The organism is Lentimicrobium saccharophilum, assembly GCF_001192835.1.
Taxonomy (GTDB): Bacteria; Bacteroidota; Bacteroidia; order Bacteroidales; family Lentimicrobiaceae; genus Lentimicrobium; species Lentimicrobium saccharophilum.
Map to the genome: position 1 here is coordinate 252,020 of NZ_DF968182.1, position 115,343 is coordinate 367,362.

Here is a 115,343-nt window from a genome sequence, read left to right on the forward strand (position 1 = left end):
TTTATTTCGGGATGGCCACCGAGGAGCATGCTCATGCTGAAGAACATCATTGATTTAATCGAAAATTAATCTTTAATTCACCCTTAAAATCACCAATTATGACAGTTTTATCCGTTCTTATGCAGGTAGCAACCGACCTGGCCCCGCTGGCCAAGATGGCTGCTGCTTTCGGTGCGGGAATCGCCGCCATTGCTGCTGCTTTCGGCATCGGCAACATCGGCCGTGCAGCTTTGGAATCCATTGCGCGCCAGCCCGAAGCTTCAGGTGACATCAGGTCAAACATGATCGTGTCGGCCGCCCTTATCGAAGGGGTTGCCTTCTTCGCCATCGTGGTTTGTCTGCTTATCCTGTTTATCTGATTAAAACAACAGAGACTACCGGTACAACGGTTGGTTGTGCCGGTAGTTTTGATTACTGTTCATCATTGTAAAGAAGGAACAATATGGAATTAGTCAACCCCGGAATCGGTTTGATCTTCTGGATGGCCCTTGCCTTCGGGTTATTGTTGTTTATCCTGGGCAAGTTTGTCTGGCCACCCGTTATGAGGGCTTTGCGCGAAAGGGAGCAATCCATCGAACTGGCGCTGCATGAAGCAGTTAAAGCGCGTGAAGAGATGAAAAAGCTGGTTTTCAGCAATGAACAACTGATGCGTCAGGCTGAAGAAGAACGTGATGCGCTGATCAAGGATGCCCGCAGGGTGCGCGAATCACTCATCGAGGAAGCCCGGCAGCGTGCCAACGATGAGGCCAACCGCATCATCGACAATGCCCGCGAACGGATACATTTTGAAAAAATGGAGGCCATTACCGAGCTGAAGAACCAGATTGCCCATTTATCCATTGAGATCGCCGAGAAAGTGTTGCAGAAGGAACTTTCGCAACCCGATAAGCAGAAAGAGTTTGTGCAGAAGTCGATCGATGAAATGAACCTGAATTAGCCTTATGAATAATCCGAGATTAAGCATCCGTTATGCACAGGCCCTGCTCGACCTTTCTGTTGAAAGAGGGGAAGTGGAAGCGGCCCGGAAAGATATGGAACTGTTGCTTCGGGTTTGTAACGAGAACGCCGGATTGAAACAGATGCTGAGCAGTCCGGTGATCAACGCGGATAAAAAGATTTCTGTAATGCGTGCGCTTTTCAGCGAAAAAATCAGCAAATTGTCGATGGCGTTTATCAATCTCATCATACGCAAACGCCGTGAATCACTGCTGTATCAGATTGCCGGAAAATTCGGGGAACTTTACCTTGAATACAAAAATATTAAAACAGCCCGCATTACTTCAGCCGTTCCCCTTCAGGAAGAAGTGCGCAGTGAGCTTGTGTCACTGCTTGAGGAGCAAACAGGATCACAAATCAGGCTAACGGAAGTAGTTGATGCAGAAATCATCGGCGGGCTGATCGTTAAAATTGAAAACAGTCTGTTTGACGACAGCATCAGGAAAAAACTTCAGAACCTTCGCAAAGAGTTCAGTGTAAATGTTTACACAAGAGAAATTTAATAAAAAGTAAACCAGATGGCAGAAATTAAACCCGCAGAAGTATCTGCAATACTCAGGCAGCAACTTGCCGGATTCAGGTCGGAAGCGGAACTTGATGAAACAGGGACGGTATTACAGGTTGGCGACGGCATCGCCAGGGTATATGGTCTCAACAATGTGCAGGCCGGAGAGTTGATCGAGTTTGAATCGACCGGCATCAAAGGGATTGTGCTTAACCTTGAAGAAGACAATGTAGGGGTGGTAATGCTGGGCGAAGGCAGTGGTATCAATGAGGGCGACCAGGTAAAGCGCACCCGCACCATCGCCTCCATTCCTGTAAGTGAGGGCATGCTCGGCCGTGTGATCAACACGGTGGGTGAGCCTGTCGACGGCAAGGGCCCCATCCTTGGAGAAGTTTATGAGATGCCGCTTGAACGGAAAGCGCCGGGGGTTATTTACCGGCAGCCGGTAAATGAACCGCTTCAAACGGGCATCAAGGCCATTGACGCCATGATTCCCATCGGCCGCGGGCAGCGTGAACTGATCATCGGCGACCGCCAGACAGGAAAGACCGCCATTGCCCTCGATACCATCATCAATCAGAAGGAGTTTTTTGATAAAGGGGAGCCTGTATATTGCATTTATGTGGCCATCGGGCAAAAAGGAAGTTCAGTGGCCGGCATCGTGCAAACCCTTGAGCAAAAAGGAGCCATGCAGTACACGGTGGTGGTGGTAGCCACCGCCAGCGATCCTGCGGCCATGCAGTTTTACGCGCCTTTTGCCGGTGCTGCCATCGGAGAGTATTTCCGCGATACGGGAAGGCCGGCGCTGATTATCTTTGATGACCTTTCGAAACAGGCCGTAGCTTACCGTGAAGTGTCGCTGCTGCTCCGCCGTCCGCCCGGACGCGAAGCCTATCCCGGTGATGTATTCTATCTGCATTCCAGGTTGCTTGAAAGGGCTGCCAAAATCATCTCTTCCGATGAAATCGCCTCAGGCATGAACGATCTGCCTGCCTGCCTGCAGGGAAAAGTAAAAGGGGGAGGTTCCCTGACCGCCCTGCCCATTATTGAGACCCAGGCCGGTGACGTATCAGCCTATATCCCGACCAATGTAATTTCCATCACCGACGGCCAGATCTTTTTGGAAACCAATCTTTTCAATTCCGGGATCAGGCCTGCAATCAACGTGGGGATTTCAGTATCCAGGGTTGGGGGCAGCGCCCAGATTAAACCGATGAAGAAGGTTGCCGGAACCCTGAAACTTGATCAGGCCCAGTATCGTGAACTGGAAGCCTTTGCCAAGTTTGGTTCTGACCTTGATGCAGTAACCAAATCCATACTTGATAAGGGCGCCCGCAATGTGGAAATCCTGAAACAACCTCAGTATTCGCCCATGCCGGTAGAACAGCAGATAGCCATTATTTTCTGCGGCTCCAGAGGGTTGCTTCAGAAGATACCCATGCAGAATGTGCATAATTTTGAAGTTGAATTTCTGCATAAACTGGAAGATCTGCATGCCGGTTTGCTCGAAAAACTGCGAAAAGGCCAGTATACCCCTGAAATTGAACAGGAGCTTGAAACGGTGGCCCTTGAGCTTATCCGCAAGTATGAAGCCAAATAAAACCGACTGAGATGCCCAGCCTGAAAGAAGTCAGAACAAGGATCGCCTCCGTTAAGTCAACGCAGCAGATTACCAGTGCCATGAAGATGGTTGCTGCTTCAAAACTGCGCAAGGCCCAGACCGGTATTCTTCAGCTGAGGCCTTATGCCGGGCAGCAGCAGAAGTTGCTCATGCAATTATCCGCCGGTCAGGGTGATGCACTGTCAGCGTTTAATGTGCAGCATAGTGCAAACAGGGTTTTGTATGTTGTTTTTACCTCAAACCGGGGCCTTTGCGGGGCATACAATACAAATGTGATCAAACAGGTAAGCAGCCTGCTGCTTACTGCGGCTGACGCACAGGAAGAAGCGGACCTCATTACCATCGGGCGGAAGGCAACCGAGTTTTTTACCAAAATGCCGGTTAATATTGTAGCGTCTTACGACGAACTCTATGATCAGCTGAGTTATCCGAAAAGCGCGGAGGTGGCCGAATCGTTGATTGAGTTATATCTGTCGGGGACTTATGACCGGATAGTATTTGTCTATCACCAGTTTAAAAATGCGGTAGTTCAAAAGCTATTGGTTGAGCAATTCCTGCCGGTTCAAAGCGGAAGCGCTGAATCCGGACATCATGATCAGGAGACGGAGTATATTTTTGACCCATCTCAGAAAGAGATACTGTCCGAACTGATCCCCAGAATTCTGAAGACACAGTTCTTCAAAGCCCTGCTCGACTCTTGGGCATCGGAACTTGGCGCGAGGATGACCGCCATGTCGCAGGCTACCGACAATGCTTCGGAGCTGCTGAAGGAGTTGCGGCTGACATATAACAAAGCGCGTCAGGCTGCCATCACCAAAGAAATACTTGAAATTGTCGGTGGTGCCGAAGCTTTAAAAAATGCTTAAATTCGCTGCTGTTTTAACGCATGAACGTTAACCCTAAAAAAATACGAGTATGATTTCGAAGAAAGTTGAAGATGCCATCAATGTTCAGATCATGAACGAAGAGCATTCATCCCGGATTTACATGGCCATGGCTTCATGGTGCGAAACAAGCGGATTTCGTGGCGCTGCCGACTGGCTCTACAAACAAAGCGATGAAGAGCGTATGCATATGCTGAAATTTATCAAATACCTGAACGACCGCGGTGGAAATGCCATTCTTTCACCCCTCGGAGCACCGGCTCCGAAGTACAAAAATCTGCTTGATGTATTTGAGCAGGTGCTGAAACATGAGGAGTTTATCACCGCTGAGATCAACAAATTGTATGAAATTTCCCTGAAGGAAAAGGATTACACCACCGGTAACTTCCTGCAGTGGTACATCAACGAGCAGATTGAAGAGGAAAGCACCGCTCACGGTATCCTCGACAAGATGAAACTGGTTGGCAGTGACAAGGCCGGTATGTTCCACATCGACAAGGACCTTGAGATGCAGGCTGCTGCGAAGGTGATCGACCCGATGGAGTAAGCTTGATTTGCTGAAAATATGATTTAAAGGCTGTCCGGAAGGGCGGCCTTTTTGATGCTGCTACTTTTTGCTGTTTTGCTTTTCAATGGTCTCGCAGAGACTTGCATACCACTGTTCCCCGTACTTTCGTATGAGAGAATCACGGAGGAATTTATAAACCGGTACGTTCAGCCGTTTTCCCAGTTCCAGGGCGGGTTGGCAAACGTGCCACTGGTGGTAGTTCACGGCGTCAAAATCATTGTATTTACTGATCCTTACCGGATATAGATGACAGGAAACCGGTTTCCGGAATGATGATTTTCCGGCTTCCCAGGCTTTTTCGATGGCACAGGCGGCAATGCCGTCATCCGAAAAAACCACAAAAGCGCATTCCGCTCCGTGGATCAGGGGGGTAACGTAATGCCCGTGGGCGTCGTAATCAAAAACACCGAGTTCCTCCACAATTTCGATCCCCTCCGGCCGCATAAATGGCCTGATGTAATCAATATTGTCTTCCAGTTCCGCTATTTCCGGCTCCTCGAGCGGGGCGCCGGCATCGCCTTCCACACAGCAGGCGCCTTTGCAGCGCTGCAGGTCGCATACAAAACAGACGTTCGCGAGGTCGTCGGAGTTCAGGGTCTTATCAATCGCTATCATGGGGCAAAGTTAAGGGATATTGGTATTGCATAATCACAAAACTACCGGGACGTTGATTGAGCTTTCCCGGATTGCTTACCTGATTTTGAAGCTGATTCCCTTGAGGGTTTGCCACCCGGCTTTATCAGTAAGCCGGACCATCAAATGATAATCACCGGGATCGACATCTGCAGGAATGTTTATTTCAACTTCTGCAAGATGGCTGGTCATTCCTGACGGAATCTGATATTCCTTTATCAGCCTGAACGGATTCACCGGATCCTTAATTGGTTCCGGTTCACAGGGAACCGGATCGGTGCTGTGTGTATGGTGGTCAAAGTTATTATGAATATCGAGGCTGAAAGCGCCGAGTTCTTCATTGTCGGAAAACTGAGCTACAAAGGTGAAAGAACTTCCGCGATCCACTTCATCACAATTAAGCGGGAATCCGCCGCAACAATCCATTTTAATTTCGGGATACACATCATCCTTAGCCTCTTTATCACACGAAATAAATAAAGTAAGTAACAGAAGAATGACAAAAAATGGTAATACAGGTTTCATGGTTTTTAAATTGAAAGAGCAGCGTGCTAACTGAAAGCACGCTGCTCCGGGGTGATTAAATATCTGTTTGAACGGGATATCTTTGTGAAAAGCCCCAGTTACCGCCAAACGCATCTTTCGCTTTTACAAGAATGTAGTATTCTCCTAAGGTCCAGGCTATGTCTCCGGTAATTTCCTTGGGAGGGGTATTGTTGTCGGATGAAGCACCAACTTTAATTGAAGCCGAAAAATTATGGTGCTTGTCTGTATCAAAAATATGGGTGTGCAGTAAAGTGATGGTATTGGTAGCATTCACTTCCGAATCCTGTAACCCCTGCGCAACCCTTACCAGGCCGATATACATACCGCCAAGGGCGGTCTCATCGGTTACAGTTCCTGAAATTGTAATGTCCTGCCCGTATGTAAAAACCTGTGCTTCGGCCGGAGCGGAAGATATGCTTACCACAGGAGCGGTATTGTCGGCAGGTAAAACAAGAAGCAGTTCAGCCTCTTTTTCGGTGCGGTTCCCTTCCATATCGGTAACAATCAGGTGAAAATGATAGTCACCGGCTTCTGCTGTTCCCGGAATATCGATGTGTTCGTGAAAATCAATGTTTTTGGCCCCGGCATAGCTGGTGGTGTAAGTGCTGTCAACTTCCCACTCTTCATCCAGCAGAGATGTTTTCCCATGACCGCCTTCATGATGAATGGTAATCCGGATATTTGCGACTTTTCCTTCGGCAAGAATTTCCGCATCGATATGCAAATCATCGCCAATCACCGCGGAGCCGCTGTTGTTGTAACCCAGTTCAAAACTTACAAATTCCGGTGCTTTGATTTCATCTTCTTTCTTGCAGGATGTGATTGCAAGGATTAATCCCAAAGCCATCGCAGGTATTAATAATCTGTTGTTTTTCATTTCGTTAAGTTTTTTTTGTGTTAATATTAAAAGGCATTCTCAGGCTAAGTTGAAATCCGCGGCCCGGGTCGGGAACTTCTATAAGCCTGTAAAACCCGGTATGGTCGAGATACCGGCGATTCAATAAATTGGTAATCCGTAAAGTAATTTCAAGCGATTGTTTCCCTGCTTTCAGGGTTGACCCGGCTCCAATATTCAGTACATTATATCCGGGTGTTTTCTTCTCGGGAGGTACAATGTTGTTTTGGGCTGCAACCATTTTAAAATCAAGAGAAATCCAGGTGTCAGACATCACTCCTCCCAAAACCGGCTCACAACTAAGATTCAGCAAGACAGATGCCGGCGGTGAAAATGGAAGCCCGAAGCCTTTTTTAATGCCCGACATCTGCTGAGACCAGACGTACTCACCTATGGCCCCTGATTTCAGTTTCCTGAGTATTGTATAATGCAGATGAAATTCACCGCCGGCCCTCAGAACATCTGCCTGGGTGTAATTAAAAACCTGTAACCCTTCATAATAATCCGGGGTGGGGTTCAGGTAAATGTAGGATGGAAACCAGGAGATAAATGGAGAGATTTCTGCAGCCCATTTCATCCGGCTGACTTCAAGGCCTGCATCAAGTTGCCAGGCGGTTTCGGGTTTGAGCAGCGGGTTCCCCTTTTCGAACCGGTACATATGGTAATTCACCCCGTCCGAAGCCAGCTCTTTGGCTAATGGAAGCCTGAAACTGTTTCCCAGGTTGGTTTTTACCACCACACTTCCCGACTTGTAAACAAATCCTGCGGAACCGCTCAGGTGGCTGAATCGGGGAGAAGTTGCAAAAGCACGCTGTTTGTAGATCATTTGCGTATTGTTTTCCTCTGCCGGACTAAGAAACCAGTCGAAATACTCTTCTATGAGTACCGAACCGGCATCCATACGTAACCCGGACAGAATCAGCCATTTTGCGGAAGGTTTTGTTTCTCCCAGCAGATATGCTCCGGCTGTATTTCTTTTGAATGAAGGCAGGATAAAACCCCATCCATCTGAAGTATTGTGCTGATGTTCGGCATTGATACCGGCAGAAAGCCTGATTGCGGCCGATTCACGGTTTTTTACGGCATAAGCCAGCGACCATGTTTGCTTTACGAATCTGCGTTCGAGGCTGTCGGGAGGTTTTGGCATGTAACCGTGTTCCACCGCTTCAGAAAACTCTTTGCGGTTGTTGTGTTGCAAGGCAATGTCCATTCGGTGAGTGAATCCGGCATGTTCCCATGAAGTTTGCCAGTGCATTTTCAGGTGATTTACCTGTTGCTTCGGCAGATCAATGTCGCGGTCGCTGCGGTCGTAGTCAATCTGAGAGTTGCGGATTTCAAGCCCGTGGGCATTGGCAAAAAAGCCGCTTTTTGAAGAGGTATTGTTAATATAAAAGGTTGAATTAAGCTTCCCCGAAATATATCCCAGGGCTATGTTCCCGTTTTTCTCCTCTCCGGCTGTATTCCGCAATTTTCGGTCTTTAAGCCTGAAATAGTACGAATAGTACTCAACACTATCGGCGGGAATCCGGTAATCGGCGTAATCGATGACGGTGAACCGGGCTTTGGCCCACCATTTTTCCTTTCGGGAATAAAGCCCGATGGAGGCTGCTGCCTGCATGTTATTACTCTGTCCGCTCAGGGTGATATCACCGCCAGCTTCACCCGGTGCCGGCACAAAAGACTGTTTGAGATCAATCACACCTGCTATCGCATCTGATCCGTACATAAGAGAAGCCGGCCCTTTAATTACTTCCACCCGCTCCACCGCAAACTGATCTACTTCCACTCCGTGGTCGGCACCCCATTGCTGGCTTTCGTGTTTAACTCCGTTTTCGGCAACTATCACCTGATTAAAACTCATCCCCCTGATCACAGGCTTGGATTGACCGGAACCTATGGACATAGCGCTCACACCCGGTAGCCGGTCCAAAGTTTTCATCAGGCTGCCTGACAAGTTTTTACGTAAAAACTCATCAGTGACAACTTCCACCGCTCTTGAATCTCCGGAACGCCGGAAGTTGTGGTAGTCGCCATCAATAGTCACTTCGGACAATGTAACCACCGCAGGAAATAGTATAATTTTCAGACTGCTGTCACTTTTCAGGCTGAGGTTCACTCTTTGAGTTTCAAAACCCACGGAAGAAATTATTATATAGTAATTTCCTTCCGGAAAACGACCCAGCGTGAAACGGCCTGTTTTGTCAGTAACGCCGCCTGTTGTATGGCTTTCCAACCTGACATTAACACCGGCCAGAGGCTTGTTTCCGGATGATAAGACCTTTCCGCTAAGTTCATACTTTTGCTGGCTGTAAGCTGCAGAATACGACAGCATCAGCATTACAACTGCCGTTGCAAAAAATTTCATTATTAATATACTTGAGGTAAAGTTTAAAAGAAACGCTGCTGGCCATGTAACAAAAAGCCAGTTCTCTGAAACATGATGTTATGCTGCAGGAGGAGCTCTCAGGCGGGCATATACCGGAATGAATATGGCATCTGAACTCTTGTATAAAAACTCAGTATCTGTTTCAGTAGAAAATGATGAGGGTAAGTTTACGGATTCGGCAGAAACCCCCGGTAAAATTTCGAAACTGCATATTCTGCAGGAATGATGATCGTGGTGGTGATAATACCTGTTCAGGCCCTCGGGTACATTGATGTGGCAACAATGCGAGTGGCTGTGCCTGTGCAAGCCCTGAATAATAATGGGGGCAAGCAGAATAGCTGTCAGCATAACCGACAACATCATCCTTATTTTATTGGCACGACTTTTCACAATGCTGACAATCAATTTATGAATGAGTACATTTGTCGCACAAGCCTTTGATAATTATTTCCGATTCCTCCGGGGAAAAACCTTTCGGGAGTTTATAGGGTCCCGGGTGAATTTCATTCAGGCAAATAAGTCTTTTGCAGTGATGGCAATAAAAATGAGCATGATCTGCCGGATTATTTATTTTGTCGGGTTCATTCAAGGCATATTTGACCTGAAGTTTGTCGATCACAATTTTGTGGATGATGCCTGATTCTTCCAGTGTCAGTATACTGCGGTAAAAGGTAGTCCTGTCGTAATGGCTGCCCATGCTTTTGCTGATTTCTGTTTCTGACAATGGAAGGTCTGCCGATTGCAGCGCTTCAATAATGGCCAGACGCGGAGAAGTCTTTTTTAGCTGAAAATGTTTTAGTATTTCAGAAGCTTGCATAGGGTAAGAATCTTCAGGTGAAATAACGTTACAAATGCAACATTGTTGCAAAAATATAAAATTTTTCTGAATCCGGGGAAATAAAAAAGTAGCAAATGATGAATGAAATGCCGTCAGAAAATCATCAATGGTAAACTGACCAATGATTATTTCCCGGTAAAATGGTTTTACTGAAGCGGGTAAAAGACTTTAATAACTGAAAGCAAGCTTCCGCTTCTGACCCCCGGATAAACTGGCATCAACAGGAGGGCGGTGCTCCGGAATTACCTTATTTCACTTCCATTCTTCATCAATGAAGTCGGAGCAATAAAACATAGTTTTCCGTCGTGATCCTCCGCCATCAGGATCATTCCCTGCGATTCAATGCCTTTCAGGTTCCGGGGGGCAAGGTTCACCAGTATGGCTACCTGCTGTCCGATGATGTTTTCCGGTTCATAATACTCGGCAATGCCCGAAACCACGGTACGTTTGTCGATACCGGTGTCGACAGTAAGCTTCAGCAGTTTTTTTGTTTTGGCAACTTTTTCTGCCGCGATGATGGTGCCCGTTCGCAGGTCCACTTTTCCGAAGTCGTCAAATTCAATCACATCCTTTGCGGGACGGGCAATTGCATTGGCGGCTTCATTGCTTTTTCTGGTGTCCAGAAGTTTCTGAATCTGGGTTTCGATGGCAGCATCTTCAATTTTTTCGAACAGCAGTCCGGGCTGATTCAGTGTATGCCCGCCGGGAAGCAGGCTGGCTGAGCCGGCATCTGCCCACTTCAGCGGAGTGATGTTCAGCATCTGCGTGAGCTTTTCAGCGCTGAAGGGGAGGAAGGGTTCGCACAAAACCGACAGGTTGGCGCAGATCTGCAGGGAGATATTGAGGGTTGTCCTGACCTTTTCGGGATTCGTTTTGAATACTTTCCAGGGTTCGGTGTCCGTAAGGTATTTATTGCCAAGCCGGGCCAGGTTCATCAGCTCGTTCAGGGCTTCGCGGAAGCGGTAGAGGTCAATGCTGCGGGCAATCCTTTCCGGGAAACCGGCCATTTCAGCCAGCACTTCACGGTCGTAATCCTCCAAAGGTCCCATATCGGGTACCTTTCCTTCAAAATATTTCTGTGTAAGCACCAGGGTACGGTTAACAAAGTTGCCGAATATGGCCAGCAGCTCGCTGTTGTTACGGGCTTGAAAATCGCGCCAGGTAAAGTCGTTGTCTTTGGTTTCCGGGGCGTTGGCGGTGAGCACATAACGCAGCACATCCTGCTTGCCGGGGAACTCCTCAAGGTACTCGTGCAGCCAGACGGCCCAGTTGCGGGAGGTGGAAATCTTATCGTTTTCGAGATTCAGAAATTCATTGGCCGGCACGTTATCGGGCAAAATGTAGGATCCTTCGGCCTTCAGCATGCCCGGGAATACGATGCAGTGGAAAACGATGTTGTCCTTGCCGATAAAATGAACAAGTTTTGAATCTTCCGATTTCCAGTATGGAACCCAGTCTTTCCCGGTTTGTTCGGCCCATTCGCGGCTCGCCGAGATATAGCCGATGGGCGCGTCGAACCACACGTACAGCACCTTGCCCTCCGCATCCGGAAGCGGAACCTTTACACCCCAGTCGAGGTCACGGGTAACGGCCCGGGGCTGCAGACCGTGGTCGAGCCACGACTTACACTGCCCGTAAACATTGGTTTTCCAGTCATCCCGGTGACCCTCCAGTATCCATTCGCGCATCCACGGCTCGTATTTGTCGAGGGGTAAAAACCAGTGTTTTGTATCCCTCATCACCGGCACGCTGCCGCTGAGGGCTGACTTTGGATTGATAAGGTCGGTGGCGTTCAGCGAAGTGCCGCAGTTCTCGCACTGGTCGCCGTAAGCCCGTTCGAATCCGCAGTGCGGACAGGTGCCGGTTATGTAGCGGTCGGCCAGGAAAGTCTGGTGCTCTTCATCGTAGTATTGTTGAGAAATCTTTTCGATGAATTCGCCTTTATCATAAAGCTTCTTAAAGAATTCCGAGGCTGTTTCGTGATGGATTTGGTTGGAAGTCCGGCTGTATATATCGAAGGAAACGCCAAAATCTTCGAACGACTTTTTGATGATGCCATGGTAGGTATCAACCACCTGCTGGGGCGTCACCCCTTCCTTGCGTGCTTTGATGGTAATGGGCACCCCGTGTTCGTCCGAACCCCCGATAAATAAGACATCCTCCCCCTTCGAACGCAGGTAGCGGGCATAGATATCGGCCGGGACATACACCCCGGCAAGATGTCCGATATGGATGGGCCCGTTGGCATAAGGGAGGGCGGAAGTAATGGTATATCGTTTGAATTTTTTTTCGGATTGCTCGTTCATGGTCAGCCTCTTTTTGATTGCAGGGTGCAAAGATAAACAAATGAACCGGGTTGGTAATTGCTTGTTGATAAGGCTTTGGATCCGTGGAAGAGAAAATGTACGGCGCAATGAACAAGCGGTTAATATTTTTAACCGTAACCCTGACCTGGCGGACTTTTATTAAAATTCAAACATGATACCTTTAAAATCTTGCAGGAATCCATCCTGTCCATCCTGTCCATCTCGTCAATCCTGTCTTAATGATCATAAAAGAAAAAAGGCATGCGGTTTAGGCATGCCTTGTATAGGAAAATCAATGTTAATCAGTAGTTTTCCTGTTTCATTTCAAAAAATGCCTGCGGATGTTCGCATGCCGGGCAGTTTTTGAGGGCTTTCCTGCCTTTATAGTGATATCCGCAGTGGCGGCACACCCAGATAATCTCTTCCTCTTTTTCAAAAACCTTGTTTTTATTAAGGTTTTCGAGCAGTTTCAGGTAGCGTTTCTCATGTTCCACCTCAACGCTTGCCACCAGTTTAAAGGTGTTGGCAATTCTTTTGAAGCCTTCCTCCTCGGCTATTTTCGCAAATTCAGGATAGAGCAGGGTCCATTCTTCATTTTCGCCTTCGGCAGCAGCCTCGAGGTTTTCGGAAGTTGAGCCAACCGCGCCCGCCGGGTAGGCGGCTGTGATCTCGAGCATTCCGCCTTCGAGATACTTAAAGAACATGCGTGAATGCGAGTCTTCCTGATTGGCGGTTTCTTCGAAGAAAGCGGCGATTTGCTCGTAGCCGTCTTCCCGGGCTTTATTGGCAAACAGCCTGTAGCGCCTTGCGGCCTGAGATTCTCCTGCAAATGCCTTCAGCAGGTTTTTTTCTGTCTGTGTTCCTTTGATTGATTTGTCCATGCTATCAATTGTTTAAAATATTCTCTGTGTATTGATTTATCTGATATTCTTAAATCCAGCCCCTTTCGAGATACAGGTCATATCCACTCCGAAGGGCATCCGATATCTGCTCACTCAGCTGATCATCCATTTTTTTTACGTGGAAGCAGGATTTTCCTTTCAGCAGTTTCAGCAGTTCAGGTTTAAAAACTGCTTTCAAATCCTCATCCACATACACCGGCATATAGTAAAAGCCCAAATAGTTGCGCTGGATTACGAGTCCGGCAAAATAAACGTCGTTTCGTTTCCTGCCTTCAATCACCACCTTCTTTTCTGACCAGAGGTCGTAGCGTTTCTCTTCGTCTACCCTGGCTTTAACGGAGCCGGTTTCATATGGCTTCATCAGGGATCTCAGATGATTAAAAATCAACGTCAGGTCGGTTGTTGCTTCCATGAACTTTTCCTGCTTTTTCCCGGTTATCCGATTCTTAATCCGTTGTCAACCCTGCGTTCGGTCTGCAGCAGCACGACCTCTCCTGTTTTTGTGTAAACCCCAAGCACCAGGCATTCGCTCCGGAAAGGACCAATCTGTTTGGGTGGGAAGTTTACCACTGCCACTATCTGTTTACCCGGCAGGTCCTCCTGCCTGTAAATGGAAGTGATTTGCGCCGAAGATTTCAGCACGCCAAGCTTCCCGAAATCAATGGTGAGTTTCCAGGCCGGCTTGCGGGCTTCGGGAAATTCCTCAGCCGTAAGTATCGTCCCGGTTCTGATTTCTACCTTTTCAAAATCGTTCCAGCTTATCATAGATTTGTTTGAACAAAAATAGAAAACCATGCTCAATCCCTTGCGCTAAAAGCATTTAGAATGATTCTAAATTTTGAGGATGCGGCCCTTGGGGATTTCCTTTATCTTTGATCTGTTAAACTAAAAAATATGATCACCCCTGCATTTCTGAAGCCCGGAGATAAGATAGGTATTGTGGCCACGGCCCGCAAGGTGTTGCCGGCCGAAATTGAGCCTGCTGTCCGTTGGTTTGAATCACAGGGATTTGTGGTGATTACGGGAAGAAACCTGTATGCTTCTGACCGGCAGTTTGCCGGAGCGGATGAACTGCGCAGGGCCGACTTACAGGAGATGCTTGATAATTCTGACGTCCGGGCTGTGGTTTGTGCGAGGGGAGGTTACGGGACTGTAAGGATCATTGATAAGCTTGACTTTTCCGGTTTCCTCAGGGATCCCAAATGGATTGTGGGTTACAGCGACATTACCGTATTGCATTCGCACATTCAGCGGCACTACGGGATAGAAACCCTGCATGCCACCATGCCGTTGAATATTCCGGCGGATGGACCTGTGGGTGAGCCGGCCGAAGCCATGCTGCGCTGTCTTTGCGGCGAAAATCCGGCCTACCGGGTGGAACCGGGAGCTTTTTCCGTGCCGGGTCATGCCCGGGGCATTGTGGTCGGCGGCAATCTTTCCATCCTCTATAGCCTTTCCGGAACCCCTTCCGATATTGACACCCGGGATAATATACTCTTTATCGAGGATCTGGATGAGTACCTTTATCACATCGACCGGATGATGATGAACCTGAAACGAAGCGGCAAACTCGACGGGCTGGCGGGTCTCATTGTTGGTGGTATGACAGAGATGCGCGACAATACCATCCCTTTTGGCAAAAATGCTGAACAGATCATTCATGAAACTGTGGCAGAGTATAAATATCCTGTGCTGTTTGGTTTCCCTGCAGGTCATATAAAGGAAAATATGCCGCTCTTACTGGGGCGTGAAGCATTACTGGATGTGTCGGCGGGTATCGGAAGTCTCTCTTTTCAACCGCCCGATCAGCGATCCGCCTCGGGTAAACTGAAGTCACTGTTTAAACCGGCAGTTTTCATACTGGGATTTTTTGCGCTGCTCTATTTGCTATATGCCCTGTTATTAGGCAATCTTTGATAGTTTTTCAGGAAAAGAAAACGTAACTTTAGCATTGTCTTTCTTGCTATCTTTAAGAGTCCAAGATTGAAATATTAAAGCAGTATCAATTTAATAAACAGGATATTTCCGGAAGCAATCAGCAGCTTGCCGCAGAGCCTGACTTTATAATGTTTTATTCTTATACATACAGGAAAACATATGGCAGAGCATAATGACCTTGGCAGGGCAGGGGAGGAGATTGCCGCAAAACACCTGCGGGATCATGGGTATACCATCCGCGATACCAACTGGAGATTCGGGAAAGATGAAATAGACATCATCGCCGAAACAGATAATTGCCTGGTGGTGGTGGAAGTAAAAACGCGGACATCCAACTATTTCGGTGAGCCTGAAGTGTTTGTTAATTCAGCCAAGCAGCGCTTTCTTGTGCGCGCCACCCAGGCATATATTGAGAAGAACAATATAGAAAAAGAAGCCCGCTTCGATATCATTTCAGTAATCCTGAACAATACCACGAAGCGGGTTCATCACATCGAAGATGCCTTCTATCCTGTGCTGTAATTTTTAAGATGATTTGAATACAAAAAGCGGTTTGTTGATCCTGCCCAGAACCATTTTCGTAATACTCGGTGTAAAGAGTTTTGCCAGCAATCCGCGGTTATGGTTGGTAAGGGCGATTACATCAATAGACTGGTTGCGCATATAGGTTTCCAGCCCGTTGATGATATCATCGCTGACAACAATCTCGTATTTTACCGGATATTTAGGATATTCCTTTTCCATGAAATATTCCAGGCTGTCCATTTTTACTTTTTGCCATGATTTCCGGAGGCCGATGCTGACGTGCACACAGAAAAGGGCTGTATCAAAAGGGTGCAGCAGGTTGATCAGCCGGCTCATGTTCAGGTGGTCCGACTCGTCAAAATCAGTAGCATAAAGCACATTTTTCAGATTCTCGACACTGGTGTAACGGCAGTTTTCGGGAATCGCCAGCACCGGTGCAGCGGTTTTTTCTATCACCTTTGCTGTTACACTGCCCAGAAATCCGCCGGTTTGATGACCGATACCCCTGGTGCCTATCACGATAAGGCCGGGTTTATAATTGCGGCTTTTTGCAATAATTTCATCTGCAGCAATCCCGTTGGTGAGTGAGTAGGTTATCCGTGTATCCGACTTCTTCTTCTTCGCTTTTGCTTTCAGTTCTTTCGCCAGGTTTACCAGCTGATGCCGGGCATTTTGTTCGGCTTCGTGCAGGTAATTGACCAGATTTACCTGGTAGGCATGGCTGGTATCAAAGGGGGCGATATCAATCACCGGATTGTAATAAACATGTAAAAGCTTGATCTCGGCTTTGAGTTTGGTGGCCAGACCAAGGGCAAAACTGCATGCCTTCAGCGAAGCATCGGAGAAGTCAACGGGAACAAGTATCTTCCGGACACTGCGCAGCGATTTAACTGCTGCTTCTTTTTGAATTCCGTGTTCTGCCTTCGATTGTTCAATAAGACGTAATGCTTTCTCAACATCCGATTTTTTTACCCTGATTTCCACGCCTGATGAAAATGCGCCCTGAAGCAGGTTCTGATGCGACAGGAAACACTCAATTCCTTCTGCAGCAAGCCTGGATTGCAAGAGTAATGCCCTGGAGTTTGAATGACGGGCAATGACTACGATTTTTTCTTCCTGCGGTTCCATAATGCCAAATTTTTGTCGGTTTGCGGAGAATATTTATGCAGAAATATTCTCTGTAAATGTCGTTTTACGAATATACGAAAAAAAACGATCAGCTGCGTATTTTCTCATTAAAAGATTTGGAGTTCTTATTCGTTAAAGAGCGACCCACAGGTGTAAATTATTTGAAAATCAGTATTTTTATATTTCATGCGCATGTGATAATCTTCGCTAACTTTGCAGGCTAAATTTTAATCAATGAGTGCAATGAAAAGGATTCCCGGTGATAATGATTCTGGGAAACGCAAAAAACCCGACGGGGCCCGTCCCGGTAAGGGAAGCAGCAGCCGGAAGCCGGCTTTCGGTGGTAAGCGCGGAAATAAGGATGCTGGGCATTCAGGAGATACGGCAAGCGCAGATGCCAAAACCTTCAGGAGCCGTAAGCCTTACGAGAAAAAACACGAAGAACCGGACGCTCCCCGGTTTTCAAAAGACAGAAAAGATAACAGGCCTTCCCGCCCCTGGAAACGGGATGAGGAATCCGGAGCGCCCCGTGAAAAGAGATCGTTTGATCGTCCATCCGGTGAACATCCTGATAAAAGCCGCAGACCTTTTGAAAAAAGGCCGTATAGTGCTAATGCTCCGCGATTTTCAAAAGACAATAATGAAGGAAAACCTTTCCGTCCCCGAAAGCGCGACGAGGAGTCCGGAGCTCCGCGTGAAAAGAGATATTCTGATCATCCATCCGGTGATGTTCCTGATAAAGACAGGAAGCCTTGCAAAATAAAGCGTGAAGACACTGACGCACCGCGGCCTTACAAAAAGCGGTTGGAAAAGGGGAGCGGGGAACCATTCAGCCCCCGCGAACGGAATTCTGAAAGCAGTGAAACATCTGCAGGGGATAGCACCTGGAAAAGAGGCGACCATGAGTATAAGCCGGAAAGAAGGACTGGTAGCAGGGATACCGGAACAAAGCGGCCTTCGTTCAAAAAACGTGAAAGCGACTATGCTTCACCTAAACCAGGAGGATTCCGCCGGGATAAATTCTCTTCACAGGATAAGCCAGCCAGAGGAAAGCGCGGTTATGGTGAGGATGGCACCATCAGGCTTAATAAGTATCTTGCCAATGCCGGCATCTGCTCCCGCAGGGAAGCCGATACCCTGATTGAATCCGGCGCTGTTTCGGTGAATGGCAAGGTGGTAACCCTGCTGGGCACCCGCATTTCGAGAGAAGATCAGGTGCAGTTTGGCGGAGAAACCCTGAGTATGGAAAAGAAGGTCTACCTGTTGCTCAATAAGCCCAAAGGTTATATTACTACCGTGGATGATCCGCAGGACAGGAATACCGTGATGATGCTGGTGAAGGACGCCTGCCGCGAAAGAATTTATCCGGTTGGCCGTCTCGATCGCAATACGACGGGCCTGCTGCTGTTTACCAACGACGGGGATGTTGCCAAGAAGCTTACCCATCCCGGACATAAAGTCCGTAAAGTTTATCATGTTGAGCTGAATAAGGGCCTGAGCAAAGCGGACATGCTTCAGTTATCCGAAGGCATAGAACTGGAAGACGGGTTGATGGCTGTGGATGAAATTGCCTATACCGGAAACGCCGATGACAAAAAGAACATCGGCGTAGTGATTCACTCCGGGAAAAACAGGGTGGTCAGGCGTTTGTTCGAAGCGCTTGATTATGAAGTGGTAAAACTCGACCGGGTGGCATTTGCCAACCTTACCAAAAAAGACCTTCCGCGTGGTCGGTGGCGTTTTCTTGAACAACAGGAGATCAATATGCTGATGATGATCTGAAATTCTTAGTAAGTGAAATTTAAAAGCTGCCCCATACGGGCAGTTTTTTTTTGAACTACACTGAATAATTAACCATTTCCGGTGATCCTTCTACCTGCAAAATCATGGATTTGGACCGGCCCGATACAGACAGCCGCTGCCAGATGTACGCATAATCCAGATAGGTGATTTCTCCATCCTACGTATAAATACCCATGCGCTGCAGGCCGCGTCAGACCTAAAAAGTAGTATTAAACCGTATTGCGCAGTCATGTTCCACGGAATAATTTTGTACCGTTAAGTTCTGTGTATCTGAATGCAAAAGTTAATTGTTTCGGAGATCAATCAAGGTGTTCTTTTAAAGCACTGATAATCAAAGGACAATCGAATGAAAAGCTGCAAGCACGCATCTGGGGGGATGGGTCGGGAGCAGAAGGATACAGGAAACATCGAACCTGCCACCCGGGCAGTATAAATGGGGAAAACAAAGAAATATCAAAATACCTAGTTATGAAAACATCTACCAACGGCCACAGGGCTGGTGTATTAATGACAGCAGCATTCGCCCTGTTTACAGTTTTATCTGTAACCGCTCAGTTTGGAACGCAGGAATCCATTGTTCCTAACCGGATTCCGCCTGCTGATATCCCGGGGATATCAGTTGACGGAGGAAATTCTTCGCAAAGGGCTCCTTCAGGCTCCATTTCAGTGGCTGAAAACGCTACCTATAATGCGATGACTCCTCAGCAGTTGGTTCAGAATGTGCTGGTGACAGGATGTTTGCAGGCTGAAAATATCAGATTTGGTTATTATAACCGCAATAATGGAAACTGGACAAATCACACCTGGAGCAGTACCCCCGGAAACCGGATGCTTGGTTATTTTGAAAGGGCTACATCCGGCTTCGCGTTGGAAGAGGGACTTGTTTTATCAACCGGGCGGATAAGTTCTGCCATGGGGCCTAACAACAATGCCGGCCGCAGCGATCAGATGGTCTCCAATGCCTCTGACCCTGACCTTGCCACCATTTCGGGCAGAACCATGTTTGATGCGGCTGTCCTTGAATTTGACTTTATTCCTGCCGGGAATACAGTGGAGTTTAAGTATGTTTTTGCTTCCGAAGAATATCTTGAGTATGTTCATACCAATTTTAACGATGCTTTCGGATTTTTCCTCAGCGGCCCCGGCATCTCCGGACCTTATTCAAATAACGCTATCAATCTTGCCACCCTTCCGAACGGAGAAGATGTAACCATTAATACCATCCACCCTGCAGGGGTAAATACCAACGGTCAGTCTTATCCTGCCCATAATACTGAATACTACATTGACAATCCTTCGGGATCCCTGACCATGCAGTTTGATGGTTATACGGTTGAGTTAACCGCAACTTATCCTGTTACCCCCTGTGCTACATACCGCATTAAAATGGCCATTGCCGATGCCTCTGACCAGCAGTGGGATGCCGCAGTATTTCTTGGCGCCAGAAGCTTCAACGCCGAAACGCTTTCATTGGCCCACTTCGGTAACGGAATTCAGGATAACAACAATGTATTTGAAGGTTGTACCAACAACAGGCTCGTTGTTACCCGTTTGACTACTGATCTGACGGAAGATTATCATGTAGATCTTATTCTTGCCGGCTCTGCCATTAATGGTACCGATATCCTTACTTCCGACGGCCAGCCTTTCCCGACACAAATTGTAATTCCTGCCGGACAGGCTTCCTATGAAATTCCTTATTATGCTGTGAATGATGGTACGGGTGATAATGCAGAAACCTTTATTGTCAGGGTCAGAAATTCCTGCCCCTGTGATGAAAATATCTCTTATGTTGAAGAAATCATCAATATTTACGAACAGGTAACCATCGCTTCTGTTTCTGCTACCAATGCACAGTGTGCCGGCCAGAGCAACGGTGTAATTACTGTCAATGCTACCGGAGGTTCCGGAAATTATCAGTATTCCATTAATAACGGTACAACCTGGCAGGCATCAAATACTTTCACCGGATTGTCAGCAGGTTCTTATACGGTTCTTGTAAGAGATCCGGGAAGCTGTTACGAACCGGTTTCAGCTGCCGCCACCATTGGAGAGCCTCAGCCGATAGTTGCCAATGCCGGAAGTGACGTTTCCATCTGTTCTGGCACCAGCACCCAGCTGAACGGAACAGGCGGCGTTTTATACTCATGGAGTCCAGCCACCGGACTGAGCAATCCTTCTATTGCAAATCCTGTTGCATCTCCGGCTGCCACCACCACCTACACCCTGACCGTTACCAATGCATCCGGACAGTGTGCATCTACTGATCAGGTAATAGTAACAGTTAATCCTTCACCGGTTGTAACAGTTAATCCAGCAGAAATCGAAGTTTGCCGCGGAACTGAAGTGACCATTACAGCTTCGGGAGCAGCCTCTTATGTTTGGAATCCGGGTGGCGCAACCAGCGCATCCATTACAGTGAATCCGGTTTCGAATACTTCTTATACAGTTACAGGTACTGCAGCCAATGGTTGTACAGGAACTGCTTCTTCATTGGTGATTGTAAAGGCTACGCCCGGCAACGTCAATGCTGGAGCCGATGCAAGCATAGGCCTTTGCGAAACACATCAGCTGCAGGGTTCCGCAACCGGATCAGGGACACTGCTCTACACATGGACTCCCTCAACAGGACTGAGCAATGCTAGTATTGCCAATCCCGTTTTCACTCCTCCGACATCCGGAACCTATACATTTACACTTACAGTTACCAATCAGGCAAGCGGTTGTTCAGTATCGGATGAAATGAGCATTGAAGTTGCCGAGCCCCTGGCTGTAACTTCTGTTGTGAATAACAACTCATGCACTACCGTTGCAGACGGGTCCATCGATATTACCGTTACCGGGGGATCAGCTCCTTATGCTTACGGCTGGACCGGTCCCAATGGTTATACTGCCGGAACCGAAGATCTGTCAAATATTGTTGCCGGAACCTATACAGTTGTGGTTACAGATTCGGATGGATGTACATTCACCGGCAACTATACCGTAGGAACCGTTCCCGATACCACTCCGCCAACGGCAAGTAACCCTGCCGATATCGTCCTTTCCGGATGTAATGGCACATTCCCCGATCCTGACATTCTGGTTGTTACCGATGAAAATGACAATTGTGAAACTCCGGTTGTGTCTTGGGTAAGCGATGGCTCACCTGTACTTGACGGATGTACCGAAACAATTGTAAGAACATACAGTGTTACCGATGGTTCCGGTAATTCGATCAACGTATACCAGAACCTGATCAGAACCATTGACACCGACGCTCCGGTAATTTCAACCGTAGCCGAAAGCGCTGACCTGGGTTGCAACCCGACCGTTGTAGCTCCTGTTTTCACCGGACTTGACAACTGCGCAGGTGAATTTACGCCTGAAGTAACCACCACCGGCGTGATCAGCGAAGGATGTGCCTACAGCCAGACCTGGACCGCCAACTATACCGATGCTTGTGGCAATGTAGCCGAAGCAATCAGCATTACCTACACCTGGACCGTTGACACTGAAGCTCCGTTAATTTCGACCGTTGCTGAAAGCGGAGACCTTGGCTTTAATCCGACTATTACAGCTCCTGAGTTTACAGGACTTGACAATTGTACCGGAATTTTTGCTCCTGTGGTAAGCACTGATGGTCCGGTTGCTGATGGTTGTGATTACAGCCAGACATGGACCGCCAATTATACCGACGCCTGTGGCAATGCAGCAGCACCTGTAAGCATTACTTACACCTGGACAGTTGATGATGAACTACCGGTAATCACTACTGTTGCTCAGAGTGGTGAACTTGGATGTAACCCGGTTGTAACTGCTCCTGTATTTACAGGACAGGATGGATGTTCAGGTACTTTCGAACCGAATGTATCAACAGAAGGCCCCTTAGCCACTGGCTGCAGCTATACTCAGACCTGGACTGCCACTTATACGGATGCAGCCGGAAATGTAGCTGAACCTGTAAGCATTATTTATACCTGGACCGTTGACACCGAAGCACCGGTGATCTCAACCGTAGCCGAAAGCGCAGACCTGGGTTGCAACCCGACCGTTGTAGCTCCTGTTTTCACAGGTCTTGACAACTGTGCAGGTGAGTTTACTCCTGAAGTATCTACTGAAGGTACCTCAAACACTGGCTGCGCTTACAGCCAGAACTGGACCGCCAACTATACCGACGCCTGTGGCAATGTAGCCGAAGCAATCAGCATTACCTACACCTGGACCGTTGACACCGAAGCTCCGGTAATTTCTACCATAGCTGTAAGCGGAGACCTTGGTTTTAATCCGACTATTACAGCTCCTGAGTTTACAGGACTTGACAATTGTGCCGGGGTTTTTGCTCCTGTTGTAAGCACTGATGGTCCGGTTGCTGATGGTTGTGACTACACCCAGACCTGGACTGCCAATTACACGGATGCCTGTGGCAATGCAGCAGCACCTGTAAGCATTACTTACACATGGACAGTTGACTCCGAAGCTCCGGTAATCAGCACTGTTGCCCAGAGTGGCGAACTTGGATGTAACCCGGTTGTAACTGCTCCTGTATTTACAGGACTGGATGGATGTTCAGGTACTTTCGAACCGAATGTATCAACAGAAGGCCCCTTAGCCACTGGCTGCAGCTATACTCAGACCTGGACTGCCACTTATACGGATGCAGCCGGAAATGTAGCTGCTCCTGTAAGCATTACCTATACCTGGACTGTTGACACCGAAGCACCGGTAATTTCGACCGTAGCCGAAAGCGCTGACCTGGGTTGCAACCCTGAAGTTGTAGCTCCTGTTTTCACCGGTCTTGATAACTGCGCAGGTGAGTTTACTCCTGAAGTATCTACTGAAGGTGCCTCAAACACTGGCTGCGCTTACACCCAGACCTGGACCTCTAACTATACCGACGCCTGTGGCAATATTGCCGAAGAGGTCAGCATTACCTACACCTGGACCGTTGACACCGAAGCTCCGGTAATTTCGACCGTAGCCGAAAGCGCTGACCTTGGTTGCAACCCTGAAGTTGTAGCTCCTGTTTTCACAGGTATTGACAACTGCGCAGGTGAATTTACGCCTGAAGTAACCACCACCGGCGTGATCAGCGAAGGATGTGCCTACAGCCAGACCTGGACCGCCAATTATACCGACGCCTGTGGCAATGTAGCCGAAGAGGTCAGCATTACTTACAACTGGACCGTTGACACCGAAGTACCGGTGATTTCAACCGTAGCCGAAAGCGCTGACCTGGGTTGTAACCCGACCGTTGTAGCTCCTGTTTTCACCGGTCTTGACAACTGCGCAGGTGAGTTTACTCCTGAAGTATCTACTGAAGGTGCCTCAAACACTGGCTGCGCTTACATCCAGACCTGGACCGCCAACTATACCGACACTTGTGGCAATGTAGCCGAAGAGGTAAGCATTACCTACACCTGGACCGTTGACACCGAAGCACCGGTGATCTCTACCTTAGCTGTAAGCGGAGACCTTGGCTTTAATCCGACTATTACAGCTCCTGAGTTTACAGGACTTGACAATTGTGCCGGGGTTTTTGCTCCTGTTGTAAGCACTGATGGTCCGGTTGCTGATGGTTGTGACTACAACCAGACCTGGACTGCCAATTACACGGATGCCTGTGGCAATGCAGCAGCACCTGTAAGCATTACTTACACATGGACAGTTGACTCCGAAGCTCCGGTAATCAGCACTGTTGCCCAGAGTGGCGAACTTGGATGTAACCCGGTTGTAACTGCTCCTGTATTTACAGGACTGGATGGATGTTCAGGTACTTTCGAACCGAATGTATCAACAGAAGGCCCCTTAGCCACTGGCTGCAGCTATACTCAGACCTGGACTGCCACTTATACGGATGCAGCCGGGAATGTTGCTGAGCCTGTCAGCATTACCTACACCTGGACTGTTGACACCGAAGCTCCGGTGATCTCAACCTTAGCCGAAAGCGCAGACCTGGGTTGCAACCCGACCGTTGTAGCTCCTGTTTTCACCGGTCTTGACAACTGCGCAGGTGAGTTTACTCCTGAAGTATCTACTGAAGGTGCCTCAAACACTGGCTGCGCTTACAGCCAGACCTGGACCGCCAACTATACCGACGCCTGTGGCAATGTAGCCGAAGAGGTCAGCATTACTTATACCTGGACCGTTGACACCGAAGCACCGGTGATCTCTACCTTAGCTGTAAGCGGAGACCTTGGCTTTAATCCGACTATTACAGCTCCTGAGTTTACAGGACTTGACAATTGTGCCGGGGTTTTTGCTCCTGTTGTAAGCACTGATGGTCCGGTTGCTGATGGTTGTGACTACAACCAGACCTGGACTGCCAATTACACGGATGCCTGTGGCAATGCAGCAGCACCTGTAAGCATTACTTACACATGGACAGTTGACTCCGAAGCTCCGGTAATCAGCACTGTTGCCCAGAGTGGCGAACTTGGATGTAACCCGGTTGTAACTGCTCCTGTATTTACAGGACTGGATGGATGTTCAGGTACTTTCGAACCGAATGTATCAACAGAAGGCCCCTTAGCCACTGGCTGCAGCTATACTCAGACCTGGACTGCCACTTATACGGATGCAGCCGGGAATGTTGCTGAGCCTGTCAGCATTACCTACACCTGGACTGTTGACACCGAAGCTCCGGTGATCTCAACCTTAGCCGAAAGCGCTGACCTGGGTTGCAACCCTGAAGTTGTAGCTCCTGTTTTCACCGGCCTTGACAACTGTGCAGGTGAGTTTAATCCTGAAGTATCTACTGAAGGTGCCTCAAACACTGGCTGCGCTTACAGCCAGACCTGGACCGCCAACTATACCGACGCCTGTGGCAATGTAGCCGAAGAGGTAAGCATTACCTACACCTGGACTGTTGATACCGAAGCTCCGGTGATCTCAACCGTAGCCGAAAGCGCTGACCTTGGTTGCAACCCGACCGTTGTAGCTCCTGTTTTCACCGGCCTTGACAACTGCGCCGGAGAATTTACGCCTGAAGTTACCACCACCGGCGTGGTCAGCGAAGGATGTGCCTACACCCAGACCTGGACCGCCAACTATACCGACGCCTGTGGCAATGTAGCCGAAGCAATCAGCATTACCTACACCTGGACCGTTGACACCGAAGCACCGGTAATTTCTACCTTAGCCGAAAGCGGTGACCTCGGTTGCAACCCGACCGTTGTAGCTCCTGTTTTCACCGGCTTTGACAACTGTGCAGGTGAGTTTACTCCTGAAGTATCTACTGAAGGTGCCTCAAACACTGGCTGCGCTTACAGCCAGACCTGGACCGCCAACTATACCGACGCCTGTGGCAATGTAGCCGAAGAGGTAAGCATTACCTACACCTGGACCGTTGACACCGAAGCACCGGTAATTTCTACCTTAGCCGAAAGCGGTGACCTCGGTTGCAACCCGACCGTTGTAGCTCCTGTTTTCACCGGTCTTGACAACTGTGCAGGTGAGTTTACTCCTGAAGTATCTACTGAAGGTGCCTCAAACACTGGCTGCGCTTACAGCCAGACCTGGACCGCCAATTATACCGACGCCTGTGGCAATGTAGCCGAAGAGGTCAGCATTACTTACACCTGGACTGTTGACACTGAAGCTCCGGTAATTTCTACCATAGCTGTAAGCGGAGACCTTGGTTTTAATCCGACTATTACAGCTCCTGAGTTTACAGGACTTGACAATTGTGCCGGGGTTTTTGCTCCTGTTGTAAGCACTGATGGTCCGGTTGCTGATGGTTGTGACTACACCCAGACCTGGACTGCCAATTACACGGATGCCTGTGGCAATGTAGCAGCACCTGTAAGCATTACTTACACATGGACAGTTGACTCCGAAGCTCCGGTAATCAGCACTGTTGCCCAGAGTGGCGAACTTGGATGTAACCCGGATGTAACTGCTCCTGTATTTACAGGACTGGATGGATGTTCAGGTACTTTCGAACCAAATGTATCATCAGCAGGCCCTGTTGCCAATGGTTGCAGCTATGCTCAGACCTGGATTGCCACCTATACGGATGCAGCCGGAAATGTAGCTGCTCCTGTAAGCATTACTTATAGCTGGACAGTTGACACCGAAGCTCCGGTAATCAGCACCACTGCATCAAACGGTGACCTCGGTTGCAACCCGACCGTAGTTGCTCCCGTCTTCACCGGTCTTGACAACTGCGCCGGCGAATTTGCTCCCGAAGTATCCACCGAAGGTCCGTCAAACGAAGGCTGCGCTTACACCCAGACCTGGACCGCCAACTATACCGACGCCTGCAATAATGCAGCCACCCCGGTAAGCATTACCTATACCTGGACTGTTGACACCGAAGCTCCGGTAATCTCTACCGTAGCAGCAAGCGGTGACCTTGGCTGCAACCCGACCGTAGTAGCTCCCGTCTTCACCGGCCTTGACAACTGTGCTGGTGAGTTTACTCCTGAAGTATCTACCGAAGGTCCGTCAAACGAAGGCTGTACTTACACCCAGACCTGGACTGCCAACTATACCGACGCCTGTGGCAATGTTGCTGAAGAAGCAAGCATTACCTACACCTGGACCGTTGACACCGAAGCTCCGGTAATCTCTACCGTAGCAGTAAGCGGTGACCTTGGCTGCAACCCGACTGTAGAAGCTCCTGTCTTCACTGGTCTTGACAACTGTGCTGGTGAGTTTACTCCTGAAGTATCTACCGAAGGTCCGTCAAACGAAGGCTGCGCTTATACCCAGACCTGGACTGCCAACTATACCGACGCCTGTGGCAATGTTGCTGAAGAAGTAAGCATTACCTATACATGGACCGTTGACATCGAAGTTCCGGTAATCTCTACCGTTGCAGTAAGCGGTGACCTTGGCTGCAACCCGACTGTAGAAGCTCCTGTCTTCACCGGTCTTGACAACTGCGCCGGCGAATTTGCTCCCGAAGTATCCACCGAAGGTCCGTCAAACGAAGGTTGTGCTTATACCCAGACCTGGACCGCCAACTATACCGACGCTTGTGGCAATGTTGCTGAAGAAGTAAGCATTACCTATACCTGGACCGTTGACACCGAAGCTCCGGTAATCTCAACCGTAGCAACAAGCGGTGACCTTGGCTGCAACCCGACTGTAGAAGCTCCTGTCTTCACCGGTCTTGACAACTGCGCCGGCGAATTTGCTCCCGAAGTATCCACTGAAGGTCCGTCAAACGAAGGCTGCGCTTACACCCAGACCTGGACTGCCAACTATACCGACGCCTGTGGCAATGTAGCCGAAGAGTTAAGCATTACCTATACCTGGACCGTTGACACCGAAGCTCCGGTGATCTCAACCGTAGCTGTAAGCGGTGACCTTGGCTGCAATCCTGAGGTTGTTGCTCCTGTCTTCACTGGTCTTGACAACTGCGCCGGCGAGTTTACTCCCGAAGTATCCACCGAAGGTCCGTCAAACGAAGGCTGTGCTTACACCCAGACCTGGACTGCCAACTATACCGACGCCTGTGGCAATGTTGCTGAAGAAGCAAGCATTACCTACACCTGGACCGTTGACACCGAAGCTCCGGTAATCTCTACCGTAGCAGTAAGCGGTGACCTTGGCTGCAACCCTGAAGTAGTTGCTCCTGCCTTCACCGGTCTTGACAACTGCGCCGGCGAGTTTACTCCTGAAGTATCCACTGAAGGTCCGTCAAACGAAGGCTGCGCCTATACCCAGACCTGGACTGCTAACTATACCGACGCCTGTGGCAATGTTGCTGCTCCTGTCAGCATTACCTATACCTGGACTGTTGACACCGAAGCTCCGGTTATCTCAACCCTGGCAATCAGCGGTGACCTTGGCTGCAACCCTGAAGTAGTTGCTCCTGCCTTTACCGGTCTTGACAACTGCGCTGGCGAGTTTATTCCCGAAGTATCTACCGAAGGTCCGTCAAACGAAGGCTGCGCTTACACCCAGACCTGGACTGCCAACTATACCGATGCCTGCAATAATGCAGCCACTCCGGTAAGCATTACCTACACCTGGACCGTTGACACCGAAGCTCCGGTAATCTCTACCCTGGCAGTAAGCGGTGACCTTGGCTGCAACCCTGAAGTAGTTGCTCCTGCCTTCACCGGTCTTGACAACTGCGCCGGCGAGTTTACTCCTGAAGTATCCACTGAAGGTCCGTCAAACGAAGGCTGCGCCTATACCCAGACCTGGACTGCTAACTATACCGACGCCTGTGGCAATGTTGCTGCTCCTGTCAGCATTACCTATACCTGGACTGTTGACACCGAAGCTCCGGTTATCTCAACCCTGGCAATCAGCGGTGACCTTGGCTGCAACCCTGAAGTAGTTGCTCCTGCCTTTACCGGTCTTGACAACTGCGCTGGCGAGTTTATTCCCGAAGTATCTACCGAAGGTCCGTCAAACGAAGGCTGCGCTTACACCCAGACCTGGACTGCCAACTATACCGATGCCTGCAATAATGCAGCCACTCCGGTAAGCATTACCTACACCTGGACCGTTGACACCGAAGCTCCGGTGTTTACTAACGCTCCGGTTGATTTAACGGTAAACTGCAATGGTTCCGGAAATACCGGGGATCTCAACAACTGGCTGAACAGCGCAGTTGCTGAGGATATTTGCGGTGAGGTTACCATTACCAATGATTTTGAAGGGCTTAGTGATCTTTGCGGTGCTACCGGATCTGCAACTGTTACATGGACTGCTACAGACAACTGCGGAAACGCTGCAACTACCACTGCAACCTTTACCATAGCTGATACCCAGGCTCCTGAAATAACCTGTCCTCAGAATATTGTAGCTGAAACAGAACCTGGAATGTGCGGTGCATGGATTGAAGTACCTGTTCCTGCAGCAATCGATGCTTGCGGAGAAGTTACCCTGGTGAATAATATTACCGGAACCAACAATGCAACCGGTTCTTATCCTTTAGGTGTAACTACCATTATCTGGACAGCTACCGACGAATGCGGCAACGTTTCAACCTGCAGCATGACCATCACCATCAATGATAATGAGGATCCTCATATTATTTGTCCTCAACATATTACGGTTAATAACGATCCCGGCGTATGTGAGGCATTTGTAAATGTTCCCCAGCCTCTCGTAAGCGACAATTGTGAAATCCGTACCCTTGTTAATACCTACACCCAGACAGATGATGCCTCCGCAGTTTATCCTGTAGGTACAACAGTAGTCTGGTGGACTGTCGTGGATATGTCAGGAAATTCAAGCACATGCTTTATGAATGTTACAGTAGTTGATGCGGAAGCGCCGGTTATTGTATGTCCTGAGGATATTGCCGTAAGCACTGATCCCGGAGTTTGTGAAGCTTATGTTACTGTGCCTCTGCCTGAAGTTTCCGATAACTGTGGCGTTGATAACGTTATTAACAGCTTCAACGGCACCAATGATGCCAGTGGTATCTATCCGGTTGGAAGTACCACCATCATCTGGACTGTTACCGATGTACATGGTCACATTGCTGAATGCTCCATGACGGTTACAGTATCCGATAATGAGCTTCCTGTTATTGAGTGTCCTGAAGATATCGCTGTTAACACTGATCCTGGTGTTTGTGAAGCATACGTTACCGTACCTCAGCCGGTTGTATCCGATAACTGCGGAATTGAATCTGTTGTAAACTCATACAATGGCACCGGTGATGCAAGTGGCATCTATCCGACGGGCACAACAACCATCAACTGGACAGTTGTTGATATCCATGGTAACCAGTCTGAATGTGTTATGACTGTCACCGTTACTGACAATGAACTTCCGGTAATTGTATGCCCCGAAGATATCTCTGTAAATACGGATCCTGGCGTTTGCGAAGCCGATATAACCGTTCCACAGCCTGTTGTATCAGATAACTGCGGAATTGAATTTGTGGTGAACAGCTTCAACGGGACAGATAATGCAAGCGGAGTTTATCCGACAGGTACAACCACCGTTGTATGGACAGTTACTGATATTCACGGATTGACTTCAACCTGTGAAATGATTGTGACTGTTTCTGACAATGAGCTGCCGGTGATCGAATGTCCTGAAGACATCACTGTTGTTGCAGGAGCCGGATGCACTGCACTTGTTGAAATTCCTGAGCCTGTTGTTTCTGACAACTGTGGAATAGAGAGTGTGGTAAGCAGCACAGGCACTGCCGGCAGTATTGAACTGCCTGCAGGTATCCATGAGATTTCCTGGACTGCCACCGATATTCATGGAAATCAGGCAAGCTGCAGCATGCTGGTAACAGTAATAGCCGGACCAATCGCCAATGATGACAATGATGTTACGGAAATGAATATTCCGGTATCGGTACCTGTTCTTGAGAACGATACAGATTGCGATAACAACATCGATCCTTCAACAGTAACCGTGATTACCAATCCTGCAAACGGATTCACCATGGTTGACCCGCAAAACGGAAACATTCTTTATACTCCGAATACCGGCTTCCACGGAACCGATACCTTTATCTACCGGGTATGCGACCTGAGCGGTCTCTGCGATGATGCCACTGTAACCATCGTGATAGAAGGAGAAGACCCCCCTGCACCCATTTATCTTATTGCGGTTGCTGACCTGGACACTACCCTGGTAAATACGCCGAGACTGATAACCAACATGTTCAATGATATAGTCCCTGAAGGCATTACTGCAGGCATTGAAATCCTGACCCAGCCTTCAAACGGATCTCTTGAACTCCATAGCGATATGACGGTGACTTACACTCCGGCTCCTGATTTCACCGGGATGGATGAGTTTACCTACATTCTCTATGATATCAATGGAGTTGCCATCTCCGACACCGCAGTTTCCGTTATTGTAGTGGTACCGGATCCGGGTCGTGCCGAGGTCATCATCTACAATGGAATAACACCGAACGGTGACGGCCGCAATGACAAATGGATCATAGACGGAATAGAAGAGTATGGTGACAATGAAGTCCTTCTTTTCAACCGCTGGAGCGACCAGGTTCGGTATTTCGAGAATTACAACAATACCTCGGTAGTATGGGACGGAACCAATAAGAATGGCAAAATGTTGCCTGATGGTACCTACTATTATATCGTCAAACTGAGGTCGGTAAATGAAATCTATACAGGCTGGGTGATTATTCACGGCAGCAATTGATATACCGGAAGAGCGCCGGCCGTCAGCAGGAGGGTTTAAGGGGTTTGAATCCGATGCCGGCCGGTAGCTACCGGTAAAATAAAGGAAAACAAAAAAAGGAAACAAGGAACAATTTTATAACAGCCAATACAATGAAAAAGTCAATACTCATCATCGGACTGTTTCTGGTAACAGTAAGTGCCATGTCGCAGAGAGATGCACTTTACAGCCAGTTTATGTTTAACCGGTTGGTTATCAACCCGGGTTACACAGGAAGCCGTGACATGCTTACCATGACGCTGCTGAACCGTTACCAGTGGGTGGGGTTTGGCGATGGCGCACCCAGAACGCTCACTTTCAGCGCACATTCACCCCTGCGTAATGAAAATGTTGCGCTTGGTATGTATGTATATGCCGACCAGACCGGCCCTTTTACCGATGTCGGATTTATGGGCAATTATGCCTATCGTGTTCGTCTGTTCAAAGGAATTCTTTCATTGGGCCTTCAGGCAGGTTTCAACCAGGTGAATGTTGACTGGGATGCCCTGGAGATGCGCGACGGCGACGATGAAGTGATCCTTAACAGGCCAAAGAACAAGCTACAGCCTGATGCGAATTTCGGGATCTACTATTATACCCGTTCATATTACCTGGGCGTATCATCCAAGCAGTTATTTGAAAGTCAGTATGGTAAAGTTGAATTCGAAAACGGACTCACATCCTATGCCACCCTGGCCAGGCATTTTTATGGTATTGCCGGTTTGGCGCTGCCGCTCTCTGATAACGTTGTTTTCCGGCCTGGCATGATGTTTAAGTACACCGCCAATGCCCCGCTCAATATGGACCTGAATGCCAGCTTTCTCTTCAATGATGTGTTATGGGTCGGCGCATCCTACAGAACCAATAAGAATGCCATAACCAGCAAGAATGCCATCGTGTTTATGGTGGAACTAAACCTGACAGACAACTGGAGACTCGGTTATTCATACGATGCTTATCTTACGGAGATGAAAACCCATACCCAGGGATCGCACGAGGTGATGATTTCTTATGACATGAACCTGTTTAAGCCCAGATTATTGACTCCGAGGTATTTCTGAGGAGGCGGATGAAGTGGACAGGAATGCTAAAATGGAATTAAAGAATAAAATTATGAAAACTAAATATCTGGTCCTGCTGATTTCGGTTGCTGTTTTGATCAACCCTCAGCTTTTTGCTCAAAAGTCGAAGGCCGACAGGCTTTTCAACCGCTTTGAATATGCGAAGGCGATCCCTTATTATGAGAGACTGGCACAAAAGCAGAACAAGCATGAAGTCTATGCCCTCACAAGGTTGGGCGATTGTCACCGGTTGATCAGCAATTTTGAAGCTGCAGCCTCTTATTATGAAAAACTTGCTGTTGCAGGAGTAAACGATGCCAGCGTTTATTTTAATTACGGACAGGTATTACGCAGCATGGGTAAGTATGATGAAGCGGCAACGCAGTTTCAGCGCTATGCGGTAATGAATCCGGAAGATCAGAGAGGTGCGCTTTTTGCAAGGTATAGCACTGAAGTCAAAACCTGGGCTGAACCTGAATACTTATATGAATTGTTCAATGCCGGTACAATAAATTCCGAATATGCTGATTTCTCGCCGGTCTATATGAATGACGGAATGGTTTTCACTACCGACCGTATGGCTCAGTCGGGCGAGAAACGCTATGGCTGGACCATGGCTTATTATCTTGACCTGTTTTTTGCCCAGCTGAAAGCGGATGAGCAGTCAGGAATTATGGTTCCGGGAAGCCCGTCGGTTTATTCCAGCCGGATTAATCAGGCATACCATGATGGACCGGCCACTTTTTCAAGCGACTTTAACACCTTGTATTTTACAAGGGTGAGTCGCAAAGCCGGTGAACTGGATTCTACAAGATATTATACCAACCGCCTGAAACTTTTTTCAAGCAATGCTGAAGATGGAAAGTGGAGTGATCCTGTTCCATTCTATCTTAACAGCGATGCCTATTCTGTAGGACATCCTGCCTTATCGGCCGACGGGCAAACCCTTTATTTTGCTTCCGACATGCCGGGCGGATTCGGAGGCACTGACCTTTACCGCGTGAGACGTCAGGGTGATGGCTGGGGCCCGGCAGAAAATCTCGGGGCAACCATCAATTCTTTTGGAAATGAAATGTTTCCTTATGTTTATAAGGATAGTGTCTTATATTTCTCTTCAGACGGACATGCCGGGCTTGGCAGTCTTGATATCTTCAGGTCGGAAACAGATGGCGAAAGCTGGGGAAAACCTGAGAATATGAAAGCTCCGGTAAACTCACCCGCCGATGATTTCGGGATCGTTTTCCACAGCAATGGGACCGAGGGCATGCTCAGCTCAAACAGGCCCGGCGGTAAGGGACAGGATGACATATATTTGTTTAAGGTCAGCGAAAGGATTCCCGATTCCGTACTGATCGCCGGATTGGTCAGGGACAAGGAAACAATGGAAGTGCTGCGGAACGCAACCGTTTTTATGCTGAACACAATGAATAATGAGGTCCTTGTATTGAAAACGGATGAAAACGGAAAATACACTGTTAAAATTAAAAGAGGCGCTTCATTGCTGTTTAAAGGGATTAAGGGCGGCTACTATCCCGATTGCATTAACCTGGAGCTCGGAGCGGAATCTAAAGAAGCTGAAATTGAAAACAGGGACCTGCTCCTTGCAAAGTATAAGGTTGATCAGATTTTTGTCCTTGAAAACATTTATTACGATTTTGACAAGTGGAACATCAGACCTGATGCCGCCGTTGAACTTAACAAAGTTGTTACTTTCCTTACCGAGAATCCTGATATTCTGGTTGAACTGGGTTCGCACACCGATGCCAGGGGAAGCTTCAAATACAATGAACGGCTTTCCGACCGCAGGGCTGAATCTGCGGTGGAATACATTATTTCCCGTGGAATTGCCAAAGGGCGTATTACAGCCAATGGTTACGGAGAATACAAACTGGTAAACAAATGTGCCGACGGCATAAACTGCAGCGAAGAAGAACATCAGCAAAACAGACGCACTGAGATTAAGATTTCAGGTGACGCTGCTACCGATGACGCCGGATCACAGGAACCACTGAATAAGTATCAGGCCGGACAACTTCTGCAGCTGAAAGATTTTGATGAGAACTTCTTTAAAAACTGCGGAGGTACAGGTACTGGGAATGAACTACCTATTTACACCCCAAAGGAATAAGCTTTTACCTGATTCGCGCCGGATTTCCGGCTGAATCAGCTTACATCGCCCCCTAAGTTTCCTTTATATTTGTTTTCCCGCAGAAGGGCCTGTTTCCGGGCCCTTCTGCATTTCAGGATATTTGGCCACATGACCGGATAATCGTGGGATCCAAGTATTTTTTCTGATGTGTGGCTGATCCTCCGCTTTACACCCGGTCTGTATCCGGAAATGCCACGGAAGGATAAACCGGCCGGTTACTGATTTATGAAGCTCAGGCTAAGCTTAAAAACCGTTTATCATGGCCGGACTAGCTTGAGAAGCGGAGATTATTAGTTTGCTTCAGGATATAAAAGCAGTTGTCAGCATTATTTTTCACCCGGAGATAAACAAGGGATTACGCCCCTGAGCGACATACGAAGTTAACCGGAAATCTGACCAGCCAATAATTCCAGGATCATGGATTGATTTAAGATGGTTTGTATCTATAGCCACGGAAGTTTCACAAGCCACTGATATACAGGCTTTGCGCACGGTACAGCATGAGCGCTGGATTTCCGATGTGTCAGGTTTAGAAGATGCGTTAATGCCGAACAATAAAAAAGCCTGCAACCGGAGTTACAGGCTTTAACACTTCTTTGAAATATTTTATCCGGCAAGCGTGAACTTGATGGGCATATTAAACTGCACACGAACAGGTTTTCCGCGCTGTTTACCGGGGTTCCATTTGGGCATGGCCTTGATCACGCGGATGGCTTCTTCGTCGCAACCACCGCCGATACCGCGGAGTACCCTGACATCGGTCACCGAACCGTCACGCTCAACAACAAAGGTAACATAAACAGTTCCCTGAATGCTGCTTTCACGCGCCATCTGAGGGTACTTGATATTCTGCTGCAGGAAACGGATCCTCGCTTCATCACCACCCGGGAAACTCGGGGCATCTTCCACAACCATGAAGATCTCAGCCTCGGCAACCTCTTCTTCTTCGGTCACTGCAGGAGGAACATAAGCAGGGATTTCTGTCAGCTGTGAAGCTTCTGCGTCTATGGAAATGTCATCTTCCACCTCAACGTCATCCTGTACAATATTGATCAGGGTGGTTGTTGGAGGCGGTGCAGGGGGTGGGGGAGGTTTGTTCTGCTGAGTGATCTCGATCATCTCATCCTCAATATTTTCGACCTGACGTGCACCAAGATCAAGCTGTTGCTTGTCGTAGGTTTTCCATTCGAAAGCTACGAGAACTGCTGCAAGCGCGACAATCAGTCCGATCTGGACAAAGAACGTGCGTTTACGTTCCAGGTCAGCTTTCGGGGTCTTTTTTGCTTCCATATATTTAACTGATAAGTAGTTACACTTAACCTTACTGCCTTTAAACAGCAGTGTGCTAAATTAGTTATTTTTTCAGTCGGCCGGTAATTTTTTTTGCTTTTTCTTGCGGTATTGAAAAAAAATCAGCCAACCCATTGAGATGCCGGCGAAATCAGCAATGGTGTCGTACACATTTCCGCTTCTGCCCAAAGGTAACATTGCCTGAAGCAATTCGGTTAATACTGCCAGTAAAATGCTGAATGCAAGCACCATTCCTGTAATATAACGTTGGTTCCGGCCCGGATATTGTTTGAAGAATCCGCTGAATAGCAGCAAAGCAAGTACAGAAAACAGAAAGATATGTATCAGTTTGTCCGGCGAAAACAGATTCCAGAAACTGCCAACCCTGGGGATATAATTACCCGGTAACAGGGTCAGCACTAAAATAACAGCCGTCCATATTATGGACGGCAGGAAATTTCTGGCTTTCGCAGGCATACCCGGAGAGCGGACGGGCGATTTGGAATCAGGCACCGATCAGGTCGCCGTAAGCAGCTGCATCGAGCAGTCCGTCAGCTTCCGACGGATTGGTCATTTTAAGTCTGATGATCCAGCCTTCCCCGTAAGGATCCTTATTGATCAGCTCGGGTGCGCTGTTTAATGCATCGTTGAATTCAAGGATTTCTCCCGAAACAGGAAGGAACAAATCACTGACAGTCTTCACTGCTTCAATGGTACCAAAGGTTTCGTGCTGGTCAAGCGTTTCCCCTACAGTCTCAACTTCGACGAAAACAATATCCCCGAGTTCACCCTGGGCATATTCAGTTACCCCGACAAGCGCAGTATCGCCTTCAATTTTAATCCATTCGTGATCCTTTGTGTACTTCAGATTGCTTGGAATGTTCATGATCTTTATGTTTTTTAATGTATGCCGTATCGGGGTCAAAATTACTAAAACACTTTTGAATTCAAATTAAAATCGGGATTATTATCTTTCACTCAGGGTTTATTCCGGAAATTGGGGAAAAAACCTGGATATCAGCAGTATAAACAGGTGATTCTACCCTCTTCAATGCCGGTATTCCGGATGCAGTCCCCATGAACACCTTTGAAATGGCCGCTCCATAAATGCTTAAAGGCTGCAACAAGGCAGCCTTTAAGCATAAAGAGTTATCACTTATTGCGCAAGGGTGAATCTCAGGCTCACACCGGCATTGGTCGTTGAATTGGGAAACTGTGAGGAAACAAACGGGTTGGTAATCGTTTTATCAAAGAACAGGCGCACATTAAACCGCTGGTTGATCACATAATCGGCTGAGGAGTTGATGGAGACCATTCTGTTTCCGGTTGAAATCTGATTGATCTCTTCATCGAGCCGGCGCAATACCGTTTTGTTGTCCCTTACCGAAAGGTCAAGTTTGACATTCAGGTCGCTCTTCAATTGCTGCCTTCTGCCTCCGCTCGAGAGGTTCAGTTTAACATCCTTGAAGCGGTATCCCACCCCGATGATCAGTTCATTGCTCCTGACTTCGGTAACCTGGTTGTTGACAAAGCTTAACTGCAGTGAACGGGCTTTCTTGATTTCAAACCTTGAAAGCAAACTATTATTCCAGGTCATGTCGAAATTGATCAGCGGGCTGAACTGTTCGGTAATGGCAATGGCATCAATCTGGTTTTTTGGTATGAAATTCTGATTGAAGTCCAGCGCGGACTGGAAGCCAAGATTTTCAAGATAATCCACATTCGATACGTAGTTGCCTATGGAGTAAGTGGACAGATAGGCATGTGAGATTGTCAGATTCTTCAGGTATTGCTTGAAATAGGGTATTTTGCTCAGTCCCGTGTATGAAAATCTCCAGTTGGGGATGGGAATTTTCGGGAAGGGCGAGAGTGAAACTTTCATCGGGTCGCGACCGGTATAGGCAGCTATAAATGCTGGTATGATGACATCCTGTGATCCGCTGCCGTAGCCGGAGGGGAAAGTGTCGGTGAGCATGGAATTCGGGTTCAGTTCACTCAGCCTTTTCGCGATGATGATGCGATAGTCCTTGAAATTCTCGAAGACTTCATTGATGTTTTCTTCCCCGTCCTTTTTGAAGGCGGTTTTAAGGGTATAGAATGAAATGCTGAATGAGCCCCTGTCCTGCGGGGAGGTTGAAGTGAATTCCCCGTTTGCGTTGGCCTTGAAATATTCCTGGTAAGCAAATGATTCCTTCTTTTCAGCGGTAAATTCCACCCTGAATTCAGGGAATGGTTCATAGGTAATCCTGGCATTCAGATTCTTCGTAGCCCGGGTGATGTAAGCGCTGTTAAGCAGGGTGTCCGTTGTCAGCCACTGATTACGCACAGCCCTTGACCGGATGTCTTCCTGGCTTCCGAAGGCGAAGCCGAAGCCCGGTGCCATATCGGAAAGTCTGCTCCCAAGGATGTCGGGCTGTGGCATAAATCCTGGCAACAGCGTCCCCTGGGATTCGGAGTAGGTAAACTGAACATCTTTAATTCCGATAATCAGTTTTACAATGCCGATACCCAGCGCTTTGGCGATCTGGGGAGATTTTTTTGCCGTGGTGTCTGCCTGGGCCGCGGTCTGCTGTGGGTCGGGTTCTTTCGGGGCCTGACGTGCAGCCTGCCCGGGCCTTTGCGGAGACTGACTCCTCCCTTGTTGCCCGATCTTCCGCAGGAATGACCATTTGTTATAAAGATTGGTCATGCGCGCACTACCATTGATGTTGATGGTATTTGAATTTTCAATGGTATTTCCCATTATCGACTGTATGGACCTTGGCGATGCTTCCCAGCGGAAAGTGCTGGCATACCTGGCATTCAGCGAAATCCAGTTCAGTAAGGGAATCTTGTTGATGGGCACGATGTAATTCAGGTTCATGTTCTGCGTGAAGCGGTTCATGCTTCCGAAGTTCATGATTTCGTCCCAGATTGAATCCCGCTTGGCCTGCCAGTCATCCGCGGTCCGGTTGATCTGTCCGGGAGGCTCACTGATGTAAGCGTTGGCATTGGCCTGATACTCCAGTTTCAGTGATTGCGCCAGGTCGAACTTCAGGTCATACAACCTGTTCCAGTCCCACGATTTGGTATACGTAGGCTCAAGTATGATCAATGCATCACTCTTGTTCCGCAGCAGCCGTTCATTGTATTGCCTGTTCATATCCGTCCTGAATCCGAACATCTTGGGCATATAGAAGAAGTTGAAATCCTTGATGATCGCCAGTGACTTGCTCTGCAGGAATTTGACATTCTGGAATGGCTTAACCGGTTTGGGATTATACAGGAAGTTATAGCCTATCCCGCCCCTGAACTGCTTGCGGCTGTCGTATTCAATATCTATGTTTCTGTGGAATATTTCAGAGTAAGCGTAAGTAAAGTCAAAATTTTCAATGTCGTAAATGCGCGTTTTGCCCTGGGCGCCAACTTTCTCCTTGCGCATATTCACAAAGTTGATGTTGGTTCTCCGGGTAATGTCCTGCACCTTGTTTCTTACCGAATCCCTTTCATTCCTTTCAAGGTCGTTCATCACCTCGCTCATCAGGATATCGGGGTCCAGCGGATCGTATTTCGGGGTCATGCGCATTTCGGAATAGTCGATGTGCATCGGGATTTTGATACCGGCTTTTTCCGGAAAGAACTTGCCCAACTGAATGTTGGTGGCCACATCAACCTGCCCGACAGCTTCCTGCTGCCTTTCATTAACTTTTTTCTCAATGCTTCCGAAACCGGCGGTGGAGTAGCTTCCCGAAAGCACGACGTTGCCAAGGTCGGCCAGATTGGCGGCGATCCTGGCCGTGGCGGCAAATCCGCTTTTCTCATCAAAATCGGTAAGCCGCAGCTCATTCACCCATACCTCCACGCATTTGGATTCCCCGTCATCATTGTCGGTTATAAACTGCTTCTTCGGATTTCTGACGCCGATCATAAACGCTTTTACATCGCTCATGCTGGGCATACCCACCACGGTAATCCGGTTTTCTCCGTCGTAAACTTCGTAGGGGGTCATTACCGTGACCATCGATCCGGGGCGGCCCATGGCATCATTGCGCTGTTGCTTGGCTTTCACCAGTTTGTCCAGTTCTATATCCAGCCGGTTGGCATCGGGCCAGATGAGGCCGGGATTGGCGGCAGTGGTGTACCAAGGGGTCATCTCCACGGGAACTTCATACTCATAGTAGTTTTCTGTGAAGTCGGAACCCATCCTGATAAAGACCGTTACATCCCCTTTTGCCAGTTCCTGGTTTTCGATGGCTTTCTCGGCATGAATGTACATCTTGAGTTTTTTGTACTGCCGGAAGTCAAAGTCGGTGGTTTTATAAGTTCCTCTGGCATCGCCGTCGAGCAGGTTACAAACCTTCAATACCATGGCCTGCTCGTTCAGGCGCTGATAGTTGGTGGTTCCAACATTGATCTCGCGCTCAATGTCAGGCGGCAGCACATAGGGAATGGGAGAACGGCTGCCATTCTCTTCGATACTGACGGTGGAAATATCGAAGGAGGTTTCGCTCTGGTTGGGATTGGGGATATATTCTCCCGGAGCCAGCAGGTTGCTGTAATATTTTCTCCACTCGCCCCGCACCAGTTCAAGGGTGGCAAACCTGAGGACAACCGGCTGGTCAAAATTCCGGAGGAACATACGCATAAAACGGATGCTTTTGAAGTCCTGGATATTTCCGACAACCTCGTCGGGACTCTGAACAGGAACTTTAAACTGGTACCATTTTACATTGCCGCGTTTGCCGTTTTCAAGGGGGATGTCTCCGGCATTGAAAATATCGGTAATGTAGTTTTCCCCGATATTCATGCGGTCGGGGGTCAGCCTGATTTTGTACTGGAAGTAACGTTCCTGCTCGTTCAGGGTATTGTCGCGGTTGATATCTTCCACATTGGGCAGGGTGGTGGCCTGCGTCTGAAACTGTTCGTTCGATTGTTCGGTGGCCGGGGAGTTGCCTTCAACGCCGTTATACATTTTGTAACGTTCGATCACGCTGCTGTACTTCGGATCGTTATCATAATCCGCCCCCCTGAAGAAGTGATAATTATCTCCCGAAGGGTCTTCAAAGGCCTGTTGGTAGGCTGCTGAAGATGTCCCGTACTGGTTGGCGATCACCTGAAGATAATCCTCATCAAAGAAGCTGCGCTCATCGGCATCCGGCAATCCATCATAGCCGACATCCTGGAAAGGCCTTGCCGCGATGTCGTTGTCGAAGGCATTTACCAGTGCCTGCAGGGTAGGTACGCGTCCCCAGATGGTGGTATCCACATTCTTAACTTCAGCGGAAACCGGAAGTCCGTTCTCATAGCTCTTTCTTCCATCACGCAGAATATCTTCGGAAATGTCTCCCAGGTTAAAATAGAGATCTCCGCCACTGTGCAGGGTGTCCTCGGAGAAAGGATCCATCAGCCAGAATTCGATATACTCAACGTTGGCGGCTTCGAAGTCGGTGGATTCGATTTTGCGCATAATCCCGCCCCAGCGTGTTCTGGGGAAGAGCAATGACCCGTCCTCGGCAAGCCCTCGTGATAAGCTTCCGGGCAATACATCATAATTATATGGTCCGCGCTCTTCAGGGAAGAAGGCAAGATTTAGCACGGGCAGGTTCATGGGCTGACCGTTGGGGGGATCGGCATTGGGGAATACCTCGCTTTCGCGGACCAGCCTTACGGAGTTGCGCGATAATTCATCTTTAGATACATTCTTTGGCCTGAGGTTGCTGTTGCGGTCGTAGAATAAAGGATCAATGGTGTACCAGGCCAGTTTGGCGCGGTTGAAACCATAGGCAAGTCCCGTGCCCTGGGCGGCTTCGGGGAACATATCGCGGCTGGTCTGCCCCTGAGGCGTGCTGGCCAGAAACCATGTACCTACGTTTTTAAGGTCAATGGTTGATTTGGCACCCTCAAAATCATCGATGTACGAGGTTCCGGTTTTTCCAACGGCGCGGGAATGCCCCGGGATAAAGTGGGCAAATTCACCGTTAAACTGAATCCTTGAGATGGTTTTGGTACTGTAGAATGGCAGCTTGTCGATCAGTTTGGTGAGGGCCATCGACTCGGTCTGGTAATTGAAATCAAGCCCCCACATGGTATTGGAAATCGGTTCCTGGCCGAAGTTTGTTTTCTGGGTCAGCGGGCGTTCATGGAGGTTCAGCAGGGTTGCCCCGATGATGAAATCGTTGTTTACCTTGTAGTCAACATGCATACCCATCATGGTCTGGGTTTGCAGGTTAAAGGTGGCATTGTTTTCAAGCGAAATACTTACCGGGGTTCCTGAATTGAGGATCCCTTCGTTGATGATTTTCACGCGTCCCAGCGTATAATCCACGGTATAGTCAACATTCTCGGTAAGCGGTATGCCCCCTGCGGTCACGCGCACGGAGCCCTGAGGTACATTCAGTGCATTGAGCGAAATCTCAGACCCCGAGGACGATTTATACTGCCCCTCAAGAATATACCTGTTTTTATCCGGATATTGCTGCGCCCCGCTTTTGGTAAGGGTGTAAAGCGAGTCGTAGCAGTATTTATCGGCAAGCTGCTGATTGTCGAGCTTTTTCCTGAGGTAACTGCCGAATGGCTCCCTTACGGTGAAAAAGACCCTACCGTTTGAAGCCTGAATGGTTCCGCCCTGTCGCGCGGCATTGTCGATAAAGTCGAAAATTCCGTCATGCGGCGGGTTTTGCTGAGGATCAAGATTGTCGAAATTAAACAACCTGAGCAGCGGAATCCCCTTTACCCCTTCAGGCCCATCGGTAAAATAACCGGTAGGCACGGTGTTCTCATTGCCCGAATAGAGGATATTCAGGATAAAATCTTCGCGGTTAAGCTGGAATGCCCCGATGTTGTATACGTTCTTCATCATCAGGTTCCACATGGGAATTTTGGTGTTGAGGGCGGTACTTTTGAGCAGCTTTACCATCAGGGTTCTGGGAGAGGAAATTCCCTGGTCAGAAAACTCGCCAACCTGGAATATACTGTCCTGGCCAATTACGGTATATTGATAAGCTACTGCAAGGACCTGGTCAGGATTGAGGGTACTGTTGAGTGAGATGAATCCCAGTTTTGAGTTGAAAGTATATTCACTCGGGTTGAGTTTACGTGCGTTTTCAACTTTCTCGAAATCCTGTCCTGAGACATAACCGAATGGTGATCCGGTGAGGTATTGTGTCACCCTGTTGATGTCGCGGATATTGGTGGTGTCGAAGCGGCTGAGCAGGTCGTTCGATTTATTGTCAGGGTATGAAGCGCCGGGGCGTGGGGCAATGCTTTGGTTATAAGGGACCTTTTCCCCGAGGTCCATAAGAGCAACGAGGTTACGGTTGTCGGTAACCGCAGGACCGATGTTGGTTATCCAGACTTCAATCTTGGTAATGTTGATGTTGGAATTGACAATGGGCAGTTTGCTCAGGGCGTTGTCATAATTGTCGACGAAGTACTGGGCGAGGAAGAAGTGTTTGTTTTCTTCATAGTCGAGGGCCCGTACGCTGAACTTACTGGTCTGTGCGCCCCCCTGCACGGTGATGGTCGAGGTTTCGCTTTTCTGCTGCGAGAAGACGCCCGTAACCGTGGCGCGGCCGAACTGCATCTGGGTTTTCAGCCCGAAAAGGCTCTGGCTTCCGGTGATCAGGGTGCTGTTGAGCGGGAAGGTAACATCCCCCGCTTCAATCAGTTTGATAATTTCGTCTTCCTTGCCTTCGTATTTGAGTTTCAGTTTGTTTTCAAAGTCGAAGGTGGCTTCCGTATTGTAATTGGTATTAAATTCAATTTTATCGCCGATCTTGGCCATTACGCTCATCTGAATACGCTGCTGAAAATCGAAGTTGGTGGTGCGGCGCTGGCGGATGTCGAGCGCGGGGTCGTCGCGGCGGTTGGAGAGGATGCCAAAGGTAACTTCGGCGCTTCCCTGCGGACGGATGTCAATGGTGTTACCTCCGAAAATCCTGTCGAACACCTGGCCGCCAATGTGTATCTGGGGAATAATCCCTGTGCGTGACACACCCCCGGATGAAACAGCTTTTTCGCGCCAGTAGCTTTGGAGAGAGCGGTCAAGGTCCAGTTCCTTAAATTCATCAAAGGTGAGCGTGGTTGGCGAAGAAAGCGGCACCGCCCCTGCTTTCCGGACAATGCTGTAAGTGTTGGTGGCCGGGTCGTAAATAATTTCTTCCGTGAAGTTGGAAGTATTGCCGAGGAAGAGCTTATTCTTATCAGAAGGTTCAGGTAAGGATCCGGGTTCCGTGCCCGGGAGAGGATAGGGCAGGGTTCCGCCGGGTTTAGTGGTATCGGGCGGGGATGCAGGTAGTGTTTCCGGCCCGGTTATTCCTGAAAGATCATAGGGAACCGGTATTCCCCAGGCAATGGAAACAACAAAAAAAAGTGCAAAAAGTCGGATAAAGTATTTTATTGTGCGCTCCAAGTAATTCAGTGTTTTGTATGTGTGTGATTACTGCCTGAATCGTCGAAATAGCCTGTCTCTTATTGCTTCCGGTTGAGCCTTTGGTTATTTCAACGGTTTACCAGGGTGTTGCGTGTATTTATAATATTCTGAGGGCATGCTTGATGAGTTGTTCCACCGTCAGCGAGGTGCCTTCTTCTTTTAAAATTTTGTCAATGGTCTTCTCTGCCAGCGCTTTATTGAAGCCAAGCATCGACAAAGCAGATAACGCCTCTTCCTTCTTTGTATTGTGTGTGCTTCCCAAAATTTCTCTGAAGCCCTGACCCTTTCCGAGTTTATCCTTCAGGTCGATGATGATGCGCTGGGCCGTTTTGCCGCCTATGCCTTTAACCCGCTGTAAAACAGGTACATTGCCAAGAATAATGGCTTCGGTTACTTCTTCGGGGGTAAGTGAGGAGAGGATGAGCCGCGCAGTTCCGGCGCCAACCCCTGAAACTGAAATCAGCTGCCGGAAAAGCTGGCGTTCATCTTCGCTGGCAAAACCGTAAAGCACCATCGCGTCCTCCTTCACGGCAAGGTGCGTAAGCAGGCGGCAGGTTTCAAGATCCTTTATCCGGGAATAAGTGTTTACCGAAATGGAAATATCATAGCCAACGCCATGGCAATCAATCACCACTTCCGCCGGATTGATCCCGGATATTTTTCCTTCGATAAATGCGTACATAAACCGGGCGTTTATCTGTTAACCGACAAAAATAGAGATATTTGTTGAATTGGTAATTATTTTCCTCCTTTCACATTGAATGGTTTATTTATCCGAAAAGTAATTTGATTTCCGGATGCAGTTTTATACATTTGTTTTATTGTTTATACATCATCCTCCAACATCGTCAATCCCTGACCTATGAAGACCCCCCTGAGTAAAAAGAACGCTTTGGCTTATCATGCCGAAGGCAGACCCGGTAAAATAGAAGTCATTCCCACCAAGCCCCACCACTCGCAGTATGATCTTACCCTGGCTTACAGCCCCGGTGTGGCGGAACCCTGTCTTGAGATCAAAGCCAATCCTGAGGATGTATATAAATATACGGCAAAAGGCAACCTGGTGGCTGTTATTTCAAACGGTACCGCTGTGCTGGGCCTCGGAGACATCGGTCCGGAGGCCGGCAAGCCTGTGATGGAAGGCAAAGGCCTGCTGTTTAAGATATTTGCGGATATTGATGTATTTGATATTGAACTCAGCGACAAATCCATCGAAGGGATGGTTAATACCATCAAGTCAATTGCCCCGACTTTTGGCGGAATCAACCTTGAGGACATCAAGGCTCCGGAATGCTTCGAGGTGGAAGACCGGCTGAAGGAACTGCTGGATATCCCGCTGATGCATGATGATCAGCATGGCACAGCGATTATTACCTCTGCCGGATTGCTGAATGCGCTTGAAATCAGCGGGAAGAAAATTGAAGAGATCAGGGTAGTGGTGAATGGCGCGGGGGCTTCCGCCATCTCATGTTCCAAATTGTATCTTTCCCTTGGGGTGAAACCGGAAAACCTGGTGATGGTTGACTCAAAGGGGGTACTTAATAAAAAGCGCACGGATTTGAACCCCTGGAAGCAGAAGTTTGTCACCGATCGCGATATCAACACCCTGGCCGAAGCCATGAAGGATGCCGATATGTTCCTGGGCCTTTCGGTTGCCGGGGTCGTTACACCCGAAATGCTGCTCAGCATGGCTGACCATCCCATCGTTTTCGCGCTGGCCAATCCGACGCCCGAAATATCCTACGAACTGGCAACGGCTACCCGCAAGGATCTGATTATGGGAACAGGGCGTTCTGATTTTCCTAATCAGGTAAATAATGTTTTAGGTTTCCCTTATATCTTCAGGGGTGCGATGGATGTGCGGGCCACCGCCATCAACGAGGAAATGAAGCTCGCGGCGGCACATGCCCTGGCTGATCTGGCCAAGCAGCCGGTGCCTGAGGAGGTGAACATCGCCTACCAGGTAACCAACCTCAAATTCGGGAAAGACTATATAATCCCAAAACCCAGTGATCCCAGGCTGATCACCCATGTTGCTCCTGCCGTTGCCAAAGCGGCTATGGATACCGGAGTGGCGCGGAAACCCGTCACCGACTGGGATGCCTACCGCGATGAATTGGGTAAACGGCTGGGACTGAGCAATCCACTAATCCGGCAGATCAAGGCAAGGGCCAAAAAGAACCCCAGGCGGGTGGTATTTGCCGAAGCCGAAAATTATAAGATCCTCAAGGCTGCTGAAATTGTTGTGGAAGAAGGCATTGCCATTCCGATCCTGTTGGGTAACCGCGATGTTATTTTGGGGCTTATCAATGAGCACGACCTTGAATTGCATGATATTGAAATCATTGATCCACGGTCTCCTGAGGAAAATGAACGGCGCGAATCCTTTGCCGTACAGTTTTTCGAAAAGCGCAAACGCAGGGGCGTCACCATGAATGCAGCGCGCGATATGATGACACACCGCAACTACTTCGGTCCCAGCCTTGTTGAAAATGGTTATGCCGATGCCATGATCTCCGGCCTCACCAGCAGCTATCCTGCCACCATTCGACCCGCGCTGCGGATCATCGGGAAAAAGAAAGGGACTACCATCGTGTCAGGTATGTATATCATGCTAACCAAAAAGGGGCCGATTTTCTTTGCCGATACGACGGTGAATATGAATCCGGATGCAGACAAACTGGTCGAAATCACCAAACAGGCCGCCGCTACCGTAAGGCAGTTTAATATTGAGCCCAGAATTGCCATGCTTTCTTATTCCAATTTTGGTTCTGTAGAAGGGAATATTCCCATCATGGTAAGGACTGCGGTGGAAAAGCTGCATAAAGAATGTCCCGATCTGATTGTAGATGGAGATATGCAGGCCAATTTTGCCATCAACAACGATCTGCTGCGCGAAAACTTCCCTTTCTCCAAGCTGGCTGACGGACCGGCCAATACACTTATTTTCCCCTATCTGACGGCCGGTAATATTGCTTACAAACTGATTCAGGAGTTGGGCGGCGCCGAAGCCATAGGACCTATACTCATGGGACTGAGTAAATCGGTCCATGTTTTACAGATGGGCTCAAGTGTTTCCGAGATCGTGAATATGGTAACCATTGCCGTGATTGATGCACAACGGAATGAATCAACCTGAGATGGTTGTCAGACCGGAATTAATTTAACGGTTTCTTTTTCATACTAATATCTAAATTCTTACTTTTGTTCGGTTATTCCGGATAACAGGATCTGGTATCAGAAAAGCCGGGAAAATTTTAAAATTCAATAATATGAAAAAGATCACTGTAATCGGTGCCGGTAACGTCGGCGCAACCTGTGCAAATGTTATAGCACATAAAGACCTTACCCGCGAAGTTGTATTGGTGGATATCAAAGAAGGGGTCGCCGAAGGAAAGGCCCTGGATATCTGGCAGACTTCTTCCATCAATAACTTCAATACGCGTGTGATCGGGGTTACCAATGATTATCTTAAAACCAAAGGTTCCTCAATCGTGGTAATTACTTCCGGGCTGCCCCGTAAACCGGGCATGAGCCGCGACGACCTTATCAAGACCAATGCCGCCATTGTGAAAGACGTTACCGAAAAGGTGGTAAAATACTCGCCGGAAGCGATCATCATCGTGGTTTCAAACCCGCTTGACGTAATGACTTATGCCGCTTACAAAGCCGCCCGCAAGCATTCGAGCCGCGTATTCGGGATGGCAGGTATCCTCGATACCGGGCGATACAAGGCATTTCTGGCTGAAGCGCTTGATGTTTCGCCCAAGGACATTCACTCCCTGCTGCTTGGCGGGCACGGCGATACCATGGTTCCCCTGCCCAGGTTTACCTCTATTGCCGGTATCCCGGTAACGGACCTGCTGAATAAAGAGGAGATCGACAAGATTGTGGAGAGGACCAAGAAAGGCGGCGGAGAGCTGGTAAACCTGATGGGGACTTCGGCCTGGTATGCGCCGGGTGCCGCGGCCGCCCAGATGGTGGAAGCCATTGTGGATGACCAGAAGCGGATTTTCCCGGTTTGCGCCCTGCTCAACGGCGAATACGGACTTCATGATGTCTATATGGGCGTTCCGGTGAAACTGGGATCCAGGGGCATCGAAGAGATTATTGAACTGAACCTGAACAAGGAAGAAAAGAAAATGCTGGAAGAATCTGCCAATTCGGTGAAAGGCGTTATGAAGGTACTTGATGATATGAACCTTTTTGAAGATTAATTTTCTCTGAAAGTTTTGAACTGCTGCCCTGACCCCGGCAGCAGTTTTTATTTCAGGCACTTCTGTTTGCTGGTGAAATTTTCAAATTCGTACTTTTGCGGCATGAAAAGGGAGAAAGTTGTCGTGCTTACCGGCGCCGGAATCAGCGCCGAAAGCGGCATCAGAACATTCCGCGATGCTGACGGACTCTGGGAGGAATACAGGATTGAAGAAGTCGCCACCTGGGATGCCTGGCAGCGGAATCCCGCCCTGGTGCTTGAGTTCTATAACAAACGGCGCGCCCAGCTCGGCACCGTTGTGCCCAATGCCGCACACGTGGCCCTGGTGAAGCTGGAAGAAAAATTCGATGTACAGATCATTACCCAGAATGTTGACGACCTGCACGAGCGGGCGGGTTCAGCGAATATTCTTCATCTCCATGGTGAACTGGTAAAGGTGCGCAGCACCGCGGATGACGAACTGGTTTACAATATCGGATACGGAGAAATCGGGTTGGGCGACCATTGCGAAAAGGGTTTCCAGCTCAGGCCGCACATCGTGTGGTTCGGGGAGGCCGTGCCCCTGATTGAGGCTGCCGCTGACCTCGTGGCGGAGGCTGATATCCTGCTGATAATAGGCACTTCACTTTTGGTGTATCCCGCCGCCGGACTTATGCATTATGCGCCCGCGCGTTGCATGAAATATGTTGTGGATCCGAACAGCCTGCCGGTAGGAGGAATTTCAAGGCTCGAAGTATTGCAAATGAAAGCCGGTAGCGGCGTTCCGCTTCTTGTGAACAGATTATTGAGTGACAATTAAGCATATTTTAAACCTTTTGAAATGAAATACCTGAATCTTCACAAACACAAACTTTTACTGATCACACTGCTGTCGGCGGTATGCTTTCTCAGTTCCTGCAAAAAGGAAGAAGATATCGATGCCATAGACGATCAGATTATCCGTGATTACATAGCCGCGAACAAACTTGAAGCGGACAAAACGGCCTCAGGCCTTTATTATGTAACGGAGGAAGCCGGTACTGAACAGTATCCTACCCTCAGCAACGAAGTCAGGGTACAATACAAGGGTTACTATACTGACGGCGAGGTGTTTGACGCCAATACGCTCACCTTTCCGTTGTCGGGCGTGATCTCGGGATGGCAGGAAGGCCTGCAGAAGTTTGGCAAGGGAGCTAAAGGGAAGTTATTGATTCCCAGCAGACTGGGATATGGAAGCAATCCCCCTGCCGGAATCCGTCCCGATGCGGTACTCATATTTAATATATATCTGATTGATATAAAATAATAAAAACCGGCATCTCAGTGTTTTCAGCATTTTGGATGAAAATTATTTGGTTTTGCCCGGGGATAAATCTATATTTGCATTCAAAATAAATGTATAAACATTCAAGATATGAAAGAACTTGATAAACAATTGTCAAAAATCCGCCGCTGGTGCGCCATGCAGGAGCGTTGTCTGGTAGAAGTAAAAATTCACGCCAACTCACTCGGGTTTTCGGATAAGAATACCGATAAGATCATCAGGCAGTTGGTAGAAGAAGGTTTTATCAACGAGGAGCGTTATGCCAAGCTTTACGCGGGGGGTAAGTTCCGGAATAAAAAATGGGGCCGTTCACGCATCATCGGCGAACTGAAAGCCCGGCAGATTTCTGATGCCGCGATAAAAGCCGGCCTCAGCGAGATAGATGAAGAAGATTACCGGAATGTGATTGTCGGCATGGTGGAGCACAAGATTGCCGTAACCGACCGTTCGAATATGATGCTGTTCAAGCATCGCCTGGCCAAACCGGCCATCGCCAAGGGGTATGAACCGGAACTGGTGGCGGAGATTATTGATGAGCTGATGAAAAGGAAGGAAATTTAAGGATGGTTCAAAAAGAGCAATTGACTGACCTCTCGAAAAGGCTTGACGCCTTAAGGAGGTTCCTTTGACATTGAAGACAAAAAGAAAAAAATAGCAGAGGAAGAAGCGCTGACGCATCAGCCGGGCTTCTGGGATGAGCCGAAAAAGGCAGAAGCCCTGATGAAACAGATTCAGGAGAAGAAAAAGTGGACCATCGATTTTGATGCTGCCGGGTCGGCGGTATCGGACCTTTCGGTTCTGTTTGATTTTTATGAGCTCGATGAAGCCACTGAAGCTGACCTGGACCATCAGTATGCCGATGCCCTGAATAAAATCGAAGACCTGGAGTTGCGGAATATGCTCAGCAACGAGGAAGACCGCCTGAATGCCATTCTGCAGATCAACGCGGGGGCCGGTGGAACCGAAAGCAACGACTGGGCCGAGATGCTGATGCGTATGTACGTCAGGTACGGCGAGCGCAACAACTATAAGGTAAAGGAACTCGACCTCCACGAAGGCGATGTGGCGGGCATTAAATCCGTGGCCCTGGAGTTTGAGGGCGATAACGCTTTCGGTTACCTGAAAAGCGAAAACGGGGTTCACCGGCTGGTGCGCCTTTCTCCTTTCGATTCGGCCAACAAAAGGCATACTTCGTTCGCGTCGGTTTATGTTTATCCGGTGGTTGATGATAACATCGACATCCAGATCAATCCCTCGGATATTACCTGGGATACTTTCCGCTCAAGCGGGCCGGGCGGACAAAACGTAAACAAGGTGGAAACCGCCGTCAGGCTCCGGCACGAACCTTCGGGCATCATCGTGGAATGCCAGGAAACCCGCTCGCAGGGGCAAAACCGCGAAAAAGCCCTTCAGATGCTTAAATCACAGTTGTATGAGATTGAACTTCGCAAGAAGAAAGAGGCCATTGCCGTGATTGAAGGCAAGAAGAAGAAGATTGAATGGGGCTCGCAGATCCGGAGTTATGTCCTTCACCCTTACAAGATGGTGAAAGACCTGCGCACCGATCATGAAACCAGCGACACCACCGCGGTGCTCGACGGCGACCTCAACGATTTTATCAAAGCCTATCTGATGGAATTTGGCCGGGATGCCTTATAAACAGTGTTATCTGTAACTGACCGGGCCGGGGTGGATACTCCGGCTTTTTTTGTATTTTTACCTGAAATGCTGATTTCCCCCAATACTAAAAATTTAAAATCCTTCCTATGATCACCATCTATCACAATCCCAAATGCCGGAAATCAAGGGCCGGACTTGAATACCTGAAAGCAAAAGGGGTGGAATTCGAAATCAGGGAATACATCCGCGAAGGCATTACCGTTGAAGAACTTCGTTCAATGATTGACAAGCTGGGGATAAAACCCTCCGAACTGGTAAGAACCCAGGAAGATTACTACAAGGAGAATTACAGGGGAAAAACCCTGAACGATGAGGCCTGGCTGGAGGCGCTGGCCGCTTATCCGCGCCTGATCCGCCGCCCTGTAATTGTAAAGGATAACAGGGCCGTGCTGGCCGATCCGCCGGAACGCACGGACAAACTGGGGATTTAATCGGGATAGCTATCTGAACGAATAGAGAGGTTTTTACCGGTTAATTTATCCGGTGGATGAAACATCAACCCCCGCATCCTCCACACATAATGATACATTACCAGCACATTGTTGCGGTAAACGGGAATGGTATCCGGTTGTTCTATCCGGATAAAATAATCTTTATAGAGTCCGTTGGGATCGGAAAAAGCATAGCTCGAAGAGAAGTAGTAGGCATCCATGCCCGGGTGGAAACCGCCGCGCTGCTGCGTGATCCAGGCGTATTTGTGGGTGCGGTCGATTTCAGCGAGGGTCAGCACCGTTAATCCCAGCGGCCTGGCCACGTAATAGTCGAGGTTGGCGGCCGGAAACCATCGTTGCTGTATGATCACGGCATCTTTGTGCATCCTGCCGGAGGCCGTATCCTGCCGGTAAACAGGCTCAAATCCTTCCCGGAGCTGCCCCCAGCCGTACATATCCAGCGTAATGTCTTTAATTCCGAGCCTCTTTCCGGTGTCAGGATTAATGCCTTTATTCAGAAACCACCCCTGGCTGATCTGCAGCAGGGCCAGTGTCAGCACCAGCGCCAGAAATCCGGCCGCTCCTTTCAGCAGGGGCGGCAGCCGGTTGCCCTCCCGGCCTTGCGCGGTTTCATTCCTGAGGTATAATGCGGCCAGCGGCATCAGGGTTGTCCATGCGGGACCGGTCCAGTGGGGGAGGGTGCGCCTGAAAAGCGAGAAGCCGAGAAAAAGCAGGATCACCGGCAGGGCGGTGGTCAGCAGCAGGCGATGCGCATCCCTGTTACCAGGTAAGCGTTTTCTGTAAAAGGCAACAATTCCGGCAACCCCCAGCCCGAAAACGAAGGGATTGTTGTAAAAGATCTGTCCGCCCAGTTCGATGGCAAACAGATCGGGGCGCAACAGGGTTTTTACCACTTCCACCCGTTCGCTGTGAAAGCTGAAACTGATGAAATCGTAACGGACATTCCAGAGAATGACCGGCGAAAATATCGCAAGGGCAATCAGGATGGAGGTATAAACCTCCCACTTCCGAAGCCAGCGCCGGTCATACATCAGAAAATACAGTCCCGCTCCCGTAAACAGAAATACGGACGTATATTTCGACATCAGGGCCAGCCCACCGCTTACCCCCGCCATCAAAACCAGACGGCCTGCCCCCGCGCCCTCGGGTCCGGTTTTGACTGCCTTCACGACAAGCAGCAGTGTGAGCAGCCAGAAGAGCATCTGCGGCCCGTCGGGCATCATAAAGATGCCGGAAATCACGAAAGTGTAAAAGGAAACGTTATAGAGCAGGGCGGCATACCAGCCGGTGGTTTCATCTTTTAATTCCTTGCCGGTAAGATACATCAGCCAGGTGTTCAGGGTTCCGGCCACCACTGCGCCCAGGCGGATAAACAGCTCGCTGTCTGACAGCAGGTTCAGGCTGAACAACTGAATAAACCAGCCCACCATGGGGGGGTGGTCAAAATGGCTCAGGTCGGGATAAAGCGCGTAATTGATGTAGTACACCTCATCGTTGCCCAACTCGGTAAAAGCCGCGATCAGCAGGCGGGTGAGCGCTGAAACGGCAAGCAGCAGCCAGAGGTGTTTTTTTTTAAAAAAGGGCGGGATCATCAACAAGTAAATAGAAATGCGAAAATACGAAAAAGTTCCGTGGAGTAAAAGGATGCTTCCGGATGAGGTAATGACAATCAGGTGAAGCAGTTGAACCCGGCGGCTCAGTGGTTGCTTATCTGCTATCAATCTCTGGCATCCCTTGTAACCCTCTTATGAACAGTTCAGCAGAATAGGGTCAACAAGTTTGGCAGTTTTCGCAAATGCAGTTTTATACTTTCTCATTTATTCCAAAGGAGAAAATAATGAACGGCATATTTCTCACAGCCTATCTTTTCTTAAGCAAGGTGCTCATGCTGCGGTTTATTGTCTTTTCCTCTGCTTTTTCGAGGCCTGCCTGTCCGGCATATTTAATTGATTGTTCAAATTCACGTTGTGAAACATGACCTGCCGGTTCAGCAAACAACATCAGTGAACCGGGTTTCATCATCATTGCAAGATCAGTAAAAAGTTTCTGCTGATCGGGGACTTCGTGGGCAACAGCGAACAGCAGAATAAAATCTATGGATTCTTTTATGTTTTCATAAATATCTGATTCATTATTGATCAGGATGGGTTTTATGATAGCTGATAAGCCGTGTTTTAAAGCCCTGGAAGTGAGTTTGCTGAGCATCTTCTGCTGAATATCAAAACAATAGACTGATCCCCCTTTGCCCACCATCCGGGCCATCGGCAGGCTGAAATAACCCATGGCACAGCCAAAGTCAACGGTTTTCATGCCCGGCTGTAGGTATGGCTGCAGGATCTGTTCCGGTTTGTGGGAAATCCGCCTGACGGGATTCAGCAAAAAATACCCCATCCACCAGGGACATACTTGTTTGTTTTCCATGATAATCATTTTAAATCAGGACAAAAGTAAATACCGGATCAGGATCCGGAAAACATTTTCCGGGGAATCAGCCAATAGTGCAGGTAAACCGGGCATATCGCCTGGTGAAAGGGGAAGCAGGTTTTAACTGAGGTCTTCTGGAAAATCGGAATTGTTTACCTTTATCTGCTCAAATATCCAAACCTTCCCAAACAATATGTCACCAAATGTTAAAGTTCCGGTAAGACTTCCGATTCCTTTGGCGCTGTCGTTTGTTTTGTTTGTTCTGCTGATGTTCAGCAGTTTTGTGAAGCCATACGGATTTTTTATCGACGAAGTCTATTTTCTCTCCTGTGCCCGGCGTCCGGCCTGGGGCTACATCGATCAGCCTCCGCTCTCTCTTGCATTGCTTGCTGCGGTGCAATGGTTGTTTGGCGAAAACACTTTTGCAGTGCGGTTGTTGCCGGCACTCAGCATGGCGGCAACAGTATTTGTCACCGGATTAATTACGCGGCGGCTGGGCGGCGGACCATTCAGCCTGCTGCTGGCCTGTCTGGGAGTTATGGTAATGCCGGTTTTCCTGATCTTCGGCAGTTTCTATTCGATGAATGCCTTTGAACCGCTGATCTGGACAGGGGTGGTATATTTTGTGGTGAAAATGGTGCAGGACAATGATCCCCGTAATTGGCTGGCTATCGGCATACTTTCGGGCATCGGACTTCAGAATAAACACACCTTTGTGCTCTACGGGTTTGCCCTGGTGATCGGGATACTGATTTCAGGCAGGCGCCGCCTGTTGTTTAACCGGTGGATTCTTTGGGGCGGCCTGGCGGCCTTTGTTATTCTGCTGCCTAACCTGATCTGGCAGGTTGCCAATGGTTTCCCATCGCTTGAACTTTATCGTAACTCCTTCACCGGAAAGAACATCGAAAAATCTCCGCTTCAGATTCTGACGGAACAGATAATTTTTGTTAACCCGGCTACTTTTCCGTTGTGGTTTGCCGGAGTTATTGCGCTTATTTTCCGAAAGGGGAGGGACTTCCGCCTGATGTTATACGCATACCTGTTTCTGATGGCGGTGATGATCGCCGGGCAGTCGAGCAGGCCCGACAGGATTGCTTCAATTTACACATTTTTTATGGCTTTCGGAGCTGTTGCCATGGAGCACACGCTTAAAAAAGCCTGGCAACGCGGCGTGCAGGTTTCACTGATAGTGGTGATGCTGGCCGGCGGCGTTCTGCTCGCTCCGGTATTTGCCCCTCTTTTGCCACCCGACCGGCTGAAAGCGCATATTGCCTGGCTTGGGCTGAAGATGGACATTGAAGAGGGTAAGAAGGGCGAACCCATCCCGCAATGGCTGGCCGATCGTCTTGGCTGGCACGAACTGGCAGTGGAGGTGGCCGGCGTTTACCATGCCCTGCCACCTGCCGAAAGGCAGCATGCAGTGATTATTTCATCCAATTACGGCCATGCCGGGGCCCTGGAACTCTATGGCCCGGAACTGGGATTGCCGGCCGTTTATGCCACACACAATGCTTTTCACACCTGGGGCCCGCCCCCCGATTCCGTTAAAACCTACATCGCGGTTGCCGTGAACATCGAAAAGGTAAAAACCATGTTCGAAAGCGTTGAAAAAGCAGCAGTGGTCTTCTGCCCCGACTGCACCCGGCCGCAGCGCGAAATGCCCGTATATATCCTCCGCGGACCAAAATTTTCAGTTGAAAAGGAATGGAAAGGGTTCAGGATTTACGGGTGATAAAGCGATTTTTTTGACTTAAAGGCAGAAAGACCGGAAGAAAGATGAGATGCAGCGTCTCAGGGATTGAAACCCGGGAAGATTGAGCGGAAGCCGGTAATGCGGGGATTTCTGATTGGTAATCCCCGGTCAGGCTCCGGCTTTCCGGAGAAGCTTATTTTAAGATTATTCTGAATTAATGAGTTAATTCAAAAGTATGTCGAGATCAACCGAAGCAGTAACAACATTTGCAAGCGGATTCAACTGCGCCCAATCCATTCTTTATCCCTTTGGCCGTCAATTTTTCAGGGATGATGTTTCCGCTTTCAGGCTGGGTTCCGCTTTCGGCGGAGGCATCGCTTCAAGAGGAGAAATCTGCGGGGCGGTGAGCGGATCCCTGATGGTCATCGGGCTGCATTTCGGATATTCGCCGGCGGATGAAGCATCTGCAAAAGCGGAGGTCCGGCAGATCTATGGTGAATTTCTTCAGGCCTTTGAGCACCGCTTTGGCGATCTGCACTGCAATAAATTGCTGCAACACGACCTCAGCACAGCGGAAGGCCGCGAAGAAGCGAAACGCAGCGGGGCTTTTCAGTCGGTATGTCCTGTGCTAATTGAAGGGGCGGCCATGATCCTGGAGGAAATCCTGCAGAGGTATTCTGCTGCAGACCGGCAGAGGACACCGGGGCCGGGGTAGAAGCTCCCCGGCTGTCAATAAGCGGAATATGGTAAATTATTAACTGTATGTCATCAGCAAACTCACCTTCATGAAAAAAATAGGATTGATCGGCGGCACGGGCCCCGAAGCGACGGTTGACTATTACAAAGGCATTATTGATGCATTTAAGGATGACAGCGGCGGGATGAACTACCCCGAGATTGTCATCTACAGCGTAAATCTCGGGAAATTGCTGGGCTTTATGCAATCAGGCAATTATAACGGAGCAATCGTTTACCTGGCTGATGCCATCGCGCGGCTGAAGGATGCGGGAGCTGATTTTGCCGCCATCACCGCCAATACGCCCCATATTTTTTTCGATGAAATCAGTGAACGCGCCGGACTGCCGTTGATCAGCATTGTGGAAGCCACCCGGACCGAAGCCCTGCGCCTGGGGCTGAAACGGCCCGGGCTGTTTGGCACCGGCTTTACCATGGATGCATCATTCTATCCCGACGCTTTCCGGCAGAAAGGAATGGAGGTGGTGGTCCCCGGAAAGGAAGACCGGGAAATGTTGCATCATAAACTCTTCACCGAAATTGAGTTGGGGATTTTCAGGGATGACACGCGTGAACTGCTGATTAAAATCATAGAAAATATGGTGCAACAGCAGCAAATCGACAGCCTGATCCTGGGATGTACCGAATTTCCGCTGATCCTTACCCAACCGGCTTATGCCGGTATCCCGGTACTGAATACCACCAGGATCCATGTCAAAGCCATAGTTGCCCGTTGCCGGGAATCATAGGTTTATGAGATGCCGGCCGTTTTGTGTTGCCCGGTAAAACTTCGGGCATCCAACTTTCCCCGGAGCTGTTTGTTATAGTGACAATCTTCTGAAACAGCTTCCCCGATGAGCGATGACAACCTGAAACGCAAGATTACCCTGCCAGGCCTGCGCCGGCTTTCCCGATTGTTTCAATACCTTAAGCCTTACAAATGGACGTATGGCCTGGGATTGCTGTTTTTATTCGGATCAAGCGCCACCAGCCTGTTGTTTCCGAAATTGCTGGGCGAGCTGGTTGAATATGGCAATAGCGGGAAACTGGGAGCGGAGATCAACCGGCTGGCGCTGATCCTGGTGCTGGTACTGGTGGCCCAGTCGCTGTTTTCATATTTCAGGATTTATCTTTTTGTGCAGGTGGCTGAGCGGGCGCTGGCCGATCTGCGGCGGCACACCTTCAACCACCTGATCCGGCTGCCCATGAAATTTTTTCAGCAACGCAGGGTGGGTGAACTCAACAGCAGGATCTCTTCAGACATTACTTTGCTCCAGGACGCGCTTACCAGCACGCTGGCTGAATTTATCCGGCAGATCATCATCATCAGCGGTGGTATTGTGCTGATGGCAGTAACTTCAGTCAAACTAACCCTCTTTATGCTGGCTGTGGTCCCGGGGGTTTTTCTCCTTGTCGGTTTTTTTGGCAGGTATATCCGGAAACTGAGCAAAAAAGCACAGGCCCAGGTGGCCGACTCCAACACCATTGTTGAGGAAACCCTGCAGGGGGTGCAAAGTGTGAAAACCTTCACCAACGAGTTTTTTGAGATGAAAAGGTACCGCGACATCACGGAAGATATTGCACAAACCGGCATTAAAAACGGGCGTGTCCGCGGCGCTTTCTCATCCTTTGTCATTCTCGGCATCTTCGGAACCATGGTGGCCGTAATCTGGAAAGGCGCGGCTCTGCTGTCATCCGGCGAAATTACAACCGGTGAACTCTTTTCATTTGTGATTTATACCGTTTTTATCGGAGGTACCATCGGCGGCCTGGCCGATGTTTTTGCCAAGGTGCAGAAGTTTATCGGGGCCACCGAAGACCTGTTCGATATTTTCGGAGAAACCCCCGAACCGGTGGAAGAGGTCAGGGAAATCCCCGCCTCCGGTCATCTCAGGGGCCATATCCGGCTGAATGAAGTCAGTTTTGCTTACCCTTCGCGCACCGATGTAAATGTCATCGATCGCATCAGCGCGGAGATCAGGCCGGGTTCGCTGGTTGCCCTGGTAGGCCCGAGCGGTGCCGGAAAATCAACGTTGGTAAACCTGCTCCTCCGTTTATATAATCCGGTTTCCGGCCATATTCTGTTCGATGGCCAGGAAGCAGAAAAGATCCCTCTTTCAGTGCTCCGGGCGCAGATGGCCGTGGTGCCCCAGGATATCTTTCTTTTCGGGGGAAGCATCCGCGAGAACATTGCCTACGGGCGACTCGATGCATCGGCTGAAATGGTAGAGGAAGCCGCCCGCAGGGCCAACGCCTGGGAGTTTATCTCAAAATTCCCTCAGGGGCCCGATACCCTGGTGGGAGAAAGGGGCACACAGCTTTCGGGCGGACAGCGGCAACGCATCGCCATAGCGAGGGCGGTACTGAAAGATCCGCGCATCCTCATTCTTGATGAGGCCACCTCTTCGCTGGACTCAGAAAGTGAACGCCTGGTTCAGGATGCATTGGAGAAACTGATGGAAGGCCGGACCTCCATTGTGATTGCCCACCGGCTGTCAACCATCCGGAAAGCCGATCTGATCCTGGTAATGGATCAGGGCCGCATCGTGGAAAAAGGAACCCATGAAGAACTCCTCAGATCAGCGGACGGGTTATACCGCGGCCTGAGCGAGCTGCAGTACAAATCATGAGTCTGCAAGGAAATCTCTTTTTGCTGATAAAAAAGTCCTGAATTATTTTTTCCTTTGATTTACAATGGAATATTTCCATGTTTGCGCGGCGGATTGTTCTTGCGTTTGTTTGAACACATCTCCAGTGCCTGTATCAGCTTCCGGCGGGTATGTTTGGGATAGATAATCTCATCGATATAACCCTGTTCGGCTGCCTTGTAAGGGCTGGCAAAAACATCCCGGTAATCCTTCACGGCTTTGGCTTTGTCATCATCGGTGAGCTTGTCGCGGAAGATGATGTTGACCGCCCCTTCGGCTCCCATCACGGCAATTTCGGCCGTAGGCCAGGCGTAGTTCACATCGGCGCCGATGTGTTTGCTCGACATCACATCATAAGCTCCGCCATAAGCTTTGCGGGTAATCACCGTAATTTTCGCGACGGTCGCTTCGGCAAAGGCATACAGCAATTTTGCCCCATGCTTGATGATGCCACCGAACTCCTGCGAAGTTCCCGGCAGGAAGCCCGGTACATCCACGAAGGTGATGAGCGGAATATTGAAGGCATCGCAGAAACGCACAAAGCGCGCTGCTTTTACCGAGCTGTTGATGTCGAGTACCCCGGCCAGAAAGGCCGGCTGATTGGCCACAATACCGACCGGCTTGCCATTGAGGCGGCCGAACCCGGTAATCATGTTCTGCGCGTAATGCGGCATAATCTGCATGAAATTGCCATCATCTACCACGCTGTGGATGATTTCAGTCATGTCGTAGGGCTTGTTGGGGTCAAATGGTACGATATCCTGCAGTTTTTCTTCTTCGCGGTTGGGGTCGTCGGTGGTTTTCATCACAGGAGGTTCCTCCATGTTGTTGGATGGCAGAAAACTCATCAGTTCGCGGATCATCATCATGGCCTGTTCTTCATCTTCGGCCATCAGGTGCGCCACCCCGCTTTTTGCATTGTGCGTCATGGCGCCGCCCAGCTCGTCTTTGGTCACTTCTTCATGGGTTACCGCTTTGATCACATCCGGTCCGGTTACGAACATATAGCTCGAGTCTTTGGTCATCAGGATAAAATCGGTGATGGCCGGGCTGTAGACAGCCCCTCCGGCGCAGGCGCCGAGAATGGCCGAGATTTGCGGAATAACCCCGCTGCTCATCACATTGCGGTAAAAAATATCGGCATACCCGGCCAGGCTTTCCACCCCTTCCTGAATTCTGGCACCGCCTGAATCGTTCAGGCCGATAACGGGAGCGCCCATCTTAAGCGCCAGATCCATAATTTTGATCACCTTGTCGGCATTGGCCCGGCTCAGGGTGCCGCCAAAAACGGTGAAATCCTGGGCAAACACATAGACCAGCCTTCCGTCAATTTTACCGTGACCGCTTACCACGCCGTCACCCGGAATCAGGGTTTTCTCCATATCGAAATCGCGGGCACGGTGCACCACGAAACGGTCGAATTCGACAAAAGTGCCCGGATCAAGCAGCATCTCTATCCGCTCGCGGGCGGTCTTACGGCCCGTCTTATGAAGTTTGTCAATGCGCTCCTGGCCACCGCCCAGTTCTGCCTGACGGTTACGCTCTTCGAGCCTGCGGTAAATTTCATCCAGATTTGACATATTCTATTTTGGATTTCAGATTTCAGATTTCGGATTTTTAAGGCTGAGGTCATCCTTCGGCTTCGCTCAGCAACCAAGGTTGAGGTTGATGTGTTTATTTTAGAAATTAGAAATTAGAAATTAGAAATTTCCTTCCCTTTCTCTTCTTCAAACCCGTGAAAACCGCTCCTTACTTAGTGAGACCCGTCCCCCGTCCCGGTCCCTGAGCGGAGTCGAAGGGCCGTCCCTCGTCCCTTATTCAACCACCACCAGCACCTTGTTGGCCTCCACCGTATCGCCTTCGGAAACATGAATCGATTTAACGGTTCCTGCCGATTTGGATTTGAATTCGCTTTCCATCTTCATGGCCGAAACGATGATCAGGGTTTGACCTGCTTCCACCTGATCGCCAGCTTTCACAGGAATCTTCACAATCTTACCGGGCATGGGGGATATGATGGTATTTCCGCTTTCCCCGTGATCGCCGCTTGAACGGCTCATACGGTAACGGGTTTGCGCATCTATCACTTCCACCTGATAGGAGTTGTGGAAAGAATTCACCGTATAATGTCGGGGCGACCCGGCATCAATCATTTCAATGTTATACGATTTTCCTTTGTAAAGCACCGAATAGAGGCCTTCGCCCACCTTCAGGGCGTCAACCTGGTAGATTTCATCATCCACCTGCAGGGTGATCAGGTTGCCTTCGCGTTTCAGTTCGGTAACCCTGGCATTCCGTCCTTCAATATTGATTTCAACTGACATAGAACCGGTTTTAGATATATGCATGGCGTTGCGGATCCTTCCAACGGCTGACAGGCTTGTTCACTTTCTCTGTTAATTGAACCTGCTGCAGCCGCGAAGTATATTCAAGATAGGCGGAGATCAGGGCGATATCTTCACAAACCCCGTCGCAATCGGGTTTCCCGAAAAGGAATTCACTGTTCTCTTCAATAAAGTGCGTATTGTATTTGCCTGACCTGAAGGCTTCGGCCTCCATGATTTTTGCCAGAAACGGAATGGATGTTTTCACCCCGGTAATCTTGTATTCTTCGAGGGCCCTGCTCATCCTGTTGATGGCCTCCTTCCGGTTCCCGGCCCATACGATCAGTTTGGAGATCATGGGGTCATAGTAAATGGGAATGGTATAACCTTCGTAAACATATCCGTCATGACGGACGCCAAGACCCAGCGGCTCGGAAATATGCCGGATGGTTCCCGGACTGGGCATAAAGTTGCGGTCAGGATCCTCGGCATAGATACGGCATTCAATTGCATGGCCGTTTTGTTTCAACTCTTCCTGCCTGAAAGGCAATTCAAAACCATTGGCGATGTTGATCATTTCCTTTACAAGGTCAACGCCGACCACACGCTCCGTGATGGGATGCTCCACCTGCAGGCGGGTGTTCATTTCGAGAAAGTAATAATTCAGTTGGTCGTCAACAATGAATTCAATGGTACCTGCGCCGTGATAATTACAGGCTTTTGCCGCGGCTACGGCATGGGCGCCCATCTCGGCCCGCACTTCAGGAGTAAGCAGGGGGGAGGGGGTTTCTTCCACCACCTTCTGATGCCTGCGCTGAACCGAGCACTCACGCTCGAAAAGGTGAACGGCGTTGCCGTGCTTATCGGCCAGTATCTGGAATTCAATATGGTGAGGCGATTCAATATATTTTTCGATGTAAACGGCATCGTCACCAAAAGCGGTTTTTGCTTCGGAACGGGCGCCGCGGAGCGCACTCTCAATGTCTTCCTCCCTTTTTACCAGCCGCATCCCTTTTCCGCCTCCGCCGGCCGAGGCTTTGATCATCACCGGCAGGCCGATTTCCCGGATGGTTTTCAGGGCTTCGTTATAATCGGTAATCATTTCAACGGTACCGGGTACAACGGGTACCCCGGCGGCAATCATGGTCTTCCGCGCCGTAATCTTGTCTCCCATCTGGCGGATGGCATCCGGACCCGGACCGATAAATTCAATGCCTTCCTTGCTGCAACGCTCTGAAAAAGCCGCGTTCTCGGAGAGAAAACCATAGCCCGGATGAATGGCATCAGCATTGGCTTTTCTGGCTGCCTCAATGATGCGGTCAATGTTCAGGTAACTCTCTGCTGAAGGAGCCGGACCAATGGGATAGGCTTCATCGGCGTACCTTACATGCATGGCTGCACGGTCGGCTTCCGAATATACGGCAACGGTTGAAATGCCCATTTCACGACATGAACGCATAATGCGGAAGGCAATTTCGCCGCGGTTGGCAACAAGAACTTTTTTAATCATAAATAACCGTTAGTGACTGAAAATGAACCGAAAGCATTGAAAATCAATACTTCAAATGCATGATTGCTGACGTTGACCCATTATTAACGCTTTATTAACAAAAAGTTCAGCGTATTGTTTAGGCGACAGGATTTTAGGTTGGCTGACTGCAGATGATCAGGCATTTTCAGGATTAACCCGGGATATTATTATGAAGCGTTTTTGAACAAGCCTTGCGCTGTAAATGACAAGTTAGATTCAGCTAAATTTGCAGAAACGAAAGGTCCGATTATGTCAACCAAGCCCATCACCATCGCCATAGCCTACGATTTCGACGGCACCCTGGCTCCCGGCAATATGCAGGAGCATACTTTTCTTCCATCTCTAAAGATCCCTGCCGCTGAATTCTGGGCCCATGCCAACCAGATTGCAAAGGATAACGATATGGACGAGATCCTGGCATACATGCAGCTTTCGCTGGATGAAGCCCGGCGCCGCGACCTGCCCATCCGTCGCAGCGACTTCGAACAGTATGGAAGCGGTATCACCTTTTTCAAAGGGGTGGAATCCTGGTTCGGCCGCATCAATGCCTATGCCGCTGAGCTGGGGGTGAAAGCGGAGCACTACATCATTTCATCCGGGTTGCGCGAATTCATCAGCGGAACGCCCATCGCGAAACATTTTACCAATATCTATGCTTCGGGCTATCGCTACGATGCCAACGGGGTGGCCGTATGGCCGGCCCTGGCCATTAATTACACCAACAAAACCCAGTACCTTTTCAGGATCAACAAAGGCATCAGCAACTCCTTCGACAATACGCTGATCAATAAATACCTTCCGGAGGAAGAACGCCCCGTACCGTTCAGGCAGATGATCTATATCGGCGACGGCGAAACCGACGTGCCGGCCATGAAAATGATCAAATACCAGGGCGGGACGGCAATCGCCGTGTATAATCCCGGAATTAAGTCGACCAGGGACAAGCCCTCGCCCCGCCGGAACTGCGAAAACCTGATACGGCAAAACCGGGCCAGCTATATCGCCCCGGCCGACTATACCGAAGGCAGTCCCCTCGACCGCCTGATCAGGCTGGTGATCGGAAAAATAAAGACTGAAGTTGAACTGAAGGGTTTTACGCTGTAGATTTAATTAGCGCCGGATTTCTTTAATACCGGCCGCTGAGCGGCAACTGCATTGTCCCGGGTGTCTCCGGATCATCTGCTGTAATTCATTCTTTATAAGCCAACCGCCCTGTTCCGCTCCGCAGGAAAAAGCTGAAATGCAAAAAGCCACTGTTAAGTGGCTTTTAAGGTGTGACCCCGACAGGATTCAAACCTGTGACTTTCAGAACCGGAATCTGACGTTCTATTCAGCTGAACTACGGGGCCGTTGAGGGCTGCAAAATTACAACATTTATCAGAAAAGTACAAATGCAGAAATCAGTTGTTCAGAAATTGATTTTTAGTTATTTCCTTATTTAAATATGCAGGAGTTTTTGTTGAATTTTGTAATGCACAAGTGCTGTTTCATTCAATTTAACATAATTGCACCGGATTTCACAAAGATTCTGATACTTCTCCGTGTTTCTCCGTGAAACCTCGGTGTGCTCTGTGTAACTATTTATTTCACAGAGGTTCACAGAGTGTTAGTTTCTTCTCCGTGTTTCTCCGTGATGCCCCGGTGTGCTCCGTGTAACTGTATATTTCACAGATTTCAAACGATTTATATGGAAGGGTATTAACTCCTGATCAGTATGATTATTTATTATTGTTAAAATATTTAGTTTTTTACATCCCTATAGCTTTCCCTGTGCATTTTCCTTCAGGTGTTTTCCAGGCCTCCGGCAAATGTCAGGGTTGCAGGTAATAAAAAAACCGGATTGCAGGAACCCGGTTTTTAATTGGTACAGCGCAGCATTTACTTATTGAGCTTCGGACTCATGGCGCTTTTGGCGATAATATACATATCCACCGTACAGTTGAAAGTCTGCCCCTGGGCAACCTGGAATTCCGTAAGCTGCGGACTGCCTAAACCGCCGGAACCATACCAGCCTACATAGTCACCCGATGTCCATGTGGCACTGTTGTCGATGTCTTTCCATACATCCAGGTAATAGTTACCAGGATTAACATTTGTAAGGGTAAACGAAACTGTTGCACCGGCTCCTGTAACAGCGCCGTATTTGATGGGTTGGTTGTACAGCCAGTTGTCATAGGAAGTGTAGAGACTGACCTTGGCGTTCGACAGATCGCCTGACACCCCGGCCGGGAAGCGGGCCGTGCCGGTAACCTGGGTTACGGCCGGAAGAACGGTCAGGGCGCCGTTACCGGTTGCAGATCCGCCTTTGCCATCGGTAACCGTAACCGTTACAGAGTGGGCGCCTTCGGCCGAAGGAGCAGTCCAGGATACACTGGCACCACTGCCGGTTATGGCCCCCCCGGTGACTACATAGGAGTATGTCAGCGGATCATTGTCGGGGTCCGTTGCCACTACGGTGACGGATGCAATGCCATTGGCATTGACACTCGGAGGATTAACAGTGACGCTGGATACTGTCGGGTTTTTGTTTGAATCATCCTTCTTGTCGCAGGATTGCAATCCGGCTGCAATAAGAAGGGCAAGAAAAAGAATCATGGGTAAATGTTTCATTTTCATTGAGGTGGGATTTAGGTTAGTACTTGGTTTATAGGAATGCCAAACTTGTTTAAACCGGGGCAGAACAATAAAATTTTTTACGCTGGAAAGTAAGGAAGAGACAATAGAGTAATGGCAGGGTCAATTATATCTATACAAATATAGCGTATTTTAAGAAAAAGTCAATATGTACAGGCTTAAAAAAGTCTTGAATCAAGCCTGAATTCAATGTTACAGAAATCAATTCCTGAAAGCGGCGGGTGTGATAATTTTTATGCTGTTTATTTTTTTGTCAGGTCCCACCAGGTATCTTCAAAGAAGTAGGCGCTGACAAGATCTTTTGGCGTGAATTCGAAATAGTAGTTAACCGGAGTGATGGCATGGGGGGCGTTTTGCCATAATTCACCCGAAGGTTCTTCCGGTTCAAAAATAGCTTTGATGCGGCTTTTAAAATCGACTGGCGACCTTTTCCTTGAATCGCAGATCACATAGAACGGTTTGCCGGCCTCGCGACATACCAGGGCCAGCGGATAGGTGCCTATTTTATTGGTGAATCCGTCTTCAAACACATTGTCGGCGCCCATTACGGCAAAGTCGATTTCATGAATAAACCTGCCAATGGCCGCTTCGTTGATAAAATGGACCTTACAGCCAAAGTCGCTCAATACCCTGGCCTGAAGCTTGCCCTCATATACCGGGCCCGACATTGTCTGGTAAACGGAGGGAAAAATATTGTGGGTAGCCAGATGCTCAAAAAGGATATGGATACTGGAACTGTTGCTGTGTAAAAGTATCTTCTTCCCCTGAAAACCAATCAGGCGCTCCATTCTTTCGGCCGCCTGCCCGATGCTTTCACTCCAGATCTGGGTATAGGTACTGATAAAGCGCGTAATCCGGGCAACCGTCTTTTCCTGTGTCCAGGATTCGCCGTCGGCCTGATCCAGCAGATCGTAAAACTGCTGCATGAAATGGTGGAGTACCGCCAGGTCGGGGAAATGGTTGATCACCTTGTCAAGATTCGTTCTCAAAAAGTTATGATCTATATCTGCTCCGTTGATATAAGTCTGTATACTCTTTATGATTTTTTCCAGAATTGCCGCTGAGCCGGAATAGTTATCCGACAGGAGTTCCCGAATTTTCAGTTGGAATGACATTTTACTTAACGATCTGAATAACAAGGAAAAAAAGAAATACCGAAGCAGACTATTATGCGTAGCTGAAAGGTGTTTATGTCAAAATTGATTACCTTTGCAAAAGTAAACCATTCAGTTCAAATTAACCCATTTATTAAGATGTCAGAACGAATTTTCGATAAGGTGAAACCCGGCGTCGTTACCGGTAATGATGTTCAGGAAGTCTTCAGGATTGCTAAGGCAAACGGTTTTGCCATGCCGGCAGTGAATGTGGTAGGCACCGATTCGGTGAACGCGGTGATGCAGGCTGCGAAAGAAGTAAATGCGCCTGTAATTATTCAGTTTTCTAATGGTGGCGCGCACTTTTACGCAGGCAAATTTCTGAGCAACGAAGGCGAACGTGCGGCCATTGCAGGAGCAGTAAGCGGAGCCAGGCACGTGCACATGCTGGCCGAAGCCTATGGAGTGCCGGTGATTCTGCATACCGACCATGCAGCGAAGAAATTACTCCCGTGGATTGACGGGCTGCTCGATGCCGGAGAGAAGTTTTATGCCGAAACCGGGAAACCGCTTTTCAGTTCACACATGCTTGACCTGTCGGAGGAAAGCCTGCAGGAAAATATTGAAATCTGCAGTAAATATCTGGCCCGCATGAGTAAAATGGGCATGACCCTGGAAATTGAACTCGGGGTAACCGGCGGAGAGGAAGACGGGGTAGACAACACCGGTGTTGACAGTTCGAAGCTTTACACCCAGCCCGAAGATGTGGCTTATGCTTATGAAGCGCTGATGAAGGTGAGCGACCGTTTTACCATTGCTGCGTCATTTGGTAATGTTCACGGGGTTTACAAGCCCGGTAATGTCAAATTGCAGCCGGTCATTCTGAAGAATTCACAGGATTACATCCAAAAGAAATTCAATACAACCGACAAGCCGGTGAATTTTGTATTCCACGGCGGTTCGGGATCCAGCCGCGAAGAGATCCGTGAAGCCATCTCCTATGGTGTGATCAAGATGAACATTGATACTGACACCCAGTGGGCTACCTGGGAAGGGGTTATGAATTACTACAAGAAAAATGAGGGCTACCTTCAGGGCCAGATCGGTAATCCGGAAGGTGACGACAAGCCCAACAAAAAGTATTACGATCCGCGAAAATGGCTTAATGAAGCCCAGAAATCGATGATCGCCCGGTTGAAGGTTGCATTTGAAGACCTGAACTGCAAGGACAGAAATTAGTGCTGTCCGGTAGTAGAAATGAAGCAGCCCCGGGTTTTGTTCCGGGGCTGTTTTGCTTCTGGCAGGTTTCTTAATGGCTTTGACCGCGTTTTCAGGTTCAGACGAAAAGTGCCACGGTTTTATTTTTCGCTTATTAATATCCCATCGAAATCAGAATTTCCTTGGGGTGTATGCTGAGCACCGGGATGGGCGAGTGGTGCACCATCTGTTGTGCATAAGGCCCCAGCCAGAGGTTGGATGCGGACTTTTCCTGTTCAGTCATGATGGAGAGCAGGTTGGCATCGGATTGCTTGGCGTATTCCATAATAGTGGTGGCAATGTTATCGGCCTCCAGTTCTACAATAAAATGTTTTACCCCGTGCTCTTTGAGGTATTTGGCAGATTGCTTGGCATAGCTCATCACCGTACCCCTTACATTTTCGATGTTTGTGGTATATACTGCCAGGATATGAACTTCAGCATCGAACATCTTTGCCAGATCGGCTGTAAACGGGACTTTTTGTCTGGTTTCCATGGTGCTGTCCATCGGCAGCACAATTTTTTTCAATTCCCGCTCAACATGGATTCCTGCCCTGATGGTAATCACCGGGCAGGGGGCTGCGGAAACAATACGGTTGGCATTGCTTCCGATCCATAACTCCTCGAATCCTGATGATCCGTGGGTGCCGGCAACAATCAGCCATGCATCAGACTCTTTTGCCTGATTTACCACTTCACGGTAAACCTTTCCTTCCCGGATAATGTAGTCAATTCTGGATTTTGGAAGGTCTTTTTCATATTTGTTGATCAGCCGTGTAAACTGGTGTTCCACTTCTTCAAGCAGGTCATCAGAAAGATCTGACGAAAGGATGGTTTTGGTCGTGTTGGGATTGTTAACCCATAGCATCAGTAAATTCGACTCTGATTTTGCGGCTATGCTGATTGCATGCTCAAGGGCATTGATGGAACAATCAGAAAAATCGATGGCGGAGATGATGGTTTTCATGGCGGGTTGGATTACGGTCATGCTAAAATATGAAATATTTACAAATATTGCAAAAGTCCCGGAAAATCTTCAATGAATCTGACTTGTACAAGCCGGCCTTATTAAAAGTTAACTCTGAAAGTGGGCAATCCTGTTTGATGCAAAAATATAATAATCAGTGGAATATTAATCTGAACACGCAAATCGGTGGATGATCAGATTTATTCACTGCTGGCTGGCACAGCCAGGGGAGGCGGATTTATTTTATCGCTTACCGTAAATGCGTTGGGATAATCCGCCTTTATATTTTGAAGAAAACCTTCTGCTTCGAGCCTGGTCCTGAAATCACCCACCCTTACGCGATAGTAGGGTTCTTTAAATGACAAATAGGCTTTAACTTCGTGATAACGGGATGAAAAGCGGTTAAGTGCATCGGTTGCCCTTCGTTTTGAATTGGTTCCCGAATCGAAGAAAATCTGTATTCTCCACCCGTCAAGCGTACTCTGATGCCTGTTGAGGTATTTGTGCTTTTCAATCAGCAGGTCGATGCGCTCGTCCCCGATAATCTGAACACGCCCCTGCTGGGCAAAAGCAATAGACCCCCACAGGGTGAATGAAGCAATTAAGATAATAAACCGCATGAATGATTAACGCGTTGAGATCGAGTATATTTCTTTTGGCTGAATACTGAGTACGGGCACGGGCGAGTGATTGACCATTTGCTGGGCATAGGGACCAAGCAGAATGTTCGATGCGGTTGTTTCCTGTTCGGTCATGATGGCGATCAGGTCGGCATTCACTTTACGGGCATATTCGATGGAAATATTGGTGATATTGTCAGCCTGCAGGCTCTCGATATAATGGTTGATCCCCGCATCCGTCATATATTTCTGCACCTGGCGGGCGTAATTGTCAACTTTTCGCTGAACTGCCTTGATAGAGGTGGAATATAAAGCCAGAATATGAATATCAGCATTGAATAATTTTGCCAGTTCTACGGTAAAAGGAACTTTCTGACGGGTGTCAAGGGTACTGTCGATGGGCAAAACGATACTTTTAATGCCTTCCGGACCAATATTGAAATCGTACCTGACGGTAATAACAGGACATGGCGCATACGAAACAATCCGGTAGGCATTGCTGCCGATCCAGAATTCCTCATAACCGGTGACCCCGTGGGTGCCGGCAATGATCAGGGAAGCGTCGTTATATTTAGCCTGATTGGCAATTTCCTGGTAAACCTTCCCTTTGCGGAGCTTGTAAGATAATTTGCCATGTTTGAGCTGCCCTTTTTTCGACTTCATGATCTCTTCCATGTTCCTGATGGCTTCCTCACGAAACTCATTCACTTCCGCCGAAAAGGCAAAGTCCTGGTTCGTATGGCTGTCAACCCAGACCATCATGACGTTACTTTTTACATGGTTGGCGAAAGCAATGGCATAATCGAGGGCATGCAGTGAGCCCTTCGAGAAATCAATGGCAACAACTATCTCTTTCATGGCATGTTGGGATTGAAATGACCGGCACTGTTATCTGGGGCTAAGATATGGATTTTTATTGGAATGAAATCTGCACTGATTATCAAAATAATTCAAACCTGAACAGCGCTTCAGCAAAAAACGCGGAAATCCGATAATGATTTGGCGCGATAAACGGGAAATCCCGAGGCATCATTGCGATCCTGATTTTGCGGCATTCTTTATGTCATCTCTTTGGTTATCAACCGGATGTTGCTCATGAACTTTATTTTCCCCTGAAGATAACTTAAACAGTGGCCGGGATCAATATACATTTATTCTTTACCTTTGTCATTCTCTTAAAAACAGATGATGAACACTAACCTGGATGCCACTGCTGAACACCTGAGCGCTGCAGAGCGTGAAATAGAAAAGGTGCTTCGTCCCGGTGACTTTGCCGACTTCTCGGGACAGCCCGGGGTAGTGGAGAATCTCAGGGTTTTTGTGCAGGCTGCCAGGTTGCGGGGAGAGTCCCTTGATCATGTGTTGCTCCATGGCCCCCCCGGACTGGGGAAAACCACCCTTTCGCACATCATCGCCAACGAAATGGGCGTCAACATCCGCATCACTTCGGGGCCGGTACTCGACAAACCCGGCGACCTTGCCGGATTACTCACCAATCTGGAGCCGAATGATGTACTGTTCATTGATGAAATTCACCGGCTGAGTCCGGTGGTGGAAGAGTATCTGTATTCGGCCATGGAGGATTTCCGGATTGATATTATGATTGAAACCGGTCCCAATGCCCGCAGTGTGCAGATACAACTCAGCCCTTTCACCCTGGTTGGCGCCACCACCCGCTCGGGATTACTCACCGCCCCCCTGCGGTCACGTTTCGGCATCAATGCCAGGCTTTCCTATTACGATGCTGCAACCCTGGAAAAAATTATCATGCGGTCGTGCGGAATTCTGAAGGTTGATATCTCTCCGGATGCGGCTTCCGAGATCGCGCGCCGGAGCAGGGGAACACCCCGCATTGCCAATCTGCTGCTGCGCAGGGTACGCGATTTTGCCCAGATCAAGGGGAATGGTTCCATTGATCTGAAAATTGCGCAATTTGCCTTGTCGGCATTGCTGGTCGATAAAAACGGGCTGGATGAAATGGATAACCGGATCCTGGCGACCATCATCGACAAGTTCCGCGGGGGCCCGGTCGGGCTTACAACCATAGCTACCGCCGTGGGCGAAGATCCGGGTACCATCGAAGAGGTATATGAACCTTTCCTGATTCAGGAAGGTTATCTTATGCGCACCCCCCGCGGCAGGGAGGCAACCCCCATGGCATATTCCCACCTGGGGAAGATTAAACCGGGCAATCAGGCTGAATTATTCTGATCCGGCCGGGTTTTCAGCGATTGCTGTTCCGGGGTGATGCTGAATAAACGGGGATTTGTCTGAAAATCGCTTTTAAAGAATGGTTAAGCTGCAGGTTGGCGCGGCATTGCTGACTGTTTATTTTACATGTTATTGTTAGTTAATGTTTTTGCGTGGATATTGCTTTTCATCAGCCGGAAGATATGAACCTCAGGACCGAACTTACGCAACTGATCAAAACCAGAGCCGGGGAGCTGGGCTTCTCGTTCTGTGGCATCAGCCGGGCCAGGCGACTGGATGAGGAAGCGTCGCGTCTGGAGCAGTGGCTGAAAGAAGGCCGGCACGGAAAAATGGCTTATATGGAAAACCATTTCGACAAAAGGCTCGATCCGCGCCTGCTGGTGGATGGCGCCCGTTCGGTGGTTTCATTGCTGATAAATTATTATCCATCCGCAGCGGAAAAGTATACTTCTCCCCTGAAAGTATCGAAGTACGCGTGGGGCGCCGACTATCACACGGTTATCAGGGAAAAGTTGTACGTGTTGACCGGGCTGCTGCAGGAGAAGGCGGGAGAATTTAATTTCAGGGTTTTCACCGATTCGGCTCCGGTGCTCGACAGGGCCTGGGCGGTAAATGCCGGCCTGGGCTGGATTGGTAACAATACCATGATGATTACCCGCCGCCATGGCTCCTTTTTCTTTATTGCCGAGATCATTACCGATCTGGAATTTGACTATGACCAGCCCTTTGGCGGGAACTACTGCGGCGACTGTACCCGCTGCATCGATGCCTGCCCTACGGGAGCAATTATCGGGCCCCGGCAGCTGGACGCTTCCAGATGTATTTCATACCTTAATATTGAGCTGAAGGATGAAATTCCTGCTGAATTTAACGGAAAGGTCAATGACTGGATCTTCGGATGCGATATTTGTCAGGACGTTTGTCCCTGGAACCGGTTTTCGCTGGCCAATACAGAAGTACAGTTCAGCCCGGCGGGCGAATGGGTGGAATGGAGCCGCGATGCCTGGGAGCATCTGGAGAAACCAGTATTCGGAAGCGTATTTGGTAAATCAGCGCTGAAGCGGGCAGGTTTTAAGAAACTGAAAAACAATGTTACCTTTGCCGGTCATTCTTTCATTGATGAATCAGGATATGGAAAAGACAGCGATTGAGATCAATTCGGAAATCGGGACGCTGGAGGGGGTTATTATTCACTCTCCGGGGAGCGAAGTGGAAAATATGACGCCCAACATGGTTCAGCGGGCGCTCTACAGCGACATCCTGAACCTTACCGTGGCCGGAAAGGAATACAGCCAGTTCAGAGGCGTGCTTGAAAAATATACAACGGTTTATGAAGTGCGAAACCTCCTGTGCCGGATTCTGGAAAACGAAAAAGTGAAGTCGGGTCTGGTCAGCAGGATTGCTGATCATGAAAGGGTGGACACCCTGCGCGATGAACTGCTTGAAATGGATGCTGTTACCCTTACTTCTGCGCTGATTGAAGGAGTTGAACTCAGGCGCGACAACCTGTCCCGTTTTCTCAGCAAGGAGCGTTTTGAGCTGGAACCCCTGCACAATTTCTTTTATACACGCGATGCCTCCATTTCAATCGGTGATCAGGTTTTTATCAGCAAGATGGCCAGCCGTGTGCGCGACAGGGAATCGATGATCATGGAAGCCATTTTCGATTATCATCCCGCTTTCTCCACGCAAACGGTCAATCCCCTGTCGAGCAGGCACCTCTGCAAGGACTTCAGTTTCGAAGGCGGTGATTTTCTGGTTGCCCGTGAAGACATCGTACTGGTAGGTACCGGATCACGCACAACCCCCAAAGCCATTGATTTTTTGGTTGACCATTACAAGGCTGAAGGCAAGACAAGGCACATCATTGTGCAGGAGCTGCCTTACGAGCCGGAATCGTTTATCCATCTTGACATGGTGTTTACCTTTCTCGACAAGGATACCTGCATGATATATGAACCGCTCATCATGCATTCGAGCAGGTTTCTTACCATTCATATCACCATTGACAACGGCAAAGTAAAGATCGCTGAGGAGTTGAATATCCCCGCAGCCCTGCGCGGCCTGGGTATGGACATCAGGACCATTAACTGCGGCGGCGCTGATGATGTGGTCATGCAGGAGCGCGAACAATGGCACAGCGGGGCCAATTTCTTTGCCCTGGGTCCCGGCAAAGTAATGGGCTACGGCAGAAATATTTATACCCTTGAAGAGATGGACAAGCATGGTTTTGCTGTGCTCAAGGCGAAGGATGTGATCGCCGGAAAGGCTGACATGCATGATTACGAAAAATGTGTCATCGCCATCGAAGGTGCTGAATTGTCGCGGGGTGGCGGTGGTTGCCGCTGCATGACCATGCCGGTTCGCAGGGCGCCCGTGGAGTGGTAAGCCTTCAATGAATGTTGAAGAATTGTCACGCAAGTGAAAAATGAGAATCTTAAAGTCTGTTCTATGAAACGACTATCCAAACTTTTAACCATGACAATACTGACAGGCCTGATGATCAACGGAAACATAAGCACTGAAGCCCAGACAGGGGCCACCGGCGAATTTCGCGTTGATTTTGAGAAGTACAGGCTCGACAACGGCCTGGAAGTAGTTTTACACCAGGATCATAGTGATCCGATTGTGGCTGTAGCCATCCTGTATCACGTGGGATCCAGCCGCGAAAGGACCGGAAAGACCGGGTTTGCACATTTCTTTGAGCACATGCTTTTCCAGAATTCTGAAAATGTAGGGAAAGGCGAGTTCTTCCGTAAGATTGACGATCTGGGCGGAACCTTCAACGGCGGAACCTGGAACGACGGAACCGTTTATTACGAGGTGGTTCCAAAAGATGCCCTCGAAAAAATCCTGTGGATGGAAAGCGACCGTATGGGATTTCTGATCAACACGGTGACCCGGCTCGCCCTGGAACGTGAAAAGGATATTGTAATCAACGAGAAACGCCAGCGGGTTGATAACCAGCCATACGGACATACCGGTTATGTGATTGACAAAAACCTGTATGGCGATGGTCATCCCTATTCCTGGCAGGTGATCGGATCGATGGACGATATCAGGGCTGCCACCCTCGATGATGTCCGTGAGTTTTATGATAAATTCTATGGGGTAAACAACGCCACCATGGTGATTGCCGGAGACTTTGATGCTGCAGAGGTCAGGCAGTTGATAGACAAGTATTTTGGTGAGTTTAAAGCCCGCACAAAGCCGGAGCCATTCCGCCCTATGCCTGCCAGGCTTACTGAAACCGTGAAGTTTTTTCACGAGGACAACTTCGCCAAACTGCCGGAGCTTAACATGATTTTCCCAACGGTGGAAAATTATCATCCGGATGCCTATGCCCTGGAAATTCTCGCCGACCTTCTGGCGGACGGCAAGAAGGCCCCCTTGTATAAAGAGGTTGTTGAAAAGAGAAAACTGGCGCCAAGATTGTCAGTCTATAATAATCCGATGGAGCTTGCCGGCAAGTTCAATATCACCGTGAGGGCCTTTGAAGGGGTGAACCTGAACGACGTTTATGATGCCCTGATAGAAGGCTTCAGGCAATTCGAACTGAACGGTTTCACCGAAAGTGACCTTCAGCGCATCAAAAACCTGCGCGAAACGGCTTTCTACAACAGCATTTCGAGCCTGCTGGGAAAATCATTCCAGTTGTCGCAGGCCAACGTTTTCGGAGGTGATCCGTCACGTATGATGGAAGAAGTCAGATTACTGAACGCGGTGACCATGAGCGATGTGCTCCGGGTTTATGAGAAATATGTGAAAGATGGAAAGTTCCTTGCTACCAGCTTTGTCCCCAGGGGCAAGCCTGAACTCGCCCTCGCCGGTTCACAAAGGGCTGAAGTAGTTGAAGAAGCCATTGAAAACACCGGATCTCAGGCTGCCGGTATGGAAGAGACAGAGGAAGATTATCCGCGCACGCCAACCACTTTCGACCGTACGGTTGAACCCCCGCTCGGCCCGGCCCCGCTCTTGAAAACGCCTGATGTTTATACACTTTCAATGGCCAATGGCCTGAAAATTTATGGAATTGAAAGCACCGAGCTTCCGCTGGTACAATTCAGCATACGGATCAAGGGCGGGCAGTTGCTCGATAGTCCTGATAAACCCGGCGTTGCCAGGCTTGTTGCCGAAATGCTGATGGAAGGTACGTGCAACCGAACCCCCGAAGAACTTGAAGAGGCCATTGGTCAGCTGGGCGCTACCATCAACGTGAATGCATCGGCTGAATTTATTACGATAACGGCTAATTGCCTGGTGAGGAACTATGATGCTGTTCGCGAACTTGTTGAGGAAATCCTGCTGGAACCCCGCTGGGACGTGGCAGAATTCGATCGCATCAAACAGGCGACCTATGGTATTATTGCCCAGCGCAATGCCAATCCCAACGCAATTGCCGGAAATGTTTTCTATAAGAAGTTATATGGTGATGCCCATGTGCTTGGCCGTCCCATCACAGGAACGGTGGAGTCAGTGAAGAATATCACGCTTGACGACCTGAAGGATTATTATAACCGGAATTTCACCCCTTCACTCGCAAGTGTGCATATTGCCGGCGACCTGAAGCGCGACCGCGCCCTGGAATCCCTCAGCCACCTGGGTTCTGCATGGGCTGACCGGGAGGTAAAACTTCCCCTCAATACCCTTCCTGCGAAGTCAGGAACACCCAGACTCTATTTTGTGGATGTTCCGGATGCCAAACAATCGGTGATCATGATCGGGTCGCTTGCCATGCAACGCAATGATCCTGAATTTTTCCCCGCAACTTTTGTGAATTATAAACTTGGTGATGGGTCAGGTTCTAAGTTGTTTGGTGTACTCAGGCTCGAAAAAGGCTACACTTACGGAGCCTATTCATTCTTTATGCCCAGGGTGGTGAACGGCCCGTTTGTCGCCAGTTCCAGCGTGCAATCCATGTATACGCTTGAATCGGTGAACCTTTTCAGGGAAATACTTGGTTCGTATGGCAAAGAATACAGTGCAGGTGATCTTGAGGTTACCCGCAATGCCATGATCAGGGGCAATGCCGGCAAATTTGAAACCATCAACAGCCTGATGGGGATGCTACAGGAAATCAGCACCTTCGATCTTCCGGTCGATTATGTGAAGCAAGAAGAAGCCGTAGCCGGAAAGATCACCCTTGATGAGGCGAAGTCGATCTATGAGCGCTATATTCAGCCTGAAAAAATGGTTTATGTGGTGGTGGGCGATGCCCGCACCCAGCTGGACCGGTTGAAAGAAGCAGGTCTCGGCGAACCTTTGCTGGTTGACATCGAAGGCAACCCGGTGAAATTATAGAATTGCAGGGATTATCTGTTATAAGCGCACGGCAGTCCGGAAAAAGGGGCCGTGCGTTTTATTTTTAACACAGAAAATTTTCGTGATTCTCAGATAGTCCCGTCCGGGGCCATGTCTTGTTTTTTGCGGCGATCGGTATAGTACATCAGTCCCATCAGTAATAATATACTGACCACTGCCCTGAGGGTATAGATCAGGGCAAGTTCTCCGTCAACGGATAGGAGCGCGAGCAGCGCAGTGAGCAGCATCCCGCCCCAGATCAGGTAGCTTTCATGATTTTCTCCCTTACGCAGCATGCGGTTTACAACCGGAAAGTAGGCAATTACAAGGATGCCCTGTACCAGCAGATTGGTAATCAGGTGATTTTGGGTTATTACCCAGAATGCAATGATCAGGGTCACCGCGCCGAGGCAAAACAGATCAAAACGGTTAAAGCGGGTGGTATGGTCGCCGAACAATAATATGGAAACAGTCACCGCACTTACAAAGACCAGGTCGGTGGTGTTGAGCACATTATCCCAAATACTGTGAGAATCTTCCCTGATGTATGTAAACAGGCTCATACCGACAGCCAGGGTGAAGAATACCCACATGGCCAGTGATGGCCTGATTTTGTTTTTGGAAATCAGCCGGTAATAATATACTGCGAGCGTCAGGTTCAGGGCCGAAACTGCAAAAACAGAGAATAATTTCATCCGGTAAGTATAACGTTTGATGGATTACAGACCTGCCGGCCTGTCTATTTGCAGATCTGATCCAGCACCGCGGCTACCTGTGCTTCAAGATCGGCGATTGTCTGATCATTGCTGAATACAAAATCAGCCATTTTTATACATCGGTAAAGGTTCTGATGATTGGGGTCTTCAGAGGTCATTTCTCGTGCCTCGTTGGCCCGGAAGGTTTCATAGTCGATCCGGTCTGTTTCCGAATTACGGGTGGTAATACGGGTATAGCGGGTATAAGGGTCGGCATCCACCGCAAAAAGATAAAAACTGCCTTTTGCTTTGAGTGAAAGCACTTCACCCGGGGTACGGATGCTTTCAATTACACAATTTTTACCGGTTAGCCTGGCTTCTTCAAAAAGACAGTCAACAATATAACTGGGAGAATGGGCGGCACGCAACTCATTGGCAACAATCACCATACTATCGCGGTTAACGGGCATACCCCGCTTTTCAATTTCACGGCTGATAAAACCCCTTACCGAGAAATGTACAAAACCCCGCTCCCTGATCAGGTAATCCACTATGGTGCCCTTTCCTGCACCCAGGGTGCCCGTTATGCCTATGATGATCATAATAAAAACAGCTTGATTGGTGGTACAAAGGTATGAATTGGAGGGAATGATCTGAGATAAAGTGAGGTTGAGGTTATGTTTCGGCTGGTTTCGGCTGGTTTCGGCTGGTCTCGGCTGGTCTCGGCTACGCTCGACCACCATCGCTCGACCACCGTCGCCCGACCACCGTTGCCCGACCACCGTCGCTCAACCACCATCGCTCACCACAAGTTGCTCAGCAGTAAAGGTTAAGGCTTTGATTTATGAAAATTAGAAATTAGAAATTAGGAGTGTTCAAAACATCAAACGACATTTCAAAAAGTTCTTTGGCATCATGAAAATCAAAGGTTTTTAACAAAACAAGGTATTGTAATTAACAGTGATGTCTTTGTTTGTCTGAAAATAGCTGGTTATCAACAAAATATGTTTGCCACTGTTGGCAAAAACTCTCTATAATCAAGACAATCAACTTGTTAAGGACTTATATTTGTTCCTGCAATGGGAACAGATTGTAAGCAGGGTATAAAAGTCCAAGACTTACTCAAGCTTATACCTGATGACTTGTTGGCTGATTTGAGTTCAGAAACCAACGTTGATTATCAGGTAAAAAAGCTTTATGGCAGGAATGTCTTTAGCCTTTTACTGTTTGGACTGATAGAAAGCGATCGTCTTGGTCTCAGGTCGCTAGAGGATTTTTATAACTCCACCCATTACAAGGTGCTGTTTAATATTCCAAATAAAAACACAACCAAATATAACTCTCTATCTGCTCGTCTTGCAACTATGAATGTTGACTTTTTTCGAAAGGCCTATGAAGCTATATACGAGCAATGTTCTCAACTCTACGATGAAAACGATCTGGCTTTGAATTACAAATTATCCAGAGTTGATTCAACAATGGTTTGTCAGACAGCTGCTAAACTGGAAAATGGGATCCATGTTGGCTGTAAGAAAGATGGTAAAAAGCAGATTAAATATACTGTTTGTCTGACCGATATGTTTCCTAGTAGTGTTGAGGTTTTTAATCAGCAATGCCATATCAGCGAAAACCTCACCATTCCTAAGGCGATATTCAGGGTGATTGACAAGAACAAAGACAATGTCTTTGTTTTTGATCGGGGAGTATCTGACCGACAAACTTTCTGTAAGTTGGACCAGGAAGAATACACTTTTGTTACAAGACTGAAATCAGATGCAAGATTTATTGCTCTGGAAGATTTTGAGATAAGTCAAGACCAAAAAGTAAGAAATCTTACAATCCTTAAAGATCAACGTGTTTACTTATATAAGAGTGGAACATCAGTAGTTGAGCATTCTTTTAGACTTGTACAGGCAATAAATGATAAGGGATATCCTTACTTCTTTCTTACCAATATGTTCTCTATCCCAGCCAAAGACATAATAACAATTTATAAATCAAGGTGGGATATTGAGGTCTTTTTCAGATTCATTAAGCAGGAATTGAACTTTTCCCACTTCATCAGTGTGAATGAAAACGGAATTAAGATCCTCTTGTACATGACCCTTATTCTCTCCATGCTGATTCTGATCTATAAAAAGATTAATGGATTGGGGTATAAAACAGCTAAAAGAAGGTTCATGATCGAAATGTGGGATATCATCGCCATAATTATGATCAAACATAGTGGAGGTGATCCAAGTCTCGTCTTCAGGTGAAAAGCTATACCTTTGATTTTCAATACGTCAATGAACTCGTGATTCTTTTGTTCTTTTTATTTGTGGTTTTGAACACTCCTAATTAGAAATTAGAAATTAACCTTTCCTTCTCTTTCTCACTCAATACAACAACCTGTTATAGGGATACCTGACTATATGTATATCGTGAACGGTTTTGTAGAGCGCGTTTTTAAATTCTTCGAGGTGGAGTTTTTTTGTCGCGGAGATAAATTGGGCCGGGCTGTTTACTTTGGCGATCCAGGTGCGTTTGAGTTCATCAAGGGTAATATTTTCGCGGGTTGCAGGGCTCAGGTCGGTTTCGTCTTTTTCTACAAAGGTATACGCATCCACCTTGTTAAAAACCATCATCACCGGTTTGTCGCCGGCTTTGATTTCTGAAAGGGTCTGATTAACCACCGCTATCTGGTCTTCAAAGCCCGGATGCGAGATATCCACCACATGCAGCAGCAGGTCGGCCTCCCGCAATTCATCAAGGGTTGATTTGAATGATTCTACCAGCCCGTGCGGGAGTTTGCGAATAAATCCGACGGTGTCGGTCAGCAGGAATGGCAGGTTGTCGATCACCACTTTGCGTACCGTGGTGTCGAGGGTGGCGAAAAGCTTGTTTTCGGCAAACACATCCGACTTGCTCAACAGGTTCATCAGCGTGGATTTACCTACGTTGGTATAGCCGATCAGGGCAACCCTCACCAGCCTTTCGCGTCCCGAACGTTGGGTGATTTTCTGCTTGTCGATGTCTTTCAGTTTTTCCTTCAGCAGGGCGATTTTATCACGGATAATCCGGCGGTCGGTTTCAATCTCCTTCTCACCCGGGCCGCGCATGCCGATACCTCCGCGTTGCTTTTCGAGGTGGGTCCACATCCGTGAAAGGCGCGGCAGCAGGTACTGGTACTGGGCAAGCTCAACCTGGGTGCGGGCTGTGGCGGTGCGCGCCCGGCGGGCAAATATGTCAAGAATCAGCGTGGTACGGTCAAGCACCTTACACTGCAGTTCTTTTTCGATGTTTCTGAGCTGCGACGGACTCAATTCATCATCAAAAACAACGGTTCCCACATTTTCCACCGTAATAAACGCTTTGATTTCATCCAGCTTTCCCGATCCTACAAAAGTGCGGGTATCGGGTTTCTCCAGCTTCTGGATAAAGCGTTTCACGGCCGTTCCGCCCGCAGTTTCAAACAGAAATTCCAGTTCGTCAAGGGTTTCATGCACCCTCGCTTCATCCTGTCGAAAGGTAATCAATCCGACAAGTACAGCTGTTTCAGTAATATGAGTGATTTCGATCATGCAGTGGTTTTAGCGGGTGCAAAGATAATGGAATTGTGCGCATTACATAAAGCGCGGCTAACCGGGGCTGTATGCGGAATTACGGGAGAATTACAGATTGCCGCCCGTAAACACAAGACCGGCTTACCTTCCTGAGTTTTACTGCTCCTCGCCCCGGCTCATTACATTGGTTTGTATCTGAATTGACTGCTCGTGCACCAGTTGAAGCAAAGCAGCCAGGAAACGGTTATCAAGCCCGGCTTTGTTTCCCTTTTTGATGCGGTCGGCAAACAGCTCTTTCCACCGCTGAAGCTGCAGGATGGTGATGTTGTGGGTATATTTATAACGGCCCATTTCTTCGGCGATGTTCATGCGTTTGGCCAGCAGACGGATCATTTCATAGTCGATCAGGTCAACCTCGTGGCGAAGTTCTTCCAGGGTACGTTCAAACTCCCGGCTACCCTTTTGTTCCCTTAGAATCAAATTGTTCAGGATTTCTCCAAGCGATTCAGGGGTAATCTGCTGCACCGAATCGGTCCAGGCCTTGTCGGGATCCGGATGGGTTTCCACCATAAGTCCGTCCATCTCCAGATCCATGGCCTGCTGTGAAACCTGCTGTATCAATGATCGGTTTCCGCTGATATGGCTGGGGTCGCACAGCACAGGGAGTCCGGGCATTTGCCGCATCAACTCAATGGGGATTTCCCACAGGGGGGCATTGCGGTATTGCGTTTTCTCGGACTGAAAAAAGCCCCGGTGAATGGCTGCAATGCGGGTGATGCCGTTTTTGTGCAGCCGTTCAATGGCTCCCATCCAGAGTTTCAGGTCAGGATTAACAGGGTTTTTAACCATCACCGGTATATCCACCCCGGCCAGGCTTTCGGCCAGCTCCTGCATAGAGAAAGGATTTACTACCGTGCGTGCCCCGATCCATAAAATATCAATTCCGTGGGCAAGCGCATCTTTTACATGATCGGGCCTGGCAACCTCAACCGTGGTAAGGAGTCCGGTTTCTTCTTTTACCCGGCTCATCCATGCAAGCCCGGCAGTACCGACACCTTCGAACAGTCCGGGCCTTGTTCTGGGTTTCCAGATTCCGGCACGGTATACCTTTACCCATGGCAGTTTTGCCAGGGCTTGGGCTGTTTCCAACACCTGTACCTCCGATTCTGCGCTGCAGGGGCCTGCAATAACCAGCGGGCGTTGACTGCCGGGGATCCATGATTGAAGGGGAGGAAAGTTCATCGGATAAGTTTTATGCAAAAATACCAATTCCGTATGAAACAGGCGGGTATCACGGGATGATAATTAAAAACCGGGAAGCATCCACGGAGGCTGCTTTCCCGGACGAAGAACTTAAAATTTGCCGGAACTATTTTCCATTGTGTTTACATGGCAATGGAAATCAGATTTGAGATCCGGCTGCTCTTAATGATATAATCTATGATTGGCGTCAGAAAAGAATACCGATGGTCAGGCTAAGCGCCTTGGTATGGTAATCTTCCGGCTGGTAACTAAGTTTGGCTAACCCCATATCGTAGCGGAGGTCGGCCTGTAAAGTCAGCCGGTTTACCGGGAATGTTACCCCCATCCCCAGGATTATCCCCAGATCAGGGTCTTTACCGACCTCATCATAATCGTCGTCTTTCCATTCGCTGCTGCCATCCGGTTTATTTTGCGATTTCAATAAAGCAGAAATATAAGGGCCGGCGTTAAAATAAACTTTGGCATTTTCAGTCATGGAAAGGTTGGTATTGAACCTTGCCAATACCGGAACCTGCAGGTAATGATAACGACTCTGGTAAGATGATTCAATAAATTCTGTTGTTTCATTGCTGCGGCCTTTGCAGATGTAGTTAAGTTCAGGTTGTATCGCAAATACTCCCTTTACCGGCGCAGTAATGAAGATTCCTCCGGTATAGGAAAAAAGCATCTCATCGTTATCATAAAGATCTCCGGTCTTTGCCAGCGTGCTGATGGCAAGCCCGTGGCGGGTGCCGAAAGAAACCTGTGCATTCACAGGAACAGTAAGAATGGTTGCCATTGTAATAATGGCCAATGTTAAGATTTTGGTTTTCATTGTTTTTGTTTTTGAAAGGTTTGGAATTTTTAATTTAAAGTGCCGTAACCAATGAATTATGTTGATGACCGGCATTAAGCACAAGTTTTTTAACCTTCGTGATTTGGGTCTTGTAAACCAGACAGGCCGTTACAAAATAAAAGGCGGTGAGTATCCACAGCATGGCGATTTCATGGCCGGTTTCGGAGATTCCTGCCCCGAGTGAGTTCATTTTTATGTAACCCAGCATAGCGTGTGATGATGGAAAGATGCTCCTGACGACCTGCCAGACAGGACTCATGTTCGACAATGGCCATATAATCCCGGAAAGGAACAACAGCGGAAACGACAAAAACAGATAGAGCAGCATGGGAGTCTCCCTGTTTTTGAAAAATACAGACAGGCTTAATCCGAAAAATATGGCTGACAGCAGGTAAGGCACCATCAATGCCACCAACTGACTGAAGCCTGCTTGATCGGGATAGCCAAACCAGGCAGGAATTGCGCCCAGCATGTAAAAGCACATAAGGGCATATATTAAAAAATAGGCTGCTGATTTCCCCAGCACCATTCTGAATGTTCCCATACGGCGCAAATCGCAGGGAATAAGTGTGCCCAGTTTATGACGTTCGCGCGCGGTGCCGGCCATAATGCCAATGGCGAGCACAAGGGTTTGCTGTATGATAAGCATGAGGGCGGCCGGTATTCCGTAAGAGGCGAATCCTCCGGCCGGATTGGCGATGGCGTTTCCGCTGATGACAAAGGGATTGCTGAAAACCTCAGCTTGTCTTTCCGAAAGTCCTGCATTCAACAACCTTTTCACTTGAATATCGTTGCCTTCCTCAATAGAAACCAGCCCGGCTCCCATCACCATGGCCTTGTAATACAGAAAAAATTCCATATCGGCATACAACGATACCACCGCCTGCCTGCCCAGGGCCAGATCGGATGAATAGGTTTCAGGAATCAGAATAATGCCTCTGTTTTCGCGCTTTCTGAACTTTCCGGCAGCCTCCTCCATCGAAATACATTCATACCTTATGTCCAAATCGGGTGTGGCATTGAGTTTTCTGATAAATGCCCTGCTGTCGGCAGTTCGCGACAGATCAACTACAGCCACCGGAAGATCACGAACCACTTCGGGATAATAAATCAGTGAATACAGAAACGGATACACCACCGGTACTATCAGCAGGAGAATGGTCACGCCCAGGTCGGAAAGCAGAATCAGCAGTTCGCGCTGAAAAATAAGCGCAGTATTGCTTACAGCACTTTTAAACCTTTTGAAAGTTTTTGAAATTATTTTCTTCATTGAATTAGCGATTTTTCAGAAACCGCCGCCTCAGCAGCATCTGTGATTTTAATTTGTTCAATAAAGTTCTGGTAGATGAGCGCCGATTTTAACCTGAAAATGATGGCAAACGGCAACAGCAGAAACGCCAGAAACTTAAGATAAGATGGGGCGGCATACACAAAATCAAATCCGGCAAGTATCTGACTCTGAAAAATATGCATGTAGTGCCTTACAGGAAATGCTTCTGCCCATAGCCTGAAAATTTCGGGCATATGTTCGATAGGGAAAGAAAAACCACAAAGTGTAAGTGCCAGAATTCCGTAAAAAGCTGCCAGATTAAGGGAGTGCCTCATCATGGGCAACAATCCGACGAAGAATACGGCTATCGCCTGATAAGCCAGCACGTATAGCAATGACAACAGTACCAGGTACACTACACCAGTGTTTACCGGAACCATCAGCACCTTGAAGAGCAGGAAGTTGGAAAACAAGGTCAGGATAACGAATATAACCGTATACGGCAACAGCTTGCCGGTAAGTGCAACTAAAACAGATTTGCCGGCCTTTCTGAGCCACTCACGCGAAGTACGTTCCTTTATTTCTATACCTATGCTGTATACGGTAATCATCAGAATAAAAACCTGCAGCATAATGGGTAGCATAATGCTGGTAACATACACCGGATAATTGGTTTCGGGATTAAAAAGCAAATGCGCATCAGGTTTAACGGGCTGAATTGCAGCATACACCGAAACCTCATTCTGCCCCATTGCCTCGCGTTTCTGTTTGTTCACACCTGCTGAAAGTGTATGCAATGTTATTGTTAAATCATTCTGTATCAGACCCCCTGCAATTAGCAATCCGTTCTGGTAATAAAATCTTACCACAGGTTGCGTACCATTCATGATATCAGCCTGCAGGTTGTGTGGCAATACCACATAGCCGTAGATGTTGCCTTTTCTGAGTTCTGACAGGGCTTCATGTTCGGTGGCAGGCGTCATCACCACGCTGCTTCCCGGTGTAGCATCTATGGTACGCCTGAATTTTGCCGATAAAGCAGTGTGATCGTAATCAACCACGGCAACGGGCAGTTTTACCGGCACTCCCTCTTTCATGAGCGACACAAAAAACAGCAGACTCAGCAATGGTAAAATCACCACCGAAAGGAAATACAACGGCCTGGATGTCATTCGGTTGATCTCTCTTCCCGTCACACCTATAAGAGCCTTGATGTAAGTATTCATAATCTGTATGAGATTTAGTTCCAGGCAGCTACCTGGCAGAAATGCCTTTGGCAAGGTTATTCTCAAGGCTGCCGTAATCAACAAGCACACTCATTCCCGGCAGCAGGCCTGAGCTTCCATCCACAGGGCGGGCATGAACTTCAAACGTTTTTACATCAAAACCTCCGTTGCTTTTGGTAGGTTTATATGTGGCATAACCCGCCATGGCTTTGATGTAGCTGACCTTTAATGTTATTTTCTTATTCCCGAGGGCAGGAACAACCGCTTCAAATTCCTTTCCTTTCTGCACAAGCTGCATTTTGTCTTCGCGTATGCTGAAGATGGCTTTAACATCCGACAGATCCACCAGACTCATTACGGGAGCACCGGATCCAACCAATTCGCCGGTTTGCGGAAAAATATCTGAAACTTCACCATTAACCGGTGACAACAACACCGTTTCGGAAAGGTAAGCCTGAACCTCCGACACAGCTCCCCTGGCACGGTCAACCAAAGCCAACGCAGCTTGTTTATCTTCTGCTTCGGCTCCATTCACAGCCATTTCGTATTGCGAACGTGCTGCTTTTGAAGTAGCTACTGCAGCATTGTAAGCGGCCTCTGCTTCGTCGCGCTTTTGAGCGGAAACTACTCCATCGTTGAACATATTCTGCACCCGGTCGAAGGTTTTTTTAGCAAATCCGACACCTACCTCAGCTTTTTGCCACATCTCAAAGGCGGCGGTTATCTGCTCCTGACGCGCCCCCTTGATTGCTTTTCTGTTTTGCGCTGCAGCTGCACTTTCGGCTGATGAAGCCTGCATGAGTTTTGCCTCAAGTTCAGGGCTTTCAAGAATAACAAGTGTATCCCCTGCTTCTACCTGAGCGCCTTCTTCAACCAATATCTTCTGTATCCTGGCAGGAACCTTCCCCGATATTCTGGTTTCAGTTGCTTCAATCTCGCCCTGTAACATTTCGGGCTGAGGTTTCAGAAATAACCAACCCGCAATACTCACTAAAATAATGATTGACAGGAAAGTAATAAATGCCCCCAACATTCCGGCATTGCGTTTATTCAGCGTTTTCATTCTGATTGTTTTTTGAGTTTTAGAGATTATTTGATTTTTTCAATTTCAAGATCGCCTGTGGCTTTGTACAACTCAATGGCAGCCTGGCGTTGGGCAAATATTGCCTGGTAATACTCAAGTGCCGATTGCTGATAACTTGTTTCTGCAGCCAGTCGTTCGGTAATGCTTATCTGGCCTTCATTGTAGGATTTTGATGCCATTTCCAGCGCTCTCTGTGCAACGGCTTTCTCTTTGCTTTTCAGAATTACCTGTGCATTGGCAGTTTCTAATGCCGAATTGCTTTTGGTAAGGTTGAGTTCAAGCAGTTCGCGGGCTTCTTCAAGGGCATTGGCGGCTTTTTTTACTTCAAGCCTGGCCAGCTTAACCTTTGAACTACCTCCGGATAAATCGAAAATGTCCCATTTAAAACCAACCCCTGCCATAAATGCCGGACCCAGGGTCATTGAGTTTATATCTGCACCAATATTCATGGGTGATTTGAAGCTGGCTTCCGCATTAAAAATATTATCGTAGCGGGCAGATGCAAACGCTTGAACCTTGGGCAGGTAATGCGACTTTTCGGCGCCGAGCATATATTTTTGCGCCTGCAATCCCGACTGGAGGGCCATCAATTCAGGACGGTTACTGATTGCGGATGCATTTACAGCCGGCAGCAAGGGTTGAAGCTCAGGAAACATATTGTAAAAACGACTGGCGGGCTGGCCTGTGAGTCTGGCAAGGTTTTGTGACAACAGCTGCTTTTTCCCTTCAAAATCGGCTTTCTTTGCATCAAGTGCAACTTCGGCAGCAGCAATCCGCAACGTATCGTATGCTGTGGCAAAACCATTTCGCAGGGCTGAGGTGGCAAAGCGCTTTTCGGCTTCAAGCCTGCGCGAAGATTCATCAATCAATAAACCCGACTGGCCAATCAGTGCCAGCTGATCGTACGAGGCTATCACTTCGGCTATCAGATCGGCTGTGCTTCTGCGCGAAAGTTGGTGCTGTGCCGCAGCTTTTTCGGTAAGTGCCTGTGAAATACGGGGAACTTTACCTCCGCTGAATAACAACACACTGGCAGTAACATCCACTCCCAAATAATTACCTGAAAAATCGCCATCCATTTCTTTGCTGAAGGTCGGTAATGCCATGCCCTGTGAGGCAAGCAACTGCTCCAGTTGCATCAATTCACCGGTTAAACCAGCTAAACCCGGAAACATTTGTGGAAATGCGGGGCTCTGCATAAACTGGCTGATTTTCCCGAAGCTTTCAAAACCTGTAATGTTACCCAGTTCAGTATTAAGCGGCGATTTGGCAAAAACATATTTACCGCTGGCTTCAAGTTTTGGGTAATACGAAGACCTTACGGCTTTACGCTGCTGCAGGGTAATTTCCCTGTCAATCTGAGTAGCGGCAAGTTTGCGGTCTTTTTCAACGGAAAGCCTGATGAGTTCGGTAAGTTCCGGCGATAACCCGCTGATTTGTGCCTTCATTATCAACGGAAGGCAGAACAGCAAGGCAAGCAGGCTTATTTGCACAACATTTTTTTTCATAATCCGGTTTTGATATTTAATTCATAAGGTTTTTGATCGGTTTTCATTAACAGGAAAACTTCCTAAGATTTCGACAATAGTAACATTAGACTAAAATAGTATTATGGTCGAAAGTAATTTAAAAAAAATCACCGGCGAACCAGTCCGTAAAAAAGAATATTGATGAGGTCGTCGAGCCGTTTTTCCATATCGAAATCTGCGTTGTTTTGCCAGAACATCGGAATTTCGAGTCCTTTCATGGCAGTAACAATGGCTATGGCAGCCAGGCGGGTGTTGTCGATATTGAATTCCATTTTTTCGGCACCTTCCTTCAGGATGGCTTCTACCATTGAAATTTCCTCATCGTCATATTTTTTACGGATGTTTTCAACAAAATCAAGGTGACTCAGGTACTCACTCCGGATCGCATCGTAATAGTTGGCCAGCTTTTTAAGCGTATTCATCCGCACAAGCACATAAACCTTGAGTTTCTCCCTGGGGTCGCCGATGGGTTTGATTGCTTCCTGTAATTCCCGCTTGAGCATGGAGGCCTCCTTTTCAACCACAGCCTGAAAGATATCCTCCTTGCTTTCAAAATAATAATAAATAGAACTCTTCCCTTTGCGTGATGCAAGGGCAATTTCATCCATTGTGGTCTTTTTAAAACCAAAACGGCTGAAAATCTGTCTTGCAACTGTTACGATTGAGCTCTTAACTTCTTCTTTATCGAGCATGATCCGGAAATTTTCCTGGTTCTGTTTGCGGCTGCAAAATTACACCGGTCATTTCCGAAAAGCAAGAAAAAGATCGAATAATTTAGTCGAATGGTCGAAAAATAATACTCCATTGCAATTGCAAATTGCTTAAATATTTGAAAAATAGCGTATTATTACAGTGGTAACAGGAAAGAAATTTTCGACTGAAACAGACTACCTGCCGGTAAACTGCTTATTTGTTTTACCCTGATGCTGAAATTTCAGGTCAGACGGACAATTTACCTGATCTGAACTGATTACCCGGAGTTTCCGTTGATGTTTTTCTTTCTCTTCCGCAGTAACAGGAGGAGTATCGCAATTATTGCCAATGACAATATCAGGGAAGCTGACAATGCGATGACAGTATTTCTTCGATGTGCAACTTTAGATCGCTGATTTTCTGCACTTAGTTTTTGACGTGCTGCCAAAAGCATTTCCTTCTCCGACAGCATGGCCTCGTACCTGGCTTGAAGTAATGCAAGTTTTACGGCTCTGTTTTCTGCCTGTATCGTGTCTTCCAAAGCCTGCAGTTCCCTGTTAAATGCATTGGCTGACCTGTTGTTTCCCCTCCGGTTATGAAGGTCGCGCAGTGCAGCATAAAACTTCAGTCTCCCGTTCCGGTCACCGGAGGCAATGGCATTATTCAGGCTTTCTATAAGGTTTTCAAGAGCATAATCTCTCACGGTTTTTACAGGGGCAATGGCTTTCAGATTGGAAAGGGCAAGTTCCTCATTTTCGGTATCTCCTGATAGGCGGCTGATATTCAGTGTTTGTCTGAAATATTGTCCGGCTGTGGCCGTATCGCCTTCCGCTTTGGCAATCATTCCGAGTTGAGTGTAGATCTGCAGCAGTTCATTTTCACCGGCTCCGGTATTACTAATCAGCACAAGGGCCTCTTCGAAACTTGCGCGGGCAGAGTCGGTTTTCCCTTCTTCGAGGTAAGCAGTGCCAATGGCTTTTAGAATGGGGTAGGCACGCCTTTTATTGCCTGTTTTCATCTGTAAGGCCAGGGCATCTTTGAGGTAATCGCGCGAAACTTCAAAGCGCTTCATTTTCAGATTGATTTCCCCGAGGTTGGTAAGGGCATAAACCCTGACCCGGTCATTTTTAGTCAGACCGGCAATTTTGGCTGCCTGCCGGTAATAGTTCTCCGCATCAGGCATGTTGCCTGTATTATAATGGGCATCCCCGGCATTTACCAGGTTGCCGGCCATACCGGCACTGTCACCCAGTTGTTGCCTGATCTCCAGCGAAGCCGAAAAATGCTCCAGCGCCATAACCTGGTTCCCGGGCATCATTGCCTGTCCCAGAATGGTATGTGCCATGGCTGCACCGGCGGGCTCACCCCCTTTCAGGAACCAAGGGATTGACTTCTCCAGGTTTTCAGTAAAACCCTCAGTATTATCAAGTGATTTTTCTACCAGCGAAAGATTGAAATAGCCGGCAGCGACATATTTATAGATCCCGGATCTGTTTGCCAGGATGATCATTGAGTCAGCAATCGTCCGGGCTGCTCCGGACTGCTTTGAATTGAAAAGGGAGTCAAATGCTTTCTCAAGCCTGACCAGTTCAAGCGTGTCTGCTTTTCTGCCGGGATGGTTCTCCTGTGCTGAAAGTTGGCCGGATATCAACAGAAGAGAAATGACCGCTGAACAAAGCAGCATTGCATTAAAGTCTTTACGGAAGGCCTTCCCCAGTATTAAACCCATCGGTAACGCATGTGGAATTAACCGCATAAAGATAGCGCCATCGCAGGAATCCGCCAAACAGATGTCAGCAATTTGTTTGTTGTGCAGGATTTTTCCTTTTGCCTTGTCTTCATTTCGCATGCAGAAATCCGGTAGCCTCATATCAATGAAATACAATAGCAAATCAGGGATAATAAGACGCTTAACATCTCACCAGGTATTCCGTAATCTGTGATTGGATAGGTGTTTTTTCATAACTTTGCCGCTGCTTTTCCCGGGGTGGAAAATCTTTTTTGCTGACAATTAAATACTTCTGAATCGGATGGAATCAATTAAAAGAACGAGGATTGCCGATATATTACACAACTGGCAATCAATAGGTATCGGAAATACTGTTAACCTCAAAGGCTGGGTACGTACCAAGCGCGGAAATAAGAATGTGGCTTTTATCGCGCTGAACGATGGTTCCATAATTCACAGTATTCAGATAGTTGTAGAATTGGCCGGATTTGATGAGGGTTCCATGAAGCTGATTACCACGGGATCATGTATTTCTGTGAACGGCACACTGGTAGAATCGCCCGGTCAGGGTCAGGCTGTCGAAATACAGGCTAAAGAAATAGAGGTTTATGGAACCGCTGATCCGGAAACCTATCCGCTACAGAAGAAGGGGCACACGCTGGAATTTCTGCGCGAAATCGCCCACCTGCGCCCCCGTACCAACACCTTCGGGGCCGTGCTGCGTATGCGGCATGCCATGGCTTATGCCATCCACAAATATTTCAACGACAATGGATTTTATTACCTGCATACCCCCATCATCACCGGATCGGATGCCGAGGGGGCAGGCGCCATGTTCAGGGTAACCACGCTCGACGCGAAGAACCCGCCGCTCACCGGAACCGGTGAAGTGGACTACAGCCTGGACTTTTTCGGGAAAGCCACAAACCTTACCGTTTCAGGTCAACTCGAAGGAGAACTGGGTGCACTGGCCTTGTCGAACATCTATACATTCGGACCGACTTTCAGGGCTGAAAATTCAAACACGCCCCGTCATCTGGCCGAATTCTGGATGATAGAGCCCGAGATGGCATTCTATGACATCAATGACAACATGGATCTGGCCGAGGATTTTTTGAAGTACCTGGTTCGTTATGCCCTGGAGCACTGTATGGATGACCTTGAATTCCTCAACAAGATGTATGATAATGAGCTGATCGACCGGCTTAAGTTTGTTGTGGAAAACGATTTTCAGCGCCTCACCTATACCGAAGCCATTGACATCCTGAAAGCCTCGGGTCAGAAGTTTGAGTTCCCGGTTGACTGGGGCACCGACCTGCAGAGCGAACATGAGCGTTACCTGGTAGAGAAACATTTTCAGCGTCCGGTTATCCTGACGGACTATCCCAGCCACATCAAGGCATTCTACATGAAGCAGAACGACGACGGTAAAACGGTCAGGGCCATGGATGTGCTGTTTCCGCGCATCGGCGAGATCATTGGCGGTTCACAACGCGAAGAAGTACTCGAAAAACTGATTCAGCGCTGTCGCGAAATGCATATCCCTGAGAAAGATATCTGGTGGTACCTCGATACCCGCCGCTTTGGCACCGCTCCGCATGCCGGGTTCGGGCTGGGTTTTGAGCGCATGATGCTCTTTGTAACCGGGATGGCCAACATCCGCGATGTGATCCCGTTCCCGCGCACACCGCAAAATGCCGAGTTCTGATAAAGTTGTGATGGTGCAGGATTTCCCGTGGAAAGCGGATTCAGGCGATTGTCAGCACAAGGTTCGACACCGGGAAATTCAATAAAAAGGAACCTGAAACGTTATTGATTTAAGGGATTATTTCGTAACTTTCCCTTAAATTCGCCGGATAAAAACAGGAATTTGCATGTTAACCCAGAAACTTCAGCAGAAACTTCTACAGAAACTGTCGCCGCAGCAGATTCTGCTTATGAAACTGTTGCAGATTCCATCCATTGCCCTGGAACAGCGGATCAAGCAGGAGATTGAGGAGAATCCGGCCCTTGAAGATGCGGCCGACCCCGAGATGAGTACCGATGCCGAGGAGCCTTTACCCGACACGGAACCGGATCCGGTGGAAGAACTGGAACGTGAACGCGAGGATTTCGACATTACGGATTATCTTGACGATGATGATATCCCTGCCTACCGACTGAATTCGGGCAATACCAGCGCCGACGATGAACACCGGGAAGTTCCCTATGCTTCAGGAATCAGCTTTCACGAGATGCTTATCTCCCAGCTAGGCCTGCGCCATCTCGATGAAAGACAGGTGGCCATCGCTACTTATATCATCGGAAACCTGGATGATTCCGGTTACCTCAACCGGAACCTGAGCGCCATGGTTGACGACCTGGCCTTTACGCAGAATATTTCCACCAGTGTGGAGGAACTGAATGAGCTGCTGAAAGTGGTTCAGGAGTTTGACCCGCCCGGAATCGGAGCCCGCGACCTGCGTGAATGCCTGCTGATTCAGCTTCGCCGGCAGGATTACACCCCCGCGGTTGAACTGGCCACACACCTTGTTGAAAGGTATTTTGACGAGCTGACCAAGAAGCACTACGATAAAATTACCCGTAAAGCAAGGGTTACCGAAGAAGAGTTGCGCGATGCGGTGAATGAAATCCTGAAACTGAACCCCAAACCGGGGAATTCAATGGGGGAGACCTCCAGGACAAATCATTACATCATGCCCGATTTCTTTGTGTATAACAAAGATGGTGATCTTGAACTTCAGGTCAACTCCAGGAATATGCCCGAACTGAGGCTCAGCCGTACCTATGTGGATATGCTTGAAACCTACGCCGAAAGCAAGTCGAAAAGCAACAGCCAGAAAGAGGCGGTGATGTTTATAAAGCAGAAAATAGATTCTGCCAGGTGGTTTATCGATGCCATCAAACAGCGGCAGAATACCCTTTATGTGACCATGACGGCCATCATGGAATATCAGCGGGATTATTTCCTTACCGGTGATGAAACCAAGCTGCGGCCGATGATCCTCAAGGATATTGCCGAGTTGGTGGGACTTGATATTTCCACCGTTTCGAGGGTCGCCAATTCTAAATATGTTCAGACTCCATTCGGGACTTTTTTGCTGAAAACCTTCTTTTCCGAATCCATGCAAACCGATTCGGGCGAGGAAGTATCTACCCGTGAGATCAAGAAAATTCTTTCCGATTGCATTGAGGCGGAGGAGAAGGGCAAACCGCTGACCGATGAACAGCTTACCGACATTCTGAAAGAAAAAGGCTATAACATTGCCCGCCGCACCGTTGCCAAGTACCGCGAGCAACTCAACATACCAGTGGCACGGCTCAGAAAGGAGCTGTAATCGCTCAGGAGAAATTCTTTTATTCATTTTGATAATTACTGCCTTATGGATCTGGCCCTCAGAGACCGTTTTACAGAATTGTGGAAGAATTATTTCGGAGAAACAGCCCTTCCCATCGTTTTTTTTTATACTGACGCTGAGACCTCGGCCAGGATGGTACCCAAAACTGAAAAACGGAGTTGTTTTATCGGCGCCCTATCGCAGGTACGCCGCGGCAAATCGCTGGCATTTAGCGCTGAATCCATTGGATGTGCCGGAGGAAAACGCTATCTGGGCTTTGGCAATAAACTCCGCCCCGGTTTTGAGTACTTTCTTTCGTGCGGCAATCAGGAGATTGAAGGAGAACGTTACCTGCGCACACCCGCCCAGGTTGAAAAGTTTTTGAAGGATGCTCCCTGGAAACCGGCGCCGGCTTCGCAAATTGTTTTCCGTCGCTGGGATATGCTCGAAGTTAAGGATGAGCCGGAAGTGGTAATCTTTTTTGCAACGCCGGACGTGCTCTCAGGCCTCTTTACACTGGCCGGATTCGACAGGGATGACATACAGGGGACCATTGCCCCGTTTGGCTCCGGATGTGCTTCCGTAATTCAATATCCGCTGGCTGAAGCCCTTCATGAAAAGCCAAGGGCCGTGCTCGGTATGTTTGATGTTTCAGCCAGGCCTTATGTGAAACCCAACGAACTGACCTTTGCCCTTCCCATGACTCGTTTTACCGAAATCATTCATTATATGGATGAAACCTTCCTCACCACCCACGCCTGGGAGAAGGTCAGAGACAGGATAAGCCGGAGTACAGGTCAGGAATCAGCGGGCTAATTGGCATATAGTAATGATGGCGTTGCCTGCTTCTGTCAAGGGTTTTGCAGGAATGCCGGTTTATTCTGGTTTTCTTGTTATTTTTACATCAAAATATTGCAGCCATGTTTCGTAAAAAATCAGCAACCGGCGCCCTGACAGCCCTTCTGGCCCTGACAGCCTGTAATCCGACATCAGAAAAATCATTGAAAATAAATATGCAAAGCGATTTTCCCTCGCCCCCGGTTGCGGCAATCAAACCGGTTACATTCAACGAGTCCGGCGGTGAGCGGACCGACAATTACTACTGGCTTAAAGAAAAGGAAAACCCCGAAGTGATCGCTTATCTCGAAGCTGAAAACGTATACTGCGATACGGTGATGAAATCAACATTGCCGTTGCAGGAGAAACTATTTGCCGAGATGAAAGGCCGTATCAAAGAGACCGATGAAACGGTTCCGCAGCTCGATAACGGTTACTATTACTATTCCCGCACCGAAGAGGGTAAGCAATACCGCATATACTGCAGGAAAAAGGGTGATCTGTCTGCGGCTGAAGAGGTGGTTTTTGATGTCAATGCCATGGCGGAAGGGAAACCAGCTTTTATTTTTGCAGGATTCGACATCAGCACCGATAACAGACTGGCCGCCTATCTTTCTAACGAAACCGGTTCATTTGCCGATTTCACACTTAGGGTCAAAAACCTGGAAACCGGAATGGATCTGCCACTGAACATCGGCAAGGTTCAGGGCTTTGCCTGGGCCAACGACAGCAAAACCCTGTTTTATACCCTGGGCAATGAGGCGCTCAGGGCCTGGAGGGTTTACCGGATGGTGCTGGGCAGCGATCAACCGGCCGAACTGGTATTTGAGGAACCCGACGAGCAGTTTATCGTGGATGTCAGTAAAACCAAAACCAACGACTACCTTTTGATCACCACCGCCAGCAGCACCACCTCGGAGGTGCATTATCTGCCTGCTGCGGAGCCTGCCGGAAAGTTCAGGGTTTTTGTTCCCCGGGTGAAAGATGTTGAATACCATGTATATCACCATAAGGAAAAGTTTTTTATCAGGTACAAGAACAAAGACAACCTGAATTTCATGGTATATGAAGCCCCAGTTACGGGATTTGAAAACCGGAACAACTGGAAAATATTCCGTGCCCATGATAAAGATACCCGCATCGGCAGCCTGGAAGTTTTTAAGGATTATCTGGCGATGCAGGTACGCAGGAACGGTTTGAACGAGATCCTGGTGTATGGACTCAGGGATAAAAGCGAAAATACCATACGCTTTCCCGAGCCGGTTTATACAGCCTATCTCAGCGGTACGCCTGAGTATGATGCACCTGCATTAAGATACAGCTACAGCTCATTGAACCGCCCGACCAGTGTTTATGATTATGATTTCGCCTCTACCCAAAGCAAGCTGCTGAAGCAGCAGGAGATTCCTTCGGGATTTAACCCGGATGATTATACCGTAGAGCGCATCTGGGCAACGGCGGCCGACGGGGCAAGGGTTCCGATGTCGGTTGTATATAGGAAAACCCTGAAAAAAGACGTCAGCAATCCTGCGTTGCTTTACTCTTATGGTTCTTACGGAGCCAGTTCCGATGCCTATTTCAGCTCAGGATTTTACAGCCTGATCGACAGGGGCTATGTATTTGCGATTGCCCAGATACGCGGTGGCAGCGATATGGGTGAGCAGTGGTATGAGGATGGAAAGTTGCTGAAGAAGAAGAATACTTTTACCGACTTTATCTCCTGCGCTGAGAAACTCATTGAGGATAGATACACCTCATCCGCGAAGCTGGCCATTATGGGCGGCAGCGCCGGCGGACTGCTGGTGGGCGCGGTAACCAATATGCGTCCCGATCTGTTCAACACCGTGGTGGCCCAGGTGCCTTTCGTGGATGTGGTAACCACCATGTTCGACACCAGTCTGCCACTGACTACACAGGAATATGAAGAATGGGGCAATCCCAACGAAGAGGAATACTATCGCTATATGCTATCCTATTCTCCTTATGACAACATTACGTCACAAAATTATCCCAATATGCTGATTACCGCCGGGTTGAATGATTCTCAGGTTTTGTATCACGAGCCGGCCAAGTATGCCGCCAGACTGCGGGCGATGAAAACCGGCAACAACCTGCTGCTGTTGAAAACCAATATGGAATCAGGCCATGGAGGGGCTACCGGCCGCTTTGATGCATTGAAAGAAACGGCCTTTGAAATGGCCTTTATCCTCGACAGGGTTGGTATAAGGGAATAGCTGTTTTTGCTGATAAAATAATGTTGAACGCTTATTAATCCGGAAATCCATGTCAGATGAGAAAATCTTTGACCGGCTTGACCGGCTGATGAACGAACGGAATTTTATTTCGGGCATCCACAATTACTGTGACCGTTGGTGCGAGCGCTGCCTGTTTACATCAAAATGCAGTGTGTATGCCATGGAGGAGGAAGAGCAGCGGGAGGCTGAACGGTCAGGCAAAGCTGAAACTGATCCATTTGCCTATGTACACCAGGTTTTTCAGGAAGTTTCGGAGAAACTGCGGCAATGGGCGGATGAACAGGGCATTGATCTGAACGCTGAACCCGATGAGGATATGAAAATCGCGGAGGTTAAGCGCAAATCCGGGGTATCGGATTTTGTATCCATCGAATCTGAGGCTTATGGTAAGTGGCTGATGAACTGGCTGAAAGAAAACCACATAGAAACGGAGACAATCAAGAAGGAACTTGGAAATACTGATACGCATGCCCTGGCTGCTTTTACCGATGCCCTTGAAGTACTGGGCTGGTATATGTTTTTCCCTGCTGCCAAATTCCGCAGGGCATCCTCCGATCCGTTTGAAGATAGCGACGCCGGACACGCCGACAGGAATGGATCGGCCAAGGTGGCGATCATTGCCGTTGAAAGGACTATGGCCGCCCTGGCTGTCTTGTTAAGGTATATGCCCTCCCATGAAGATGAAATGTTAGATGCCCTGATCAGGCTTGACCGCATCAGAAATCAGGCTTTGCTCGACTATCCTGAAGCCATGGCTTTTAAAAGACCCGGGCTGGATGATTGATTCATGATTCAGCAAAGGCCATAAAAGGCAATCATCTGCAATTCCGTTCACGATTACTGCGCTTGTTTCCCGGCAGCCCTGAGGTTTAAAACAATCAGAACCTGAACTGTCCGGTGATAATTTGAATATCCGTATTACTTTTTTTGAACATATATACTTTTTTTTGTGCGGGCTGTTTGTATTCTTACAGTTTTTTTGTATATTTAAAGCAACTAAAATAATGTTGTTATGGATAACATATTATTGAGAATTCTGCTTGACAGCTTTGAGCGTCAGCAGAAGCCGGAAACGGGAGCATCACCTGGTGGGCCGTTTATTACCATTTCAAGGGAATATGGCTGTCAGGCGAATGTTTTGGCTGAATCTCTCAGCAGGGCGATCGCAGCCAAAGGGTCGCACTGGAGAATTATGAATAAGGAGATTATTCTTGAAGCCGCCCGCGAACTGAATCTTGATCCTGATAAGATCAAAGCCATTGAGGGTTCAATGGAAAGAGGTGCAATGGATGAAATACTGAGCTCATTAACTACCAAATACTATAAAAGTGACCGGAAGGTGCGGCAGACCATTGCCAATGTTGTGATGTCGGCTGCACATACAGGCAATGTGATCATTGTGGGACGGGGAGGTGCCGCTGTGACCATGGGATGGCCCAATGCACTGCACATCAAACTTACAGCACCGGTGCAGTGGAGGCTTGATACGCTGATTGCCCGGCATAACCTGAAACGGGAGGAAACGGTAAAGCAAATGGCGTCAATTGATCACAAACGATTCAAGATGCAGCGCGATTACCTGAAGGGGGGCATTGACATCAATGATTTGTATGACCTGGTGATCAACTGCAGCAAAGTTACACATCCCGAAATTGTGGGAATTGTGATTTCTATGCTGGAAAGCCGCAAAATGATCTGATGCTGCCCCCAAAACTCCGATCAATAAGCAATGAAGAACGACAATGACTTACCGGCTGCAGCCGGCAGTAGTTTCATTGAACAGACGAAATACCACAACCTGCTGATTTCTGATCAGCTACGGGGCTACCCTGCACCACCTCTGCAGCCGGCTTATGATCCGGCGCTTGTGCGTTACCATTTGCCCGATCCGCTCACGTTGGCTGCCGGATATAAAGCCGATGTGCACCAGGTAATCACGGAACGCAGCAGCATACGGAGTTACCGTGATAAACCCGTTACCAGAGAAATGCTTTCACTTATGCTCTGGGAAACCCAGGGGGTGAAGAAAAATGTGCGCAACATCCACACCCTGCGCACGGTTCCTTCGGCCGGCGCACGCCATGCCCTGGAAACCTGGCTGCTGATCAACCGGGTGGAAGGCATCACGCCCGGTTTATACCGTTACCTCCCGCTTATCCACAGCCTTTTGCAGGTAAGTGTGGCAGATGACATTGCCGGCAAATTTACCAAAGCCTGCCTCGACCAGCAGATGGTTAAAAAGAGTGCAGTGACATTTTTCTGGACCGCCGAAATTTACCGTATGAAGTGGCGTTACAGCGAACGGGCTTACCGGTATATCTTTCTGGATGCCGGACATGTGTGCCAGAACCTGTACCTCAGCGCCCACTCCATGGGTTGCGGGGTTTGCGCCATAGCTGCCTTTGACGATGATTTGCTGAACGCCGCCCTGGGCATTGACGGAATATCGCAGTTTGCCATTTATGCGGCAAGCTGTGGTTTGCGGGTTTAAGGCCGGACAGCTGTTCCGGTGTTACTTTATGGCAGTTACAATGGCCGTTGCCCCCAGCAGATAAGGCTGGCCGCTTACCTTGCTGAATCCTGCCTCCAGCAGAACTTCTGAGATTTCAGGAATGGAATAATAGTTAATGGCAGAATGCGCCAGGTAGTCGTATGCCGGGCGGTTTCCCGAAAGCAGGCCACCAATGGGCGCGGTAATGTATTTCTGGTAAAAATGGTAACCCGCCCTGATCAGCCTGTTGTTTGGCTGGCTGGTTTCCAGCACCACAAAGCGTCCGCCCGGTTTCAGCACCCGGAACACTTCACTGATATGCAAACGCGCATCAGGATTTTCAAACGTCAGGTTGCGGAAACCAAACGAAATGCCGACCGCATCAAAAAATTCATCTTCAAAGGGCATATTTCCGGCATCACCCTGAATCAGCTTTACCCTGTCCTCTCCGAATAAGGCAACTTTTTCTTTCGCCCTGGCAAGCATGGTATGGCTGAAATCCAGTCCGTAAAGCTCCGCGCTTTGCTTTGCCGAGCGGGCGAGATGCATGGTAAGGTCAGCCGTCCCGCAGCAGAGGTCGAGCACCCGTGAAGGGTTTTCTTCCAGTATGGTTGCCGAAGCCTTTCGCCTCCATCCCTCATCCAGATTCAGGGTTAGGATACGGTTAAGAATATCATATTTGGGAGGGACTTCGGTGAAGATTTGCTGGGTAGGGCGGAAGCCCTTTTCGTCTCGGAACATCACGATGGGTTGGTTATATTTACTGGGTGTTTTGTTTCAGCGCTCAAAATTACACAGATTCCTGAAGCCGAAGCTATTTCTGAAATGACCATTTCAACTATCCATTTTTCAGATTTCTGCATTCAGCGATCTTAAAGTTGCCGCATTTTCCTACTTTTGCAGAGATCCTAAACTTATTTTAACATGCGTAACATCATCATTATCATGGCAATGGCAACATTGATTGCCGTAAGTGGCTGCAACGAAAATCAGGAAGCAGTTACCGGCGGGCCTGTAAAGGCTTTTATTGAACAAACCGCTGTCGAAAAAGTTATTCAAACGCTCAATGATTCTTTGGGCGAAGCCCCGAAATTCCGCATTGAGCGCGGGGTGCAGCAAGTGGCAAATCTGTGGCGCGAAAGCGATGGCACGGTTGAGGATTTTGAAGATTTTTGTCTCGGGAATTTTGTGGCCGAGGAGCCTGCCCTTGAAAATCTGTACAGGAAACTGGAAAGGAATTTTGAAATCTTCAATGGCTATTTTCACAAGATGGATGTGCTGCTCAAAGAGCCTATTCAGCTCGAAGGCCCTGAAATCGAGCCCGTGGATATGATGTTTGGCAGCTACAATGCAGCCGCTCACCTTACCGACGACTTTTTCAACAACAAAATAGCCTTCCTTACTGCCCTGAATTTCCCGTTTTACTCCCTGAAAGAGAAAACCGAGAAAGGGGCAACATGGAGCCGTCTGGAATGGGCTTATGCCAGAATGGGCGACCGCTTTACCTCCAGGATTCCTGCTGAGATCATTCAGCAGGCTTCCAAAACCCTTACCGAAGCCGATGCATACATTTCTGATTACAATATCTATATGGGCCGCCTGGTAAATGATAAGGGCGAGAACCTGTTCCCTGACGGAATGAAGCTGATTACCCACTGGGGCCTGCGCGATGAACTGAAATCGAATTATGCAGGTGCTAACGGGCTCGAAAAGCAGCGTATGATCTACGATGTGATGAAGCGCATCATCGATCAGAGCATACCGCAGCAGGTGATTAACAAGGATGAGTACACCTGGAATCCGGCGGATAACAAGCTGTTTAAGGATGGTGCTGAAGTACAGGGAAATCCTGAACCCGATAAGCGTTATGAAGTTTTGCTCGGCAACTTTCATGCGATGAAGGCGATAGACGCTTATAATCCGAATTTCCCTACCTACATCAGCCGTGCTTTTGAGGAATACATGGAAATTCCGCAGGAAGATGTGGAGCGTCTGTTTACTGAATTCGTTTCTTCACCTCAGGTAAAGGAAGTGGCTGCATTTATCAGCCAGCGTCTCGGGCGCCCGCTGGAGCCTTTCGATATCTGGTACAACGGTTTCAAATCCAGGGGTGGTTTACCCGAAGAGCAGCTTACCGCCATCACCTCAAAAAAGTATCCTGATCCGAAAGCACTTCAGGCAGATCTTCCCAACATTCTGGTGAAACTGGGCTGGCCGCAGGAGAAAGCCAGGCAGATTACCTCACTGATTTCGGTTGATCCTTCACGGGGCGCCGGACATGCCTGGGGCGCCGAGATGCGCAACGATATTGCCCGTCTGCGAACCAGAATCGGGGCCGGTGGCATGGATTATAAAGGATACAATATTGCCGTGCATGAATTTGGCCACAATGTGGAGCAAACCGTTACCATGAACGATGTGGATTACTATATGCTGCAGGGAGTTCCCAACACCGCGTTTACGGAGGCAGTGGCCTTTCTTTTCCAGAAACGCGACCTTGAACTGCTCGGCATGCCGAACGCCGATCCCAACAAGGACCACATGATGGCCCTCGATAATTTCTGGGCCTCCTACGAAATTATGGGTGTTTCGCTGGTGGATATGAAAGTATGGAAATGGATGTACGACAATCCGGCAGCTTCTCCCGCTGAGTTGAAGGAAGCGGTGATTTCAGCCGCCAAAGAAGTGTGGAATAACTATTACGCCGGTATCCTTGGCGGAAAAGATGAACCTATCCTGGCCATCTATTCCCACATGATCGACAATCCGCTCTATCTGTCAAATTATCCGATGGGCCACCTGATTGATTTTCAGATTGAACAGCAGGTAAAGGGTAAAAATCTGGCAGATGAGTTCAACCGCATGTATACCCAGGGCAGGCTGGTTCCCCAGGTGTGGATGAAAGGGGCTGTTGGTCAGGAGATTTCCATTAAGCCTACCATGAATGCCGCAACCGAAGCGCTCAAAGCATTGCAATAAATCATAAGCTAGGTTGCTTATTTTTAAAACCTGTCCGGACTCAAATCCGGGCAGGTTTTTTTCATCGCTTTGCCCAAAACCGTCAGCACTTCTTCTTACTTACCGGTTTATAACCCTGGCTGGCCCGGATTAAACAGGAACTGGCCGTTTTGTGTTATAACATTTCACCTGCATAATTCAATTTTGCAGCTTATTTGTCTTTAGTCGGACTTTAACCAGATTTATTATGCAAACAATACTTGGAGCAGGCGGAGCCATCGGGAAAAAACTAGCCAAGGAACTGACCGCCTATACAAAGGAGATAAGGCTGGTAAGCCGCAATCCCAAAGCCATAAATCCTGATGATCAGCTGATGAAAGCCGATCTGACCGTTGCCGGAGATGTGGACCGGGCGGTGGCAGGATCTGAAATCGTTTATCTGACCGTCGGGGTGGAATACAGCGCGAAAGCCTGGCAGCAAAAGTGGCCGCTTATCATGCGCAATGTTCTTGACAGCTGCATCTGCCATCAGGTAAAGCTGGTGTTTTTTGATAATGTTTATACTTACGATCGTAACCACCTCGGCAATATGACCGAAGAAACACCGGTAAGACCAAGCAGTAAAAAAGGCGAAGTCAGAAATCAGGTGGTCAATATGCTGCTCGATGAAATGAATAGTGGCCGCATCACTGCTGTAATTGCGCGGGCGGCTGATTTCATCGGCCCTGCCAACAGTGTGCTGATAGAGATGGTTTATAAAAATTTCACCAAAGGGAAGAAGGCGAACTGGTTTTCACAGGTTGACAAGGTCCACAGCTTTACCCACACGGATGATGCTGCAAGGGGAACAGCCATCCTTGGCAATACCCCGGATGCCTATGGTGAAGTGTGGCACCTGCCTACTTCGGATGAACGCATTACCGGAAAAGAGTGGATTGCGCTTTTTGCCGGGGAAATGAATGTGGCGCCAAAATACAGCACCCTGCCCGACTGGATGCTTGCGTTACTCGGGCTGTTTGTTCCGGTATTAAAAGAGCTCAAAGAAATGGCCTATCAGTATGACCGGGATTATTTTTTCGACAGCAGCAAATTCAACCGGCGTTTCAATTATGTTCCCATCCGGGCTGAAGAAGGAATAAGGGAGCTGGTGAAGTCCCTGAAAGCTGAAAATTAGTCCTTAGTATTTGCCCGGATACAAACTCGGTCCCGGAATTATTACAGGACAATGATTCATTTGCTTTCCCACAGGGTCGGCAGGTTTGCGGCTTTTTGATTGGATAATGCCCTGAAAATTATTATCTTTAAGGCATGAAAGCATTGTTGCTCCGACCCGGCCCCGGCAGGTTGCTTCGTTTTATATCCACTGCGGGGGCAGGATTAATTTTGTCATTTATGTCACCACTTTATGGTCAGGATGATTATGCCGCTGCCCGGGAAAGCATGGTTAAGTATCAGATTGAAGCGGAAGGAATATCGCACCGGGCCACCCTGGTGGCCATGCGCAACGTACCGCGCCACCTCTTTGTGCCCCCGGATCTGAAATCGCATGCTTACCGCGACATGCCGCTACCGATAGGATACGATCAGACCATTTCGCAGCCTTATATGGTCGCCTACATGACCCAGGCCATAAAGCCTGTGCCCGGGATGAAGGTGCTTGAGATAGGAACCGGTTCGGGCTATCAGGCCGCTGTGCTGGCTGAGATTGTCGACAGCGTTTTTACCATAGAAATCGTTGAACCCCTGGGAAAACAGTCGGCGGCCTTACTGAAAAGGCTGGGATACAAAAATGTAAAGGTCAGGATAGGGGATGGTTTTGCCGGATGGCCGGAGCACGGGCCTTACGATGCCATTGTGGTGACTGCTGCTGCTGAAGAAATCCCTCCCCCGCTGATTGCCCAGTTGAAAGAAGGCGGCAGTATTGTGATTCCGCTGGGCAGGCCCGGAAGCGTTCAAACCCTGGTGAAAGCGACAAAAATCAAAGGCAGTATGGAAAGAAAAAGCCTGCTGCCGGTCAGGTTTGTGCCTTTTGTCAGGGAATAATCCGGAATCTTTTTACCCGGGATTCTCTGTTCCGGCTATGGGAGCATGCCTATCCCTGAGAATGGTCGCCAATGGCTGCTGCTTAAGCATGGCTTCGATCCATGCGGTGAAGTCAAATATCCTTAGTAGTTGCTGCTCAAAAGGATCCTGCTGCATGCCAAGCAGGTCCGGCAGGTATTTTTCAAAAAGTTTCCCCCTTTTTCGTTTATTATCTGGCAACTGCTTGATCAGAAACTTCAGCATGAAGTGTTCAATTTTGTAGCCTTTTTCGCTTGCGGCCAGGTCGCGCCTGATCGACCTGATCTCATAGCGGATCAGTTCCTCGTCGCCCAGTTTGTAAAGGATCATCAGGTTTACCAGCCTGATGGTGCGGTAGAGCGGCAGGTAGTAGAAACTTTTGCCCCGGACAATGATCTGGCTGAGGAACTTGTGTGCCTCCTGGTACTTTCCGTTTCCGAAAAGCACCAGTGAAGTATACAAACAAAGTTCAGCCTGCCTGGAATGGCTCAGCAGGTGAAATTTGCCGTACAGTTTTTCCCTGTATTGATCCGTCAGGCTGTCGCAGGAAGCAAAGTCACCACGGTCGAGGGACGGAAAAAGTTCATAAAGGAATGCCACGCAGGTCAGCAGCAACCTGAAGTCGGCCGATTGACTTTCAATCTTCAGCAGCTGATCGGTAAAGTAGCGCATGCCCTCATAATTGTGAATGCTCCGCAGGCTTTCGAGCACCCCTTCGAGGGTATAGAGGTAATACACGGGTGGATTGCTCCAGAGGTGCTTGTTGGCTTCGAAAAGGTTGTTCAGCTCATAATACGACCGTAGGGCAGATTTAAAATCGCCCACGCTGATCAGGTAGTTTGATTGAAACAACTGGTGAAGTTTGCTTACTTCGAAGTTTTCGGGGGACAGGGATGCCACAAGGCTGAGCTCACTGTAAACCAAATCATTCAGCTCATTTTTCTCTTTCTGCGACCGGGCATAGCCCTTGTAAACGACCCTGTGTTTCAGGATTTCGTAAAGCGAACTTTGCTCGTTGATTTTTCTGATGTATTTCATCGACTCCGTAAGCCTGAATTGCTTTTTCAGCAGTTCCTGTTCTTTCAGATTAGGGAAGTTCAGCGCAAGCAGGTAATCGAGCTCCAGGCGGTTGGCCAGCAGAAGGGCATGGTAGTTTTCGTAGCGTTCGGCCTGGGCCATTACATTGTTAAGGGTGTCAAAACACTCATCGAAGAGCGACTTCTCAAAGAGTACCCGCGCTTTCAGGATTTTGTTGAACAGATGGAAAAAGCTGTCCTGGTTTTTGCGCAGTTCCAGCATGGTATCCAGCAGGATTTCGAAAAGATATTTTACCGTGGTGTCGAAAGCGGCTGAAGGGCGCCTGGCGAGAAAAGCCTGACGAAGCGCCGCCGGCGTATCCTCTGCTCCTTTTTCGATAAGGTCATATAATATAAGGTAGTCGGGCAACGATTTTTTCCGGTAAACCATTTGCCTGAATGTTTTCTTTTCAGGCAGGCTCATGGAGTGGATCATCTGCACCAGCGACTCAAAGCGGGACTTTTTCATAACTCAGGCTGAAGTTGTTTATAAAGTGTGCAGGCAGTTGCCGGTTTCATCGGGATAAGATTAAGTTCCGCATCAGAACCGTCAGTCAAAGTTAACAATTCTTTTATAATGAGAGATGATTAAAAATATGGTTTTCGGTCAAAATATTTATACTATCATTTAGGTTAAAGTATTGAATACAAATATTATAGATAATAATTGATTGATTAATACCTTTTTATGAATTATAGTTTGAGATGATTTATTGATTTTTTTCGCAGTTAGTTATTTATAGTTTTGTCTCACAAACTAACGTAAATAATTATATGCAGCGCAAGAAATTAGTTGTGGTAGGTAGTTGTAATACCGATATGGTTATCAAGGCTGACCGTTTGCCTATTCCGGGAGAAACCGTGCTTGGCGGGACTTTTTTCATGAACCCCGGCGGCAAGGGGGCCAATCAGGCGGTAGCTGCTTCCCGTATGGGCGGCAATGTGACTTTTATCTCCAAAACCGGCAATGATGTTTTTGGAAAGCAATCGGTTGTATTGTATAATTCCGAGAACATCAATACCGACTACATCTTTTCCGATCCCAATAATCCTTCGGGAGTTGCCCTGATCACGGTGGATTCGCGCGGTGAAAACTGCATTGTGGTTGCTTCCGGAGCCAATGCTTCGCTTTGCCCGGCCGATATTGAAAAAGCCGGCAGCGAAATCGAAAGCAGCGACCTGGTGCTGATGCAACTTGAAATCCCGCTCGATACGGTTGAATATGTAGCAGAACTGGCCAGCCGTAAAAACATTAAAGTTATTCTTAACCCGGCGCCTGCCAGGGCACTGTCGGATCAGTTGCTGAAAAACATCTACATCATCATCCCGAATAAAAGCGAGGCAGAGATCCTTTCCGGCATCAAGGTTACCGATTACGATTCGGCCAGGCAGGCTGCTGACATTATCAGCGCCAAGGGCTGCGATATCGTGGTGATCACCCTTGGCAGCCAGGGAGCGCTTATCAAGGATCACGATGAGTATCACTTTGTGGATGCAGTGAAAGTGGAAGCAGTGGATACCACCGCTGCCGGAGACGTCTTCTGTGGAACCGTGTGCGTTGGACTTTCCGAAGGCAGGACCATCCTTGAATCGGTACAATTGGCGGCCAGGGCTTCGGCCATCACGGTTACCCGCATGGGTGCCCAGTCGTCTATCCCTACCCGCGCTGAGTTGTTAACTTTTGACCAGAATCAATAAATTCCGCTTTATGAAAGCAGCCATATTCAGAAGAAAGATTGCCGGTATGGGAACAGCCATGATGCTGTTTCTGGCGGTGCTTTTATTGTCAGGTTCTGCCCATGCCCAACAGGCCGATGTGCTGAGGATCAGGGGAACGGTAACTGACCTGGGAACGGGTGAAACCCTTCCGGGAGTTAATATCTCTATAAAAGGTACCCAGACCGGGGCTGTTACCGATATCAACGGTAAATACAGCCTTGACGCCTTAAAAGGATCAGTGCTGGTGTTCAGCTTCGTGGGTTATGAAACCGCTGAGGTTACCCTGGGCTCCCAGACCACCCTCAATATCAGGCTTAAACCTACCGTAGAATCCCTCGAAGAAGTAGTGGTGATCGGTTATGGTCTTACCACCCGCAAGGAGGTCACAGGTTCCATCGCTTCGGTGAAGGCGGATGACTTTAACCGCGGCGCCCACAGCAGCCCCATGGGATTGCTGCAGGGAAAGGTGGCGGGACTTTCCATTACCCGCCCTGATGGTGCCGATCCGCAGGCAGGATACCAGATTCTGCTGCGCGGAACCAATACGCTTACCTCCGGACAGGGACCACTGGTCATTGTTGACGGTGTGGCCGGCGTAGACCTGAAAAATGTAAGCTTCGAAGAAGTTGAATCCATCGATGTGCTGAAGGATGGTTCTGCGGCCGCCATTTATGGTACCCGTGGCTGAAACGGGGTGATTATTATCACCACCAAAAGGGCCAGAACCGGACAGAGCAAGGTGGAATACTCTGGATATCTTTCGGCACAGGTAAATCCCCGCATGGTGGAAAACCTGACTGCCGCGCAGTTTAAGGAAGCCGTTGAGCAGTATGCCCCTGACAAAGCGGGCAGTCTGTATGGCGCCGAAACCGACTGGTTTAAGGAAATTACCCGTTCCATGCCGGTTAGCCATAAGCACAACCTGGCAATTTCCGGCGGAAACGAAAACTTCTCGCACCGCACGGTATTCTTTGTCGACAAGGCAGAAGGTTTACTCAGGGACAATGAATCAAACCGCTACCTCCTGAAAACCAACATCAATCAGAAGGCGCTGGGCGATCTGCTTACCCTGGACTATAACCTGAGTTACGGCATGCGCAATTACAAGCCGGCAAACTACGACCTGTTCTACCAGGCTTTTATCCGCAACCCGACGTCGCCGGTTTATGATCCGGGCAATGAATATACCGGGGGTTACACACTAATCTCGGGTATGGACTATTACAACCCTGTGGCCATGCTCAACGAGCGTATCCGCAATGGCAAAACCGATGATATGGGCGCCAATGTGAGGGCTACCCTGAAACTCAGTAATCATCTGAACTGGGTGAATCTGGTTTCCGTCGAAAAATCGGCATGGGAAGAGCTTTCCTATCGCACAAAGTATTATCCCAGCCGGCTGGGCCGGAACGGAGAGGCCGAAATCAGCAATGGCCGCAGCAGTGACCTGCAATATGAAAGTACAGTGAATTTTACTGAATCTTTTGAGAAACACAATCTGCAGGCACTGGCAGGTTATTCATTCGAGGAGTTTGAAACCAACAATTCCTACATGATCAACTCGGGTTTCGATACCGATCTTTATGGACCTCATAACATTGGTTCAGGCATTGCTTTGGCCGAAGGGACTGCTTCCATGGGTTCCTACAAAGGCAAAAGCCGGCTCATTTCGTTTTTCGGCCGGGTGATGTATAATTTTGATGAAAAATACCTGGCTTCCGCGTCCTTGCGGAGAGAAGGTTCTTCCAGGTTCGGTAAGAATCATAAATGGGGATGGTTCCCCTCCGTAAGTCTGGGGTGGAGAATCAATAAAGAGGACTTCCTGAGCGATGTTCAGTGGGTCAACGACCTGAAAGTCAGGGTCGGATATGGTGTAACCGGGAACCAGGACATCGGCAATTACCGTTCGCTGCTACTGATGGGACGCGCCGGAAAGTTTTACTACAACGGGGAGTGGATCAACACCTATCAGCCGGTAACCAATCCCAATCCCGACCTGAAGTGGGAAAACAAATCGGAAATCAATGCAGGAATCGATTTTGCAATGTTTGATAACCGGCTGAGCGGTACCCTTGATTATTATTACCGGAAAAGTACCGACCTTCTTTACACCTACAACGTATCCGTTCCACCCTATCTTTACAAGGAATTATTTACCAATGTCGGGACCATCAGCAACCGGGGGATTGAGCTTACCCTGAAACATGTGTCAGTCAATAAAGGAAAGCTTAACTGGACCAATATGCTCACCTTCAGCCGGAACAAGAATATTCTGGAGAAATTTTCGAATGAAGAGTTTACCGATACCTCCTATGATCTTGGCTGGATTGGCGGTGCCATTGGCGTGAACGCCCAGAAGATCCGTGAAGGTGAAGCGCTGGGAACTTTTTACGGACCCGTGTGGATTGGTCTGGATGAGCTAGGCAACGACCTGTTTAAAAATGCCAATCCTGTCGGGCTGGTGAATCCTGAAGACTGGGAGGTTATCGGGAATGCATTTCCTGACTTTACCCTGGGATGGGGAAGTTTTTTAACATACGGCAACTGGGATTTCAGTTTCAGCCTGCGTGCCAGCATAGGCGGGGAAGTATTGAATACTTACAGGCTTTACTACGAGAACTGGGGAACTTTCGGTTTGAATAATGTTACCCTGACTCAGTTCGAAAATCCCGAGTTCAGGGGCAATGCCCGCTATTCCTCGAAATATGTTGAGGATGCCACTTATATGAAGCTGGATAATATCTCTGTGGGTTATAACATGCCGGTCAGCCTGAAATACATCACCCGCCTGAGGGTTTACGCGACGGCACAGGATGTATTCTGCCTTACCGGATATAAGGGCCTGGATCCTGAGGTGAACCTCGGTGGCCTGACCCCGGGCATTGAATACCTCTCCTATTATCCGCGAACCACTCTGCTGACACTGGGAGTAAATGTTACATTCTAAGACGACGACAGCCATGAAAAAAATGAAATATATCGTTCTGTCCCTGGTTGGAGCCATCGCGCTCACCATGGTATCGTGCACCGATCTGGAGGAGGATGTTTATTCAGCGATACCCCTGGATAAGTTTTTCCAGACCGAGCAGGAAGTGCTGATGAATGCCGGAAGGGCATATACCAAGCTGCAGCGGTTTCCCGAAGAACAGCGGTTGTGGTCGCTGATTCAGAACGCATCCGACGAGATGGTAATTCCCGGCCGCGACGATGGTTTATGGTGGGAGCAGGGCCGCTGGGATGAACTCCACACCCACCGCTTCAACTCAAGCAACAAAATCCTGAGGCAGTCCTATGAGTATGTGTTTGAAGGGATCAGCGCCTGTAACGAGGTGATCTACGAAACCGAAGAATCAGAAATTACATTCGAGGGTAAGGACCGTATCGTTTCGGAAATCAAGATTCTGAGGGCGCTGTTTTACTACTGGGCCATCGACAACTGGGGCAATGTGCCTTTTACCATCGACTTCACCGACAAGGAACTGCCCGAACAGAAAGACCGGAAGTTTATCTTCAGTTTTATAGAGCAGGAAATCCTGGATCATGTGGATAACCTCCAGGATCAGCCTACTGCCGCGCATTACGGAAGGGTTACCCAGGGGATGGCCTGGACATTGCTGGCAAAGCTTTACCTGAATGCGGAAGAGTGGATCGGGGAAAGCAAATACGAGCTGGCCGTGGACGCCTGTGACAAAGTGATTGCGCTCAACGCATACTCAATCGAAGATGATTACTTCACTAACTTTAAGGTGAAGAATGAAAACAGCCGGGAGAACATTTTCGTGATTGTAAACCACTCTGTCTATACCAAGGACCGGCTATACTGGTATACCCTTACCCTGAACGATGCCAGCAGGGCTACTTTCGGGTTCAAGGGGGAAATGTGGGATGGTTTTGTACTGGAACCCGAGTTTTTCAACAAGTACGATGAAAACGACCTGAGGCGGAATTCATTCCTTTTCGGGCAACAGTATGATATGAATGGCAATCCGATCTATTTTATTGAGGGAAACGATACCGTCTGGTTTGAGTACACCCCCACCATTGCCAATTACCGTGCCCGGAAGAAATGGGAAGGCGCCCGCTGCTGCAAGTATGAATACCAGAAAGACCTGGAGTACTATGTAACCGATATGGAAAATGATTTTGTGCTTTTCCGGTATGCCGATGTGCTTTACACAAAGCTCGAGGCGCTGTGGCGTCTGGGCAGGGCCGGCGAAATGCTGAACGATTCGGAGTTGCAGAAAATCAGGACCCGTGCGGGTATGCCACCTTATCAGGCCTCCGACATTACGGCAGAAGAACTGTTGGATGAGTTCGGCCGTGAGTTTGCCTGGGAAGCCCGCCGCCGGCAGGATCAGATCCGGTTCGGTGTTTGGGGGAATACCTGGTGGAACAAACCGGCTTCCGGTCCAACTGCCAAACTTTTCCCGTTGCCGCAGACCGCACTGAGCGCCAATTCTAAACTTCGCCAGAATCCTGGCTACTAATAAAATACATTTATGAAAAGAAAAAACCTTCATTTCCGGGTTCAGGCAACACTGCTGTTGATGCTGTTTCCCTTTTTCCTGTCGGCAGGCAAGCCCCTGCGCATCAAAAAGAGCGATTTGCGCGACAAAATCGAGGCTGCGTGGGTCGGGCAAATGATAGGGAATATCTACGGACTTCCGCATGAAAACAAGTATGTGAACGCCCCCGGCCCTGAGAACTGGCCTTACGGCTACACAAAAAATCTGGATAAGCTGCAGAAATACGACGGGGCATTTTCCGACGATGATACTGATCTGGAGTATATGTACCTGCTGCAGATGATGAAGCATGGACCCGAGCCAACGTATGCACAACTGCGCGATGCCTGGATGTATCATATCCGCGACCGGGTGTGGCTGGCCAACCGGGGCGCCCTCGGGCTGATGCATTACGGATATACGCCTCCTTTTACCGGCAGTAAAGAACTGAATCCGCACTGGTATCAGATTGATCCGCAACTGATCAATGAAATATGGGCGTTCACCGCTCCGGGAATGATAAAATATGCCGCGGACAAGTCGGAATGGGCCGCCCGCATCACCAGCGATGACTGGGGCGTGGAGCCCACCATCCATTACGGTGCGATGTATGCCGCCGCCTTCTTCGAGAAAGATATCAGTAAACTGATTGATATCGGACTGAAATCGCTGCCTGCTGACGGAAGGTATGCTGCCACCGTTAAGGATATGATCAGCCTGCATGCAAAATTCCCGAAGGACTGGAAAGCCGCCTGGCAGGAGATGGCGCAGAAGTATTACATTAATGAACACGACATGACCAAAACCATCTGGAATGCCAACCTTAACGGAGCCTGCGCCATTCTGGCCATACTTTACGGCGAAGGAGACTTCCAGCGTACGCTCGACCTTTCCTGCGCCATGGGTTTCGACGCCGACAACCAGGCCGCCACGGTGGCCGGGCTGATGGGGGTGATGTACGGCATGAAAGGCCTGCCCGAAAATCTTTATCTTCCCGTAAAGGGCTGGACGAAACCATTTAACGACAAGTACATCAACATAACCCGCCACGACCTGCCCGATACGCAGATTTCAACCATGGTTGACAATACCCTTCAGCAAACGATAGATCTGATTGTAAGCAAGGGCGGGAAAGTAACGGGAAAACCCGGCAGTGAAGTGATAGTAATCAATCCGGATGCTGACTTCCGCGCGCCCATGGAATTTTATTTTGGTCCTGATCCGGTGCTCGAAGCAGGTAAAGCCGTTGATTTCAGCTTTTATACTCCGGCCAATAAAATCTACAACTGGTCCATGATTTCAGGAACGCTGCCCGCCGGTCTTACCTTCACAAACGGCAGGCTGACAGGAACCCCGGTTAAAGCCGGAGATTACAGCATGGTATTGCAGATCAGCGACGGCAAAGCAAAACAAACCCGTGAATTCAGCCTGCTGGTGCGTGGGCGCAACCTGGCCCCCCTGGCCGATACGATCTACTCGAACGTCAGGAAACTGAACGAAAAGGTGCTGGATTCATGCTGGTACACTTTTGGCAAATCGTTGTATGCCAAAGAAATATCAGTGATCAATGATGGAAAAACTTCCGGTCCGGGCTCGGTATTTTACAGCCTGGCTGCCAAGGCAAATATTCCCAAAGTGGATTACTACGGGTACGGTTGGAATGAGCCTCAGGAGGTTGGAATGATTGTGTTTAATACTGGTGGAATGGAGGAGTTCGGTGGTTGGTTTACTTCTCTGAATGTGCAATATCTGAATGAAGCAGGCAGATGGGTGCCGGTTGAAAAATCCATTGTCAATCCCCCGCTGCCCGCTTCGGATATTGTGTTTATCCAGCCCCATTACGCGGAATATGTACTCCGTTTCGATCCCGTTAAAACCAAAGGTATCCGGATAATCGGAGATGCCATGGTGCAAAGCCACTGGAACAAATACACCAGAAATGTTTCAGCCTTCACTTCCATTACCGAACTAAGTGTTTACCCGTAAAAAACTGAAAAGATGAAGCATACTATCAGAAATTTTTTTGTAATGCCCTTGCTCGCCCTGTTGCTGGCGGGTATGATGACTTCCTGCGATAAGCCAGGCAGCAGTGGCCCTGTTGCCGGAACTTCTGTTAAGCTGTCGCACGAACAACTGAAGGACAAAATTAAGGGCGGATGGGCCGGACAAACCATAGGTGTGGTCTATGGCGCACCGGTAGAATTCAAATACCAGGGCTCCACCATTGATGAATACCAGCTGATCCCCTGGCATGAGCATTACGTTAAATATTGGTGGGAGAAGAAACCCGGGCTTTTCGATGATATTTACACTGACCTTAACTTTGTGAATGTTTTTGAGAAATACGGTCTTGAAGTAAGCACCGATACCATTGCAGCATACTGGGCCAACACGGCCTATCACCTGGCACATGCCAATCAGGCTTCGCGTTACAATATCCTCAGGGGGTTGAAACCACCCCAGACGGGCCACTGGCTGAACAATCCCCATGCCGATGATCTTGATTTTCAGATAGAAGCTGATTTCATCGGGCTTATGGCTCCCGGTATGGTGAACCATGCAACTGAAATTGCCGACAGGGTCGGGCATATCATGAACAGCGGCGACGGATGGTACGGCGGGGTGTTTGTTTCGGCGCTCTACTCCCTGGCATTTGTTT

Annotated in this window: 85 protein-coding genes, 1 tRNA gene and 1 pseudogene (2 of these 87 running past the window's edge); 48 read left to right on the forward strand and 39 right to left on the reverse strand. The window is 48.6% G+C overall.

Annotated elements, in window-relative coordinates:
* The 7 genes from atpB to TBC1_RS00935 all read left to right on the forward strand — a co-directional run.
* Nucleotides 1-53, forward strand: partial view of a F0F1 ATP synthase subunit A gene (atpB, locus tag TBC1_RS00905; RefSeq protein WP_062037197.1) — the 3' end only. Its footprint begins 1,051 nt before the window's first position; 53 of the gene's 1,104 nt are visible here — the last part of the coding sequence; the start codon falls outside the window, past its left edge; its stop codon occupies nucleotides 51-53.
* Between the two features lie 45 nt (nucleotides 54-98).
* The gene (atpE, locus tag TBC1_RS00910; protein ID WP_062037198.1) at nucleotides 99-359 is read left to right on the forward strand and encodes an ATP synthase F0 subunit C; all 261 of its coding nucleotides are present in this window, start codon (nucleotides 99-101) and stop codon (nucleotides 357-359) included.
* A gap of 83 nt (nucleotides 360-442) precedes the next feature.
* Complete coding sequence (atpF, locus tag TBC1_RS00915) at nucleotides 443-937, forward strand: F0F1 ATP synthase subunit B (protein ID WP_062037200.1); 495 nt, start codon at nucleotides 443-445, stop codon at nucleotides 935-937.
* Nucleotides 938-941: 4 nt separating this feature from the next.
* Nucleotides 942-1,499, forward strand: coding sequence for an ATP synthase F1 subunit delta (atpH, locus tag TBC1_RS00920; RefSeq protein ID WP_062037202.1), 558 nt, complete (start codon nucleotides 942-944; stop codon nucleotides 1,497-1,499).
* 15 nt (nucleotides 1,500-1,514) lie between these two features.
* Complete coding sequence (gene atpA, locus TBC1_RS00925; RefSeq protein WP_062037205.1) at nucleotides 1,515-3,101, forward strand: F0F1 ATP synthase subunit alpha; 1,587 nt, start codon at nucleotides 1,515-1,517, stop codon at nucleotides 3,099-3,101.
* An 11-nt stretch (nucleotides 3,102-3,112) separates the two neighbouring features.
* Nucleotides 3,113-3,988 (forward strand): ATP synthase F1 subunit gamma, encoded by an 876-nt coding sequence (gene atpG, locus TBC1_RS00930; RefSeq protein ID WP_062037208.1) that lies wholly within the window; start codon nucleotides 3,113-3,115, stop codon nucleotides 3,986-3,988.
* Nucleotides 3,989-4,037: 49 nt separating this feature from the next.
* Entirely contained in the window at nucleotides 4,038-4,553 is a 516-nt protein-coding gene (locus TBC1_RS00935) for a ferritin (RefSeq protein ID WP_062037211.1), read from the forward strand.
* 60 nt (nucleotides 4,554-4,613) lie between these two features.
* Here the strand turns inward: TBC1_RS00935 and TBC1_RS00940 are convergent, their stop codons facing one another.
* The 9 genes from TBC1_RS00940 to TBC1_RS00985 form a co-directional block, all read right to left on the reverse strand.
* Nucleotides 4,614-5,189 (reverse strand): DUF3109 family protein, encoded by a 576-nt coding sequence (locus TBC1_RS00940; protein WP_062037214.1) that lies wholly within the window; start codon nucleotides 5,187-5,189, stop codon nucleotides 4,614-4,616.
* A gap of 75 nt (nucleotides 5,190-5,264) precedes the next feature.
* The gene (locus TBC1_RS00945) at nucleotides 5,265-5,732 is read right to left on the reverse strand and encodes a DUF4625 domain-containing protein (RefSeq protein ID WP_062037216.1); all 468 of its coding nucleotides are present in this window, start codon (nucleotides 5,730-5,732) and stop codon (nucleotides 5,265-5,267) included.
* Between the two features lie 55 nt (nucleotides 5,733-5,787).
* On the reverse strand, nucleotides 5,788-6,630 hold the full coding sequence (locus TBC1_RS00950; RefSeq protein ID WP_082189427.1) for a DUF4625 domain-containing protein: 843 nt from the start codon (nucleotides 6,628-6,630) through the stop codon (nucleotides 5,788-5,790).
* A gap of 4 nt (nucleotides 6,631-6,634) precedes the next feature.
* Nucleotides 6,635-9,013: a TonB-dependent receptor gene (locus TBC1_RS00955; protein WP_062037222.1), complete on the reverse strand. Its 2,379-nt coding sequence runs from the start codon at nucleotides 9,011-9,013 to the stop codon at nucleotides 6,635-6,637.
* Nucleotides 9,014-9,440: 427 nt separating this feature from the next.
* Complete coding sequence (locus TBC1_RS00965; RefSeq protein WP_062037227.1) at nucleotides 9,441-9,851, reverse strand: Fur family transcriptional regulator; 411 nt, start codon at nucleotides 9,849-9,851, stop codon at nucleotides 9,441-9,443.
* A gap of 263 nt (nucleotides 9,852-10,114) precedes the next feature.
* On the reverse strand, nucleotides 10,115-12,178 hold the full coding sequence (gene metG, locus TBC1_RS00970) for a methionine--tRNA ligase (RefSeq protein WP_062037229.1): 2,064 nt from the start codon (nucleotides 12,176-12,178) through the stop codon (nucleotides 10,115-10,117).
* A 302-nt stretch (nucleotides 12,179-12,480) separates the two neighbouring features.
* Nucleotides 12,481-13,059 (reverse strand): rubrerythrin, encoded by a 579-nt coding sequence (gene rbr / locus TBC1_RS00975; protein ID WP_062037232.1) that lies wholly within the window; start codon nucleotides 13,057-13,059, stop codon nucleotides 12,481-12,483.
* 49 nt (nucleotides 13,060-13,108) lie between these two features.
* The gene (locus TBC1_RS00980; protein WP_062037235.1) at nucleotides 13,109-13,492 is read right to left on the reverse strand and encodes a hypothetical protein; all 384 of its coding nucleotides are present in this window, start codon (nucleotides 13,490-13,492) and stop codon (nucleotides 13,109-13,111) included.
* Nucleotides 13,493-13,515: 23 nt separating this feature from the next.
* Nucleotides 13,516-13,845, reverse strand: coding sequence for a tRNA-binding protein (locus TBC1_RS00985; RefSeq protein ID WP_062037238.1), 330 nt, complete (start codon nucleotides 13,843-13,845; stop codon nucleotides 13,516-13,518).
* 129 nt (nucleotides 13,846-13,974) lie between these two features.
* Here TBC1_RS00985 and TBC1_RS00990 point away from each other — a divergent pair, with 129 nt between their 5' ends.
* Both TBC1_RS00990 and TBC1_RS00995 read left to right on the forward strand, forming a co-directional pair.
* Nucleotides 13,975-14,997 carry a S66 peptidase family protein gene (locus TBC1_RS00990; protein WP_082189428.1) on the forward strand — a complete coding sequence of 341 codons (1,023 nt, stop codon included), beginning with the start codon at nucleotides 13,975-13,977 and terminating at the stop codon, nucleotides 14,995-14,997.
* Between the two features lie 180 nt (nucleotides 14,998-15,177).
* The gene (locus TBC1_RS00995; RefSeq protein WP_062037241.1) at nucleotides 15,178-15,540 is read left to right on the forward strand and encodes a YraN family protein; all 363 of its coding nucleotides are present in this window, start codon (nucleotides 15,178-15,180) and stop codon (nucleotides 15,538-15,540) included.
* Between the two features lie 3 nt (nucleotides 15,541-15,543).
* Here the strand turns inward: TBC1_RS00995 and TBC1_RS01000 are convergent, their stop codons facing one another.
* A complete protein-coding gene (locus TBC1_RS01000; RefSeq protein WP_062037243.1) occupies nucleotides 15,544-16,671 on the reverse strand; it encodes a universal stress protein in 1,128 nt (375 codons plus the stop codon).
* A 265-nt stretch (nucleotides 16,672-16,936) separates the two neighbouring features.
* On the opposite strand from TBC1_RS01000, the gene TBC1_RS18120 reads away from it, so the two are divergent.
* The 5 genes and pseudogenes from TBC1_RS18120 to TBC1_RS01020 all read left to right on the forward strand — a co-directional run bounded on the left by TBC1_RS18120 (nucleotide 16,937) and on the right by TBC1_RS01020 (nucleotide 34,764).
* On the forward strand, nucleotides 16,937-17,434 hold the full coding sequence (locus TBC1_RS18120; RefSeq protein ID WP_236695623.1) for a hypothetical protein: 498 nt from the start codon (nucleotides 16,937-16,939) through the stop codon (nucleotides 17,432-17,434).
* A gap of 314 nt (nucleotides 17,435-17,748) precedes the next feature.
* Nucleotides 17,749-18,453: pseudogene (locus TBC1_RS18125) on the forward strand (pseudouridine synthase); the annotation flags it as partial.
* Between the two features lie 489 nt (nucleotides 18,454-18,942).
* Nucleotides 18,943-31,557: a choice-of-anchor L domain-containing protein gene (locus TBC1_RS01010; protein WP_137305344.1), complete on the forward strand. Its 12,615-nt coding sequence runs from the start codon at nucleotides 18,943-18,945 to the stop codon at nucleotides 31,555-31,557.
* 131 nt (nucleotides 31,558-31,688) lie between these two features.
* Entirely contained in the window at nucleotides 31,689-32,636 is a 948-nt protein-coding gene (locus TBC1_RS01015; RefSeq protein WP_062037250.1) for a PorP/SprF family type IX secretion system membrane protein, read from the forward strand.
* Nucleotides 32,637-32,688: 52 nt separating this feature from the next.
* Nucleotides 32,689-34,764 carry an OmpA family protein gene (locus TBC1_RS01020; protein ID WP_172668791.1) on the forward strand — a complete coding sequence of 692 codons (2,076 nt, stop codon included), beginning with the start codon at nucleotides 32,689-32,691 and terminating at the stop codon, nucleotides 34,762-34,764.
* A 627-nt stretch (nucleotides 34,765-35,391) separates the two neighbouring features.
* On the opposite strand, the gene TBC1_RS01025 is transcribed toward TBC1_RS01020, so the two are convergent.
* The 5 genes from TBC1_RS01025 to ruvA form a co-directional block, all read right to left on the reverse strand.
* Nucleotides 35,392-36,075 carry an energy transducer TonB gene (locus tag TBC1_RS01025; RefSeq protein ID WP_062037254.1) on the reverse strand — a complete coding sequence of 228 codons (684 nt, stop codon included), beginning with the start codon at nucleotides 36,073-36,075 and terminating at the stop codon, nucleotides 35,392-35,394.
* A 72-nt stretch (nucleotides 36,076-36,147) separates the two neighbouring features.
* On the reverse strand, nucleotides 36,148-36,552 hold the full coding sequence (locus tag TBC1_RS01030; protein WP_062037257.1) for a VanZ family protein: 405 nt from the start codon (nucleotides 36,550-36,552) through the stop codon (nucleotides 36,148-36,150).
* A gap of 28 nt (nucleotides 36,553-36,580) precedes the next feature.
* A complete protein-coding gene (gene gcvH, locus TBC1_RS01035; RefSeq protein ID WP_062037260.1) occupies nucleotides 36,581-36,961 on the reverse strand; it encodes a glycine cleavage system protein GcvH in 381 nt (126 codons plus the stop codon).
* Nucleotides 36,962-37,231: 270 nt separating this feature from the next.
* Complete coding sequence (gene sov / locus TBC1_RS01040) at nucleotides 37,232-44,464, reverse strand: T9SS outer membrane translocon Sov/SprA (protein WP_062037263.1); 7,233 nt, start codon at nucleotides 44,462-44,464, stop codon at nucleotides 37,232-37,234.
* A 118-nt stretch (nucleotides 44,465-44,582) separates the two neighbouring features.
* On the reverse strand, nucleotides 44,583-45,167 hold the full coding sequence (gene ruvA, locus TBC1_RS01045; RefSeq protein WP_062037267.1) for a Holliday junction branch migration protein RuvA: 585 nt from the start codon (nucleotides 45,165-45,167) through the stop codon (nucleotides 44,583-44,585).
* Nucleotides 45,168-45,347: 180 nt separating this feature from the next.
* Here ruvA and TBC1_RS01050 point away from each other — a divergent pair, with 180 nt between their 5' ends.
* The 7 genes from TBC1_RS01050 to arsC all read left to right on the forward strand — a co-directional run bounded on the left by TBC1_RS01050 (nucleotide 45,348) and on the right by arsC (nucleotide 52,115).
* On the forward strand, nucleotides 45,348-47,624 hold the full coding sequence (locus TBC1_RS01050; protein WP_062037270.1) for an NADP-dependent malic enzyme: 2,277 nt from the start codon (nucleotides 45,348-45,350) through the stop codon (nucleotides 47,622-47,624).
* 133 nt (nucleotides 47,625-47,757) lie between these two features.
* Nucleotides 47,758-48,702 carry a malate dehydrogenase gene (gene mdh / locus TBC1_RS01055; protein WP_062037273.1) on the forward strand — a complete coding sequence of 315 codons (945 nt, stop codon included), beginning with the start codon at nucleotides 47,758-47,760 and terminating at the stop codon, nucleotides 48,700-48,702.
* A gap of 102 nt (nucleotides 48,703-48,804) precedes the next feature.
* Nucleotides 48,805-49,500, forward strand: coding sequence for an SIR2 family NAD-dependent protein deacylase (locus TBC1_RS01060; protein WP_062042617.1), 696 nt, complete (start codon nucleotides 48,805-48,807; stop codon nucleotides 49,498-49,500).
* 21 nt (nucleotides 49,501-49,521) lie between these two features.
* The gene (locus TBC1_RS01065; RefSeq protein WP_082189431.1) at nucleotides 49,522-49,986 is read left to right on the forward strand and encodes an FKBP-type peptidyl-prolyl cis-trans isomerase; all 465 of its coding nucleotides are present in this window, start codon (nucleotides 49,522-49,524) and stop codon (nucleotides 49,984-49,986) included.
* Nucleotides 49,987-50,094: 108 nt separating this feature from the next.
* Nucleotides 50,095-50,565, forward strand: coding sequence for a regulatory protein RecX (locus TBC1_RS01070; protein WP_062037275.1), 471 nt, complete (start codon nucleotides 50,095-50,097; stop codon nucleotides 50,563-50,565).
* 2 nt (nucleotides 50,566-50,567) lie between these two features.
* A protein-coding gene (gene prfB / locus TBC1_RS01075; protein WP_137305346.1) for a peptide chain release factor 2 occupies nucleotides 50,568-51,663 on the forward strand; the annotation gives its coding sequence in 2 pieces (ribosomal slippage) (nucleotides 50,568-50,630 and nucleotides 50,632-51,663; 1,095 coding nt in all).
* Between the two features lie 107 nt (nucleotides 51,664-51,770).
* Nucleotides 51,771-52,115, forward strand: coding sequence for an arsenate reductase (glutaredoxin) (arsC, locus tag TBC1_RS01080; RefSeq protein ID WP_062037280.1), 345 nt, complete (start codon nucleotides 51,771-51,773; stop codon nucleotides 52,113-52,115).
* On the opposite strand, the gene TBC1_RS01085 is transcribed toward arsC, so the two are convergent.
* Both TBC1_RS01085 and TBC1_RS01090 read right to left on the reverse strand, forming a co-directional pair.
* A complete protein-coding gene (locus tag TBC1_RS01085; RefSeq protein ID WP_172668792.1) occupies nucleotides 52,112-53,728 on the reverse strand; it encodes an ArnT family glycosyltransferase in 1,617 nt (538 codons plus the stop codon). The two genes, arsC and TBC1_RS01085, sit on opposite strands and share 4 nt — an antisense overlap.
* A 268-nt stretch (nucleotides 53,729-53,996) precedes the next feature.
* Nucleotides 53,997-54,557: a class I SAM-dependent methyltransferase gene (locus TBC1_RS01090; protein ID WP_062037285.1), complete on the reverse strand. Its 561-nt coding sequence runs from the start codon at nucleotides 54,555-54,557 to the stop codon at nucleotides 53,997-53,999.
* 196 nt (nucleotides 54,558-54,753) lie between these two features.
* Here TBC1_RS01090 and TBC1_RS01095 point away from each other — a divergent pair, with 196 nt between their 5' ends.
* From TBC1_RS01095 to TBC1_RS01110, 4 genes are all read left to right on the forward strand, one after another.
* Entirely contained in the window at nucleotides 54,754-56,292 is a 1,539-nt protein-coding gene (locus TBC1_RS01095; protein ID WP_062037287.1) for an ArnT family glycosyltransferase, read from the forward strand.
* A 196-nt stretch (nucleotides 56,293-56,488) separates the two neighbouring features.
* On the forward strand, nucleotides 56,489-56,968 hold the full coding sequence (locus TBC1_RS01100) for a C-GCAxxG-C-C family protein (protein ID WP_062037289.1): 480 nt from the start codon (nucleotides 56,489-56,491) through the stop codon (nucleotides 56,966-56,968).
* 70 nt (nucleotides 56,969-57,038) lie between these two features.
* On the forward strand, nucleotides 57,039-57,737 hold the full coding sequence (locus TBC1_RS01105; protein ID WP_062037292.1) for an aspartate/glutamate racemase family protein: 699 nt from the start codon (nucleotides 57,039-57,041) through the stop codon (nucleotides 57,735-57,737).
* A 105-nt stretch (nucleotides 57,738-57,842) separates the two neighbouring features.
* Entirely contained in the window at nucleotides 57,843-59,618 is a 1,776-nt protein-coding gene (locus TBC1_RS01110; protein WP_062037294.1) for an ABC transporter ATP-binding protein, read from the forward strand.
* A 59-nt stretch (nucleotides 59,619-59,677) separates the two neighbouring features.
* On the opposite strand, the gene TBC1_RS01115 is transcribed toward TBC1_RS01110, so the two are convergent.
* The 3 genes from TBC1_RS01115 to accC all read right to left on the reverse strand — a co-directional run bounded on the left by TBC1_RS01115 (nucleotide 59,678) and on the right by accC (nucleotide 63,470).
* Nucleotides 59,678-61,216, reverse strand: a complete 1,539-nt coding sequence (locus TBC1_RS01115) for an acyl-CoA carboxylase subunit beta (protein ID WP_062037297.1) — start codon at nucleotides 61,214-61,216, stop codon at nucleotides 59,678-59,680.
* 234 nt (nucleotides 61,217-61,450) lie between these two features.
* The gene (locus TBC1_RS01120; RefSeq protein WP_062037300.1) at nucleotides 61,451-61,960 is read right to left on the reverse strand and encodes a biotin/lipoyl-containing protein; all 510 of its coding nucleotides are present in this window, start codon (nucleotides 61,958-61,960) and stop codon (nucleotides 61,451-61,453) included.
* A 10-nt stretch (nucleotides 61,961-61,970) separates the two neighbouring features.
* Nucleotides 61,971-63,470 (reverse strand): acetyl-CoA carboxylase biotin carboxylase subunit, encoded by a 1,500-nt coding sequence (gene accC / locus TBC1_RS01125; protein ID WP_062037302.1) that lies wholly within the window; start codon nucleotides 63,468-63,470, stop codon nucleotides 61,971-61,973.
* Between the two features lie 270 nt (nucleotides 63,471-63,740).
* On the opposite strand from accC, the gene TBC1_RS01130 reads away from it, so the two are divergent.
* Nucleotides 63,741-64,595, forward strand: coding sequence for an HAD family hydrolase (locus tag TBC1_RS01130; RefSeq protein WP_062037305.1), 855 nt, complete (start codon nucleotides 63,741-63,743; stop codon nucleotides 64,593-64,595).
* A gap of 171 nt (nucleotides 64,596-64,766) precedes the next feature.
* Here TBC1_RS01130 and TBC1_RS01135 read toward each other — a convergent pair.
* The 3 genes from TBC1_RS01135 to TBC1_RS01145 form a co-directional block, all read right to left on the reverse strand.
* Nucleotides 64,767-64,840 (reverse strand) — tRNA-Arg (locus TBC1_RS01135).
* A 529-nt stretch (nucleotides 64,841-65,369) separates the two neighbouring features.
* The gene (locus TBC1_RS01140) at nucleotides 65,370-66,107 is read right to left on the reverse strand and encodes an Ig-like domain-containing protein (RefSeq protein WP_137305348.1); all 738 of its coding nucleotides are present in this window, start codon (nucleotides 66,105-66,107) and stop codon (nucleotides 65,370-65,372) included.
* 260 nt (nucleotides 66,108-66,367) lie between these two features.
* Nucleotides 66,368-67,114, reverse strand: coding sequence for an eIF2B alpha/beta/delta subunit family protein (locus TBC1_RS01145; RefSeq protein WP_172668793.1), 747 nt, complete (start codon nucleotides 67,112-67,114; stop codon nucleotides 66,368-66,370).
* Between the two features lie 264 nt (nucleotides 67,115-67,378).
* Between TBC1_RS01145 and fbaA the strand changes: the two genes are divergently transcribed.
* Complete coding sequence (gene fbaA / locus TBC1_RS01150) at nucleotides 67,379-68,458, forward strand: class II fructose-bisphosphate aldolase (RefSeq protein ID WP_062037314.1); 1,080 nt, start codon at nucleotides 67,379-67,381, stop codon at nucleotides 68,456-68,458.
* Between the two features lie 133 nt (nucleotides 68,459-68,591).
* On the opposite strand, the gene TBC1_RS01155 is transcribed toward fbaA, so the two are convergent.
* The 3 genes from TBC1_RS01155 to TBC1_RS01165 all read right to left on the reverse strand — a co-directional run bounded on the left by TBC1_RS01155 (nucleotide 68,592) and on the right by TBC1_RS01165 (nucleotide 70,921).
* Nucleotides 68,592-69,443 carry a universal stress protein gene (locus tag TBC1_RS01155; protein WP_172668794.1) on the reverse strand — a complete coding sequence of 284 codons (852 nt, stop codon included), beginning with the start codon at nucleotides 69,441-69,443 and terminating at the stop codon, nucleotides 68,592-68,594.
* Nucleotides 69,444-69,643: 200 nt separating this feature from the next.
* Nucleotides 69,644-70,063: an SPOR domain-containing protein gene (locus TBC1_RS01160; protein ID WP_062037321.1), complete on the reverse strand. Its 420-nt coding sequence runs from the start codon at nucleotides 70,061-70,063 to the stop codon at nucleotides 69,644-69,646.
* Between the two features lie 6 nt (nucleotides 70,064-70,069).
* Entirely contained in the window at nucleotides 70,070-70,921 is an 852-nt protein-coding gene (locus TBC1_RS01165; protein WP_062037323.1) for a universal stress protein, read from the reverse strand.
* A 330-nt stretch (nucleotides 70,922-71,251) separates the two neighbouring features.
* On the opposite strand from TBC1_RS01165, the gene ruvB reads away from it, so the two are divergent.
* From ruvB to TBC1_RS01185, 4 genes are all read left to right on the forward strand, one after another.
* Nucleotides 71,252-72,274: a Holliday junction branch migration DNA helicase RuvB gene (gene ruvB, locus TBC1_RS01170; RefSeq protein ID WP_062037326.1), complete on the forward strand. Its 1,023-nt coding sequence runs from the start codon at nucleotides 71,252-71,254 to the stop codon at nucleotides 72,272-72,274.
* A 182-nt stretch (nucleotides 72,275-72,456) separates the two neighbouring features.
* On the forward strand, nucleotides 72,457-73,425 hold the full coding sequence (gene queG, locus TBC1_RS01175; protein ID WP_062037329.1) for a tRNA epoxyqueuosine(34) reductase QueG: 969 nt from the start codon (nucleotides 72,457-72,459) through the stop codon (nucleotides 73,423-73,425).
* Complete coding sequence (locus TBC1_RS01180) at nucleotides 73,406-74,662, forward strand: arginine deiminase (protein WP_062042622.1); 1,257 nt, start codon at nucleotides 73,406-73,408, stop codon at nucleotides 74,660-74,662. The genes queG and TBC1_RS01180 overlap by 20 nt, the downstream gene beginning before the upstream one ends.
* A gap of 63 nt (nucleotides 74,663-74,725) precedes the next feature.
* Nucleotides 74,726-77,575, forward strand: coding sequence for a M16 family metallopeptidase (locus TBC1_RS01185; protein ID WP_062037333.1), 2,850 nt, complete (start codon nucleotides 74,726-74,728; stop codon nucleotides 77,573-77,575).
* 89 nt (nucleotides 77,576-77,664) lie between these two features.
* Here TBC1_RS01185 and TBC1_RS01190 read toward each other — a convergent pair whose 3' ends face one another.
* Both TBC1_RS01190 and TBC1_RS01195 read right to left on the reverse strand, forming a co-directional pair.
* Nucleotides 77,665-78,270: a hypothetical protein gene (locus TBC1_RS01190; protein ID WP_062037336.1), complete on the reverse strand. Its 606-nt coding sequence runs from the start codon at nucleotides 78,268-78,270 to the stop codon at nucleotides 77,665-77,667.
* Nucleotides 78,271-78,314: 44 nt separating this feature from the next.
* On the reverse strand, nucleotides 78,315-78,872 hold the full coding sequence (locus tag TBC1_RS01195) for an AAA family ATPase (RefSeq protein WP_062037338.1): 558 nt from the start codon (nucleotides 78,870-78,872) through the stop codon (nucleotides 78,315-78,317).
* Nucleotides 78,873-79,349: 477 nt separating this feature from the next.
* Between TBC1_RS01195 and TBC1_RS01200 the strand changes: the two genes are divergently transcribed.
* Entirely contained in the window at nucleotides 79,350-80,528 is a 1,179-nt protein-coding gene (locus tag TBC1_RS01200) for an IS4 family transposase (RefSeq protein ID WP_062036967.1), read from the forward strand.
* 120 nt (nucleotides 80,529-80,648) lie between these two features.
* Here the strand turns inward: TBC1_RS01200 and hflX are convergent, their stop codons facing one another.
* From hflX to TBC1_RS01250, 9 genes are all read right to left on the reverse strand, one after another.
* Nucleotides 80,649-81,833 (reverse strand): GTPase HflX, encoded by a 1,185-nt coding sequence (hflX, locus tag TBC1_RS01205; RefSeq protein ID WP_062037341.1) that lies wholly within the window; start codon nucleotides 81,831-81,833, stop codon nucleotides 80,649-80,651.
* A 138-nt stretch (nucleotides 81,834-81,971) separates the two neighbouring features.
* The gene (locus tag TBC1_RS01210; RefSeq protein ID WP_062037344.1) at nucleotides 81,972-83,057 is read right to left on the reverse strand and encodes a chorismate mutase; all 1,086 of its coding nucleotides are present in this window, start codon (nucleotides 83,055-83,057) and stop codon (nucleotides 81,972-81,974) included.
* 208 nt (nucleotides 83,058-83,265) lie between these two features.
* Nucleotides 83,266-83,892, reverse strand: a complete 627-nt coding sequence (locus TBC1_RS01220) for a porin family protein (RefSeq protein ID WP_062037349.1) — start codon at nucleotides 83,890-83,892, stop codon at nucleotides 83,266-83,268.
* 34 nt (nucleotides 83,893-83,926) lie between these two features.
* The gene (locus tag TBC1_RS01225; protein WP_062037351.1) at nucleotides 83,927-85,183 is read right to left on the reverse strand and encodes an ABC transporter permease; all 1,257 of its coding nucleotides are present in this window, start codon (nucleotides 85,181-85,183) and stop codon (nucleotides 83,927-83,929) included.
* Nucleotides 85,180-86,409 (reverse strand): ABC transporter permease, encoded by a 1,230-nt coding sequence (locus TBC1_RS01230; protein WP_062037353.1) that lies wholly within the window; start codon nucleotides 86,407-86,409, stop codon nucleotides 85,180-85,182. The genes TBC1_RS01225 and TBC1_RS01230 overlap by 4 nt, the downstream gene beginning before the upstream one ends.
* Before the next feature lie 28 nt (nucleotides 86,410-86,437).
* Entirely contained in the window at nucleotides 86,438-87,472 is a 1,035-nt protein-coding gene (locus tag TBC1_RS01235) for an HlyD family secretion protein (RefSeq protein ID WP_062037356.1), read from the reverse strand.
* A gap of 26 nt (nucleotides 87,473-87,498) precedes the next feature.
* Nucleotides 87,499-89,001: a TolC family protein gene (locus TBC1_RS01240; protein WP_062037358.1), complete on the reverse strand. Its 1,503-nt coding sequence runs from the start codon at nucleotides 88,999-89,001 to the stop codon at nucleotides 87,499-87,501.
* A 128-nt stretch (nucleotides 89,002-89,129) separates the two neighbouring features.
* Nucleotides 89,130-89,714 (reverse strand): TetR/AcrR family transcriptional regulator, encoded by a 585-nt coding sequence (locus TBC1_RS01245; protein WP_062037361.1) that lies wholly within the window; start codon nucleotides 89,712-89,714, stop codon nucleotides 89,130-89,132.
* A gap of 278 nt (nucleotides 89,715-89,992) precedes the next feature.
* Nucleotides 89,993-91,444 carry a tetratricopeptide repeat protein gene (locus tag TBC1_RS01250; protein WP_172668796.1) on the reverse strand — a complete coding sequence of 484 codons (1,452 nt, stop codon included), beginning with the start codon at nucleotides 91,442-91,444 and terminating at the stop codon, nucleotides 89,993-89,995.
* A 310-nt stretch (nucleotides 91,445-91,754) separates the two neighbouring features.
* On the opposite strand from TBC1_RS01250, the gene asnS reads away from it, so the two are divergent.
* The 7 genes from asnS to TBC1_RS01285 all read left to right on the forward strand — a co-directional run bounded on the left by asnS (nucleotide 91,755) and on the right by TBC1_RS01285 (nucleotide 100,365).
* The gene (gene asnS / locus TBC1_RS01255; protein ID WP_062042625.1) at nucleotides 91,755-93,152 is read left to right on the forward strand and encodes an asparagine--tRNA ligase; all 1,398 of its coding nucleotides are present in this window, start codon (nucleotides 91,755-91,757) and stop codon (nucleotides 93,150-93,152) included.
* 166 nt (nucleotides 93,153-93,318) lie between these two features.
* Nucleotides 93,319-94,782 carry an RNA polymerase factor sigma-54 gene (gene rpoN, locus TBC1_RS01260; RefSeq protein WP_062037367.1) on the forward strand — a complete coding sequence of 488 codons (1,464 nt, stop codon included), beginning with the start codon at nucleotides 93,319-93,321 and terminating at the stop codon, nucleotides 94,780-94,782.
* A 45-nt stretch (nucleotides 94,783-94,827) separates the two neighbouring features.
* A complete protein-coding gene (locus TBC1_RS01265) occupies nucleotides 94,828-95,598 on the forward strand; it encodes a DUF169 domain-containing protein (protein ID WP_062037370.1) in 771 nt (256 codons plus the stop codon).
* 104 nt (nucleotides 95,599-95,702) lie between these two features.
* Entirely contained in the window at nucleotides 95,703-97,853 is a 2,151-nt protein-coding gene (locus TBC1_RS01270) for a S9 family peptidase (RefSeq protein ID WP_082189436.1), read from the forward strand.
* A gap of 49 nt (nucleotides 97,854-97,902) precedes the next feature.
* Nucleotides 97,903-98,658 carry a hypothetical protein gene (locus tag TBC1_RS01275; protein WP_062037373.1) on the forward strand — a complete coding sequence of 252 codons (756 nt, stop codon included), beginning with the start codon at nucleotides 97,903-97,905 and terminating at the stop codon, nucleotides 98,656-98,658.
* Between the two features lie 228 nt (nucleotides 98,659-98,886).
* On the forward strand, nucleotides 98,887-99,573 hold the full coding sequence (locus tag TBC1_RS01280) for a cytidylate kinase-like family protein (protein WP_062037376.1): 687 nt from the start codon (nucleotides 98,887-98,889) through the stop codon (nucleotides 99,571-99,573).
* A gap of 30 nt (nucleotides 99,574-99,603) precedes the next feature.
* Nucleotides 99,604-100,365 carry a SagB/ThcOx family dehydrogenase gene (locus TBC1_RS01285; RefSeq protein ID WP_062037379.1) on the forward strand — a complete coding sequence of 254 codons (762 nt, stop codon included), beginning with the start codon at nucleotides 99,604-99,606 and terminating at the stop codon, nucleotides 100,363-100,365.
* Nucleotides 100,366-100,386: 21 nt separating this feature from the next.
* Here TBC1_RS01285 and TBC1_RS01290 read toward each other — a convergent pair whose 3' ends face one another.
* On the reverse strand, nucleotides 100,387-101,106 hold the full coding sequence (locus TBC1_RS01290; RefSeq protein WP_062037382.1) for a ubiquinone/menaquinone biosynthesis methyltransferase: 720 nt from the start codon (nucleotides 101,104-101,106) through the stop codon (nucleotides 100,387-100,389).
* A gap of 183 nt (nucleotides 101,107-101,289) precedes the next feature.
* Between TBC1_RS01290 and TBC1_RS01295 the strand changes: the two genes are divergently transcribed.
* The 3 genes from TBC1_RS01295 to TBC1_RS01305 all read left to right on the forward strand — a co-directional run bounded on the left by TBC1_RS01295 (nucleotide 101,290) and on the right by TBC1_RS01305 (nucleotide 105,366).
* Nucleotides 101,290-103,344 carry a hypothetical protein gene (locus tag TBC1_RS01295; protein ID WP_062037385.1) on the forward strand — a complete coding sequence of 685 codons (2,055 nt, stop codon included), beginning with the start codon at nucleotides 101,290-101,292 and terminating at the stop codon, nucleotides 103,342-103,344.
* Between the two features lie 226 nt (nucleotides 103,345-103,570).
* A complete protein-coding gene (locus TBC1_RS01300) occupies nucleotides 103,571-104,497 on the forward strand; it encodes an NAD-dependent epimerase/dehydratase family protein (RefSeq protein ID WP_062037386.1) in 927 nt (308 codons plus the stop codon).
* A 218-nt stretch (nucleotides 104,498-104,715) separates the two neighbouring features.
* Nucleotides 104,716-105,366, forward strand: coding sequence for a protein-L-isoaspartate(D-aspartate) O-methyltransferase (locus tag TBC1_RS01305; RefSeq protein ID WP_062042631.1), 651 nt, complete (start codon nucleotides 104,716-104,718; stop codon nucleotides 105,364-105,366).
* Nucleotides 105,367-105,378: 12 nt separating this feature from the next.
* Here TBC1_RS01305 and TBC1_RS01310 read toward each other — a convergent pair whose 3' ends face one another.
* Complete coding sequence (locus TBC1_RS01310) at nucleotides 105,379-106,929, reverse strand: hypothetical protein (RefSeq protein ID WP_062037389.1); 1,551 nt, start codon at nucleotides 106,927-106,929, stop codon at nucleotides 105,379-105,381.
* Between the two features lie 305 nt (nucleotides 106,930-107,234).
* Here TBC1_RS01310 and rbsK point away from each other — a divergent pair, with 305 nt between their 5' ends.
* From rbsK to TBC1_RS01335, 6 genes are all read left to right on the forward strand, one after another.
* A complete protein-coding gene (gene rbsK, locus TBC1_RS01315; protein ID WP_062037392.1) occupies nucleotides 107,235-108,158 on the forward strand; it encodes a ribokinase in 924 nt (307 codons plus the stop codon).
* A 10-nt stretch (nucleotides 108,159-108,168) separates the two neighbouring features.
* Entirely contained in the window at nucleotides 108,169-108,867 is a 699-nt protein-coding gene (locus tag TBC1_RS18130; RefSeq protein ID WP_236695625.1) for a carboxypeptidase-like regulatory domain-containing protein, read from the forward strand.
* Between the two features lie 6 nt (nucleotides 108,868-108,873).
* On the forward strand, nucleotides 108,874-111,126 hold the full coding sequence (locus tag TBC1_RS01320) for a SusC/RagA family TonB-linked outer membrane protein (protein ID WP_236695626.1): 2,253 nt from the start codon (nucleotides 108,874-108,876) through the stop codon (nucleotides 111,124-111,126).
* A gap of 13 nt (nucleotides 111,127-111,139) precedes the next feature.
* On the forward strand, nucleotides 111,140-112,666 hold the full coding sequence (locus TBC1_RS01325) for a RagB/SusD family nutrient uptake outer membrane protein (RefSeq protein WP_236695627.1): 1,527 nt from the start codon (nucleotides 111,140-111,142) through the stop codon (nucleotides 112,664-112,666).
* A 12-nt stretch (nucleotides 112,667-112,678) separates the two neighbouring features.
* Nucleotides 112,679-114,670: an ADP-ribosylglycohydrolase family protein gene (locus tag TBC1_RS01330; protein ID WP_062037397.1), complete on the forward strand. Its 1,992-nt coding sequence runs from the start codon at nucleotides 112,679-112,681 to the stop codon at nucleotides 114,668-114,670.
* A gap of 72 nt (nucleotides 114,671-114,742) precedes the next feature.
* Nucleotides 114,743-115,343, forward strand: the 5' portion of a protein-coding gene (locus tag TBC1_RS01335) for an ADP-ribosylglycohydrolase family protein (protein WP_062042634.1). It continues 983 nt past the right edge of the window; only the first 601 of its 1,584 coding nucleotides appear in the window; its start codon is at nucleotides 114,743-114,745; its stop codon lies off the right edge, out of view.

Bases quoted from the DNA above. Each gene is read 5' to 3' on its own strand.
- TBC1_RS01070 (WP_062037275.1), top strand. From the start codon at position 50,095: ATGAAAGAACTTGATAAACAATTGTCAAAAATCCGCCGCTGGTGCGCC.
- atpH (WP_062037202.1), top strand. From the start codon at position 942: ATGAATAATCCGAGATTAAGCATCCGTTATGCACAGGCCCTGCTCGAC.
- hflX (WP_062037341.1), bottom strand. From the start codon at position 81,833: ATGATCGAAATCACTCATATTACTGAAACAGCTGTACTTGTCGGATTG.
- TBC1_RS00935 (WP_062037211.1), top strand. From the start codon at position 4,038: ATGATTTCGAAGAAAGTTGAAGATGCCATCAATGTTCAGATCATGAAC.
- TBC1_RS01140 (WP_137305348.1), bottom strand. From the start codon at position 66,107: ATGAAAATGAAACATTTACCCATGATTCTTTTTCTTGCCCTTCTTATT.
- fbaA (WP_062037314.1), top strand. From the start codon at position 67,379: ATGTCAGAACGAATTTTCGATAAGGTGAAACCCGGCGTCGTTACCGGT.
- TBC1_RS01050 (WP_062037270.1), top strand. From the start codon at position 45,348: ATGAAGACCCCCCTGAGTAAAAAGAACGCTTTGGCTTATCATGCCGAA.
- TBC1_RS00950 (WP_082189427.1), bottom strand. From the start codon at position 6,630: ATGAAAAACAACAGATTATTAATACCTGCGATGGCTTTGGGATTAATC.
- accC (WP_062037302.1), bottom strand. From the start codon at position 63,470: ATGATTAAAAAAGTTCTTGTTGCCAACCGCGGCGAAATTGCCTTCCGC.
- TBC1_RS01160 (WP_062037321.1), bottom strand. From the start codon at position 70,063: ATGCGGTTTATTATCTTAATTGCTTCATTCACCCTGTGGGGGTCTATT.
- TBC1_RS01090 (WP_062037285.1), bottom strand. From the start codon at position 54,557: ATGGAAAACAAACAAGTATGTCCCTGGTGGATGGGGTATTTTTTGCTG.
- TBC1_RS01105 (WP_062037292.1), top strand. From the start codon at position 57,039: ATGAAAAAAATAGGATTGATCGGCGGCACGGGCCCCGAAGCGACGGTT.
- TBC1_RS01275 (WP_062037373.1), top strand. From the start codon at position 97,903: ATGTCAGATGAGAAAATCTTTGACCGGCTTGACCGGCTGATGAACGAA.
- TBC1_RS01115 (WP_062037297.1), bottom strand. From the start codon at position 61,216: ATGTCAAATCTGGATGAAATTTACCGCAGGCTCGAAGAGCGTAACCGT.
- rpoN (WP_062037367.1), top strand. From the start codon at position 93,319: ATGTTAACCCAGAAACTTCAGCAGAAACTTCTACAGAAACTGTCGCCG.
- atpF (WP_062037200.1), top strand. From the start codon at position 443: ATGGAATTAGTCAACCCCGGAATCGGTTTGATCTTCTGGATGGCCCTT.
- TBC1_RS01065 (WP_082189431.1), top strand. From the start codon at position 49,522: ATGAAATACCTGAATCTTCACAAACACAAACTTTTACTGATCACACTG.
- TBC1_RS01280 (WP_062037376.1), top strand. From the start codon at position 98,887: ATGGATAACATATTATTGAGAATTCTGCTTGACAGCTTTGAGCGTCAG.
- TBC1_RS00985 (WP_062037238.1), bottom strand. From the start codon at position 13,845: ATGATAAGCTGGAACGATTTTGAAAAGGTAGAAATCAGAACCGGGACG.
- TBC1_RS01235 (WP_062037356.1), bottom strand. From the start codon at position 87,472: ATGAAAACGCTGAATAAACGCAATGCCGGAATGTTGGGGGCATTTATT.
- TBC1_RS01285 (WP_062037379.1), top strand. From the start codon at position 99,604: ATGAAGAACGACAATGACTTACCGGCTGCAGCCGGCAGTAGTTTCATT.
- TBC1_RS01240 (WP_062037358.1), bottom strand. From the start codon at position 89,001: ATGAAAAAAAATGTTGTGCAAATAAGCCTGCTTGCCTTGCTGTTCTGC.
- TBC1_RS01305 (WP_062042631.1), top strand. From the start codon at position 104,716: ATGTCACCACTTTATGGTCAGGATGATTATGCCGCTGCCCGGGAAAGC.
- TBC1_RS00995 (WP_062037241.1), top strand. From the start codon at position 15,178: ATGGCAGAGCATAATGACCTTGGCAGGGCAGGGGAGGAGATTGCCGCA.
- TBC1_RS01250 (WP_172668796.1), bottom strand. From the start codon at position 91,444: ATGGGTTTAATACTGGGGAAGGCCTTCCGTAAAGACTTTAATGCAATG.
- TBC1_RS01210 (WP_062037344.1), bottom strand. From the start codon at position 83,057: ATGAACTTTCCTCCCCTTCAATCATGGATCCCCGGCAGTCAACGCCCG.
- TBC1_RS01270 (WP_082189436.1), top strand. From the start codon at position 95,703: ATGTTTCGTAAAAAATCAGCAACCGGCGCCCTGACAGCCCTTCTGGCC.
- TBC1_RS01225 (WP_062037351.1), bottom strand. From the start codon at position 85,183: ATGAAGAAAATAATTTCAAAAACTTTCAAAAGGTTTAAAAGTGCTGTA.
- TBC1_RS01010 (WP_137305344.1), top strand. From the start codon at position 18,943: ATGAAAACATCTACCAACGGCCACAGGGCTGGTGTATTAATGACAGCA.
- TBC1_RS00955 (WP_062037222.1), bottom strand. From the start codon at position 9,013: ATGAAATTTTTTGCAACGGCAGTTGTAATGCTGATGCTGTCGTATTCT.
- ruvB (WP_062037326.1), top strand. From the start codon at position 71,252: ATGAACACTAACCTGGATGCCACTGCTGAACACCTGAGCGCTGCAGAG.
- TBC1_RS00980 (WP_062037235.1), bottom strand. From the start codon at position 13,492: ATGGAAGCAACAACCGACCTGACGTTGATTTTTAATCATCTGAGATCC.
- atpE (WP_062037198.1), top strand. From the start codon at position 99: ATGACAGTTTTATCCGTTCTTATGCAGGTAGCAACCGACCTGGCCCCG.
- TBC1_RS00965 (WP_062037227.1), bottom strand. From the start codon at position 9,851: ATGCAAGCTTCTGAAATACTAAAACATTTTCAGCTAAAAAAGACTTCT.
- TBC1_RS01025 (WP_062037254.1), bottom strand. From the start codon at position 36,075: ATGGAAGCAAAAAAGACCCCGAAAGCTGACCTGGAACGTAAACGCACG.
- arsC (WP_062037280.1), top strand. From the start codon at position 51,771: ATGATCACCATCTATCACAATCCCAAATGCCGGAAATCAAGGGCCGGA.
- TBC1_RS01165 (WP_062037323.1), bottom strand. From the start codon at position 70,921: ATGAAAGAGATAGTTGTTGCCATTGATTTCTCGAAGGGCTCACTGCAT.
- TBC1_RS01130 (WP_062037305.1), top strand. From the start codon at position 63,741: ATGTCAACCAAGCCCATCACCATCGCCATAGCCTACGATTTCGACGGC.
- TBC1_RS01120 (WP_062037300.1), bottom strand. From the start codon at position 61,960: ATGTCAGTTGAAATCAATATTGAAGGACGGAATGCCAGGGTTACCGAA.
- TBC1_RS01265 (WP_062037370.1), top strand. From the start codon at position 94,828: ATGGATCTGGCCCTCAGAGACCGTTTTACAGAATTGTGGAAGAATTAT.
- TBC1_RS01200 (WP_062036967.1), top strand. From the start codon at position 79,350: ATGGGAACAGATTGTAAGCAGGGTATAAAAGTCCAAGACTTACTCAAG.
- mdh (WP_062037273.1), top strand. From the start codon at position 47,758: ATGAAAAAGATCACTGTAATCGGTGCCGGTAACGTCGGCGCAACCTGT.
- ruvA (WP_062037267.1), bottom strand. From the start codon at position 45,167: ATGTACGCATTTATCGAAGGAAAAATATCCGGGATCAATCCGGCGGAA.
- TBC1_RS01085 (WP_172668792.1), bottom strand. From the start codon at position 53,728: ATGATCCCGCCCTTTTTTAAAAAAAAACACCTCTGGCTGCTGCTTGCC.
- TBC1_RS01310 (WP_062037389.1), bottom strand. From the start codon at position 106,929: ATGAAAAAGTCCCGCTTTGAGTCGCTGGTGCAGATGATCCACTCCATG.
- TBC1_RS01245 (WP_062037361.1), bottom strand. From the start codon at position 89,714: ATGCTCGATAAAGAAGAAGTTAAGAGCTCAATCGTAACAGTTGCAAGA.
- TBC1_RS18130 (WP_236695625.1), top strand. From the start codon at position 108,169: ATGAAAGCAGCCATATTCAGAAGAAAGATTGCCGGTATGGGAACAGCC.
- rbr (WP_062037232.1), bottom strand. From the start codon at position 13,059: ATGGACAAATCAATCAAAGGAACACAGACAGAAAAAAACCTGCTGAAG.
- gcvH (WP_062037260.1), bottom strand. From the start codon at position 36,961: ATGAACATTCCAAGCAATCTGAAGTACACAAAGGATCACGAATGGATT.
- TBC1_RS01000 (WP_062037243.1), bottom strand. From the start codon at position 16,671: ATGGAACCGCAGGAAGAAAAAATCGTAGTCATTGCCCGTCATTCAAAC.
- TBC1_RS00945 (WP_062037216.1), bottom strand. From the start codon at position 5,732: ATGAAACCTGTATTACCATTTTTTGTCATTCTTCTGTTACTTACTTTA.
- TBC1_RS01220 (WP_062037349.1), bottom strand. From the start codon at position 83,892: ATGAAAACCAAAATCTTAACATTGGCCATTATTACAATGGCAACCATT.
- TBC1_RS01015 (WP_062037250.1), top strand. From the start codon at position 31,689: ATGAAAAAGTCAATACTCATCATCGGACTGTTTCTGGTAACAGTAAGT.
- TBC1_RS01230 (WP_062037353.1), bottom strand. From the start codon at position 86,409: ATGAATACTTACATCAAGGCTCTTATAGGTGTGACGGGAAGAGAGATC.
- TBC1_RS01185 (WP_062037333.1), top strand. From the start codon at position 74,726: ATGAAACGACTATCCAAACTTTTAACCATGACAATACTGACAGGCCTG.
- atpA (WP_062037205.1), top strand. From the start codon at position 1,515: ATGGCAGAAATTAAACCCGCAGAAGTATCTGCAATACTCAGGCAGCAA.
- metG (WP_062037229.1), bottom strand. From the start codon at position 12,178: ATGAACGAGCAATCCGAAAAAAAATTCAAACGATATACCATTACTTCC.
- TBC1_RS01095 (WP_062037287.1), top strand. From the start codon at position 54,754: ATGTCACCAAATGTTAAAGTTCCGGTAAGACTTCCGATTCCTTTGGCG.
- queG (WP_062037329.1), top strand. From the start codon at position 72,457: ATGAACCTCAGGACCGAACTTACGCAACTGATCAAAACCAGAGCCGGG.
- TBC1_RS01195 (WP_062037338.1), bottom strand. From the start codon at position 78,872: ATGATCATCATAGGCATAACGGGCACCCTGGGTGCAGGAAAGGGCACC.
- TBC1_RS01325 (WP_236695627.1), top strand. From the start codon at position 111,140: ATGAAAAAAATGAAATATATCGTTCTGTCCCTGGTTGGAGCCATCGCG.
- TBC1_RS00990 (WP_082189428.1), top strand. From the start codon at position 13,975: ATGATCACCCCTGCATTTCTGAAGCCCGGAGATAAGATAGGTATTGTG.
- TBC1_RS01295 (WP_062037385.1), top strand. From the start codon at position 101,290: ATGCGTAACATCATCATTATCATGGCAATGGCAACATTGATTGCCGTA.
- TBC1_RS01180 (WP_062042622.1), top strand. From the start codon at position 73,406: ATGGAAAAGACAGCGATTGAGATCAATTCGGAAATCGGGACGCTGGAG.
- TBC1_RS00940 (WP_062037214.1), bottom strand. From the start codon at position 5,189: ATGATAGCGATTGATAAGACCCTGAACTCCGACGACCTCGCGAACGTC.
- TBC1_RS01290 (WP_062037382.1), bottom strand. From the start codon at position 101,106: ATGTTCCGAGACGAAAAGGGCTTCCGCCCTACCCAGCAAATCTTCACC.
- TBC1_RS01190 (WP_062037336.1), bottom strand. From the start codon at position 78,270: ATGAAATTATTCTCTGTTTTTGCAGTTTCGGCCCTGAACCTGACGCTC.
- rbsK (WP_062037392.1), top strand. From the start codon at position 107,235: ATGCAGCGCAAGAAATTAGTTGTGGTAGGTAGTTGTAATACCGATATG.
- TBC1_RS01155 (WP_172668794.1), bottom strand. From the start codon at position 69,443: ATGAAAACCATCATCTCCGCCATCGATTTTTCTGATTGTTCCATCAAT.
- TBC1_RS01020 (WP_172668791.1), top strand. From the start codon at position 32,689: ATGAAAACTAAATATCTGGTCCTGCTGATTTCGGTTGCTGTTTTGATC.
- atpG (WP_062037208.1), top strand. From the start codon at position 3,113: ATGCCCAGCCTGAAAGAAGTCAGAACAAGGATCGCCTCCGTTAAGTCA.
- TBC1_RS01300 (WP_062037386.1), top strand. From the start codon at position 103,571: ATGCAAACAATACTTGGAGCAGGCGGAGCCATCGGGAAAAAACTAGCC.
- TBC1_RS01330 (WP_062037397.1), top strand. From the start codon at position 112,679: ATGAAAAGAAAAAACCTTCATTTCCGGGTTCAGGCAACACTGCTGTTG.
- TBC1_RS01100 (WP_062037289.1), top strand. From the start codon at position 56,489: ATGTCGAGATCAACCGAAGCAGTAACAACATTTGCAAGCGGATTCAAC.
- TBC1_RS18120 (WP_236695623.1), top strand. From the start codon at position 16,937: ATGATTCTGGGAAACGCAAAAAACCCGACGGGGCCCGTCCCGGTAAGG.
- TBC1_RS01110 (WP_062037294.1), top strand. From the start codon at position 57,843: ATGAGCGATGACAACCTGAAACGCAAGATTACCCTGCCAGGCCTGCGC.
- TBC1_RS01030 (WP_062037257.1), bottom strand. From the start codon at position 36,552: ATGCCTGCGAAAGCCAGAAATTTCCTGCCGTCCATAATATGGACGGCT.
- TBC1_RS01060 (WP_062042617.1), top strand. From the start codon at position 48,805: ATGAAAAGGGAGAAAGTTGTCGTGCTTACCGGCGCCGGAATCAGCGCC.